Annotated in this window: 97 protein-coding genes (1 of these 97 running past the window's edge); 42 read left to right on the forward strand and 55 right to left on the reverse strand. The window is 33.3% G+C overall.

What is annotated here, in order from left to right; translation table 11 throughout:
- Window positions 1-572: 572 nt before the first annotated feature.
- Together EV144_RS21300 and EV144_RS21305 are read right to left on the reverse strand one after the other, a co-directional pair.
- The gene (locus tag EV144_RS21300; RefSeq protein WP_134151164.1) at window positions 573-1,808 is read right to left on the reverse strand and encodes an ABC transporter permease; all 1,236 of its coding nucleotides are present in this window, start codon (window positions 1,806-1,808) and stop codon (window positions 573-575) included.
- 104 nt (window positions 1,809-1,912) lie between these two features.
- Window positions 1,913-2,407, reverse strand: coding sequence for a YkgJ family cysteine cluster protein (locus tag EV144_RS21305; protein WP_134151165.1), 495 nt, complete (start codon window positions 2,405-2,407; stop codon window positions 1,913-1,915).
- Between the two features lie 74 nt (window positions 2,408-2,481).
- Here EV144_RS21305 and EV144_RS21310 point away from each other — a divergent pair, with 74 nt between their 5' ends.
- Both EV144_RS21310 and EV144_RS21315 read left to right on the forward strand, forming a co-directional pair.
- Complete coding sequence (locus tag EV144_RS21310; protein WP_134151166.1) at window positions 2,482-3,189, forward strand: class I SAM-dependent methyltransferase; 708 nt, start codon at window positions 2,482-2,484, stop codon at window positions 3,187-3,189.
- Window positions 3,190-3,207: 18 nt separating this feature from the next.
- The gene (locus tag EV144_RS21315; protein WP_134151167.1) at window positions 3,208-3,753 is read left to right on the forward strand and encodes a YfiT family bacillithiol transferase; all 546 of its coding nucleotides are present in this window, start codon (window positions 3,208-3,210) and stop codon (window positions 3,751-3,753) included.
- An 85-nt stretch (window positions 3,754-3,838) separates the two neighbouring features.
- Here EV144_RS21315 and EV144_RS21320 read toward each other — a convergent pair whose 3' ends face one another.
- The 8 genes from EV144_RS21320 to EV144_RS21355 all read right to left on the reverse strand — a co-directional run bounded on the left by EV144_RS21320 (window position 3,839) and on the right by EV144_RS21355 (window position 10,322).
- On the reverse strand, window positions 3,839-4,471 hold the full coding sequence (locus EV144_RS21320) for a 7-carboxy-7-deazaguanine synthase QueE (RefSeq protein ID WP_134151168.1): 633 nt from the start codon (window positions 4,469-4,471) through the stop codon (window positions 3,839-3,841).
- Window positions 4,472-4,569: 98 nt separating this feature from the next.
- Entirely contained in the window at window positions 4,570-6,237 is a 1,668-nt protein-coding gene (locus EV144_RS21325) for a tetratricopeptide repeat protein (RefSeq protein ID WP_134151169.1), read from the reverse strand.
- Between the two features lie 16 nt (window positions 6,238-6,253).
- Window positions 6,254-7,177 carry a PstS family phosphate ABC transporter substrate-binding protein gene (locus tag EV144_RS21330; RefSeq protein WP_134151170.1) on the reverse strand — a complete coding sequence of 308 codons (924 nt, stop codon included), beginning with the start codon at window positions 7,175-7,177 and terminating at the stop codon, window positions 6,254-6,256.
- A gap of 4 nt (window positions 7,178-7,181) precedes the next feature.
- Window positions 7,182-7,412, reverse strand: coding sequence for a hypothetical protein (locus EV144_RS24390; protein WP_134151171.1), 231 nt, complete (start codon window positions 7,410-7,412; stop codon window positions 7,182-7,184).
- On the reverse strand, window positions 7,412-8,212 hold the full coding sequence (locus tag EV144_RS21340; protein ID WP_134151172.1) for an energy transducer TonB: 801 nt from the start codon (window positions 8,210-8,212) through the stop codon (window positions 7,412-7,414). Before EV144_RS21340 ends, EV144_RS24390 begins: the two co-directional genes overlap by 1 nt.
- Before the next feature lie 32 nt (window positions 8,213-8,244).
- Window positions 8,245-8,805, reverse strand: a complete 561-nt coding sequence (locus EV144_RS21345) for an ExbD/TolR family protein (RefSeq protein ID WP_134151173.1) — start codon at window positions 8,803-8,805, stop codon at window positions 8,245-8,247.
- A gap of 21 nt (window positions 8,806-8,826) precedes the next feature.
- Window positions 8,827-9,438 (reverse strand): ExbD/TolR family protein, encoded by a 612-nt coding sequence (locus EV144_RS21350; RefSeq protein ID WP_134151174.1) that lies wholly within the window; start codon window positions 9,436-9,438, stop codon window positions 8,827-8,829.
- Window positions 9,439-9,497: 59 nt separating this feature from the next.
- Complete coding sequence (locus EV144_RS21355; protein WP_134151175.1) at window positions 9,498-10,322, reverse strand: MotA/TolQ/ExbB proton channel family protein; 825 nt, start codon at window positions 10,320-10,322, stop codon at window positions 9,498-9,500.
- Between the two features lie 380 nt (window positions 10,323-10,702).
- On the opposite strand from EV144_RS21355, the gene EV144_RS21360 reads away from it, so the two are divergent.
- Window positions 10,703-12,220 carry a helicase HerA-like domain-containing protein gene (locus EV144_RS21360; protein ID WP_134151176.1) on the forward strand — a complete coding sequence of 506 codons (1,518 nt, stop codon included), beginning with the start codon at window positions 10,703-10,705 and terminating at the stop codon, window positions 12,218-12,220.
- Between the two features lie 84 nt (window positions 12,221-12,304).
- On the opposite strand, the gene EV144_RS21365 is transcribed toward EV144_RS21360, so the two are convergent.
- Window positions 12,305-13,645 carry an FAD-dependent oxidoreductase gene (locus tag EV144_RS21365; protein ID WP_134151177.1) on the reverse strand — a complete coding sequence of 447 codons (1,341 nt, stop codon included), beginning with the start codon at window positions 13,643-13,645 and terminating at the stop codon, window positions 12,305-12,307.
- A 252-nt stretch (window positions 13,646-13,897) separates the two neighbouring features.
- On the opposite strand from EV144_RS21365, the gene EV144_RS21370 reads away from it, so the two are divergent.
- From EV144_RS21370 to EV144_RS21390, 5 genes are all read left to right on the forward strand, one after another.
- Complete coding sequence (locus tag EV144_RS21370; protein ID WP_134151178.1) at window positions 13,898-14,377, forward strand: nuclear transport factor 2 family protein; 480 nt, start codon at window positions 13,898-13,900, stop codon at window positions 14,375-14,377.
- 69 nt (window positions 14,378-14,446) lie between these two features.
- Window positions 14,447-15,001 carry an HD domain-containing protein gene (locus EV144_RS21375; RefSeq protein WP_134151179.1) on the forward strand — a complete coding sequence of 185 codons (555 nt, stop codon included), beginning with the start codon at window positions 14,447-14,449 and terminating at the stop codon, window positions 14,999-15,001.
- A 65-nt stretch (window positions 15,002-15,066) separates the two neighbouring features.
- Complete coding sequence (locus EV144_RS21380) at window positions 15,067-15,873, forward strand: helix-turn-helix domain-containing protein (protein WP_134151180.1); 807 nt, start codon at window positions 15,067-15,069, stop codon at window positions 15,871-15,873.
- Between the two features lie 77 nt (window positions 15,874-15,950).
- Window positions 15,951-17,459 (forward strand): serine hydrolase, encoded by a 1,509-nt coding sequence (locus EV144_RS21385; RefSeq protein ID WP_134151181.1) that lies wholly within the window; start codon window positions 15,951-15,953, stop codon window positions 17,457-17,459.
- 19 nt (window positions 17,460-17,478) lie between these two features.
- A complete protein-coding gene (locus EV144_RS21390) occupies window positions 17,479-17,949 on the forward strand; it encodes a DUF4440 domain-containing protein (RefSeq protein WP_134151182.1) in 471 nt (156 codons plus the stop codon).
- 504 nt (window positions 17,950-18,453) lie between these two features.
- Here the strand turns inward: EV144_RS21390 and EV144_RS21395 are convergent.
- On the reverse strand, window positions 18,454-20,838 hold the full coding sequence (locus EV144_RS21395) for a penicillin acylase family protein (protein ID WP_134151183.1): 2,385 nt from the start codon (window positions 20,836-20,838) through the stop codon (window positions 18,454-18,456).
- Between the two features lie 106 nt (window positions 20,839-20,944).
- On the opposite strand from EV144_RS21395, the gene EV144_RS21400 reads away from it, so the two are divergent.
- Together EV144_RS21400 and EV144_RS21405 are read left to right on the forward strand one after the other, a co-directional pair.
- Complete coding sequence (locus EV144_RS21400) at window positions 20,945-22,501, forward strand: hypothetical protein (protein ID WP_134151184.1); 1,557 nt, start codon at window positions 20,945-20,947, stop codon at window positions 22,499-22,501.
- A 333-nt stretch (window positions 22,502-22,834) separates the two neighbouring features.
- The gene (locus EV144_RS21405; RefSeq protein ID WP_134151185.1) at window positions 22,835-24,634 is read left to right on the forward strand and encodes a hypothetical protein; all 1,800 of its coding nucleotides are present in this window, start codon (window positions 22,835-22,837) and stop codon (window positions 24,632-24,634) included.
- Between the two features lie 58 nt (window positions 24,635-24,692).
- Here EV144_RS21405 and EV144_RS21410 read toward each other — a convergent pair whose 3' ends face one another.
- The 21 genes from EV144_RS21410 to EV144_RS21510 form a co-directional block, all read right to left on the reverse strand.
- Window positions 24,693-25,142, reverse strand: a complete 450-nt coding sequence (locus EV144_RS21410) for a YMGG-like glycine zipper-containing protein (protein ID WP_134151186.1) — start codon at window positions 25,140-25,142, stop codon at window positions 24,693-24,695.
- Between the two features lie 269 nt (window positions 25,143-25,411).
- Window positions 25,412-26,689 carry a kynureninase gene (kynU, locus tag EV144_RS21415; protein ID WP_134151187.1) on the reverse strand — a complete coding sequence of 426 codons (1,278 nt, stop codon included), beginning with the start codon at window positions 26,687-26,689 and terminating at the stop codon, window positions 25,412-25,414.
- 184 nt (window positions 26,690-26,873) lie between these two features.
- Complete coding sequence (gene queA / locus EV144_RS21420; RefSeq protein WP_134151188.1) at window positions 26,874-27,923, reverse strand: tRNA preQ1(34) S-adenosylmethionine ribosyltransferase-isomerase QueA; 1,050 nt, start codon at window positions 27,921-27,923, stop codon at window positions 26,874-26,876.
- A gap of 295 nt (window positions 27,924-28,218) precedes the next feature.
- Window positions 28,219-29,451, reverse strand: a complete 1,233-nt coding sequence (gene aroA / locus EV144_RS21425; RefSeq protein WP_134151189.1) for a 3-phosphoshikimate 1-carboxyvinyltransferase — start codon at window positions 29,449-29,451, stop codon at window positions 28,219-28,221.
- 99 nt (window positions 29,452-29,550) lie between these two features.
- Window positions 29,551-29,877, reverse strand: a complete 327-nt coding sequence (locus tag EV144_RS21430; protein WP_012022600.1) for a nucleotide pyrophosphohydrolase — start codon at window positions 29,875-29,877, stop codon at window positions 29,551-29,553.
- A 2-nt stretch (window positions 29,878-29,879) separates the two neighbouring features.
- On the reverse strand, window positions 29,880-31,844 hold the full coding sequence (locus EV144_RS21435; RefSeq protein ID WP_134151190.1) for a DUF3857 domain-containing protein: 1,965 nt from the start codon (window positions 31,842-31,844) through the stop codon (window positions 29,880-29,882).
- 4 nt (window positions 31,845-31,848) lie between these two features.
- Complete coding sequence (locus EV144_RS21440; RefSeq protein ID WP_134151191.1) at window positions 31,849-33,840, reverse strand: DUF3857 domain-containing protein; 1,992 nt, start codon at window positions 33,838-33,840, stop codon at window positions 31,849-31,851.
- Between the two features lie 2 nt (window positions 33,841-33,842).
- Complete coding sequence (locus tag EV144_RS21445; RefSeq protein WP_134151192.1) at window positions 33,843-35,864, reverse strand: DUF3857 domain-containing protein; 2,022 nt, start codon at window positions 35,862-35,864, stop codon at window positions 33,843-33,845.
- A 4-nt stretch (window positions 35,865-35,868) separates the two neighbouring features.
- On the reverse strand, window positions 35,869-37,776 hold the full coding sequence (locus EV144_RS21450; protein ID WP_134151193.1) for a DUF3857 domain-containing protein: 1,908 nt from the start codon (window positions 37,774-37,776) through the stop codon (window positions 35,869-35,871).
- Window positions 37,777-37,840: 64 nt separating this feature from the next.
- Entirely contained in the window at window positions 37,841-38,293 is a 453-nt protein-coding gene (dtd, locus tag EV144_RS21455; RefSeq protein ID WP_134151194.1) for a D-aminoacyl-tRNA deacylase, read from the reverse strand.
- 110 nt (window positions 38,294-38,403) lie between these two features.
- The gene (gene rsgA, locus EV144_RS21460; RefSeq protein WP_134151195.1) at window positions 38,404-39,381 is read right to left on the reverse strand and encodes a ribosome small subunit-dependent GTPase A; all 978 of its coding nucleotides are present in this window, start codon (window positions 39,379-39,381) and stop codon (window positions 38,404-38,406) included.
- Window positions 39,382-39,523: 142 nt separating this feature from the next.
- The gene (locus tag EV144_RS21465; protein ID WP_134151196.1) at window positions 39,524-42,718 is read right to left on the reverse strand and encodes a VIT domain-containing protein; all 3,195 of its coding nucleotides are present in this window, start codon (window positions 42,716-42,718) and stop codon (window positions 39,524-39,526) included.
- A gap of 372 nt (window positions 42,719-43,090) precedes the next feature.
- A complete protein-coding gene (locus EV144_RS21470; protein ID WP_134151197.1) occupies window positions 43,091-44,173 on the reverse strand; it encodes a bifunctional 3-deoxy-7-phosphoheptulonate synthase/chorismate mutase type II in 1,083 nt (360 codons plus the stop codon).
- A 12-nt stretch (window positions 44,174-44,185) separates the two neighbouring features.
- Window positions 44,186-45,046, reverse strand: a complete 861-nt coding sequence (locus tag EV144_RS21475) for a prephenate dehydrogenase (RefSeq protein ID WP_134151198.1) — start codon at window positions 45,044-45,046, stop codon at window positions 44,186-44,188.
- A 140-nt stretch (window positions 45,047-45,186) separates the two neighbouring features.
- Complete coding sequence (locus EV144_RS21480; protein WP_134151199.1) at window positions 45,187-46,332, reverse strand: pyridoxal phosphate-dependent aminotransferase; 1,146 nt, start codon at window positions 46,330-46,332, stop codon at window positions 45,187-45,189.
- Window positions 46,333-46,418: 86 nt separating this feature from the next.
- Window positions 46,419-47,246, reverse strand: coding sequence for a prephenate dehydratase (locus EV144_RS21485; RefSeq protein ID WP_134151200.1), 828 nt, complete (start codon window positions 47,244-47,246; stop codon window positions 46,419-46,421).
- Window positions 47,247-47,703: 457 nt separating this feature from the next.
- Window positions 47,704-48,870, reverse strand: a complete 1,167-nt coding sequence (locus EV144_RS21490) for a DUF1501 domain-containing protein (protein ID WP_134151201.1) — start codon at window positions 48,868-48,870, stop codon at window positions 47,704-47,706.
- A gap of 12 nt (window positions 48,871-48,882) precedes the next feature.
- Window positions 48,883-50,280, reverse strand: a complete 1,398-nt coding sequence (locus tag EV144_RS21495; protein ID WP_134151202.1) for a DUF1800 domain-containing protein — start codon at window positions 50,278-50,280, stop codon at window positions 48,883-48,885.
- A gap of 553 nt (window positions 50,281-50,833) precedes the next feature.
- Window positions 50,834-53,227 carry a ribonucleoside-diphosphate reductase subunit alpha gene (locus tag EV144_RS21500; protein WP_134151203.1) on the reverse strand — a complete coding sequence of 798 codons (2,394 nt, stop codon included), beginning with the start codon at window positions 53,225-53,227 and terminating at the stop codon, window positions 50,834-50,836.
- Between the two features lie 265 nt (window positions 53,228-53,492).
- Window positions 53,493-54,470, reverse strand: a complete 978-nt coding sequence (locus EV144_RS21505) for a ribonucleotide-diphosphate reductase subunit beta (RefSeq protein ID WP_031455261.1) — start codon at window positions 54,468-54,470, stop codon at window positions 53,493-53,495.
- Window positions 54,471-54,806: 336 nt separating this feature from the next.
- Window positions 54,807-55,376 (reverse strand): DUF3109 family protein, encoded by a 570-nt coding sequence (locus tag EV144_RS21510; RefSeq protein WP_134151204.1) that lies wholly within the window; start codon window positions 55,374-55,376, stop codon window positions 54,807-54,809.
- Between the two features lie 318 nt (window positions 55,377-55,694).
- Between EV144_RS21510 and EV144_RS21515 the strand changes: the two genes are divergently transcribed.
- The 3 genes from EV144_RS21515 (at window position 55,695) to EV144_RS21525 (ending at window position 57,186) form a co-directional block, all read left to right on the forward strand.
- The gene (locus EV144_RS21515) at window positions 55,695-56,273 is read left to right on the forward strand and encodes a MarC family protein (protein ID WP_134151205.1); all 579 of its coding nucleotides are present in this window, start codon (window positions 55,695-55,697) and stop codon (window positions 56,271-56,273) included.
- A 105-nt stretch (window positions 56,274-56,378) separates the two neighbouring features.
- Window positions 56,379-56,579, forward strand: a complete 201-nt coding sequence (locus EV144_RS21520; RefSeq protein ID WP_134151206.1) for a hypothetical protein — start codon at window positions 56,379-56,381, stop codon at window positions 56,577-56,579.
- A 1-nt stretch (window position 56,580) separates the two neighbouring features.
- Complete coding sequence (locus EV144_RS21525; protein WP_134151207.1) at window positions 56,581-57,186, forward strand: FAD-dependent oxidoreductase; 606 nt, start codon at window positions 56,581-56,583, stop codon at window positions 57,184-57,186.
- A gap of 102 nt (window positions 57,187-57,288) precedes the next feature.
- Here the strand turns inward: EV144_RS21525 and EV144_RS21530 are convergent, their stop codons facing one another.
- The 5 genes from EV144_RS21530 to EV144_RS21550 all read right to left on the reverse strand — a co-directional run bounded on the left by EV144_RS21530 (window position 57,289) and on the right by EV144_RS21550 (window position 60,707).
- Window positions 57,289-57,600 (reverse strand): hypothetical protein, encoded by a 312-nt coding sequence (locus EV144_RS21530; protein ID WP_134151208.1) that lies wholly within the window; start codon window positions 57,598-57,600, stop codon window positions 57,289-57,291.
- A 114-nt stretch (window positions 57,601-57,714) separates the two neighbouring features.
- On the reverse strand, window positions 57,715-58,080 hold the full coding sequence (locus EV144_RS21535; RefSeq protein WP_134151209.1) for a nuclear transport factor 2 family protein: 366 nt from the start codon (window positions 58,078-58,080) through the stop codon (window positions 57,715-57,717).
- A gap of 18 nt (window positions 58,081-58,098) precedes the next feature.
- The gene (locus EV144_RS21540; protein ID WP_134151210.1) at window positions 58,099-59,676 is read right to left on the reverse strand and encodes a S41 family peptidase; all 1,578 of its coding nucleotides are present in this window, start codon (window positions 59,674-59,676) and stop codon (window positions 58,099-58,101) included.
- The gene (locus EV144_RS21545; RefSeq protein ID WP_134151211.1) at window positions 59,677-60,108 is read right to left on the reverse strand and encodes a deoxycytidylate deaminase; all 432 of its coding nucleotides are present in this window, start codon (window positions 60,106-60,108) and stop codon (window positions 59,677-59,679) included.
- A 5-nt stretch (window positions 60,109-60,113) separates the two neighbouring features.
- On the reverse strand, window positions 60,114-60,707 hold the full coding sequence (locus tag EV144_RS21550; protein ID WP_134151212.1) for a HupE/UreJ family protein: 594 nt from the start codon (window positions 60,705-60,707) through the stop codon (window positions 60,114-60,116).
- A gap of 173 nt (window positions 60,708-60,880) precedes the next feature.
- On the opposite strand from EV144_RS21550, the gene EV144_RS21555 reads away from it, so the two are divergent.
- On the forward strand, window positions 60,881-61,312 hold the full coding sequence (locus EV144_RS21555; RefSeq protein ID WP_134151213.1) for a TerB family tellurite resistance protein: 432 nt from the start codon (window positions 60,881-60,883) through the stop codon (window positions 61,310-61,312).
- Window positions 61,313-61,500: 188 nt separating this feature from the next.
- On the opposite strand, the gene fbp is transcribed toward EV144_RS21555, so the two are convergent.
- Complete coding sequence (gene fbp / locus EV144_RS21560; protein ID WP_134151214.1) at window positions 61,501-62,508, reverse strand: class 1 fructose-bisphosphatase; 1,008 nt, start codon at window positions 62,506-62,508, stop codon at window positions 61,501-61,503.
- A 272-nt stretch (window positions 62,509-62,780) separates the two neighbouring features.
- Between fbp and EV144_RS21565 the strand changes: the two genes are divergently transcribed.
- Both EV144_RS21565 and EV144_RS21570 read left to right on the forward strand, forming a co-directional pair.
- The gene (locus EV144_RS21565; RefSeq protein ID WP_134151215.1) at window positions 62,781-63,269 is read left to right on the forward strand and encodes a GNAT family N-acetyltransferase; all 489 of its coding nucleotides are present in this window, start codon (window positions 62,781-62,783) and stop codon (window positions 63,267-63,269) included.
- A 172-nt stretch (window positions 63,270-63,441) separates the two neighbouring features.
- Window positions 63,442-64,701, forward strand: coding sequence for an aspartate kinase (locus EV144_RS21570; RefSeq protein ID WP_134151216.1), 1,260 nt, complete (start codon window positions 63,442-63,444; stop codon window positions 64,699-64,701).
- Between the two features lie 75 nt (window positions 64,702-64,776).
- On the opposite strand, the gene EV144_RS21575 is transcribed toward EV144_RS21570, so the two are convergent.
- The gene (locus EV144_RS21575; RefSeq protein WP_134151217.1) at window positions 64,777-65,109 is read right to left on the reverse strand and encodes a helix-turn-helix domain-containing protein; all 333 of its coding nucleotides are present in this window, start codon (window positions 65,107-65,109) and stop codon (window positions 64,777-64,779) included.
- Between the two features lie 142 nt (window positions 65,110-65,251).
- Here EV144_RS21575 and EV144_RS21580 point away from each other — a divergent pair, with 142 nt between their 5' ends.
- The 4 genes from EV144_RS21580 to EV144_RS21595 all read left to right on the forward strand — a co-directional run bounded on the left by EV144_RS21580 (window position 65,252) and on the right by EV144_RS21595 (window position 70,953).
- Complete coding sequence (locus tag EV144_RS21580) at window positions 65,252-65,479, forward strand: DUF5808 domain-containing protein (protein WP_134151218.1); 228 nt, start codon at window positions 65,252-65,254, stop codon at window positions 65,477-65,479.
- A gap of 88 nt (window positions 65,480-65,567) precedes the next feature.
- Complete coding sequence (locus EV144_RS21585) at window positions 65,568-68,996, forward strand: hypothetical protein (RefSeq protein ID WP_134151219.1); 3,429 nt, start codon at window positions 65,568-65,570, stop codon at window positions 68,994-68,996.
- A gap of 63 nt (window positions 68,997-69,059) precedes the next feature.
- Window positions 69,060-69,581, forward strand: coding sequence for a hypothetical protein (locus tag EV144_RS21590; RefSeq protein WP_134151220.1), 522 nt, complete (start codon window positions 69,060-69,062; stop codon window positions 69,579-69,581).
- Between the two features lie 289 nt (window positions 69,582-69,870).
- The gene (locus EV144_RS21595; protein ID WP_134151221.1) at window positions 69,871-70,953 is read left to right on the forward strand and encodes a glycosyltransferase; all 1,083 of its coding nucleotides are present in this window, start codon (window positions 69,871-69,873) and stop codon (window positions 70,951-70,953) included.
- 266 nt (window positions 70,954-71,219) lie between these two features.
- On the opposite strand, the gene EV144_RS21600 is transcribed toward EV144_RS21595, so the two are convergent.
- The 3 genes from EV144_RS21600 to EV144_RS21610 all read right to left on the reverse strand — a co-directional run bounded on the left by EV144_RS21600 (window position 71,220) and on the right by EV144_RS21610 (window position 74,663).
- On the reverse strand, window positions 71,220-72,515 hold the full coding sequence (locus EV144_RS21600; protein ID WP_134151222.1) for a porin: 1,296 nt from the start codon (window positions 72,513-72,515) through the stop codon (window positions 71,220-71,222).
- Between the two features lie 169 nt (window positions 72,516-72,684).
- Window positions 72,685-73,764 (reverse strand): sensor histidine kinase, encoded by a 1,080-nt coding sequence (locus tag EV144_RS21605; protein ID WP_134151223.1) that lies wholly within the window; start codon window positions 73,762-73,764, stop codon window positions 72,685-72,687.
- 215 nt (window positions 73,765-73,979) lie between these two features.
- Window positions 73,980-74,663: a response regulator transcription factor gene (locus EV144_RS21610; RefSeq protein WP_026983516.1), complete on the reverse strand. Its 684-nt coding sequence runs from the start codon at window positions 74,661-74,663 to the stop codon at window positions 73,980-73,982.
- A 233-nt stretch (window positions 74,664-74,896) separates the two neighbouring features.
- Between EV144_RS21610 and EV144_RS21615 the strand changes: the two genes are divergently transcribed.
- From EV144_RS21615 to EV144_RS21630, 4 genes are all read left to right on the forward strand, one after another.
- Window positions 74,897-77,710: a TonB-dependent receptor gene (locus tag EV144_RS21615; protein ID WP_134151224.1), complete on the forward strand. Its 2,814-nt coding sequence runs from the start codon at window positions 74,897-74,899 to the stop codon at window positions 77,708-77,710.
- A 198-nt stretch (window positions 77,711-77,908) separates the two neighbouring features.
- Window positions 77,909-79,096, forward strand: coding sequence for a hypothetical protein (locus EV144_RS21620; RefSeq protein WP_134151225.1), 1,188 nt, complete (start codon window positions 77,909-77,911; stop codon window positions 79,094-79,096).
- 109 nt (window positions 79,097-79,205) lie between these two features.
- A complete protein-coding gene (locus tag EV144_RS21625) occupies window positions 79,206-79,544 on the forward strand; it encodes a T9SS type A sorting domain-containing protein (protein WP_134151226.1) in 339 nt (112 codons plus the stop codon).
- A gap of 91 nt (window positions 79,545-79,635) precedes the next feature.
- Window positions 79,636-80,616, forward strand: coding sequence for an acyl transferase (locus EV144_RS21630; protein ID WP_134151227.1), 981 nt, complete (start codon window positions 79,636-79,638; stop codon window positions 80,614-80,616).
- Here EV144_RS21630 and EV144_RS21635 read toward each other — a convergent pair.
- Together EV144_RS21635 and tyrS are read right to left on the reverse strand one after the other, a co-directional pair.
- Window positions 80,613-80,957 (reverse strand): hypothetical protein, encoded by a 345-nt coding sequence (locus EV144_RS21635; RefSeq protein WP_134151228.1) that lies wholly within the window; start codon window positions 80,955-80,957, stop codon window positions 80,613-80,615. The two genes, EV144_RS21630 and EV144_RS21635, sit on opposite strands and share 4 nt — an antisense overlap.
- Before the next feature lie 138 nt (window positions 80,958-81,095).
- Complete coding sequence (tyrS, locus tag EV144_RS21640) at window positions 81,096-82,394, reverse strand: tyrosine--tRNA ligase (protein WP_134151229.1); 1,299 nt, start codon at window positions 82,392-82,394, stop codon at window positions 81,096-81,098.
- 223 nt (window positions 82,395-82,617) lie between these two features.
- On the opposite strand from tyrS, the gene EV144_RS21645 reads away from it, so the two are divergent.
- A complete protein-coding gene (locus EV144_RS21645; protein ID WP_134151230.1) occupies window positions 82,618-83,619 on the forward strand; it encodes an NAD-dependent epimerase/dehydratase family protein in 1,002 nt (333 codons plus the stop codon).
- A gap of 8 nt (window positions 83,620-83,627) precedes the next feature.
- Here the strand turns inward: EV144_RS21645 and EV144_RS21650 are convergent, their stop codons facing one another.
- The 3 genes from EV144_RS21650 to EV144_RS21660 are packed head-to-tail and all read right to left on the reverse strand — an operon-like array spanning window position 83,628 to window position 86,178.
- Complete coding sequence (locus tag EV144_RS21650) at window positions 83,628-84,092, reverse strand: DUF4296 domain-containing protein (RefSeq protein ID WP_134151231.1); 465 nt, start codon at window positions 84,090-84,092, stop codon at window positions 83,628-83,630.
- A 9-nt stretch (window positions 84,093-84,101) separates the two neighbouring features.
- Entirely contained in the window at window positions 84,102-85,442 is a 1,341-nt protein-coding gene (locus tag EV144_RS21655) for a dihydroorotase (protein ID WP_134151232.1), read from the reverse strand.
- Window positions 85,443-85,452: 10 nt separating this feature from the next.
- Window positions 85,453-86,178, reverse strand: coding sequence for a polyprenol monophosphomannose synthase (locus EV144_RS21660; protein ID WP_134151428.1), 726 nt, complete (start codon window positions 86,176-86,178; stop codon window positions 85,453-85,455).
- 105 nt (window positions 86,179-86,283) lie between these two features.
- Between EV144_RS21660 and EV144_RS21665 the strand changes: the two genes are divergently transcribed.
- The 3 genes from EV144_RS21665 (at window position 86,284) to EV144_RS21675 (ending at window position 88,470) form a co-directional block, all read left to right on the forward strand.
- Window positions 86,284-86,994: a DUF4271 domain-containing protein gene (locus EV144_RS21665; protein ID WP_134151233.1), complete on the forward strand. Its 711-nt coding sequence runs from the start codon at window positions 86,284-86,286 to the stop codon at window positions 86,992-86,994.
- A gap of 14 nt (window positions 86,995-87,008) precedes the next feature.
- Window positions 87,009-87,758, forward strand: coding sequence for a uroporphyrinogen-III synthase (locus tag EV144_RS21670; protein ID WP_134151234.1), 750 nt, complete (start codon window positions 87,009-87,011; stop codon window positions 87,756-87,758).
- A gap of 241 nt (window positions 87,759-87,999) precedes the next feature.
- Window positions 88,000-88,470, forward strand: a complete 471-nt coding sequence (locus tag EV144_RS21675) for an Lrp/AsnC family transcriptional regulator (RefSeq protein ID WP_007811264.1) — start codon at window positions 88,000-88,002, stop codon at window positions 88,468-88,470.
- 150 nt (window positions 88,471-88,620) lie between these two features.
- Here EV144_RS21675 and EV144_RS21680 read toward each other — a convergent pair whose 3' ends face one another.
- The gene (locus EV144_RS21680) at window positions 88,621-89,310 is read right to left on the reverse strand and encodes a zinc metallopeptidase (protein WP_134151235.1); all 690 of its coding nucleotides are present in this window, start codon (window positions 89,308-89,310) and stop codon (window positions 88,621-88,623) included.
- 689 nt (window positions 89,311-89,999) lie between these two features.
- A complete protein-coding gene (leuS, locus tag EV144_RS21685) occupies window positions 90,000-92,915 on the reverse strand; it encodes a leucine--tRNA ligase (protein WP_134151236.1) in 2,916 nt (971 codons plus the stop codon).
- Window positions 92,916-93,272: 357 nt separating this feature from the next.
- On the opposite strand from leuS, the gene EV144_RS21690 reads away from it, so the two are divergent.
- From EV144_RS21690 to EV144_RS21730, 9 genes are all read left to right on the forward strand, one after another.
- Complete coding sequence (locus EV144_RS21690) at window positions 93,273-93,620, forward strand: winged helix-turn-helix domain-containing protein (protein WP_134151237.1); 348 nt, start codon at window positions 93,273-93,275, stop codon at window positions 93,618-93,620.
- Between the two features lie 142 nt (window positions 93,621-93,762).
- Window positions 93,763-96,324: a TonB-dependent receptor gene (locus EV144_RS21695; RefSeq protein WP_134151238.1), complete on the forward strand. Its 2,562-nt coding sequence runs from the start codon at window positions 93,763-93,765 to the stop codon at window positions 96,322-96,324.
- A gap of 82 nt (window positions 96,325-96,406) precedes the next feature.
- Complete coding sequence (locus EV144_RS21700; protein ID WP_134151239.1) at window positions 96,407-98,404, forward strand: TonB-dependent receptor plug domain-containing protein; 1,998 nt, start codon at window positions 96,407-96,409, stop codon at window positions 98,402-98,404.
- Between the two features lie 28 nt (window positions 98,405-98,432).
- Window positions 98,433-99,026 carry a molybdopterin-dependent oxidoreductase gene (locus tag EV144_RS21705; RefSeq protein WP_134151240.1) on the forward strand — a complete coding sequence of 198 codons (594 nt, stop codon included), beginning with the start codon at window positions 98,433-98,435 and terminating at the stop codon, window positions 99,024-99,026.
- A gap of 282 nt (window positions 99,027-99,308) precedes the next feature.
- Window positions 99,309-100,184 (forward strand): cell division protein FtsX, encoded by an 876-nt coding sequence (locus EV144_RS21710; protein ID WP_134151241.1) that lies wholly within the window; start codon window positions 99,309-99,311, stop codon window positions 100,182-100,184.
- Between the two features lie 90 nt (window positions 100,185-100,274).
- Window positions 100,275-100,529 (forward strand): DUF3098 domain-containing protein, encoded by a 255-nt coding sequence (locus EV144_RS21715; RefSeq protein WP_134151242.1) that lies wholly within the window; start codon window positions 100,275-100,277, stop codon window positions 100,527-100,529.
- 93 nt (window positions 100,530-100,622) lie between these two features.
- Window positions 100,623-101,420 (forward strand): undecaprenyl-diphosphate phosphatase, encoded by a 798-nt coding sequence (locus EV144_RS21720; RefSeq protein WP_134151243.1) that lies wholly within the window; start codon window positions 100,623-100,625, stop codon window positions 101,418-101,420.
- Window positions 101,420-102,109 carry a tRNA pseudouridine(55) synthase TruB gene (truB, locus tag EV144_RS21725; RefSeq protein ID WP_134151244.1) on the forward strand — a complete coding sequence of 230 codons (690 nt, stop codon included), beginning with the start codon at window positions 101,420-101,422 and terminating at the stop codon, window positions 102,107-102,109. The genes EV144_RS21720 and truB overlap by 1 nt, the downstream gene beginning before the upstream one ends.
- 12 nt (window positions 102,110-102,121) lie before the next feature.
- Window positions 102,122-102,655: a hypothetical protein gene (locus tag EV144_RS21730; protein WP_134151245.1), complete on the forward strand. Its 534-nt coding sequence runs from the start codon at window positions 102,122-102,124 to the stop codon at window positions 102,653-102,655.
- 371 nt (window positions 102,656-103,026) lie between these two features.
- On the opposite strand, the gene EV144_RS21735 is transcribed toward EV144_RS21730, so the two are convergent.
- Window positions 103,027-103,644: a thioredoxin family protein gene (locus tag EV144_RS21735; RefSeq protein WP_134151246.1), complete on the reverse strand. Its 618-nt coding sequence runs from the start codon at window positions 103,642-103,644 to the stop codon at window positions 103,027-103,029.
- A 162-nt stretch (window positions 103,645-103,806) separates the two neighbouring features.
- Between EV144_RS21735 and pyrH the strand changes: the two genes are divergently transcribed.
- The 3 genes from pyrH to EV144_RS21750 all read left to right on the forward strand — a co-directional run bounded on the left by pyrH (window position 103,807) and on the right by EV144_RS21750 (window position 107,849).
- Window positions 103,807-104,514, forward strand: a complete 708-nt coding sequence (gene pyrH, locus EV144_RS21740) for a UMP kinase (protein ID WP_134151429.1) — start codon at window positions 103,807-103,809, stop codon at window positions 104,512-104,514.
- A gap of 156 nt (window positions 104,515-104,670) precedes the next feature.
- Window positions 104,671-105,234: a ribosome recycling factor gene (frr, locus tag EV144_RS21745; RefSeq protein WP_116751942.1), complete on the forward strand. Its 564-nt coding sequence runs from the start codon at window positions 104,671-104,673 to the stop codon at window positions 105,232-105,234.
- Window positions 105,235-105,353: 119 nt separating this feature from the next.
- Window positions 105,354-107,849, forward strand: coding sequence for a DUF5686 family protein (locus tag EV144_RS21750; RefSeq protein ID WP_134151247.1), 2,496 nt, complete (start codon window positions 105,354-105,356; stop codon window positions 107,847-107,849).
- A 263-nt stretch (window positions 107,850-108,112) separates the two neighbouring features.
- On the opposite strand, the gene EV144_RS21755 is transcribed toward EV144_RS21750, so the two are convergent.
- The 4 genes from EV144_RS21755 to EV144_RS21770 all read right to left on the reverse strand — a co-directional run bounded on the left by EV144_RS21755 (window position 108,113) and on the right by EV144_RS21770 (window position 112,402).
- Window positions 108,113-110,383: a cation:proton antiporter gene (locus EV144_RS21755; protein ID WP_134151248.1), complete on the reverse strand. Its 2,271-nt coding sequence runs from the start codon at window positions 110,381-110,383 to the stop codon at window positions 108,113-108,115.
- 112 nt (window positions 110,384-110,495) lie between these two features.
- Window positions 110,496-111,215, reverse strand: a complete 720-nt coding sequence (locus EV144_RS21760) for a LytR/AlgR family response regulator transcription factor (RefSeq protein WP_134151249.1) — start codon at window positions 111,213-111,215, stop codon at window positions 110,496-110,498.
- Complete coding sequence (locus EV144_RS21765; protein WP_134151250.1) at window positions 111,178-111,939, reverse strand: sensor histidine kinase; 762 nt, start codon at window positions 111,937-111,939, stop codon at window positions 111,178-111,180. Before EV144_RS21765 ends, EV144_RS21760 begins: the two co-directional genes overlap by 38 nt.
- A gap of 133 nt (window positions 111,940-112,072) precedes the next feature.
- Window positions 112,073-112,402 (reverse strand): DMT family transporter, encoded by a 330-nt coding sequence (locus tag EV144_RS21770; protein WP_134151251.1) that lies wholly within the window; start codon window positions 112,400-112,402, stop codon window positions 112,073-112,075.
- A gap of 179 nt (window positions 112,403-112,581) precedes the next feature.
- Between EV144_RS21770 and EV144_RS21775 the strand changes: the two genes are divergently transcribed.
- Both EV144_RS21775 and asnS read left to right on the forward strand, forming a co-directional pair.
- A complete protein-coding gene (locus EV144_RS21775; RefSeq protein WP_134151252.1) occupies window positions 112,582-114,948 on the forward strand; it encodes an efflux RND transporter permease subunit in 2,367 nt (788 codons plus the stop codon).
- A 314-nt stretch (window positions 114,949-115,262) separates the two neighbouring features.
- On the forward strand, window positions 115,263-115,343 hold the 5' end (the start) of the coding sequence (gene asnS / locus EV144_RS21780) for an asparagine--tRNA ligase (RefSeq protein ID WP_134151253.1). The gene runs 1,365 nt beyond the window's last position; only the first 81 of its 1,446 coding nucleotides appear in the window; it begins with the start codon at window positions 115,263-115,265; its stop codon lies off the right edge, out of view.

Genomic DNA, 115,343 nt, shown 5'->3' on the forward strand with positions numbered 1-115,343 from the left:
ATGTTTTCTGTGAACGTCTGCGTTTCTGCGGGTGCAAAACTACAACCTTTATTTACATTTTAAAGCCTTTATTTTATATTTTTTCCATCTTTTTTCAATTATTCCCTTAACACTCTGATAACAGCCTCTTTACAAAATCACTTTTTTTATCCTTTCTGGGAATTTTCTTAGGCCCTTGAGCCTTTTTCTCCTTTTTAGCGGGTTTTCTGCTGGATCTTTAAATCGCCAAGCGCTGGTTTTGCTGGTTTTTTTAATCTCGCAGAGACGCAGAGGCGCTGAGTTTCTTCTTTTTTTTATCTCCTATTCTTTAAATACAGCACAAATGAATCTATTAAAAACTACTGCCTTAGCCCTGATGGGAGGGAAAATCCTTTTGGGGCGGGGTTCGCCCCCAAAAGATTTGGAAGGACAGCAGGATCAAGCTCCTTATCTTTCTTAAATTCCAATTGTTTAAATTACAAATTCCAATTATTTACTCTTTTATATATAAAGCACTAAAAAAACAAACCCGACAGGTTTTGAAAAACTGTCGGGTTGTAGATGAAATTATACTACTATATAGGTGTGTGAAATTAATCGAAACGAATTGCTTTTACTGGCGATATCTTAGTTATAATATAAGAAGGAATTAGCAGAACGATAAAACATATGGTAATTGTCATTATGTTTAGTAATATAATGTAAACCCAATTTAAATATACTGGTGCTTGATTGACATAATAATTTTCTGGATTGAGCTGAACTACTCCAAATTGCTGTTGTATTAATAGTATCGAAATTCCGATTAGGTTTCCCCAAAAGAGCCCTCTTATTATTAGATAAAAAGCATTGTAGAGAAATATTTTTCGAACGGTCCAGTTATTTGCTCCTAATGATTTTAGAATTCCAATCATTTGTGTACGCTCTAAAATAAGAACTAATAAAGCTACTACCATATTTATAGTGGCGACAAGAATCATTACTCCTAAAATAACTACGATGTTAAAATCAAAAAGCTGCAACCAATCAAAAATGTAACTGTATTTTTCGATTATGGTTTTGGTATCTAAATTTGATGATGTTTGCTCATAGATTTGTTCTCCTGTTTTTTTGATATTATCAAAATCTTTTACAAAAATTTCAAAAGCTCCAACTTGATCAGGAGTCCATTTATTGATTCGCTGTATATGGCGAATATCTCCTATAATATATGTAGCATCGAACGCTTGAAATCCTGAACTAAAAATCCCGCTTATTTTAAATCGGCGGCTATTTGGCATTTTTCCTTGTTCTTCTTTGATGAAAAAGGTATTAAAACTGTCTCCGACTTTTAAACCAAGGCGATCTGCAAGAAATTTAGAAATTAAGACATCTTCATTTAAAGATTGGGCAAAATTTGGAAGTTTTCCTTCTATCAAATACTCTTTTATATTATTCCAGTCATAATCTCCTCCTACACCTTTAAAGACAACTCCTTCAAAAGCTTTTTCTGTCCTAATAATTCCGGCTTTAGTAGCTATCGCCTGAATATGCCTAACTTCTGGAACAGATTTGAAATTAGGATAAAAATTCTGTTTTTTTGAAATAGGGGTTAATGTCACCTCAGAATTATTGTTATCATAATTTGAAATGATAACCTGGCCATTGAATGCTGAAACTTTATCGCGTATTTTTTGTTGTAAACCAATTCCGGTAGCGACAGAAACCAGCATCATAATTATACCAATGGCTATAGCCGAAATGGCAATTTTTATAATTGGTGCCGAAATACTGCTTTTATAATCTTTGGCAGTAATTAGTCTTTTTGCTATAAAATATTCTAAATTCAATTTATTGTCTTTTATTAATACATGAGCTTTCGCTTAATTCAAAAATACGTTTAAAAATGCGAAAATGATTTGTTCCGAAAAACAATTACAAAATATTTAAGTTCTTATAGAGGAAGTTTCTTTTTCATTTCTTCTACAATATTAAATGCAGCGGGGCAGATAGCAACATTTTTAAGTGTAAGATCTGCTATTTGATGGAACTTCTTGCGATCTGTATGCGGAAATTCTCTGCATGCTTTTGGACGAACATCATAAATCATACAGTAATTTTCATTGTCTAAAAAAGTACAAGGAACACTTTGGAGCACATAATCTTTGTCTTCGTCAATTCGAAGATACTGTTCAATAAACTGTTGTGGCTTTTGCCTGAAAGATTTTGCAATTCTTTCAATATCTGCTAATGTAAATAATGGACCCGTTGTTTTACAGCAATTGGCGCACTGCAAGCAATCCGTTTTTTTAAATTCTGTATCGTGCAAATCCTGCATTACGTAATCTAAATTTTTAGGCTGCTTCTTTTTCAGCTTATCAAAATACTTTTTATTTTCGATATGCTTATCTTTGGCTAACTTATTTAAGTTATTTAAAATCTGCTTCAAGTTTAATATTTAAAGTTGAGCTGCAAAATTAAACAACTTTAAACTTGAAACCTTAAACTTTGAACTAAAATACGATGAAAGATCTTTTTGGAAAGGCAATGTATGATTTTCAGACTAATAATTCGCCTGAGGATATTATTACCGAAACTTCTATTTCTGAAGAAGACGAAATGAGTGTAGATTATTTATTTCGATCTTATAACGAAATGCCTAAATTGGAACAAAAAGCACTGCAATTGGCTACTGGAAAAACATTAGATGTTGGCTGCGGAGCCGGAAGCCATAGTTTATCTTTGCAAAACGACCGTAATTTTGAGGTTACTTCTATTGATATTTCTGAAAAAGCAATTGAAACTTGTAAACTTCGGGGCGTTAAGAATGCTAAAGTTCAAAACATATTAGATTTTGAAGGTGAAAAATTTGATACTATTATATTATTGATGAATGGTGTGGGAATTTTTGGTAAACTAGATAATTGTAATCAATTTTTATCAAAATTAAAATCTCTTTTAAATTCAGGCGGACAAATTCTTTTAGATAGTTCTGATATTATCTATATGTTTGACGAAGATGAGGATGGTGGTAAATGGATTCCGTCTAATAATGATTACTACGGCGAACTTGTTTTTAATATTTCTTATAAAGGAGAAAAAGAAGAGCCTTTTAATTGGTTATATTTAGATTATAATACGCTTCAAAATGCTGCAATTGCAAATGGGTTAAAATGTGAGCTCATTTTAGAAGGCGAGCATTATGATTATTTGGCGAAACTTTCGATATAATTTATAAAACCAAAGTTTATGAATGAATCAGATTTAGAAAAATTGAAATATCCGATTGGAAAATTCACTGCTCCTTCAATATATTCACCAGAATATATTAGTAACAATATTGAAGAAATTGCACTATTCCCTGAAAGATTAAAACAAGAAACGATTCATTTATCTGATGAACAACTTGACACGCCTTATCGTCCGGATGGTTGGACTGTTAGGCAAGTAATTCATCATTGTGCAGAAAGCCATATGAATTGTTTTATTAGAATTAAATGGGCCTTGACAGAAAACAATCCTGTAATAAAAGCTTATGATGAAGTTTTATGGGCCGATTTACCCGATGATCTGGAAATGCCAATTGAACCTACTATTTATTTGCTTGAAGGTTTACATTTCAGACTGGCTTTTATAATGAAAAATTTGTCAGAAGCTGATTTAGAAAAATCGTTTATTCATCCTGAAAACAATACAGAATACAGAATAAAACAAATAATTGGCTCTTATGCCTGGCATGGGAACCATCATCTGGCTCATATTACCTCTTTAAAAAAATATAAAAACTGGAAGTAATCAAATAGTATATTTATTACACAGTGTGTGTATTTAATAATCAAAACAAAAAATCTCTTCAGTTGAAGAGATTTTTTTATAATATTTAAGGAATATTTAAATATTTATGTGTTTGAAGCGAAACTCTCCATTTTGGATTGTTCATTACATAATCAACAATTAGTGGTGTCATTTCTTCTTTTTTACTCCATTCTGGCTGCAAAAACAAAATTGCGTTGTCGTTTACTAATTCTGCTTGTTCTTCGGCAAAAATAAAATCATGTTTATTATAAATAATCACTTTTAACTCATGCGCATTATCATATACGGTTTGAGTTGGTAATTTATTTTTTTTAGGAGAAAGACAAATCCAATCCCAAGTTCCACTTAACGGATATGCTCCTGAAGTTTCAATATGAACTTTTAAATTTTTATTTTTTAATTGCTGCGTAAGTAAAGTCATGTCCCAGCTTAATGGTTCACCACCTGTTACTACAACGGTATCTGCATAACTTGCAGCATTATTTACAATTACATCAGTACTTGTTGGCGGATGTAATTCTGCATTCCAACTCTCTTTCACATCACACCAGTGACAACCTACGTCACAACCTCCAATTCTTACGAAGTAAGCAGCTCTTCCGGTATGAAAACCTTCTCCTTGAATGGTGTAAAACTCTTCCATCAAAGGCAGCATTGCTCCTTTATTTACTTCTAATTGTATTTCTTTTGATAACATTACTTTATTTTAAAGTACAAAGATAGTCAATAATATACGGAACAAAAAACCCGATAGTTTTTTGAACTATCGGGTTTTAAATTAGATTAAAATCTAAATTATTTTAAAGCTTTTATTGATTGAGCTGCGTAAGTATTTGCAGGGTCTAAAACTAAAGTTTTATTGAAGTATTCAACTGCTTTTGCTTTATCAGTATTAGCATATGCTGCACCAATTGCATTGTAAGACTCAACAATTTTTTTAACCGTTGCAGGTTTTGCCAATTCTTCTGCACCTTTTGCAGTAGTTTTTGCTACGTACTCTTCGTAATTTTTGATAATCAAATCATCTTTATCTAATGAACTATTGATTCTTCCTTTGTATAAGTAAGCTTCGTCATAGCTTGGAGATGCTTCTAATACTTTATCAAAAGTAGCATTTGCATTTTCTAAAGCAGCTTTATCACGGCTTTCAGCAGGTTTTCCTGCATTTCCATAATAAACAGAAATTCCGTAGTATACTGCATCATCTAAATAATTCTTAGATTCTTTGTTAGCTGCTCCAAGTTCAAAAATAGCTGCTGCTTGAGCGTATTGTTTTTTTCCAAACAATGCTTTTCCTAAATCAGCAAGTTCTTCTACAACTAAAGGATCTAATTCAATTGCTTTTTTGATATCGGCTAGACCAGCATCAAAAGCTGCCTGATCAACAACTCCGTCTGCGCTTGTTCCTTTTTTGATTTTAGACAAACCTAAGTATAAATAATCTCTTCCAATCACTTTGTTATTAGGTACTTTAATAAAATCTTCAATAGATTTAATCGCTACATCAACGTTTCCGTTTTCGTAAGCAGCATAACCTAAGTATCTGTAGATTCTTGGGTTTACTTTATCCTGAGCGATCATTTTGTTCGCAACTGTTTCTAAACTTTTATAATCTTTAACTAAAATCAAGAAATCTGCGTGACGCATTTTAGAATCCATTGAATAATCAGTAAGACTCAAATATTTCTCATAGTTAGTAATTGCTTTTTGCAAATTATCTTTTGAAGTAGAAGGTTTATTTCTAGCCCATTTGTAATACGTTTCAGCAAGTTCTCTGTAAACCGGTCCGTAATTAGCATCTAAAGCAATAACTTCATTAAAAGATTTAATTGCTTCATCATAAGATTTTGCATTTTTTAATAAAACTCCAGACTGCATTTTAGCTCTTAACAAAGTGTTGTCTGCAGTAAATGCATCACGGTAAGCTTTATAAGCGTCATTTTGGTTGTTAGCTCCAAAATAAGCATCTCCAATTGCTAAAAGAGCTTGAGCGTTTTGAGGCTCAACAGCTAAAGCACGCTGTAAAACAGTAACTGCACTTTTATAATCTGGATTATCAGAGTTCATATAAGCTCTACCGATGTAAATAAATTCATTTACATCTTTACGCTTCATATCTTTTGTTGCTAAACCAAAATTAGCTTGTGCCCCAGCAGTATTTTTAGAATCAAGATCTAATTGTCCTAAACCAATATAGTTTAAGTTTTTCTTATCAGAAGCTTCTAATCCGTTTAAGTAATATATTTTCGCAGAATCTACAACAGATTGATTCAAATAAATATTTCCTAAAACAAAATTAGCTTCTCCATCAGAAGGTTTAGCTTTGATAATTGATTTTAGCAATGATTTTGCCTTTTCAAATTGCTCAGCATCGATTGCCTTTTTTGCTTGATTGATATCTTGCGCTTTTGCTACAGAAGCTGAAGCAACTAAGGCAAGACTAAAAATTTTAAATTTATTCATCTTTATTGTAATTAATTTATTCTTTATCGTTTATAATTTGACTTCTAATTTTAAGTTTTCTTCCTGGAGTTCTCACAGGCAGTAATCCAGATTTTAAAACAATTCTTTGTCCAATATCTCCAGAAATGAATGAAGCAAAGCCCATTCCTAACCCAGTATACCCCTGACAATTGATAATAAACAAATCGCGTGCCAAAGGATATTTCTCTTCGGCAAGGTCATTTTGAGTTGGGCTGTAATATTTATCGTCATTAAGTCCTTTTACACTCAAAACATTTATTTTTTTAAAGACATCAAGCATATTTGGAGAAGGCTGTGAAAGCCAGTTTACTCCAACTACCCCAATCATTCCGTCATTTTCAGAAACAAACTTGATAACTTCATCATTGGTTTTGAAAGAAAAAACTCCACTTGTCGGAATGTCTTTTACTTTTGCCAGCTCTTTCATGTAACGTACTGTACTTGAATTTGGATTATCAAATACAAGACCTTTAATTCTTGGATCTGCTTTACCCTGCATAAAATCAATTACCGTTTTCAACGCAATTAATGTATCATTATTGCTTTTGTTCGAAATAAAAGCAATTGCATCTGAAGCAAAAGGCGTAACTCTTGGATTAATTTTACTTTTTTGAAATTTATCTTTTTCTGCCTGAGTCAAATCACGAGTTGTAATAACAACTTTTGCTTTTTGATTTAATAAATCATTTATAAGTTCAGCTTCAGATTTTGCTTTTATAGCAATTTTGGCACCATAGTAAGTTCCTTCAAAAACAGCTACCTGATCTTCTGCAATTGGTTTTACTGTTTCATCAACAGTAAGATCTATTGATCCTTTCAAAATCGTTTCTTTATCTGCCTCGTTCTTGCTTTTTTGGTTGCACATGGCAAACAAAAAGACAAATACAAACAAACCTAAAGCTTTACTATATTTTACCATAAAATTATTCTGCGTTTGTATTAATTAATCTCAAAAAACGAATTCCTGAATAAACGATCAGCAATCCACCAAAAGCATATCTGTATTTCGGCTCCATGTCTAAAGGTAGTTTCTTCCAAAACATAATCATTAAACCTAGTACAAGATAAATTAAAAAAAACAGTATTCCTAAAACAAGAAGAAATCGCTCTTTGAGCGATTTCTTCTGAATATTATTAAGCATATCTTTTAACATTATTCTGCAGATTGAATAGTAATAGGAAGAGAGTATAGTACCCTAACTTTTTTACCATTTTGCTCGCCGGGAGTCCATTTTGGACATTTTTTAAGAACACGAATTGCTTCTGCCCCTGTACCGTAACCGATATCCCTTAAAACTTTAATGTCGGTTAATGAACCGTCTTTTTCAACTACAAACGTAACGTAAACTTTACCTTTTAAACCTTCTTCTTCTGGAGTTTTGTAATTGTTCCCTACAAATTTGTAGAATTTCTCAATTCCTCCAGGGAAATCTGGTTTTACTTCGATACCAGCCGTGTTATAAACGTTGTTATCTTCTTGTACTATCTCAGCAACAGGACCTTTTCCTACTGGCTCATCAACAGTTAAAACTGCATCTGGATCTCCTTTGATAGTTTCGTTACCAACTTTTTTATCCTTAAGATCTACAATCTTTGGTGGATCTTCAGTAACTTCATTTGCTTTAGCAACCACAGGCTTAACGAATTTTACCTGATCCACTTTTGGTGGCGGTGGTGGTGGTGGCGGTTGATTAGGTTTTATTTCCTCTTTTTTAGGAGGCAATTTTACCGTTGCGATCTTAATATCATTATTTTCATCTTCTACTTTAGAATCTGGTAACAAACTTGCAATAAGAGGAGCTGCTACAGCAAAGCTAAAAATAAGCGAACCGATAACTAATGCTTTCACAGTAGTTTTTCCATTCGATTTTCTTAACTCATATGCACCATATATCCTATTACGTCCTTCGAATACGATATCAAGCCACTGATTTTTTATAATATCTAACTTCATTTTTCTTGATTTTTAGGTTGAAGAAACTTGGATTACTCCGGTTGCTTATCAATCAATTTTGTTTCCTCTGGCGAAAATTCAGGAACAATAGCATAAGTATCAACTCCCGTAATAGCCATCTCATCTAACATATCAACCAAATTACGGTAATTTGATTTCTTAGTCGGCTTGATAATAACTATAATTCCGTTCTTTGGTTTTCCTAAAGCTGTAGAATAAGCTAATACTTCTTTCTTTTGCTTTAATAATTCTCTACGAATACCATCTTTACCATATGTGATATCTTTAGGCCCTATTTTAGGCGCTGCTAATAAACCCATATAGTAAACCATTTTATTATCTGCTCCTAACATTACTGTCATTGTACGATTCTCATCTACTTTAACTGGAGGAGTTTTATCATCTGGATCTTTGTCAGGCAATGACAAATCCATTGATTGAGGTTTTGACAACGATGTGGTTAACATAAAGAATGTAATCAATAAGAATGCCAAATCTACCATCGCTGTTAAATCGACTTTAGAATTTTGCTTTTTACTTCTTACTTTACCACCTTTTCCGCCACCACCGTCGCCGGTATTTAATTCAGCCATTTTAGTGTATATTTTTTTAAATTAAAAGTCTCTTCCTCTCATACCAGTAACTAAGTTAAAGGAATTGATTTTTTGATCTTGTAAAATATCCATGATCTTTTTGATTTGTGGATATTCTTCTTTAGCGTCACCTTTTATTGCAATTTGCAATTCTTTATTATCAATATCAATCGCAGCTCTTCTTGAAACCAAAAGCCACTCTTTTAGTTGATTATCTAAAGAATCCATTGGGATTCCAGGTTGATCAGCTTTAGTTCTATCAGCCGCTTTCATATCAATGATGGTTTTTAAACTTGTCAATGGTACACCAAAGTCATCCATTAAAGCAAATTTAGCTTTATCATCTTCTGAAAAATTTACACCAAGTTTCGCGCCCATTCCTTCTAGAGTTCTTTTACGAATCTCTCTTCCTTTAATGTCGAAAAATACTTTTCCTTTACCAACTGTAATAATCGCCAAATCTGAATCTGGTAATTTACTTTGCACAGTAGAAGAAGGCATATCTACAGGAAGTGCTTCAGGCACTTTAGCAGTAGCGGTCAAAATAAAGAACGTAAGCAAAAGGAACGCAACATCACACATGGCAGTCATATCTGTCGATGTTGACTTTTTTTTCATTTTTATTTTAGCCATTCTCTTTTATTTTATTTTTTTGATAAAAATTAATACTAATTATTAATATCAAAAATTAATTATTGTTTCAAACTTCCTCTGAATCTTCTGTAAGTATTTACAATTGTAGTACCAGCCTCATCGATAGAGTAAGTTAAATCATCAATTTTAGCAGTAAAGAAGTTGTAAGATACAATTGCTAAGATAGAAGTAGAGATACCTGTTGCAGTGTTGATAAGTGCTTCAGAGATACCTGTTGCAAGAGCAGCTTGATCTGGAGTACCAGCAGAAGCTAGCGCACCAAACGCTTTAATCATACCAGATACAGTTCCTAATAATCCACCTAAAGTCCCTAATGATACTAATGAAGAAATAATGGTCATATTTTTTTCTAGCATTGGCATTTCCAATGAAGTTACCTCTTCGATTTCTTTATGTATTACTTCTGAAGCTTCTTCACTATTGAAACCTTCTTTTTTAACATCTTGATATTTAACCAAAGCAGATTTAATTGCATTTGCAACTGAACCTTGTTGTTTATCACATGAAGCGATAGCAGCCTCTATGTTTCCTTCTTTGATGCTTGCTTGTACATTTTTCATAAATGTATCTAAGTTAGCTTTTCCTGCAGCTTTTCCGATAACGATAAATCTTTCAATAGAGAAAACAACAACCATTAAAAGCATACCTAATAATACTGGTACAATAAACCCCCCTTTATATACTGTACCTAATAAATTTAGTGGATGACCTTTTTCAGCATCACCTCCTTCGAAGTTAGCAGCATCACCCATAACCACTTTCCAAAGAAATACCCCAACTAAGATACACGCTACAATAATGATTCCAGTAATCATTCCTCCTCCATTTGAAGTGCTTTCTTTTTTAACTTTAACGTTTGCCATTTTTTTTAATTTTAATAGTTTTAAATAATTTTTATTTTTTAGTTATATTTAACTTGTAGAGGAGCAAATTTATACGTTTAGTTTAAATAAAAAAACTTTTTTTAATTTAATTGATCGAAATTTAACGCCTATTTAAAAAATATCTCATTAATTTGCCAGCGTCATTTTTTAGATAAAACAAAAAAAAGGTCTATTAATGGGAAAATTACAACGTTTTAGTAAATATTCAAAGATTCTTTTGATATCTTCTTAAAAAGCTGCGAAATTTTTTTTTATTGATTTTTCAATAGAAAAAAGCTTTTTCCTACTAAAAAATAACACGTAAAAATGTTAAAATATTACAGCAATGCTCTTATAATCATCTAAATTACAAATAAAACATGAGTAGAAAAGAAAATTTTATACAAGAGATAAATAGCGGTTATCAATCAAAAGGAGATGCAATTATTCTAGGCGGTGCAATTTTAGACGGTGAACCAATTGCACAAGCTCATGTCAAAATTCCTCTTAAGACCCTAAACCGCCACGGGCTTATAGCCGGCGCGACTGGAACTGGAAAAACAAAAACGATTCAGGTTTTTTCTGAGCAGTTATCTAATGCTGGAATTCCTGTTTTAATGATGGATATAAAAGGTGATTTTAGCGGTATTGCAAAAGAAGGAAAAGAGGAAGGTTTTATTACAGAACGTCATGTCAAAATTGACATTCCTTATAGCGTCTCTTCTTTTCCGGTTGAGCTAATGTCTTTGTCGAAACAAAATGGTGTTCGTTTACGTGCTACGGTTTCTGAATTTGGACCTGTATTATTTTCCCGAATATTAGACTTAAATGATACGCAGGCCGGCGTTGTATCGGTTATTTTTAAATATTGCGATGATAACAATATGCCTTTATTAGACCTGAAAGACATTAAGAAAGTTATCAATTATATTACCGAAGAAGGAAAGGATGAAATTGCTGCCAGTTATGGTAAAATTTCTACTGCAACTACCGGAACTATTCTTAGAAAAATCATCGAATTAGAACAACAAGGCGCTGATTTGTTTTTTGGTGAAATGTCTTTTGAAATTGATGATTTAATGCGAATTGATGAAAACGGAAAAGGTTACGTAAACATCATCCGCTTGACGGATATTCAGGATAAACCAAAATTATTCTCGACTTTTATGTTGAGTTTACTGGCCGAAATTTATCAGCAAATGCCCGAAAAAGGAGATGCAGAGCAACCGGAATTAGTCATTTTTATTGATGAAGCGCATTTGATTTTTAATGAAGCAAGTAAAGTTCTTTTGGAACAAATTGAGACTATTGTAAAACTAATTCGTTCAAAAGGTATTGGTGTTTATTTTGTGACTCAAAACCCAATGGATGTTCCGAGTGGTGTTTTAGCACAATTAGGTCTAAAAATCCAGCATGCTTTAAGAGCTTTTACGGCAAATGATAGACAGGCAATTAAAAAAACTGCCGATAATTATCCAACTTCAGAATATTATAAAACTGATGAATTATTAACTAGTTTAGGAATTGGAGAAGCTTTGGTAACTGCCCTAAATGAAAAAGGTATTCCGACGCCGCTTGTTGCTACCATGATGCGCGCGCCAATGAGCCGAATGGATATTTTATCTGCTGATGAAATTGAAACGATCAACAGCAAATCGAAATTGGTTAAAAAATACAGTGAGGAAATTGACCGCGAAAGTGCTTACGAAATCCTGACCAAAAAAATTGAGAATGCACAACAAGCAAATGCTCAACAAGAAGAACAGTCTCCAGCAAAATCTTCAAAAACAGAACCAAGCACTACAGAAGTAGTTACAAAATCGGTTTTAAAAGTAGTAACAAGCGCTACTTTTATAAGAGGTGTTTTTGGTGTTTTGTCTAAAATATTCAAAAAGTAGAAAAACATTTCACCATATAAGTGATATAAGTTCATTTAAAAGCGCAAAGCTTAAATTTACTTATATCACTTATATGGTTTAAAACTATTTATTTAGTAATTCTAAAATTTTATTTTCGATTTCTGGAGTATTCCAAATATTTTCGATATTATCGATTCTTAAAATTTCTTCCATGATTCCGTTTTGGAAATCTCCAATTGCCAAAGCTTCGGCGTACGGACGGTCACTAAATGTTACGCGACTGTAAAGCGGAATCCATTTGTCTGGATGTTTATCTGAAAATGCTTTTTCGATTTTCTTTTGCAATAAAAATTTCTCATCGGCAGTTTTGGTACTCATTTCCATGAAATTACGATACGAAAGCTCTGCAATAGCATCTGCATTTGGTTTTCTTGAAATCTGATATTCTGAGAAAATCTTCTTCCAATCGTCGCCATATTTTTCGATCATTTCATTCAAAACCGTAATATCTTCAAAACCTGCATTCATTCCTTGTCCGTAAAACGGAACAATTGCGTGGCAGGCATCTCCAATTAGAGCAATTTTATCTTCATACGTCCACGGAAAACATTTCATTGTTACCAAAGTACTTGTCGGATTTTTAAAGAAATCATTTGCCAATTCCGGAATTACATCGATCGAATCGGGAAAGTTTTTCTCAAAGAAATCCTCTACCATTTTACGATCAGTAAGCGATGCAAAAGAATTTTCACCTTCAAAAGGCATAAACAAAGTGCACGTAAAACTTCCGTCCAGATTAGGAAGCGCAATTAACATATATTCGCCTCTAGGCCAAATATGAAAAGAATTTTTATCTAGTTTGTGAGAAGCATCAGAATTTGCCGGAATATTCAATTCCTTATAACCCATATTCAAAAATTCCTGAGAATAATTAAACATGCTTTGACGCTGCATTCTGTGTCTGATTCTCGAGAAAGCACCATCGGCACCAAAAACCATATCAAATTTCTTTTCCTCCCACTCGCCTCTTTCGGTTTCCCCAATATGCAAAGTTGCATCGCTCAGCGTAACATCCCAGATTTTTTGATCGAAGAAAAATTCAGCTCCTGCTTGCTCGGCAAGATCAATCATTTTTCGATTTAAAGTTCCTCTTGAAATCGAATAAATGGATTCTCCTTCCTGACCGTAGTTCTGAAAGTTTAATTTATCGACCAAATGTATCGCACGCTTGTCCATCGGAATTGCGATTTCTCGAACCGAATCGCCAACTCCAACACCATCAAGCGCCTTCCAGCCTCTATTTGACATTGCCAGATTGATGGAACGTCCGGAAAAATTGATTTTGCGAATATCAGGACTACGATCATAAACATGAACGGTGTGACCTGCTTTTTTAAGATAAATTGCCAATAACGATCCTACCAATCCAGAACCTACAACAGCAATTTTAAGTGAAGTTTGCATCAAGTAAAATCTAATATATAGATCGTAAAAATAAGTAATAAATACACAGGTACTTAAAAAGAAAGGAAATATTTAGGATTTAAACGTGCATTTTACATCTAATGTTCCAGCCAGAAAAAGATATGGCGTGACATCATTCTAATACGAATTTTATTTTTTAATCATAACTACAAGAAAATATTTACTTTTACTAACTGGCATACAATCATTTGCATAAAAAAATAATACCATCATCAATCAAAAATCAAAATCATGAAAAAACCAATCTTACTCCTATTTATTTTCTTTGCCTCGTGGAAAATCTCCGCGCAAACAAACGATGAAGTTTTAAAAAGTGCGCAGTTGAAAACCGAAATCATAAAAATGGACAGTTTACTTTTTACTGTTGCTTTTAACGAATGTAAAATCGACATTTTTAAAAAAATAATGGCAGATGATCTTGAATTTTACGACGATCGTTCGGGACTAAATATTTCTAAGGAAAATGAAATAAAGTCGTTTACCGAAAGATGTGGCAGATCTAAAAAACTTACTCGAAAACTTAATTCCTGCACGGTAGATAAATTAGGGAATTTTGGTGCTGTACAAGTAGGTGAACATACTTTTCTTGAAGATGGTGTTCCGGTTGGAACTGCAAAATTTATTCATATCTGGGAACGAAAAAATAACGAATGGATTCTAAAACGTATTGTAAGCTACAATCATCAAGGTATAGAAAATAAAAAATCCTGAGTTTATATAAGAGCTGCAACCGGAAAAGTTTTTTATCTTTAGCTTATATAAATTAGAATGAAATAAAATATGCCTAAATTACAGACACTCTATCAAAACGCTATAAAATTTGCAGCCAAAAAACACGCCGATCAAAATCAGGTAATTTCAGGAACCAATATACCTTACGTTGTTCATTTGAGCAATGTAGCAATGGAAATCTTAATCGCTTCAGAAAAAACAAAAGAATTCAACGCCAAGTTTGCTGTTCAGGTTGCTTTATTGCATGACATTTTGGAAGATACAGAAACTACATTTGAAGAACTCGCACAAGAATTTAACGAAGAAATTGCTCAGGCAGTTTTGGCACTTACAAAGAATTCTCAACTTCCGAAAGAAGAAAAAATGAAAGACAGTTTGGAGCGTATTAAAAAATTATCAAAAGAAGTCTGGGCAGTAAAATTGGCCGACAGAATAACGAATCTACAAATTCCGCCAAAAATCTGGACTTTAGAAAAAATCAAAGAATATCAAAAAGAAGCTTCAGAAATATTGCATGAACTCAATGGAAGTAATGATTATTTAGAAAAAAGACTTTCTGAGAAAATCATTAAATATTCTAAATACATAACTGCCGAAGTATAGCATAAAAGCAGGCAGAGAAACCTTTGCACCTTTGAGACTTTGCACCTTTGAACCTTTAAAAAAAAATGAACCTATATTCTGAACATTATGTAAGCAAAAAATCGGAGCGATTCGTAAATAAAATCTGGTGTCTGGATAATAGTTTCGGCGAAAGCCTGATCGAAAACAAACTCGTTTTACCCAACGGCTGTTTTAATCTTGCGATTGTAAGCGGCAATGCTATAGAAGTACATACCAGCAAACAAAAGTATGTAATGACCGAGGGATTTTATTTTTGCTCGCAAATGACCAATAAAGTCTTGGTCAATATACAGCCCAAAACTAAAGTCACAATCATTCAGTTTCATATCTGGACACTTTCGATGTTTCCTAATTATGATTTAAGTTACTTTTTAGATTCTATAATTAGAATTAATCAAACCGATCTTCCTTTTTTAAATAAATTTGAGACTGAATTACATAACTCTATTTCAGATTTATTAAACGCTGTAAATGTCTTTTTTGAAGAATTAAACACTTCAAATCCGAACAAAAATACAATCGAAAAAATCTGCGAAATCATCAAAGTTCATGATGATGAAATTAATGTTTCTGAAATCGGGAAATCTTTAAATTTATCGCAGCGTTTATTGCAGATTAAGTTTAAAACTGCAACCGGTCTTACTATTAAAAAATACATTCAAATTATGAAGTTCAGAAAATCGGTAGATCAAATGGTAAATGCCGATTTAGAGAAATTAAGTCTGACCGAAATTGCACTTTATAATAAATATTTTGACCAGTCGCATTTTATTAAACAATTTAAAGATGTGACGAAAACAACTCCAAAAATGTTTAACCCCGATTTGTATTTTCTTTCAAAAAAAAGATAAGATTTCGCATTTGTACAATTTTGTTAATTTTGATTGCATTATTATTGCAAAATCATTAATCATCAATCAAATCAAAAATGAAAATCAATCAAATTTCATTTCAGTTAAAAGCTATTTTAATTGGAATACTGTTCTTTCACATCCAAAACGGATTCTCTCAGAAAGAAAAAAACTCAGAATTATATAAAACCATTATAGCAAAAGACAGTTTGCTTTTTAATATCGGTTTTAATAATTGTGACATTAAACAATTTGAAGATTTACTGACCGAAGATTTTGAATTCTTTCATGACAAAGACAGTATTTCGAACAAAACCCGCTTTTTAAACACTTTAAAAAGCGGATTGTGTGGGTCACCAGCGACCTTTAAATCCCGAAGAGAATTAGTTGATGGGAGTACCGAAATTTTTCCTCTTTATAAAAAAGGTATTTTATACGGCGCCATACAAATGGGAGCGCATCGTTTTTACGAAACTTCTAATGGAAAACCCGAACAATTTGGTAGCATTGCCAAATTTACTCACGTCTGGCTTTTAAAAAATAAGGAATGGAAATTATCCAGATCTCTTAGTTACGATCATCAAACCGTAAGTTCAATTGAAAATAAGACGACTGTTTTTGACGATAATGAAATAACCGAAAAATGGCTGAAAGAAAATAACGTTCCTGCCTTAGGAATTGGAATTATCAAAGAAGGAAAACTAAAACAAATAAAGGTTTTTGGCGAACTCAAAAAAGACGTTTCTGCGCCTTATAATACTATTTGGAATGTAGCTTCACTTACAAAACCCGTGACCGCAATTGTGGCTTTAAAATTAATCAGTCAAGGAAAATGGAATCTCGATGAACCGGTTTATAAATATTGGACAGATCCGGATATTGCAAATGATCCGAATAATAAATTATTGACTACGAGAATTATTCTGAGCCATCAAACTGGTTTTGCGAATTGGAGGTTTATGAATAAATCCGGAAAATTAGAATTTCAGTTTAAGCCTGGAACAAAATACCAATATTCGGGAGAAGGTTTGGAATATTTGAGAAAAGCGATGGAAAGTAAATTTCACAAAACATTAAATCAATTAGCAACAGAATTGATTTTTGAACCACTGAAAATGACCGACACCAAATATATTTGGGATTCTAAAACTGATGAATCAAGATTTGCAATTGGATACGATAATAAAGGAAAAGCATATGAAATTTTTAAAAACAAAACTGCAAATGCTGCTGACGATTTACTAACTACAATTGAAGATTATGGAACGTTTTTGTGCAGTGTAATGAATGGCGATGGGTTGAGTAAAAAAGTTTTCGAAGAAATGAATTCCAATCAGGTTGAAACTGTAAAAGGAAAACATTTCGGTTTAGGTTTTGAAAAATATGATCTCGAAAACGGCGAATATGCTTTATCTCACGGCGGATCTGATCAAGGTGTTCAAACATTGTTTTTTATACTTCCAAAAACAAAAGAAGGGCTTCTGATTTTTACAAATGCTGATGACGGTCATAAAGTATATGAGCAATTAGTTTTGCGTTATTTAGGAAAGAATGGACAGAAATTAATTGACATTGAAACTAAATAACGGAATAAAAAACATAATCATGATACCAATGATAAATACATTAGTTCTATTCATGTTATTTTTGAGTAGACAGGCAATAGCGCTTACAAAAAATGAAGATGCTGCAATTGATGCTTTAAAAACTGAAATTATCCAAATGGATAGTCTGCTTTTTGGCAGTGCATTTAACCAATATGACGTGACAATTTTTAGAAAAATAATTAGTGACGATGTTGAATTTTATGATGATCGTTACGGATTAAACGTTCCAAATGACATTAAATCAAAAGCATTGATCGAAAAATATACAAGACCGCAAAATGTTACCAGAAAATTAAATTCATGTACTATTGATAAATTAGGAGATTTTGGCGCCGTGCAATTGGGTGAACATACCTTTTTTATTAATGGCATTCCCAACGGTACAGGAAAATTTATACATATATGGGAAAGAAAAGGTAAAGATTGGAAATTGAAAAGAATAGTGAGTTATGAGCACAAATCTTTTTAAAAAATGAAAAAAGTCGGTTGATATTGAAACCAAATAAAAAGTCAGTCGTCTAAATAATTATGATATCAGTTTATTCAGATAAAAAAATCGTAATTTCGATTTAACATATTGAATATCTATCTGTTATCTAGTTTCAATCATCAATCAAAAACGAATTATTTTCTAATCTAAACCCGTAATTCTCATTATGAAGAAATCAATCAAACTACTGGTACTCTGCCTTATAGTGCAGTGTTGTACTTTAACCCTTTTTGCGCAGGATAAGGCACAGCAAACAAACAATTGGCGATTGCTAATTATAAAAAATCTATAGAACTTGATCCTAAAAATGAAGGCGGAAAAAAAGCTTTAGAAGAAATTTCTAAATAGTTACAAAGGCTCAAAAATCTTAACTTTTAACTGTGTCAAAGTTTAAAACTTTGACACAGTTTTTTTATATCCTTTAAATCCATCTCGTAAAGTCGCAAAGAAACTTTGAACCTTTGTTGCTCAGAACTTTTGAACCTATTTCTTCACAAAAACCAACTTCGTAGAAGTCTTAATAATCTCCTCTTTATTCAATTTCATTTTTCTAAACTTTCCGGCATTGTACATTTCGGCCTGATCGCTGTAATGTTTACTGAACGGATTTCCGGATTGTCCTGTTGGCAAAATACTCCAGCTGTTTTCGATATCAGAGAAATCTACAATTCTTCTGGTTGACGGCCCGCCTTTTACATAATATTTCCCTTCATCACTAAAACCGAAAAATAAATTATTAATAACTTCATTTGAACCTGGCGAAGCATAAGGCCCAACATTAAAAAGTTTACGTAACGCAGCCACTTTTCCTAACGGATGTTCGTGCTCAACAGTATGTACTTTTTCCCATTTCCAGTCTAAAACTGAATTCCCTAATTGTTTCTGAAGCGATTTTACAGCATCATGAAATGATTTTGAAACAATCTCACTTCTGGTTTCCTTTATATTTTTTGTTTTGATATTATCCCACCAAACCGAATTTTCGTTGGCAATTTGTCGCGCAATAATCTGTTTGCCAATATGCGTTCCTAAAAACAAATCAAAACTGTCCACGCCCATTTCATCTTCAAAAGTATTTTTAAGATACAAATAAATCCACTTGTTGTAAATCGTTGGCGCTACATCATCCAGATTAGTCGTTCCTTTCCAGGATTTTAAAGTTGCAATTGCTTGTTTCTCTTCTGCGGAAAGTTTACTGTTATCTAAACTCGAAATTAAATTTTGAACCGTTGTTGGAGCCGTCGACGACGTGTTATCATAAATCATTTTGCTAATCGCTTCTTTATCCCAATCCGATTTTGAATCCATTAAATAAGAAATCCTCTTAGCGCGATCTTCAGGAAGATAATATCCCGGATACAAATAACCATCTATAGCTTCCGGCTGATTATTTGCCGAATATACATAACCCCATTTTGGATTTTCTGACGATGGATTTTTATCAAAATCTAAATATTCTACAATATCATCTTTACCGCTTGCACCATCCAAAATCAAAAACGAATTCACGCCTTTATTGTGTTTGTATAATTTTCCGGTTGCCCACCAACCTACATTTCCTTTGGCATCACCGTACATAACATTCAATCCCGGCGCGGCAACCAATTTTACTGCATTCCTAAAATCGGCTTTACTTTTAGCGTGCGAAAGTCCGTAAACAGCATCCAGAATCTGGATTGGTTCTCGCGTATAAGTCCACGACATTGCAATCGGATTTTTTTTGTCTAAACGTTCCAATATATCGTTCATAATTGGCCCGTGTCGACTGGATTTAATCGTCATAACAACATCAGAAGTATCTTTAACTTTTATCGTTTTTTTTATGATTTCGTAAGTACTAAATCCTGTTGGAGTTTGGTATTGATTTGCATCGCCAGTTTTATTTTTTTCCTGATAAAAATCGATATCATCATTTTCAAACATTGTCAACCCGTACGCATAATCATGATTGTGCGCCAAAAGCGGATACGGAGTTCCGGCCAAATAACAACCGTACAATTCAAATTTTGGCGTAACCAAATGAGCTTCGTACCAAGTTGCAGGCTGAGAAAATCCAATATGCGGATCATTCGCAAAAATCACTTTTCCGCTTTTCGTTTTATGTGGTCCGGCAACCCAGCTGTTACTGCCAATAAAGGGCGGAATCGGCGATTTATCCAGCAATGCAGCAACCGATTTTGCAATCTCGGTATATTCACCCAAATTCTCTTTAGAACTTTTAAGTTGTGTGGTATTAAATTCTCCTTCAATTCCTAAATCTTTCAAATAGGCGTCGCCATATTTATTGCGGATATCGGTCAACAACGGATCCGTTTTTTGAGCCATTGCAAAACTAAAAGACATATAACCAAAAATATTATAAACGTCTTTTATCGTAAACTTTTCCTTTTTTACACCAACCAAAGTAAACTCAACCGGCGTAACACCTTCGTCAAGATATTGATTAATTCCGTCCAGATACGCCATCGCCATTTTATAACTCTGGCTGTTTTTATCCAGTTCTACTATGGCTTTCGCCGAAGCTTCTTCGATACCAATTCCGGCGAAAAACTTATCATTTTTTAGTGCCACAGAACCAAAAATCTCCGACAATCTTCCCGGAGCAATTCGGCGCAACAATTCCATCTGCCATAATCTTTCCTGTGCGTGTACATAGCCCAGAGCCGTCATTGCGTCTTTTTCTGAATCGGCATAAATATGAGGAACTCCACAATCATCAAAATAAACGGTAGTTTCTTTATCAATATTTTTAAGCTCTACTTCACCTTCATACTTAGGCTTTAAGTGAAAAATATAAGCAAATAAACCAATGGCAAGCACAACAATTAAAACCAATAAAATCAGGAGGATTTTTTTTATTATTTTCATATTCAAAGGATATTGATAATTCTAATTTTATAACGCAAAGACGAAATCGTATAAATAACTTTTTATTTTAAAGTCTAAATTTATGTATTTAAAATTAATACTATAAATGTCTATCTACAAAAAAATAGCAATCGGAGTAATTTCAGTCTTTATTTTTGTCATTTTACTCAATATTGGTCTCAATTATTGGATAAAAAAACAATTGCCTGTTATTATCGAAGAGAAAAATAAAACTGCTTATAATATTAATTATGAAAAAGTTGAAGTTTCTCTTTTTTCTCAAAATATCTATGCCGAAACATTATTAGTACATCCAAAAAACCAGCCCAAAGACGCTAAAAACGGACTTTATTCTAAAATAGAATCTATTACAATTAAACATTTTAATATCTGGGATTTGGCTTTTAGAGATGTCATTAAAGCCGAAAGCATTATTATCAATAAACCGCGCGTTATTTTATACAAAAAAGGCGAAAAGCTTTTGAACAACAGTAAAAGCATTAAAACGGAAATTATTGAACCATTTAGAAAAATTGTTGCCGTTTCGAATATTTATCTAAATGACGGAACTGTAGATGTAGTTTCTTTAAACACAAATAAACCTATTTTCAGTATTAAAAAAATCATTGTAAAATTGGAAGGAATTCTGATTACCGATACAACATTAAAGGAAAAAATTCCGATGCAATTTGAAAAATACACACTGGTTTGCGACAGTTTATTTTACAAACCGAGTCATTTTTATCATATTAATATTGGCAAAATCAGCACCGAAAACAATTACGTCAAAATCAATAATTTTTCGTCGATTCCGCAATATTCCAGAAGAGAATTTGTGAAGCGATTAGACAAAGAAAAAGATATTTACACCATAAAATTAGATTCTGCAGAAATCAACAAAATGGATTGGGGTTTTAAAAATGATCGTTTTTATTTTAAAGCCAATTCAATCGTAATGAATCATGTTGACGCCAATATTTACCGAAATAAAATTCCGGCAGACGATTTGAGCAAAAAATATCTTTATAATGCTTTATTGCGAAAAATTAAGTTTCCATTGCAGATTGATACTTTACAAATTAAAAAATCAAAATTGGTTTACGAAGAAGAAATCGATTTTACCAAAGGTCCGGGAATTTTAAATTTTGACCGATTTAATCTTCGCGCGCTTAATTTGAGAAGTGGTTTTGGTTTGAAAAAAAATGCCGATGTGAAAATAAAAATCAGTTGCCTCTTTATGAAAGATTCGCAACTTGATGTCAATTGGAATTTTAATGTTTTGGATCTTAAAGACAGTTTTCATATTGAAGGAACAATCGCTGATTTTAATGTCGCCGCAATGGAACGATTTAGCAAACCGTATATGAACACCACTTTTACCGGAACATTTAATAAATATCATTTCAACTTTTACGGAAATGATGATGTTTCAAAAGGAAATGCTTCGCTGGAATATGACGATTTGAAAGTCAAATTATTCAAGAAGAAAAAACCGGAAAAAGTAGCCAAACTAAAATCGGCAATTGTCAATTTATTTGTAAAAAATGATTCTAAAGACAAACCAAAAAACGCCGATGTAGAAGTCGAGAGAATTAAGGAAAAATCTTTTTATAATTTTTTATGGAGAAGCATTGCTGAGTCTTTGAAGAAGATTTTGATTTAGGTTTTTGCCACGAATTACACGAATTATTTTTTTTTAACCCGGTTTTGTCATCCCGAGGAACGAGGGATCTCCGCAAGAAACTCCAAAAAGTTAAGTTTCATCTTTGTCAAAGTTTGAAACTTTGACAAAGATTGATTTTGATAATCGAGCTGCTTGCGGAGATCCCTCGTTCCTCGGGATGACAAAACTGTGCCCAGAAGAGCTCGAAAAAAAATCTCCTCAATCTGCAAAATCTGCGAGAAACAAAAAACTTTGACAAAGACCGAGAACCTGACAATTATCAGCTTTTAAAAAATTATTTTTCCCAACATTTGTTTTTTAATCTAAAAACAAATGACAAAAAAAAATCTGCATACTTTTCATATTCCCGTTATGGGACTTGCGTACACGATTGACAGCCCAATTCGTGTTGCACAATATGGAATTTCTTCTGTAGTTTCTATAGCCGACGACGATCTGATCGAAAAAATGCGTCGTTTTTACAGTACAAAATTTAATTTTCAATACGAAGAAATAACCCAGAAATTTCATGATTACCGCGCTGAAAGAATTACTTCTTACCTAAATTTGGTTGACAAAATCGTAAAAGAAAAATTTGAAAGTTTTAAAACTGAATTGGCTGAAAGCAAAACTGCTTTAGATAATTTTATGGCAATGCTGCCGAATACTTCTGATATTAAAAAAGGTTTTCAAAATCTTTTAGAAGACGGAATTTCTTTTAAAGACAACATTCAAAACTACATCGAATCGCATCTTTCTTCGGGTGAAATTGATGTCAATATCATGACGAAACTGGATAAAGATAATTTTATCAAAAACGAACAACTTCCGATTGAGTTTAATGATGCGCATGCTGCTTTACGCGGATTTGCAAAAAGTAATCTACAATCTTCTGTGGTTCTTTCTGCCGGAATGAATCCTAGGCTTTATAGTTATTTTGAGAATTTTTCGGATTTTTTTCCTGATGAAAATAATAAGCTTAAAAAGAAAATTATTCTAAAAGTGAGTGATTTTCGTTCGGCAATAATTCAGGGAAATTTCCTGGCTAAAAAAGGACTTTGGGTCTCAGAATACAGAATTGAATCCGGGCTGAACTGCGGCGGACACGCTTTTGCTACAGAAGGATTGCTTTTAGGTACAATTTTAGAAGAATTTAAAGCGAAAAAAGAACAATTAGTACAATCGGCTCACGAATTAATGATTAAAGCTTTACAGCTCAAAAATTACGCATTTCCAGAAACACCGTTAGAATTGAAAATTACTGTTCAGGGCGGCGTTGGAACTTCAGAAGAACATGAATTTCTTTTAGAAAAATATCAGGTTGACTCTATCGGCTGGGGATCTCCATTTTTATTGGTTCCCGAAGCGACTTCTGTAGATCAGGAAACGAGAAATTTATTGATGAATGCGAAAGAAGATGATTTGTACTTGAGTCATATTTCGCCTTTGGGAGTTCCGTTTAATACTTTGAAAGGAACTACAAACGAAATTTTAAAACAAAAACGAATTCATGAAAATAAAGCTGGAAGTTCTTGTCCGAAAAAATTTCTGGCTTTAAGCAAAGAATATGACCCGCACGGAATCTGCACAGCTTCAAAAAAATATCAGGATATTAAATTAGGGGAATTAGAAAATTCCAAAGAAAATTATTCTGCTTTTGAATTGGAGAAAGAAAAAGCCAGGATTACAGAAAAATCGTGTTTGTGTGTTGGTTTGGCAAATGCTTCTTATTTGGAAAATGATATTAAAATAAAAGGGCAATCTCAGGGAGTTGTAATTTGTCCCGGACCCAATATGGCGTATTTTGATCAGGAAGTTTCTTTAAAAGAAATGGTGCAGCATATTTATGGTGGCAAATCTGTGCTGCAAACTACAGAACGTCCGAATTTATTTGTGAAGGAATTAAAAATGTACATTCAGTATTTTAGAAATGAAATCGAAAATATTTCTGGAGAAATTACAAATGCACAGCTCAAAAAATGGAATACTTTTAAAGCCAATCTTCTAGATGGAATCGATTATTATAAAAATCTGTTTGAATCGACACTTCCTTTCCAAAAAGATTTAAATCAATTGGCTTCGTGCAAGTTAGAAATTATTGCTATAAATATTCCGATTACAGAAACGGTTTAAATAAAAAACCCCAAATCACAAACGTAATTTGGGGTTTATATTTTAGTAGACTAATCAACTATTCTTTTTTCTTTTTACTGTCAATAACAGCTCCAGTTCCGGTTCCTAAAGCAGCTCCGGCCAAACCACCAATAATGGCTCCTTCGCCTTTTTTCTTACTTACGATTGCTCCGGTTGCAGCACCAACTCCGGCACCAATTACTGCACCTTTAGCTGTTGCACTCCATCCTTTCTTTTTAGCAGGCGCTACAGTTGCAGTTCCGTCATTTTGATGTACTACTACAACTTTTTGTTCAGCTGCTCTTTGCTCCGCTGCTTTTGTTTCAGCTTCTTTTTTTTCTTCCAAAGCTGCCATTTCTACTTTCATAGAATCTATGACTTTTTGTTTGTTTATTTCAACTTTCATAGAATCGATACTAGCTTGCTTTGCTTTGCTGATATCTTCTTTGCTTTGGTGTTGACATGAAACAATAAACAAGGCTGCGATAAATATATATAAGGCTTTCATGATTGTAGCTTTTAAAAAATTATACACTACAAATTAATACATAAGGAGCATATAAGTCATTACAAGATTTTCGGAAAGTTTTATAGAATTAAAATCTGTCTAATCTGTTAAATCTGCGGGACTAATTTTTTCTCGCAGATTTAGCAGGATTGAGCAGATTTTCTTGATAATCTCGCAAAGTCACGAAGTCGCAAAGTTTTTAAGTTCTGTACTTATAATTCTTTGCGACTTCGCGACTTTGCGAGATTAAAATTTATGCTATATAATATTTATTTCCCTAAAATTCCCTGCTTTAGAATTTGTCCGAAGTCGTACATATCTTCATAAGAACAATATAACGGCACTGGCGCCAGACGAATTACGTTTGGTTCGCGCCAATCTGTGATTACTCCGTTTTTCATTAGATAATCGAATAAACTTCTTCCTTCGCCGTGTAAAAAAACAGATAATTGAGAAGCTCTTTCTGCGGGATTAGAAGGTGTTATAATTTCAAATGAACCTTTTACCTCTTTATCAATTTCATGCAAAATGAATTCTAAGTAAGATGTAATATGATTTCTTTTTTTAATCAGCGCGTCCATTCCTACTTCGGCAAACATTTCTACAGAAGCCAAATAGGGCGCTAAAGAAAGTACCGGTAAATTGCTAATCTGCCAGCCATCTGCTCCGTGAACAGGATCAAAGTTAGGTTCCATTTTAAAACGGCGTTCTTTGTTGTGTCCCCACCATCCGGCAAATCTCGGAAGATCTGAATTGTGATGGTGTTTTTCATGAACAAAACATCCAGATGCATTTCCTGGTCCTGAGTTCATATATTTATAACTGCACCAAGCAGCAAAATCGACGTTCCAATCGTGAAGCTCTAGTTTGATATTTCCGGCTGCGTGTGCTAAATCCCAACCTACTTTTGCTCCAACTTTTTGTCCGGCTGCAGTTATGGTTTTTATGTCAAAAACTTGTCCGGTATAATAATTTACACCGCCAATTAAAACCAAAGCCAGTTCATCACCAACTTCATCAATTTTTGATAAAACATCTTCGAGACGAATATTATGTTCGCCTTCACGGCGTTTGATTTCTACAATTGCATCTTCTGGTTTGTATCCATGAAAATGTACCTGACTTTGAAACATATATTGATCGGAAGGGAATGCTTTTTCTTCGCAGATAATTTTATAACGTTTCCCTTTTGGCTGATAAAAAGAAACCATCAATAAATGAAGATTTACAGTCAAAGTATTCATAACCGTAACTTCAGAAGGCAATGCACCAACAATTTTACTTAATGGTTCTGCAAATCTCTCCTGATAATCCCACCACGGTTTTTCAGCATAAAAATGTCCTTCTACAGCCAATTCTGCCCAATCGTTCATTACTTCATCAATATACGCTTTGGTGCGTTTTGGTTGTAAACCCAACGAGTTTCCTGTAAAATAAATAACGCGTTTGTCATTTACTTTAGGAAAATGAAATTCTTGCTGGTAGTGATTTAAAGTATCTTGTGAATCGAGTTCTTGAGCAAACTCGCGTGTATTGAGAAAAGTCATTATTTTTTGTTTAGAATTGTAAAAGTAGGAAATTGTTTTGTTTCAGGTTTCTTTTGTTTCAGGTTTCAAGTTCAAATTTCAAGTTTTCGCAACTGAACGTGAAACCTGAAACTTGAAATCATTAAAAAACAAAAACCCGACAGGTTTTAAAAACTGTCGGGTTTGATATGAAATAATTTTTTTCTTAGATGATTAACATTGCATCTCCGTAAGAATAGAATTTGTATCCTTCTTTGATTGCTTCGTCGTATGCTTTTTTCATTAAATCATGACCACAGAAAGCAGAAATCATCATTAATAATGTTGATTTTGGTGTGTGGAAATTCGTAATCATACAGTTAGCAATACTAAAATCGTGAGGAGGGAAAATAAATTTATTTGTCCATCCTTCGTATGGATTTAAAGTGTTTTGTGAAGAAACAGAACTTTCGATCGCACGCATAGAAGTTGTTCCTACTGCACAAATACGTTTTTTGTTTGCTTTTGCTTTGTTTACAATATCACAAGCTTCCTGGTTGATGATCAACTCTTCAGAATCCATTTTGTGTTTAGATAAATCTTCAACCTCAACTGGGTTAAAAGTTCCTAAACCGACGTGTAATGTTACTTCAGCAAATTCTACTCCTTTGATTTCTAATTTTTTCAAAAGGTGTTTAGAAAAGTGCAATCCAGCAGTTGGTGCCGCTACAGCTCCTTCTTCTTTTGCGTAGATAGTTTGGTATCTTTCTGCATCTTCTGCAGTTACTTCTCTGTTGATGTATTTAGGAATTGGAGTTTCTCCAAGTTCTGTCAATTTGTTTCTAAATTCTTCATAAGAACCGTCGTATAAGAAACGTAAAGTTCTACCACGAGATGTTGTATTGTCAATTACCTCAGCAACTAACGAATCGTCGTCACCAAAATAAAGTTTGTTACCAATACGGATTTTTCTAGCCGGATCTACTAAAACGTCCCAAAGACGTTGCTCAGAATTTAATTCTCTTAATAAGAAAACTTCAATTCTTGCTCCTGTTTTTTCTTTGTTTCCGTACAAACGTGCAGGGAAAACTTTTGTATTGTTAAGAATTAAAACGTCTCCGTCATCAAAATAATTGATAACATCTTTAAACATTTTATGTTCTATAGTTTGTTTTTGACGGTCAATTACCATTAAACGAGACTCATCTCTGTTTTCTGCTGGAAATTCAGCCAATAGTTCTTTTGGTAAGTTGAAATTGAAGTGTGATAATTTCATATTTGAATTGTAGATTTTAGAATGTAGCTTTTAGATTTTTTACCTAAAACTTTAAATCGTGTGCAAATATACGATTGTGAGATAGGCGTTGTCAAGTGTTTTAGCGTTTATTTTCAAAAGTGCTTGATTTACTGCGGTTTTGAGAACCATAAAAAATCATTTTTTCACCATATAAGTGATATAAGTTCATTTAAAATGGATTAGCATAAAAAAGCCTCCAGTTTTATTGGAGGCTTTTTTATTAAAGTTTATTTTTTAAACACTAAGTTAAATGAACTTATATCACTTATATGGTTTAATTTAATTCTTCAATTTTAAAATTCAATTCTTTTAAATCATTCCAAAAATCCGGGTACGATTTAGAAACCACTTCGGCATCTTCTATAATAATTGGCACTCTTAAAGCTAAAGGTGCAAATGCCATTGCCATACGGTGATCATTATAGGTTCCGATTTTAATATTTTCGTTGATATTTTGTGAAGGCTGTAAAGTTAAGCTGTCATTTGTAACCGAAATATTGGCTCCTAATTTAGTCAACTCAATTCTTAAGGCTTCAAGTCTATCCGTTTCTTTAATTTTTAAAGTATGAAGACCTGTTAAATGGCATCCAATTCCTAAACCTAAACACGTAACTACAATTGTTTGTGCGATATCCGGTGTATTATTCAATTCAAAATTTACATTTTCAAATTTAAAATCAGGTTGTTTTACCAACGTCATTTTGTTGTTTTGAAAAGTAGTTTTCACTCCCATTTTTTCATAAAGTAAAACTAATTCTGAATCTCCTTGTAAACTGTTTTCTTTATAACTGCTTAAAGTTAAAGTTGCAGCATCAGACAAAGCGACTAAACTGAAAAAGTATGATGCAGAACTCCAATCCGATTCTACAACCATTTCTTTAGTTTCAACTTTATTTTTAGGAAAAACTTTAATGACGTTTCCTTCAAAACTTGTTTTTATCTCTAAATCGTTTAGCAACGCCAAAGTCATTTTGATATACGGAATTGAAGTTATTTCTCCTTCTAACGTTAATTCTAAACCGTTTTCTAGTTTTGAAGCAACTAATAAAAGTGCCGAAATATATTGACTGCTAACATTTGCAGCCAAAGTTACTTTTGAAGCGGTAACTTTTTTTCCTTTAATTTTTATTGGCGGATAACCTTCTTCTTTTTGGTATGAAATTTCAACTCCTAATTGTGCTAAAGCTTCAACCAAAATTTTTATCGGACGTTCCTGCATTCTGCTTGAACCTGTTAAAACTACATCTCTGCCTTCATTTACGGCAAAATAAGCAGTTAAGAAACGCATTGCAGTTCCGGCGTGGTGTATGTCTACGATTTCGTCATTTCCGGCCAAAGCTTTTTGCATTACTTCGCTGTCGTCTGAGTTTGAAGTATTCGCTAAGGTGATATTTGGAAACAATGCTTTTAGTAACAATAAACGATTGGTTTCGCTTTTTGATCCTGTAATATTTAGTTGTGAATTATCAATTGTGTATTGTGAATTCGTGCTTAATTTTAAATTCATGATATTAGTTATGTGTTGCAAATTATAAGTAATATAATTCGAACGCGCAATTTACCACTCCTCATTCATAATTCAAAATGAGCCTTGTAAATTTCACAATTATTTCAATTTATCGTTGTTTTTATGACGATCTTTATCTCTTACCGATTTTAAATCCATTTTTTTATCAAAAGCGGCTTGTAAATCAATTCCCGTTTGGTTGGCAAGACATAAAACTACAAATACAACATCTGCTAATTCTTCGCCTAAATCTTTATTTTTATCGCTTTCTTTTTCTGATTGTTCACCGTATCTGCGCGCAATAATTCTGGCGACTTCCCCTACTTCTTCTGTAAGCTGCGCCATATTGGTCAATTCATTAAAATATCTGACACCGTGTTCTTTTATCCAGGTATCTACATCTAGCTGTGCATTTTTCAAATCCATTTTTATATTTTTTTAAGAACAATTTTTTCGTTTTGGCTTTCTATGATTTTCTGAAAAAATTCTTTCAGCATATCATATTCATCAGCTGCAAAAATAGCCTTATTTATTTCCGTTGTTGATCTAATTTGAATTTTATTATCTTCAATCGCTGTTACTAAAGTGAACACAGCTTGCTTGTTTTCTAAAGCAATTCGTTTGGATTTTGGCAAAGATTCTACAGCGTAACCGGCGGGAATTTCATAAGAAATAGTATAATTATGATGATTTACAAAACCAAAATAAACTGGCATTATTCTGTTTTCCTGATTAAACGGATTGTTTTTATCTGTAAAAAACAACAAAGGTCTCATAATTATTTTGCTATCAATAACATCATAAGGATGGTTTAAAGTAAACTCTATTTTCTCTGATACTGCTTTTGATAAATCTTCGTTTTTATTTTCAATTGAATATTCTTTGACTTCAATATTAAAATCGTTTTCTAGTTTTTCCAGATACTCTTCATTCTTTTTGTTGTCATTGGCTGCTCTAAATTTGAGTGCATTATAACCTGTTTTTCTAATATTTAATGTTCCTTCAACTTTTCCTGATTTAGGATCAATTTCAGCTATTATATTATAAAAATTCTTTGAAGCCTCATTTCGTATTAATGGAATTTCTTTGGACGTTCCGTCTTCTTTGATAAGTCTTCCGTTCCAGTTTAAAACATTTAAAGGCAAAATATTAGGCGTTGTAAATTTATTTGATGCATCTAATAAAATTTGTTCTCCATCAATTTCTGCACTGGCAATAACGTAATTAAAATCTGTTAAAGTAGGAAACAACGGAATACCGTTTTCAAGCGTACTAACCAAAACTGGATTTGCTTCTATTCCTGCAGTTTTCAACATTGAAAGCAGCATGAAGTTTATTTCGGCTACATTTCCTGTTCTGTCTGTATATGCTTTCTTTACACCTTTATCAACATTATATCCTCTTCTTTCATCCCAGTTCATTCGTTTTTGAACAAAATTAAAAATAGCATTTAATTTTTCTCTCGGCGTGTTTAAATTTTGAATTAACGATTTTAGATCTTCTGTGAAATAATCTTTTACCTTGATTTCTTTCCCAAAACTTTCGCTTTTATAAATGGTAGTTGCAACGCCTTCCCATGTTTTAGTATAATCTACCACTGGTTTATCTGGAAATCTCTTTTTTTCCAGCTCTTTGTGTATAGAACCAAGGTAATTATTTATATTATCAATATATTTTTCTTTGGTGAGGGCCGGAATATTATAACCTGTATAAGTGCTGTTTATCTGCTTATAATCTGAAGCGTATAATTGTTTATTTTGAACCAATTCTGTTTGGGTTTCAATTTTATTAAATCCTATGTTTACAGTTTTATAAATAAAGAACTCAGGGATTTCTGTTTTATATTCAAAATAATTGACTGGTATGTCAAATTGAAAATCAAAATCGGGAAGCCGAATAATGTTTTCTGTTTTTAAAACATATTTGAATTCTATTATTGAACCTACTTTTACATTTGGAAGTGTAATCGTCGACTCGTTCCAGTATTTATTTATTTTGTTCTTAAAAGAGCCTTCGCTGTTTAACTTTGTTTTGACGATTGCTCCATTTTCAAGATTATAAGTGACTGCATCCGAAAATTTAACCGAATCATCGTTTAAATTTTCATAACCTACATAATAAGATACTTTTTGGTTTGCCCAGCTTAATCCTTCTTTTTTATAAATTTTAATTTTGAGTTCATAAACATTAGTCGCCAAAAATCCTCTGTCTGAATAGGTAAAATATGTTTTGGCTTTTTTAAATAAAATTGCCGCAGGCGCAGTTGTATCCTTTGGATTTGATTTTTCCAGCAGTTCTTCTTTTGTTACGTTCTCTAATTGATAATTTTGGGCATTTATTTTTGAAATAGTACTAATAAAGAGAAAAGAAAAAAGGATGAAACGTGGTATCATTAAATTATATTTTTTTAAGAACAATTTTTTCGTTTTGACTGGCGATCATTTTCTGGAAAAAATCTTTTAATCCATTATACTGATTCGAGGCAAAAATACTATTGTTGATCTCTTTTGAGCAATTAATTTGAATTTTGTTTTCGCTGTTGGAAATGTTTAACAGATAAACGATTTCTTTGTTTTCAGATAAAATCTTCACTGGATTTGGCATGGATTCGACTGTATAACCGTCTGGAATTTCTATACTAAGACTAAATTTTTCCTGTGTTGGATATCCAAAATAAATCGGATTTTGTCTTTTTTCCTGATTGAATGGATTTTTGGTTCTTGTAAAAAATAATAACGGATTTATAAAAATTTTACCGCCAATAATTTCTGATTGGTTTTCGGATACAAAAGAGTAAGTTTCCATTACAGCATTTGTCAGGTTTGTTTTTTTATTTTCAATTTTATATTCTGAAATTTTTACATCGCCTAATTGCTGTTCTAATTTTTCAAGATAGTTTTCTTCATTTTTACCAGCATTTTGGATTCTAAAACTATATGCGTCATAATCTGTTTTCTGGGTTCTGATTTTACCATCCATTTTTCCGGAACTATCCATCTTAACATAAATATTCGAATAATCTCTGGATACATTTACCGGCATTAAATCAATTTCTGTTGAAGTTCCGTCTTTTTTAATAAGTCTTCCTTTCCAGTTTAAAACATTTAGCGGCAAAATATCCGGAATCGTATATTTATGAGCTGCGTCTAGTAAAACTTGTTTTCCATCTATTTCTGCTGCAGCAATAACATAATTAAATCCGGTTCTTGTTGGATAAACCGGGATTCCGTTTTCGATTGTGCTTACCAAAACCGGATTGGCATCTATTCCTGCCAGTTTTAGCATATCGATTAAAATAAAATTGATTTCAGCGATATTTCCTGTTTGTTCTGTATATGCTTTTTTTACTCCTTTTTCTGTAAAACAGCCATACATTTCGTTCCAGTTCATTTTGTTTTGAACGAATTTGAAAATCACATTCATTCTGTCATTTTTTGACTCGATGTTGGGTAATATTCGTTTAAGATCTTCTAATAAAAAGTCTTTTTCGTTGAGTTCTTTTCCAAAATTTTCATCTTTAAAAATAGTAGTTGCGACACCTTCCCAAGTAACAGAGTAATCTTTATCGGGCTGATCCGGGTAACGAATCTTTTCGAGTTCATATTTAATTGTGCTCTTATAATTATCTACATTGTTTAGATATGGTTCCTTCACTAAAGCCGGAACATCTGTGCCTTTATAAAATGTGTTAATTTGTCTGTATGTAAGTGATTTGGTTTGATTGTATTCGTCGGTAAAACTTTGATTTCCGCTCGCTAATTTCGCATCCATTGCTACCTGATAGGTACCAATTAATATTGGTTTATAGATATAAAATTCTGGAATTTCTGTTTTATATTCTATATAATTTACAGGAATATCATACTGAATTTCAAAATCTGGAAATCTCACTATGTTTTCTGATTTTAAAACGTATTTGTATTCTATAATCGAACCTACTTTTACGTTGGGCAGTGTTATGGTTTTTTCGTTCCAGTATTTATTGACATTCTTCTTAAAAGTGCCTTTATTTTCTAGTTTGGTTTTTACAATTTTTTCGTTTTCGAGATTATAAGTTACGGCATCCGAAAATTCTAAACGGTCTTCGTTCATTTTTTCATAACCAATATAAAAACGTACTTTTTGATCTGCCCAGCTCAATCCTTCTTTTTTATAAATTTTAATTTTAAATTCATAAACATGATTGACAGAAAAGCCGTTGGTGTTATTGTAACTAAAAAATGTTCTGCCTTTTTTAAACAGAATTGTCGCTGGTGCCGTAGTGTCTTTTGGATTTGCTTTTTCCTGTAATTCTTTGATTGTTACCTTTCCAAGCTCATAACTTTGAGCGCTTATTTGTGAAAAAGTACAAACGAGAATTAAGAAGATAATAATAGAACGTAAACTCATACTTAAATTCTTTTTAATACTACTTTTTCTGTCTCTTTAGCGATCATGCTTTTATAATATTCTTTTAGCATATCATATTTCGCAGTTGTTACGATCCCTTCATTTATCTGATGCGTTATCATTAACTGCAAAGTGTTTTCGTTAACCACAGCACAATTAAATTTAAAAGCTCCCAAATTATCTTCCATTACAACATTTACAGGAACTGGTAATGTCTCTACTACAAACCCTTCTGGAATCTGGATTGTAATGTTATATTTATCTAAAAATGGAAAACCAAAGTCTACCGGATATTCTCTTACTTCCTGAGTAAATGGGTTTTTGTTGTTTGCTAAAAACAACATTGGATTTACATAAATTTTGCCTCCGATAAGTTCGCATAAATTACTTCCTGTAAACGAATAGCTTTCTGTAATAGGCAGTAGAATCTCTTTTTCGTTCGTTCTTCCGTATTCGCTGATTTCAATTTTATTGTTGCGGTTTTCGAGTTTTTCCAAATATTCTTCTTCTTTTACTCCACTCAGATTATCCCTTGTAATCATGGCATTATAATCTGAAGATTGTCTTCTGGTTTTTCCTGTTATTTTACCGTCTGCATCAATGCTGTAATTCATAAAAACAAAATCGTTTGACAATTTTTTAGGCATTAAATCAACTTCTTCTGAAGTTCCGTCTTTACGAATTAATCTTCCTGTCCAGTTTAAAACTCTAAACGGCAAAACATTTGGAACCGAAAATTTGTCTGATGCATCTAATAAAATATTTCCATTTGGTGTTTCTACAGCTGCAATTACATAATTAAAAGCAGTTCTGTTAGGAAACAAGGCAATTCCGTTAGAACGTGTGCTCAATAAAACCGGATTTGCCGTTAGACCTGCATAACGCAGCATGGCAGTAAGCATCAGGTTGATATCGGCTATGTTTCCTGTTTTTTCTTTATATGCTTTTCTAACGCCGCTATCACAGCTGTATCCGGTATAAGCATTCCATTTTACACTGTTTTTAACATGATTAAAAATCGCCCATATTTTTTCTTCAGGAGTATTTAATCCTTGTAATAATGTTTTTAAGTCATCTTCAAAATAACCTGTTTTATTCAATTCTGGACCAAAATCATCGTATTCGTAAATCGTTTTTACTACCGCATTCCAATCTGTAGAAAAAGGTCTTATTGGCTCATTAGGAAATTGTGCAACTGACAATTCATGCTCAATACTTGAAGTATAATTATCAATATTATTTACAAAAGCTTCGTCTTTCATTGCTGGCAGATTCTCAGCAATATAATTAGTTTGATTTTCAATATAATCTACCTTACTAGTTGAGTATTGTGTTTGGGTACCCGTAAGAATACCAGACCCCGTTCTTTCTTTATTACTAAAAGTTATCGATTTATTATTTTTTGTTCTTTCTACTTTAGGAAAAACATATCCTTTTTGTCTTGAATTAAAAACATAATATTCCGGAATATAAGTCGCAAACTGAGAATAATTTACAGGAATACTTTCTTGAAAATCCCAATCTCTAATTGTTGCGTTTGGATTTCTCACCGTATAGCTATATTCTATTACCGATCCCTCTTTTACATTTGGCATCGTAATTTTTTTCTGTGCTCTGTATTTGTTTAACCTTTCATCAAAAACACCTTCGCCTTTTAATTTTGTCTTTTCTATTTTTCCTGCAACTAGATTGTACGTAACTGCATCACTAAAAGAAACTTTTTCGGTTAAACCCGTTGTGCTGTAATACCAAACTCTTTCGTTGGCCCATTCATAACCTTCTTTTTTGTAGATTTTTATTCTGGCTTCAACTTGTGTTACTGTAATAAAACCATCATTCATATCGTACTCTATTCTTGCTGTTCCTCTTTTATACAAAATAGCTGCCGGAGCCGCAGAATCTTTTGGATGTACTTTTTGCTCTAATTCTGCAATAGTAACTTTTCCTAGTTTAAATTCCTGCGCTGTCATTTGCAAAGCAAACAAGAACACAATTAATAGACTAAAGTGTTTGGTTAATTTCATTTGGTTAGTTCTTGGTTAGTATAATTTTGGCGTTATCGTTTTTGGAAACCTGCTCCATAAAAAGACGGTATTCGTCATATTCTTTACTCGAATATTTTCCTTTATTAAGAAGCATTGATCTTTTGTAAGTCAGCTTGTTATTTTCTTTTTTGATGATTTCTGTTTTATACTCTCCAAATTTTCCTTTTAATTCGAAATTTGAAGGTAAAAATTCAATTGAAAAACCAGCCGGAAGATTGATTTCAATTTCATCGGTATCTAAATAACCGCGTTGAATTTGAAATGGACTTTTACGATTTCTGATACGCTTTACATTTCCTGTGTATTGATTGAAAGCATCCATTACAAAAATCATTTTGTTGGCTGTAATCGTTCCGTAATTTATTGCGCTGATTTGAATGTCTTCTGTAAAACGAACATTCTCTTTGTCATTCGTAAAAGTTATTTTTCCCAGCTTAAGATTATTGATGTTGTCCCAATAATCTTTATAATGTGATTCTTTTTCTGTAGGCTGTAAATGTTCGATTCCGAATTTTTTACTATACTGAGAACCTTCAGAAATAATGGATACAGAACCGGAGAAATTTCCGTTTTCATCTATCGTGTATGTTCCTTTATCTTTTTGAGCATTTCCTTTATCATCGTAGATTTTTGTTCTAACAATTTCTCCACCTTCTGGCTTCACTATCAAAACATCCCTATCGTCTGTAAAAGTTCCCTGATAGCCAAAAGGATCGTCTTGGCTTGTGCATTCCAGAAAAGTATATTTACCTCCATTTGGAATTGCCAATATCATGTGGTTTCCCTGCATTGATACAAAATCTGACTGAATATTAGATTTATAACGATCTCCATATAAAATGGTGTTATAAGAAGGAACATCAACTGCTTGCAAAAGTGCTTTTGTATAATTAGACAATGCTTTACAATCTCCATATCCTAAACGATCCACGTCGCTTGCCATCATAGGTTTCCAACCGCCAATACCAACCGCAATATTTACATATCTGGATTTTTTCTGTACATAATCATAAATGATTTTTGCTTTTTTTATAGGATCTTTTTCATCGCCGACCAACGTTTTTATTTTAGCTTTAGTTTCTTCGGGCAAAACTGTTGTTCCTGTTAAGATTTTATCACCGTACCATTTACCAAATGCTTCCCAGGTTGTTGCTGTTCCGTCGACACCTTCTAAATGAAAGTTTTCCAAACCGAGCATAACTCTTGGAAAAAGATCGACAAAATTCGGACTGTAATCTTCTTGTTTCTGCGCCAAAATATTTGTTGCCGCATAAGACAGGCTTGTATCTGTATCTGTTGTTTTCTGGATGTTGAAGTTAGAAAATTGAAATTCTTTCTTTTTAAATCCGAGGTTATTAGGGTAAGTAACATTTAAAACACTTTTTTCAACGCTTAAATAATATCCTCTTAACGGATGCCATTGCGGAATAAAAGCCGTATTTGAAGTCTCGACTTCACTGTTGTAAATAATCGTAAATGGATATGAAATTGGAGTATAATCTAAATAAACTACACGATTATCCGAAAAAAGCGTACTACCGCTTACTGCACTTTGATCTCTAAAATCTTTTCGTTTAATTTTTTTGATTTCATTACCAAAGGCATCATAAGCAATTGCTTCAATTCCTTTTATAGAAGTAGATTTGTCGTAATATTGATAAGCATCAATATCACTTAACCCTTTCTCATTAAAAACCGTTACTACTCGCTGTGTCTTAATATTCATATTTCGCTGTGAAGTAATAGCGATATCAATTTGATTTAAGCGAACAACTGCATTTGCATTTTCTTTGAGACTATCTGCGATTGAAGTGACAATATAACTGCCTTTTTGGGCAACAGAAACAAGCGTAAAAAGGAAGAAAAATAACGCGCAGTAGAGGTTTTTCATTAGTAAGGATTTTCACCAAATATATATTATTTCGCGAAACCTTTTAACAAATGTTTAAGAAATTTTATTCTCTATTTTTGCTGTCTATTAAAATGGTAACCGGACCGTCATTTAATAAACTAACTTTCATATCTGCACCAAAAATACCGGTTTGTACTTTTTTCTGAAATTCTTTTTCTAAAGATTTTACAAAATTCTCGTACATCGGAATTGCAAATTCTGGTTTTGAGGCTTTTAGATAAGACGGACGGTTTCCTTTTTTTGTTGATGCGTGAAGTGTAAATTGGCTTACCACAATTATGTCTCCATCAACATCCTGAACAGAGCAGTTCATTACGTCATTTTCATCGCCAAAAATTCTCATTTTAATAATTTTTCCTGTTAGCCAATCGATGTCTTCCTGAGTATCCGCATCTTCAATTCCAACTAAAATTAATAGCCCTTTTTGAATTGCAGCAACTTTTTTCTGATCGACTGTAACGGAAGCTTCTGAAACTCTTTGGAGAACTATTTTCATTTTTTATTGAATGGCTTTTGCCACAGATTAAAAGTATTAATAGGATTTTATTTTTATTGACAGATTTGGAATTTGGAATTTGGAATTTTTAAAATTGGAATTTAAATTTCCTATTTCCTCAATTCATCACTCGCTTTACGATCTTCATCATAATTATCTGTTCGATAATTTTCATCATCACCTTCGAGAATTTTAAGATAACTATTATAACGTGACCAAGCGATTTCGTCTTTTTCTAAAGCTGCTTTTATGGCGCAATGCGGTTCTTCTTTATGTAAACAGTTATTAAACTTGCATTGATCTTTTAGTCTGAAGAATTCGGGAAAATAACCGCTAACTTCTTCTTTCTCCATATCAACAATACCAAAACCTTTAATTCCCGGAGTATCAATAATTTTTGCTCCAAAAGACAAATCAAACATTTCTGCAAAAGTGGTAGTATGCTGTCCTTGCTTGCTTGCTGTAGAAATCATTTTTGTTTTAAGATGCAAGCTTGGTTCCATAGCGTTTACCAAAGTTGATTTTCCAACTCCGGAATGCCCAGAAAACATACTTACTTTACCGATCATCATTTCTTTTAGCTCTTCAACACCTTTCATTTCTGTAGAAGAAACGCGAAGACATTTATAGCCAATTTGCTGATAAACATATTGCATATACAATTGTTCCTCAAGAGTTGGCTCGTCAAAAGTATCTATTTTATTAAAAACTAAAATAGTTTCTATACCATAAGCCTCGGCAGTTACCAGAAAACGATCTATAAAATTGAAGGTTGTTGGCGGATTATTTATGGTTACCAACAAAAAGACACGATCAATATTTGATGCAATAATGTGCATTTGATGAGATAAATTGACCGACTTTCGAACGATATAATTTTTTCTTTCGTGAATATTATGAATTGTTCCCGTTACAGCATCAGAAGTTTCTTCGAGTTCATAATCTACCACATCACCTACAGCAATAGGATTTGTACTTTTAATACCTTTCATCCTAAACTTCCCTTTCATACGGCATTCTATAAAATCACCATTTTCAGATTTTACAGTATACCAGCTTCCTGTAGATTTATATACGAGTCCTGTCATTCTTTAATTTTAGATTTCTGATTTTAGATTTTAGAATATGTTCTTAAACCTTAAAATATTAAAAGGCAAAATTACGTTTTTAGAATTGAACAACGCAACTTCGCCTTTTAAAATTGAATTCTATACTTTGAATTTGTTATTCTTACCAAACAATTTCGGCTAAAACTCCGTTTTCTTTTATTTTTCCTAATTGAATTGTTTTTAGAATTCTGGAAGTTTTTCCTGCTCTGGTGGTATAAATTTCTACCATAATGGTCGCCGGACCGTTTTCTGTTAATTGACTTTCGCCATAAAAATTGCTTTTAATTAAATATTTCCCTTTAATTGCATTTCTAATTAAATACTGTTCCGGACCATAACCTTGTGTAAAATCTTTTGAAAATCTTGCTCCGGCTTGCGTACTCGTGTGGCTGTAATAACATTCTTCTCCCGTTGGTTCAATAACATGAAGATCTAAATCTACATCCATTAAATTCCAATTCATAATCACACGAATATCTACAGGCATTTTGGCAAGATATTTTTTGTCTAATGCTTTAGAATTAATATTAGAATGTTCCGTCATCAAACGGTTAATATCCATTAAAATAATATCTTCAACACCTTGATATTGACCGCTCATTTCACCATAATAATTTACTTCCAGCGCTTTTATTAATTGATCAAAAGCTTCCTGATATTTGCCGGCATCTTCCAGAGTTAATGCATAATCACGTAAACTCTGCGGTTCATGCGCTCGCCATTTTGCAACCTGTCCCGCAGCAAACAAAGCATCATCATAATCTTTCCATTGACGTAAAGTATAAGTCAAAGTTTTGTAAAGCTGATGATTTTCTAATCCTAAATCAGCAATATTACTAATTACTTTCAAAGCTTTTTTTACATCGCCTTGATTGTAGAAAAAGTGTGCTACATCAAAATAAAAACTCGGATTTCTTTCCTGTGCTTTTCTTAATTCGAAATACAAATCATATTGTTTTTCTTTTGGCGCCGCAGCTAAAGCTTTTAAATACAATCTATCCGGATTCCAAGTATTTGGCTGATCCTGAACTGCTGAAGTCTTAAAGTATGCAGGTCCTAGACTTATCGTGTCTGAAATAACTTCTCCAGATTCAAAACCAGATTTTATATCTCCATCACGATATACTGCAACTCCTTCAACTTTTCCGGCTAATGTAGACGAAACAACTGCATTTTTAGTAATACTTTCTGAGGAAATTGTTTGTACAGAGCCTGTTACCATTAATTTTTTTTGTGTTCCATATCCCATTACAACTACTTCTTTGAGATCAGATTCGGCCTCTCTACTTTTATCACTCTCCTTAACCTCATTCGCTTTTGCAACAACTGGTCTTACAAACCTAACTTGATCGACTCTTGGCGCAGCCGTGTTATATACATTGTTATCTTCTTCAATTATAGTAGTTGCTGTTCCTGCACCAACAGGTTCATCTATAGTCAGAGTAGCATTTGCATCACCTCTTCGCGTATGATATGAAGTACGTTGCTTTTTCTTTGAATTTGGCAAAACTTTTGGCACTGCATATTTTTTATCTTGTTTCCACCAAGAATTTAATCCTGTAAAATAGCTGTCTACATTTTGCCAGTTATTTTTTTGCTGTGCCAGCGTTTTATCTTGTTCTTGTTTCTTAATTCTATCAAATTCTGCACGTAATTCTGCTGGAGGAACAATATCATAGGAAATATAATCCTGAAGATTTTCCAGCACAATCAAAGAAGTATTTTTGGTAATGATGCCATATTTCTTTCCAAGAATTTCAATTTCTTCAGCATTTTTGTCATATTGTAAATCAAGGTTTGCGATCTTCTTCTGTGCCCAAAGTTTTTCAACATTTACATCATCTGTGTTTTGAGAAGATGCGTCTAAAGTTATTTTTCTTTCTAGAACCGCTTCATTATTATAACCAAATAGTAAAGTGATTTCATTTTTAGGATTTAATGAAATTCCCGAAAAACTAAAATTTCCCGAAACCGAAGTTCCTTCCATCGGGTATAAATCTGTAATGGTAAAGTTTTCTTTTATGCCTAAAAACTTCAACTTATTGTTTACCAATTTACCTAAAGCAGTTGCTGAAGTTATCTGATTTAAATTAACAAAATTACCGCCGGCTTTCACTGAAGCAAAATTCAGAAGAGCAAAATCTGCACTAACAGACGATGTAATAGTATAAATGGGTTTGTTTGTTTTTGGTAAAATGTTCTCACTCAAAGAAGATAATCCATCCGTAAAAAACAAATATTCGTCTTGGTTTGAAAAATTTAATTGAGAGAAACGAGTACCGCCATCATATTTTGTGTTTTGTAAAACCGACTTTAATACGCTCCAGTTTCCATCTGTAATTATATATTCATTTACTTTTTCAAATGTATAATTCAGAAAGTACAGTGTTACTTTTGTATTTTGTATTTTTTGAAAATAAGCATCTAATAAATCCAATTCTTTTTTCAAATCACGATTCTGACAGCTTAATGAGTTATCCCAAATTATACCTATTGAATTTGGTGCTTTCTTAGCCGACACATTTCCTTCGATAAATGTATTTCCATAAAAATAATATTGACCTCCCGCGTTCTGCATTACAACACTTGGTATATTCTCCTGAATTGGAATCTTGAAAATTAATTTCTCGGCAGGCTGAAAATTTTCTTTTTTTAGTGAAGTCTGAAAAGATTGATTCCATTTTGAAAAAGTAATTTGTTCTCCTGAATTTTCTGTAATAGTTGGTGAAGAGTCAGTTCCTAAAACCGAAACGTTTATCTCAAATTTATCTAGTTTTTTAGGATATCTGCTGACCAATTGATAAGCCAAGTTATTTTTATCCGAAGCGGTAAGTTCTTCTTCATAACCAATAATTACAATTCTTTCTCCGTTTGGCATCAACGGATAAATTCTGGTTTTAAAGTTATTTCCATCTACTTTTTCTAATAATCCGGGATCAACACGACGATGTTCAATGGCTTCAAAAACTTGTTTCCCTTTATTTTTATTTACAGGAACAGCTTCGCGCATTTTACCGTTTATGTCAATTGCATATCGCGAAACGGAAACATTTTCTGGCAACGGAAAAATAAGTTCTGCTTCCATCTGGCGAGTTCCTGAATTAAAGAAATGCATTTCGGCTGTGGTGTAAGCAATATTCCCAACCACTTTTACATTGACAATAAGCTGGCTCATTCTGACTTTTTCAGTTTCGTCACCTTTCACCGTTAATTCCGGACTTTGCGCAAAAGTTTTGGTTCCGAAAAACAACAAAACATAAAATAATAATTTCAAACGCGTTTGAAAATTCTCTGGCTTAAACATTTTTGATTTCATGACTCGAAAGTTAAGATTGTATATCAATATAGAGATCAAAAAAATTAAAAAGGTTGGGAGGATTTAAAAAAAATTAAAACCATATAAGTTATATAAGAAAATATAATTCAAGGATTTTAACATAGCCCACGGTTTCAACCGTGGGAGACAAAGATTGTCATATGCGTGCTCAAAGATTGTGAACATACATCACGTTCCCACGGTTGAAGCCGTGGGCTATGTTTTAAAAATAAAAAATCTCCACCACTTCTTTCAAAGCGATGGAGATTCTTAAAAAAACAATCTATTTTCAATTAATGCTATAAGAAAACTTTAAACCAAATTTTAGAAAAACTTAAATTATCTTATATCACTTATATGGTTGAAAAAAAATTATGCGTTGAAAATTTTCTCTTGGTGACCAATACTTTCCTGGTGAATAGCTTTAAACATTCTTAAAACAAACTCTTCAGTAAGACCTTTTTTCTCACCTTCCAAAATCATTTTTCCTAAGATTTCGTTCCAACGGTTGTTTTGAAGAATAGCAACGTTTGCATCTTTTTTCACCTGACCAATTTCGTCAGCAACTTTCATACGTTTTCCTAAAAGCTCTAATAAATTAGCATCAAGAACGTCGATGTTAGCTCTAAGTTTCGTCATTTTATTGCTGTATTCATCTGTAGTATCATCCGTTTTTCTGATCGTCAAATCTTTAATGATTTGTTTCAAAGCGTCTGGAGTAACTTGCTGTGCTGCATCAGACCAAGCATTGTCTGGATCGTAGTGCGTTTCGATAATCATACCATCGTAATTCAAATCTAAAGCTTCTTGAGTTACTTCAAAAATCATTTTACGATCTCCAGTAATGTGAGACGGGTCAATGATTAATGGTAAATCAGGGAATTTATTTTGCAATTCGATAGCAATCTGCCATTCTGGAATATTTCTGTATTTAGTTTTCTCGTAAGTAGAGAAACCTCTGTGAATAACTCCTAATTTCTCGATTCCAGCCATGTGTAAACGCTCAACACCACCAAGCCATAAAGCCAAATCTGGGTTTACAGGGTTTTTAACCAAAACGATTTTATCTGTACCTTTTAATGTATCAGCAATTTCCTGAACAGCAAAAGGGTTTGCAGTTGTACGAGCACCAACCCATAAAACATCAATATCATGCTCTAAAGCTAATTTACAGTGTGCTGCAGTTGCAACTTCAGTTCCCATAAGTAAACCAGTTTCTGCTTTAGCTTTTTGTAACCATTTCAATCCAATTTCACCAACACCCTCAAATCCTCCCGGACGAGTTCTTGGTTTCCAGATTCCAGCTCTGAAAACACTTACTTTAGAATCTTTCAATTCGTGAGCAATTTTCAAAACCTGATCTTCAGTTTCTGCACTACAAGGTCCAGCTATCACAAGTGGGTGATCTAAATTGAAATCTTCTAACCACTTTCTCATTTCTTTCTTATTTTCCATCTTAATTTTAATTTACTTTTTAGTTGTTGTTAATCCGTTTAGTATTTCTTTTATTTTATTTGTGCTTTCCATTTCTTCAAAAATGGCATTGTAATTTTCGTCTTTCAACAAATCCCTAAATCGACTGAGATTTGCAATATATTCTTCTAAGGTTTCCAGAACGTGTTCTTGATTTTGTTTAAAAATCGGTGTCCACATGGCTGGCGAACTTTTTGCTAAACGAACCGTGCTTTCAAATCCACTTCCCGCCATATCAAAAATATCCTGTTCGTCTTTTTCTTTGTTCATTACCGTTTTACCAAGCATAAACGAACTGATGTGCGACAAATGAGAAACGTAAGCAATGTGTTTGTCGTGTGAAGTCGGATCCATATATCGAATCCTCATTCCAATTGCCGTAAAAAGGTTTAATGCTTTTTCCTGCAGTTTAAAAGTGGTTTTTTCCACTTCGCAAATGATATTCGTTTTTCCCTGAAACAATCCTCTTATTGCTGCCGATGGGCCAGAAAACTCCGTTCCTGCAATCGGATGTGTAGCAATAAAATGTCGCCTTTTCGGATGATTAGCGACTGCTTCACAAATTGGCTTTTTAGTCGATCCTACTTCAAAAACAATCGTTTTATCTCCAACCGCATCCAGCACTTTAGGCAAAACCGTCAACGCTACATCTACTGGAACCGAAACGATCACAAAATCGGCTTCTGTAAGATATTCCATTTTTCCTTCCTGATCAATAACTCCTAAATCAATAGCTTCCTGCACATGTTTTTCGTTGTTATCAATCCCGAAAATAGTCGCTTCAGGATAACGCCCCTTGATGTCTAACACCATTGAACCGCCTATTAATCCTATTCCTATTACGTATACTTTCATATTCTTTATTATTTGAAGCTAATTCTAAATCTTTTTTCATTTGTCACCCTGAGCGGAGTCGAAGGGCGCTCCAATTGGTACGGGCTTCGACTCCGCTCAGCCTGACAATCTGAAATCTACATTCTAAAAATCTAAAATTTTTAAAATCTGTCTATCGCTTCTTGTACTTTTTCTTCTTTTACACACAGCGAGAATCTAATGTATCCTTCACCATTACTTCCGAAAATTGTTCCCGGCGTGATGAAAATATGTTTCTCATATAATATTTCGTCAATGAACTTTTCTGCTGATGCTATTCCTTCCGGAAGTTTTGCCCAAACGAACAATCCAACTCCTTCTTTATATACTTTACAGCCTAATTTTTCAGCCAGTTTTTCAGTTAATTCTCTTCGGCGTCTGTAAATTTTATTGTTATCTTCAAACCACGATTTATCACATTTTAAAGCAGCAATCGCGCCTTTTTGGATTCCGTAAAACATTCCGCTGTCCATGTTACTTTTTACTTTTAGAACTGCATCAATGATTTCAGCGTTTCCTAAAACCATTCCGACTCTCCAGCCCGCCATGTTGAACGTTTTGCTTAATGAATTCAATTCTAAAGCCACCTCTTTTGCGCCTTCAACCTGCAATAAACTCATCGGATTATCATTCAAAACAAAACTATACGGATTGTCGTTGATCAATAATATATTGTGTTTTTTAGCAAAAGCAACCAATTTTTCAAATAACGCTAAACTTCCTCTCGCCCCTGTCGGCATGTGCGGATACCCCAGCCACATTATTTTTACTTTTGAAAGATCCTGTTTTTCTAAAGCTTCAAAATCCGGTTCCCATGCATTTTCTTCTTTCAAATCATAATAAACCGGAACTGCTCCTACCAAATTAGTTACCGAAGTATAAGTTGGATAACCTGGATTCGGAATTAAAACGTGATCGCCTTCATTTAAAAATGCTAACGAAATATGCATAATTCCTTCTTTTGAACCCATTAATGGTAAAATCTCATTATTCGGATTCACTGCAACACCAAATTGATCCTGATAAAAATCTGCCATCGCCTGCCTCATTTCTGGTAATCCCTGATAGCTTTGATAACCATGTCCGTTTTCGTCTTGAATTGCTGCAGCGACTGCTTCAATTACTGCTTTTGACGGACTCAAATCAGGGCTTCCAATTCCCATATTGATGATCGATTTTCCTTCAGACATCAGTTGTCTCACTTCTCTCAATTTTGAAGAGAAGTAGTATTCTTCAACTGTGTCTAATCGTTTTGCTGTTGTAATCATGATTCTTATGTATTCTCTTTTAGAATTTTCTGTTTTTTAATCCCGAAGGATTGGAATTTGGTATTTTAAAAATTGAAATTTGCCATTTATGGCTTTGTGTTTCTATATTCCCCCAACACTTTAAAATATTCTGCCATTATATTTAATAATGATTTTGCTTTTGCGTAATCTTCGTATTTCTCAAATGTTACATCTACAAAAAATGAATATTTCCAAGGTGTTTCAATTTTTGGAAGCGACTGAATTTTTGTCAAATTCAGTTTGCAGTCGCTCATTACATTTAGAACCGCTGCCAAACTTCCTCTTTTATGATCTAATTCAAATTTGATCGAAGCTCTGTTGATTTCGCTTTCCGGTAAAAATGAATTCTGTTTTTTTATAATCACGAAACGTGTCATGTTATTTTTGATCGTCTGAATCTCCGGCGCAATAATTTCAAGATCGTACATTTCTGAAGCTACTTTACTTGCAATCGCAGCAATTCCTTTTAATTGTTTTTCCTGAATTCTTCTTGCTGTTTCAGCCGTATCTTTATCTTCAACCAATTTTATGTTTGGATATTTTTTTAAGAAATCCATACATTGCAATAATGCCATTGGATGTGAATGAACTTCTTTTATATCCTCTATTTTCTGACCTTTTAAAGTCATTAAATTTTGGTGAATGCTTAAATAATGTTCTCCAATGATGTGCAAATTATTCTTATCAATCAAAGCGTAATTCGGAATTATCGGTCCTGCAATCGAATTTTCAATCGCCATAACTGCCTGATCTGATTTTCCGGCAAGAAGGCTGTCAATTAATTCTTCAAAAGACAAACATTCATCAATTTCCACATTTTCAGAGAAATACTCTTTCACAACCTGATGATGAAAAGAACCTTTAATACCTTGTATTGCAATTTTAGTTGTCATATAGTCAAAAAAAAATCCTGATTTTCATCAGGATTGTATATTAGTTTTATTTGTCTTAATTTAATTTCAAATAACCATAGCACAATCCTCACTTCTACTAAAGAAGAAATAAAAAGAGTTGCTAAAATAAAAACGGTTGTTTGACATTTCGATTGTGATTTTCAATAAATTCTCTGCGAATGTATAAATTATTTTCACCTCTCCAAAAAAAATATTGCATTTTATGAAACAAAAAGGGATTTCTTAACAAATTAATCCTGTTTTGTATGATAATGTAAAAAAATGGGGTTATTTTTAAGGTTCTGAGATTGTGAGTTGCTAAGGGTCTAAGGTTTTTTTGCCACGAATTTCACTAATTAGCACCAATTATTCAACTATACAATCAATTTACTTAATACCAATAGAAAGATTTAAAATAAAAATTAGCGTAAATTCGTGAAATTCGTGGCAAAAAAACTCAAAACAATCCAGAAACTGCTCTATTCTTAATTCCAATTTTAGAATAATCAAAATCCAGTTTCTCTTTTAATAAAGAAGCATACACACTTCTAAAATCAATTTCATATTTTAAATCGCCGTTATCCAGATTAGACAAATCGGGATTATTCCCTAAAATTGTTCCTTTATTATTTCCTCCAATAATAAACATTGGCGCCGCAGTTCCGTGATCGGTTCCATTTCCGTTGTCTTTTACTCGTCGCCCGAATTCTGAAAAAACAACAACTGTAACGTTCTGAAGCATTTTAGATTGTTTCAAATCCTGATAAAAACTAAACAACGCATCATTTAGTTCCGTTAATTTTCTTTCGTGAATCGCAAGCTGATTATCGTGCGTATCAAAACCGCCAAGCGAAGTATAATATACTTTAGAATTTAAATTTCCTTTTATTAAACGTGCAATCCATTCTAAATTTTTAGACAATCCCGTTTTTGGATAACTTATTTCAGCTTTAGATTTTGCTAATGCTTTCTGGATTTCGTCTGAACCTTCTGTAACCGAATTGGCTATTTTTCGAACAAAATCCAATTGCGGATTTTCAGACAGCGTTACATTTTCTTCTTTATCTGATTTTATTTTAAACTTATTCGGGTCTTTTACGGTTATTGAGTTGGGCTCAATTCCTTTTAAAGCCAAATTATCAATCGAGTCTATATTTATTCCAGCCGTTGGGTTATGGTCATGACATTGCAAATCTAAATAACGCCCAAGCCATCCTTCGTTTATATATTTATTAGAATCTGTTGCAGTCTGCCAAATTTCCTGACTTCTAAAATGGGAACGAATTGGTTCTGGATATCCCACATTTTGAATCACGGTTAAATCTCCGTTCTGCTGCATTTGAGCAAAATCTTTTAATGCCGGATGAAATGCCATGCCGCTATTTTTGCTCACAACGACATCTTTGCTCAAAGCAATCTTCGTTCTGTAATCATAATAAAGTGGATTCTCGTACGGAATAAAAGTATTCAATCCGTCATTTCCTCCGTTGAGTTGCACAAAAACAACGCATTGTTCGCCGACAACTAAATTACTTTGAGTACCATAAGCATGCAAAAAATCAGGAAGTAAAAGCATTCCGCCAGTAAACGTTCCTGTAAGTGTTAGAAAATTTCTTCTGTTCATAGCCTTAAACTTCTAGATTAATTGATATTCTGGCAATTTTGAAATGTAATTGAACAATCGAATTACGGCAAAATTGGCGTGTTCTTCTTTTGGGTCGAAATCATATTTAAGTAAATTTTCCATGTCTTTCTGCATCGAATCGTTTACATTAAATAATAATCTGTTGGATAATTCGGTAATGATTGTTTTGTTAGTTCCGTTAGAGTCAAAATCAATTTTTACCTCTATCTTTTCGAGTTCTTTGTTTGATTTGCCTCCTTCTTCAACCATTGTTTTTATTACTTTTCTGGAAATACTTCTTCCGCTGCAAAGTAAATCTGAGGTATTATTACGCTGTAAATAGATTTGAGAAGTTAACCATGCATTGCCACCGTCCCAACCTTTTACATTGACCTGATTGTACAAATCCATTCCTTGTTGTCTTGTAAAAAGTGCAATCATAGCATCATCAAAATCCTTTACTTCTAATTCCTCTATAAGCTGTATAATATACACTAGCGGATCTTTGATTTTCTTTCCAGCATTTTCTTTGGCATACTCTTCTGTGAAAATTTTAGTCAGCAAAGGTTCAATTTCAAAGTTCTTCTTTCGGAAATAATCGCCATAATAAACCACTAATTCTTCTGAAGGATTATCATAAACAAACCATTTTAGAATTTTTCGGGTTATTAAATATGGAATATTCTTTTGTTCAAAGATGATATCGACTAAATCATCGGCTTTCCAATTTCCGGTTTTACCGAAATATGTTTTATCAGTATTGTCTTCAATACGGTTTCTGTAAACTGCACCGTCTTCTCCGAGATTTAATCCTGCTAAAGCGCGCGCACCGTTTTTGATATCATCTTCGGAATAATTTCCAATTCCGATGGTAAATAATTCTAATAATTCACGGCTTAGATTTTCGTTGTATTTATCTTTTTTGTTGTCGACATTATCCAGGTATTTTACCATTGCATTCGACTTTACGATTTGCTTGGTCAACTCTTTAAAGTTCCCAAAAGCATTTTCGCGCAAAATCATATTGTGCTGGTAAATCCAATAATTCACTTTTACTTTTTGTGAAGTAGAAACAAAATGATTGTGCCAGAAAACAACCATATTCTCCCGAAGCGGAAATTCTTCTGTTCGCATTTTATTAATCCACCATCTTCGAAATTCAATTCCAGAATAGATTGCTTTTTTTAGCGCTTTCTTTTTAGCTTCTGAATCTGCATCTTTTATGGCTTGTTTTAATTCCTTTAATTCTGCTAAAGTTTTGGGATCGTCGTTAAGAAAAGCAGGAAGTGCTTTGTCAACCTTTGTATCATAAGACTTCTTTAGGAATTTTTCTAATCCTAATTTCTCGATTTTATCGGCTTCTTTTCCTGAGAAACCCAATCGTAAAGACCAAAGATTGCTTTTTTTCATAACAACAGGAATTTGTATAGAAGTAAGACTTTTATTTTTGGAAAAGGTTTAATTTGAGGGAGGTACTAAGTTACTGAGATTCTGAGGTTCTGAGTTGCTAAGGTTCTAAGGTTTTAGAACGCTATTTTTATTTATAATATTGTGATTAAGAATAACACACAGTATTCCTCACAGTTTGTCATTTCGACTGAAAGGAGAAATCACACGCGGGATTCTGCAAAGAAAAGTCTCAATCTTTGTGGTTACGAGTGTGATTTCTCCTTTCAGTCGAAATGACAAGATTGTGGTTATGAAAACGGAAAATCAAACAGTGTGACGTAAAGTTTGTCATTTCGACGAAGGAGAAATCTTCGCAAGTAGCTCCGCACAGCAAATCGCCAATCTTTGTCGAGTTTCTTGCGGAGATTTCTCCTTCGTCGAAATGACAGAATGATGATTATAAAATAAAAAATATAACCCACAAAAAAAGCAGTTATCATTACAATAACTGCTTTTCATATATCAAATTAAATCTAAAATCTAAAATCTACATTCTAAAATCTAAAATCTAAAATTAAGACCCGCACATTTCACAATCCTCTGGATCTGCTGCTTGTGCTTTTAGCAACATCGCTTTATAATCCTCAACACTGATTTCTTCTGTTTCTGCAACTAGACTTGGTGCTGTTTCTTCTTTTTTATCGTTGTTTAAGGTAAATTTAATCGCATCTACCGCAGATTTTGTTCTTAAGTAATACATTCCTGTTTTTAAACCTGACTGCCAAGCGTAGAAATGCATTGACGTTAGTTTAGAATAGTTTGCATCTTGCATGAACAAGTTTAGCGATTGAGATTGGTCAATAAAATAACCTCTTTGACGTGACATATCGATAATATCTTTCATCGACATTTCCCAAACTGTTTTGTATAATTCTTTTAAGTCTTGCGGAATAATATCAATGTTTTGAACAGATCCGTTATGACGCATGATTTCTTGTTTCAACGATTCGTTCCACAATCCTCTTTCTACTAAATCGTGAAGTAAATGTTTGTTTACTACGATAAATTCTCCAGACAATACACGACGTGTGTAAATGTTTGATGTATAAGGTTCGAAAGCTTCGTTGTTTCCTAAAATCTGAGAAGTAGATGCAGTTGGCATTGGCGCAACCAATAATGAGTTACGAACTCCGTGTTCTACCACTTCTTTTCTTAATGAAGCCCAGTCCCAACGACCAGATAATTCTTCATCTTTCATTCCCCACATGTTATATTGGAATTCTCCTTTAGACATTGGAGAACCTTCAAATGTAGAATATGGCCCTTCTTCTTTTGCCATTTCCATAGAAGCGGTTACGGCTGCGAAGTATAAAGTTTCGAAAATCTCTTGGTTTAATTTTTTAGCTTCATCACTAGTAAACGGCATACGCAACATGATAAAAGCATCTGCCAAACCTTGAACTCCTAATCCTACCGGACGGTGGCGTAAGTTTGAGTTTTCTGCTTCTTTTACTGGGTAGTAGTTTCTGTCGATTACTTTGTTTAAGTTACGAGTTACACGTTTTGTAACGGTGTAAAGCGCTTGGTGATCAAATTTTCCGTTGTCAACAAACATTGGTAAAGAGATCGAAGCCAAGTTACAAACTGCAATTTCGTCTTTAGATGTAAACTCCATAATCTCTGTACACAAGTTAGAAGAACGAATTGTTCCTAAATTCTTGTGGTTCGATTTACGGTTTGCTGCATCTTTGTACAACATATATGGTGTTCCCGTTTCGATTTGTGATTCAAGGATTTTCTCCCATAATTCACGTGCACGGATTGTTTTTCTTCCTTTTCCCTGAAATTCATAATCCGTATATAATGCTTCGAATTCTTCTCCGTAAACATCGTATAATCCCGGACATTCGTTAGGACACATTAAAGTCCAAGTTGTGTCTTCCTGAACACGTTTCATGAATAAATCAGAAGTCCACATTGCGAAGAATAAATCTCTTGCACGCATTTCTTCTTTTCCTGTATTTTTCTTCAAATCCAAGAAATCAAAGATATCAGCATGCCAGGTTTCGATGTAAATCGCAAAACTTCCTTTACGTTTTCCACCACCTTGATCTACGTAACGAGCTGTATCATTAAAAACTCTCAACATCGGAACAATTCCGTTTGAAGTTCCGTTTGTACCACGGATATAAGATCCTGTTGCACGTACGTTATGAATAGAAAGTCCAATTCCTCCCGCTGATTGCGAGATTTTTGCAGTTTGTTTTAAGGTATCATAAATTCCATCAATACTATCATCCTGCATTGCCAAAAGGAAACAAGAAGACATTTGCGGTTTTGGAGTTCCAGCATTAAACAACGTTGGTGTTGCATGCGTAAAGAACTTTTTAGACATTAAATCGTAAGTTTCAATTACAGATTTTAAATCGTCTAAGTGAATACCAACAGAAACACGCATTAACATGTGCTGCGGACGCTCTACTATTTTTCCGTTTATTTTTAGAAGATATGAACGCTCTAAAGTTTTGAATCCGAAATAATCGTAATTAAAATCTCTTGTATAAATGATATGAGAATCCAGAAATTCTGAGTTTTCCTGAATTACATTAAAAACTTCGTCAGAAAGTAACGGCGCATCTTGTCCATTTCTTGGGTTAACGTAGTTGTACATATCTTTCATCGTTTCAGAGAACGATTTTTTGGTATTAGAGTGTAGGTTTGAAATCGCCACACGAGCTGCCAATTGCGCATAATCTGGGTGTGCAATTGTCATAGATGCCGCCGTTTCTGCTGCAAGATTATCAAGTTCAGAAGTAGAAACACCGTCATACAATCCTTCGATAACTCTCATGGCTACCTTAACAGGATCTACGAGTTCATTCAACCCGTAACACAATTTTTTGATTCTTTCTGTAATCTTATCAAACATTACGGGCTCTTTGTGGCCATCTCTTTTTACTACATACATAAGTTTACTTTTTTAATTGTTATTGAAAAAATGAAAGACACTAGAAAACGAATTCCAGCACTCAAACATTGCGTATTTTTAAATTATTTTTTGAGAATTACGGCATTCTCAATAGTTACGCGTTTCAAATTCGAAATATGAATTTAAATACGCCTAAAATTGCTATTGAATCTACGATTTGGGAAAGCGATTCAACCTAAAAAATTTTTGTTATTCTTTTTTAATGTCTCTTAAAGAGCAGGCATTAAAATTTTATTCTGGTTGTCTAAAAATCTGCATCAAATGAAATTTTCTGAGCATCACTATCCGTGTTCATAACACCAGATTTTTGATACTCGGCAACACGTTTTTCAAAGAAATTAGTTTTTCCCTGAAGAGAAATCATGTCCATGAAATCAAACGGATTCGCTGATCCATACACACGTTCGCAGCCTAATTCTACTAATAATCTATCTGCAACAAATTCCAGATATTGTGTCATTAGAGTTGCATTCATTCCAATTAAACTTACCGGAAGAGATTCTGTAACAAATTCTCTCTCGATATTTAAAGCATCAACAATGATTTCTTTAATTCTTTCTTTCGGAACTTTATTAATTAAGTGGTGATTGTGCAAGTGAACTGCAAAATCACAATGTACGCCTTCGTCACGAGAAATCAACTCATTAGAAAAAGTTAATCCTGGCATAAGTCCACGTTTTTTTAACCAATAAATAGAACAGAAAGCACCAGAAAAGAAAATTCCTTCTACAGCAGCAAAAGCAATTAGTCTTTCTGCAAACGAATCAGACTCGATCCATTTTAAAGCCCATTCTGCTTTTTTACCAATTGCAGGAAAAACTTCCAAAGCATTAAATAGTTCTGCTTTTTCTGCTTCATCTTTCACGTAAGTGTCAATTAGTAAAGAGTAAGTTTCACTGTGAATGTTTTCCATCATGATCTGGAAACCATAAAAAAACTTCGCTTCAGCATATTGAACTTCGTTTACAAAGTTTTCAGCAAGATTTTCATTTACAATTCCGTCAGAAGCTGCAAAGAATGCTAATATGTGTTTAATGAAATATCTTTCGTCGTCACTAAGTTTATTATTCCAATCTGTCAAATCTTGGTGTAAATCGATTTCTTCGGCAGTCCAAAAACTAGCTTCCATCTTTTTGTACCATTCCCAAATATCATGATGTTTGATAGGAAAAATAACGAAACGATTTTTATTTTCTTGTAAGATTGGTTCTACTTGTGACATGACAATTTTTGTTTAATTTTTATACTGAATTTTTGCTAATTCAATAGACTACAAAGATTGTCAATTAACGCCAAAAATCAAACTCAAACTTATTCACAATCTGACATAGTTTTTAACAACGGGAAAAATTGAAATGATTTTCATACAATAAATTAATTTACTGTAAATGAACTATTTAAAAACAAAAATCTCTCCTGAAAGCCCGTAAAATATAGACTTTTTAGATTAAGAAACAAGTAAATTTAATTTGTTTTTAAAAGATTTTTTAGAGGTAAAAATTTATTCTTTTGAGTTAAAATATGTGTGTGAAAAACACGTTTATTAAGCCCCTAATTTTTAAGAATTTTTGAGTTCCTGAGCCACCTTTTCAAGCTCCATATACCAATCCTCTCCAAAGCGTCTAACTAGGGCTTCTTTGACAAATTTATAAACTGGAACTTCTAATTCTTTTCCTAAAGAACAAGCATCATCACAAATATCCCATTTGTCATAATTAACAGCTGCGAACTCCGTGAAGTCTTTCACACGAATTGGATATAAATGACAAGAAACTGGTTTTTTCCAATCTACGATTCCTTGATTGTAAGCTTGCTCGATGCCGCAAAGTGCCGTTTTACCGTCAAAAATTACGTATGCACAATCTTTATTATCTATTAAAGGTGTTTCGAGATCACCATCGGTTCCTTTTACCCAAGTTCCCTGCGCTTCAATGGCTGCAATTCCTTCTTTTCGCAAAAAAGGTTTTACTTTTGGATAAATCTCTTCCATAATTTTAGTTTCTGCTTCGCTTAATGGCGCGCCGGCATCTCCGTCAACACAGCAGGCTCCTTTACAAGCTGATAAGTTGCATACAAATTCTTTTTCAAGAATATCCTCAGAAATAATGGTTTTACCTAATTGAAACATGACGCTAAAAATACTTAGTTTAATAAAGTGCAAAGATAGTCAAAGAAAGCAGATAAAAAATTTACTGATTTACAAAGGTTTCTATTTCACCCAGATTCAAAATGATTGAAGCAGATTTCATTTTTTTACAATTAAATCTTTGCAAATCTTTATTAAAATTCTTTGCGATACTTTGCGGTAAAAACTATTATTGTTACATATATCACTTTTTTAACCCAGTAAACGTGTTTTTATAACAAAAGTGATTTGTAACCAAAAAACACCTAACTTTATTATCTACTTTTGCAGCAGTTTTTAATCCCTTAAAATCAAAGCAGTATGTTAGAAATCGACTTTAAAGAAATTGTTACTGTTAGTATGGTGCTGTTTGCCGTAATTGATATTGTAGGATCTATTCCTATTATTGTAAACTTACGCGCAAAAGTTGGTCATATAGATTCTGAAAAAGCTTCTCTTGTTGCCGGAATGATTATGATTGTTTTTCTATTTGTTGGAGAAGGCCTTCTTAACCTTATTGGTATCGATGTACATTCTTTTGCAGTTGCGGGTTCGTTTGTACTTTTCTTTCTTGCTTTAGAAATGATTTTAGGAATAAGAATTTATCGTGACGAAGAACCGGGATCTGCTTCTATTGTTCCTTTGGCTTTTCCGCTGATTGCTGGTGCGGGAACAATGACTACTTTGCTTTCACTTCGATCTCAATTTCATACCATAAACATTATTATTGCTATTTTATTGAATATCATCCTGGTTTATATTGTTTTAAAGTCATCTAAAAAAATAGAAACTTTATTAGGAGAAAACGGACTTGGCGTGGTTCGTAAGACGTTTGGAGTAATACTTTTAGCGATTGCTGTTAAATTATTCGCTGCTAATGTTAAAGGTTTGTTCGTCTAACATATATTTTTATAAATTTACCCCATAAAAGTTCTAAAATATAACTTTAAGCGATTTTTTAACATTTCAGTTATACTTTATTTTTTTAGACAAATAAACATCCATATGAAAATTTTCACTTCAATCTTAGTGCTTTTAGCCTTAGCTTTAATTGTTTTTAATATTACGCTATTAGACTTCAAAAATCCTTTTCAGGGAGACAGTGTTGTGGCTTTTATTGGAATTGCTGCTTCATTTTGCGCTGTTTTGATTCTTCTGATTTTTAGAATTTCTAAAAAAATCGAAGAAAAAACCAACGGCAGATAATATGTTTGACGTTTTGATTATCGGCGGAGGAGTTTCGGGCATGTCTTGTGCACTTGTTTTAGGTTCTGCCAAAAACAAATCTTTTGTTACCGATAAAAAAATTGGGGTTTTTACCCACCAAAAGAATTCTTCTTTACAAGAAGCAATTTTCTACAATGCTTACGGAATAACGCCTGGCAAATTGGGCTCTGAATTACTTACTGAAAGTACAGAACATCTAGCCGAAAGTTATTCTCATATTTTACAAATACCAAATGAAAAAGTAGTAAAAGTTGAAGGTTCTTACCCTGAATTCACCGTTACTACAAACAAAAACTCATACCAAACAAAAAATATCGTTGTCGGGATTGGTTCTGCTAATACTTTTGATATTGAAGGTTTACTGCAATATGTAGAACCTCATAAAAAAGCGCTTCCAGAAAAACAGCGCATTCAGCTTAAAAATGAAGATCATAAAGTTGCCGATGGTATTTATGCTATCGGAACTTTGGCAGGATGGAGAAGCCAATTGGCAATTGCTGCCGGAAGTGGTGCTGCAGTCGCAACAGATATTCTGACTTTATGGAATAACGGTGTACAGACTCATGTACACGATAGTATTCGATAAAAAAAATAAAATTAAACCATATAAGTTATATAAGAACATTTAATAAATGCGCAAAAGCATTATATTAACTTATATAACTTATATGGTTTAATTATTTTATGTTTATTTCACAGAAACAATTTCAGTTACTTTGATATGTTTTTCGTCATCTGTTTTCCAGATTTCCCCTTTTACAGAAACCTCATCTCCAATTTTCAATTGTTTGTAATTTTGCGGTCCGCCAACATTTACAATACTGATTGTCGCAAAATAAACTTCTTTTGAATCTGTTGTTATTTTTGCTGTATATCCGTCTTTTCCAGATTCTATTGAATCTACTTTTCCTGTAATGGCGTTATTTCCTTTCATGGTTGCGCAAGAAATTACAAATGTCATTAAAACGATTAGTGCACCAATTCTTTTTAGATTTTTCATGTTTTGATTTATTATTTAATTGCGAAGTTCGCAAAGCTTTACACAAAGCTCGCTAAGATATAGGCAAGTTTTGTTATATTATATTTTAAAAAATTATTATTATTTGTGGTAGATTTATTTTAACGCTGAACAACTTCCTGCGATGACTTTCAGGTTTTCATCAAATTGTTTCCAAACGCGAATGTATCGAAAAACTCCATCCAAAGGCTGATTGTCATAAGTACCTTTTAGCAGAATAGTAACCCCTACAACAGCATTGTTTTCGATTATATTAATAATCTGATCTGAAGCTTCGAGAACCTCAATTTTCATTTTACCAGAACGATAAGTGTTTAAATCAAATCCTTTGGTTATTGTTTGTCCGTCAGGAAGATTAAAAAGCAAATCATCATGCAGTATTTTTTCTAAAGCAAAAACATCAGCATTTTTTATTGCAGTCAAAAGTTCAATTTCTGCATTTACAACGAGATTTATTTCCATTTAAAAAAGAGTTTAAAATTACTTTTTCGGATTTACTACAGCTTTAATCATCGCATCTTCTTTTAGAATTACATCATAATAATATAATTCTCCGTACAATTGTCTCGCGAACTCTGCAGTTATGTATCGGTTTACTAATGCTTTGGTGGTATCTAATTTTATATCAAGACCAGTCATTGCAATATAGTTTTTAAACTTTTTAAAGTAAACATCTGAACTTTTCATTTTACTCAAAAACTCATTAAAATGAAGTCCTGCAAATGTATTTCGGTTTTTGTCTAATTCTTCAAAAACAAAATGTCCAACAATTCCAGTCTGCAAAAGATAAGCAACATTTTCATTTCCGTGTTCGGCTTCAATCGGCACAAAAACATCTGGAACGATACCGCCGCCACCGTAAACAATTTTACCTTTTGGCGTTTTAAACTTTAAAGTATCGGCTATTTTTATACTGTCTTTTGCGTACAATTCACCAGATTTAATACGACCTTCTGATTCTTTGTAATATTCTTCGTTTCCTTTTTTATACGGTTTCTGAATTGATCTTCCGGTTGGCGTGTAATAACGTGCTACTGTTAACCGAACTGCAGATCCGTCATTAAAATCCATTTCGCGTTGTACGAGACCTTTTCCAAAAGAACGACGGCCAACAATAGTACCGCGATCATTATCTTGTAATGCTCCAGCTAATATTTCGCTGGCAGAAGCACTGTTTTCATTAATTAAAACATACACTTTTCCAGTTTCAAAACTACCTGCTTTTGTTGCGTATGTTTTTTCTGTTGAACCATTTTTATTTTTGGTAAAAACAATCAGCTGTTTGTCTTTTAGGAATTCATCTGCAATCGCAACCGCTTCTTCCATATAACCACCGCCGTTTTCACGAAGGTCAATTATCAGTGACTGAATCCCTTTTTGTTTCAATCTGGTCAGACCTGTTTTAAATTCATCAAAAGTAGTTTCTGCAAAACGATTGATTTTTATATAACCGGTATTGTTGTCAATTAACAAAGATGCATCAACACTCTTAATAGGAATGACATCTCTTTTTATTTTAAACTTAAGATTCTTTTGGGCTGATTTTCTAAAAACAGTTAATTCGATTTCGCTTCCTTGTTTTCCTTTCAATTTAGAAAACAAACTATCTGAAGGTAAACCTCTGCCGAATAATTTTGTTTTTCCTGCAAATAAAATTCTGTCACCTGATTTTAGCCCCGCTTTTGCTGAAGGTCCATTTTCAATAGGTTTTATAATCGCTACGGAATCTTTATACATATAAAAATTGATTCCGATTCCAACGAAATCTCCTTTCATGCTTTCGGCAACTTCTGCTTGTTCTGTCGGCGGAATATAAACGGAATGCGGATCTAATTTGGATAAGATATTATCGACGGTAAGATTTACAATGGAGTCAGTATTAATACTATCAACATATTCGTTATTGATAAAATCAATTAGTTTATTGAGCTTTGTTTTGGAGTAATTTTTAGCCAAAAGCTGATCATCAACGGGAGCGTTCATTAAGCTTCCGAGGATTATGCCAAGAGCAAGGGCTGCTCCTATAACAATAGGCAAATATTTTGAGTTAAATTTCATTTACTCTTCTAAATCAGGAATATGTTCCACTTCAATACCTGCTTTTGTTAAAAACTGAAGCCCGGAATCGTCACGATATCCATTTTGATAAACGACTCTTTTTATTCCAGACTGATGAATTAATTTACTGCATTCTTTGCAAGGCGAAAGTGTAATATATAATGTTGCTCCTTCGCAGGATTGTGTTGATCTCGCTACTTTTAATATTGCATTGGCTTCTGCATGAAGCACATCCCAGCGTGTTAATCCGTCTTCGTCTTCGCAGCAATTTTCAAAACCCGAAGGCGTACCGTTATAACCATCTGAAATGATCATTCGGTCTTTTACGATAATCGCTCCAACTTGTTTACGCTTGCAATAAGAGAGCAGACTCCACTCTTTGGCAATTCGCAAATACGCTTTATCGTATTTATTTAATTTTTTTATTTCCATTTATTTTATCTGTTCCAAATAGGACTATCGATGATCATCGGAATTACAACTCCAATAATAAAAGCTGACATTACAAGCGCCCAATCGCGTTTTGAAAAACGGAAAACGGTTTGTACTATATAGGATATAATCAATACTACAAAAACTACAACCAGCTGCGCTACTTCGATTCCTAAAGCAAATTCTCCCAAAGGTAGTAATTTTGACGTTGCACTCCCTCCTAATATTGTCTTGAAATAATTAGAAAATCCAAGTCCGTGAATTATACCGAAAAACAAAGTGACAAAAAACACTAAATTTAGACCTTCGCCCTTTGATGTTTTCCCTGCTGTAAACAAGTGAAATAAGGCGGTTATTAAGATTGTAATCGGGATTAAAAACTCGACAATATTCACTTTAACAGCAATAATTCCGAAAACAGAAAGCAATAAAGCTACTGTGTGACCGATGGTAAAAACGGAAACTAAAAGTAAAATACGTTTCCAGTCTTTAAAGGTGTAAGGAACTGTTAATGCGATTAAAAAAAGAACGTGATCGTAGGCATGAATATCTAAAACGTGCTTCAATCCTATTTGAAAGTAAATCCAAAATTGCGACATAATAGGCTATGGTATTAATTGATTATGGGGTTGTAAACTTACGATTAATTTTGAAAATTAAAGAAAACCCTCTTCTAAAAACAACGCAGAAAAATAAGTTAAATTTTATGAGAAATTTAAATTTGTTAAATTAAAATAAGATTTATCTTTGCTCGATAAAAAACCGATTAATTATGTCATTTTCAGAATTATTTGATAACGAATTCAAACAAAGAAATAAAGGTCATTTCTCTGCAATTGTACGTGTAGCTTTTGCTGACGGAAAAATTAATGATGAAGAGCAGGCTTTCTTGGATAAACTTGCTTCAAGATTAGAAATTTCAGAAGAAGAATACAAAGAGATCCTTACAGATCCTTGGAAACACCCAATAAACCCACCTTATTTATACGCACAGCGCGTTGAGCGTTTGTATGACTTAGCAAGAATGGTACATGTTGACCACCATTTAGGAGATCAGCAAGAAGTGATGCTAAAACGTATGGGATTAGCATTAGGTTTTACGCCGGGAAATGTTGATTATATTGTTTCTAAAGCATTATCTCTTGTGGATAAAAAAGTAGATTTAGATACTTTTTCATTCGAAATGGAAAATATGAATAAATAATTTTTATTTAGTTCTGAGTCGTTAGTACTTAGTTTTGATAAAATTAAATAAAGCCCAGTGGATTTTTTTTAAATCTACTGGGCTTTTTATTTTTAAATTAAAACATTTTATAAAACAAAACCCGACAGGTTTTAAAAACCTGTCGGGTTTAAATATCAATATGAGCTTCAAGTACTAAGGACTAAAAACTAAATTGTTTCAGCCATAAATTCCTCCGCTTTTTCTACCATATTTTGACTTCCGCAGAAAAACGGAACTCTTTCATGCAATTCTGTCGGCTGGATTTCCATAATTCTTCCAAAACCATCAGTTGCTTTTCCTCCCGCCTGTTCTGCAATAAACGCCATTGGATTACATTCGTATAATAAACGCAATTTCCCTTTTGGCGCTTTTGAGCTTGTTGGATAAATATAAACACCGCCTTTAATCATATTTCGATGAAAATCGGCAACCAAACTTCCGATATATCTTGAAGTGTACGGTCTGTCTTCTTCTTCTCTCTGACAATATTTGATGTAATTTTTTACACCTTGCGGAAAATGAACATAATTACCCTCGTTTACCGAATAAATATGTCCGTCTTTTGGAAACTGCATATTTGGGTGCGAAAGATAAAAAGTACCAATTGCAGGATTTAAGGTAAATCCGTTTACGCCATGTCCGGTTGTATACACCAGCATTGTTGACGTACCATAAATTACGTAACCCGCTGCTACTTGATTTATTCCCGGCTGTAAAAAATCCTCGCTTGTTACCGGAGTTCCAATTGGTGTAATTCTTCTAAAAACAGAAAAAATAGTTCCAACCGAAACATTTACATCAATGTTTGAAGATCCGTCCAGCGGATCCATTAAGATCACGTACTTATTATTATGACTGTTGTCGCTCCCCTGAACAGTAATAAAATCGTCGTTTTCTTCAGAAGCAATACCACAGACAATCTCACGGTTTATTAACGTCTGGATAAATACTTCGTTTGCATAAACATCTAGTTTCTGCTGATCTTCGCCTTGAATGTTTTGTTCTCCGGCGGCGCCGATAATATCGACAAGCCCTGCTTTGTTTACTTTATAGTTTACGACTTTTGCCGCCAAACGTATAGAGTTGATAATTCGGGATAACTCCCCTGATGAGTATTGAAATGCTTTTTGATTCTCAATAATAAACTCTCCCAGTGTTTTATTGCGTTCTTCCATTACTAAATCGTTGTAGTTTTATTTTTAAGTCACAAATATCGTTTTTTTTGTGAGAATGATTTAAAAATTATTTCGTTAGTTTGCTACTATTGTATATTTGATAATGAAAGGCAAAAAGTGTCGCATAAAAAAATACTTTCTTTGCTAATAGTCAAGTAATAATACGAATATAGAAATTGCCCTGAATTAATGTCTGTGTGTGCACACGCCTTAAATTTGAAAGAAGCAGCTACTATATATGAGGAACACGAAAATTAAATTTTTGAATAATTATGAATATTAGAAAAGGAAATCCTGAAGACATGAATGCGGTTCTGGAACTGATTCAGGAACTGGCAATATTCGAAAAAGAACCAGAAGCTGTTGTCATTACAGCCGCTGATTTAGTGCGCGACGGATTTGGCGAAAAACCATTATTTCAGGTTTTTGTTGCCGAAATTGAAAATGAATCTAATGACAAAGAAATTGTTGGAATTGCATTGTATTATTACCGCTATTCTACCTGGAAAGGAAAGACAATTCACCTTGAGGATTTAATCGTAAAGGAAAAAATGCGCGGTACAGGTTTAGGTTCTGCTTTGTATGCCGAAATTATGAAACAAGGAAAAAGAGAAAACGTACGCAGAGTAGAATGGAATGTTCTGGACTGGAATACGCCGGCGGTAAATTTCTACAAGAATTCCGGAGCCAAAATCCTGGACGGATGGCAGGTTGTTCAAATGGATCAAAACGGAATTGATGCATTTTTAGAAAAATTATAAAAATATTTTTTGCCACTGATTACACTAATCGATTTGTGAAATTCGTGGCAAACCAACACAGATTGTAAAATCATTTTAATCCGTACAATCTGTGGCAAAAAAAGTACAAGATTTCGCCCCAAACTGAAATCTATCCCGATAGCTATCGGGACTAAAATCTAATAAATTAATAATGAGAGTATTTAAATTTGGAGGAGCATCGGTAAAAGATGCAGATGGAATTAAAAACGTTTATGACGTTTTACAAAAGGTAGGTTATGAGGATGTAATTTTGGTAGTTTCGGCTATGGGAAAAACTACAAATGCTCTTGAGGTTGTTATCAAGAATTATTTTGATAAATCTACAGAGTTAAATTCTTCTGTACAAGAAATAAAAAAATATCACAATCAAATCTTATTGGATTTATTTGATGATGAAAATCACGCTGTTTTTGCAGCTGTTAATGCTCAATTTGCTGAGTTAGAATATTTTTTAGCGCATAATAAATCGCCAAATTACAATTTTGTTTATGATCAGATTGTGAGTTTTGGTGAATTGATTTCGACTACAATTTTAAGCCATTTCATGAATTTCATGGGAATTCAGACGCAATGGCTTGATGTTCGTAATTTCATTAAAACCAATGCCAACTATAGAGATGCAGAAGTTGACTGGGAAATTACACAACAAAATATCAGCAAAAATGTTCCTAGAAAAATATTAAATATTACTCAGGGATTTTTGGGTGCTGACGATAATAACTTTACAACAACTCTTGGCCGTGAAGGCTCTGATTATACTGCCGGAATTTTTGCTTATTGCTTAAATGCAGAAAGTGTAACAATCTGGAAAGACGTTCCGGGAGTTATGAATGCTGACCCGCGTTATTTTGAAAATGCGAGTCTGTTAAATCAAATCTCATATCGTGAAGCTATCGAATTGGCTTTTTACGGTGCTACGGTTATTCACCCAAAAACATTACAGCCGTTACAGAAAAAAGAAATTCCGTTGTATGTAAAATCTTTTATCAATCCGTTATTAAAAGGAACTTGTGTTTCTAAAGGTGTTGATTTAGAGCCGCAGTATCCATGTTTTATTGTAAAAAGAAACCAGCTTTTAATTTCGCTTTCATCCATAGATTTCTCTTTTATTATGGAAGAAAACATCAGCGAGATTTTTGCTTTGTTCCATGAATTTAAAATCAAAGTAAACCTGATTCAGAATTCAGCGATTAGTTTCTCTGTTTGTGTAGAAGATAAATTTGAGAATTTTAATGAATTGAATGCAATTCTATCTAAAAAATTCAAAGTTGATTATAACGAAAATGTAACTTTATATACGATTCGTCACTTTACAGAACAAGCGGCACAGACTGTAGAAGAAAACAAAGAAGTTTTACTAAAACAAGTAAGCCGCGAAACCATGCAGGTGGTTACTAAAGAAGTAAATTAATTATCACTTTATTTCAGTTAATTATCAATTCAAATATAAAAAGAGGTTTCACTAAAATAGTGAAACCTCTTTTATTTATGCCGATTTCTTTAATTTTTTGATTACTTTCTTTAGTTCTGCAATCTTTATTTCTTGTTCCGCTATTGTTTTTTCGTATGTTTTTATTTTCTCCAAGTTTATAGATTTCTCAAAAATATTCCTTTCCACACTATTTCGAATTAATTGCTGCGGTAGAATTTTAAAAACGTCACAAATTGATTCTAAATTATCAATCCAGTACATACTTTCTCCTCTTTCTATTTGGGCGTATAAAGATTGCGATATCTGTAAATAATTGGCAACATCTTCTTGTGACCATTTTTGAGATTTTCGTATCTCTTTTAACTTATTTCCTACAGTTATATTCATGATTTTGGCGTGTTCTATAATCAAAAATAAGAATTATTTTACAATAATAAAATTTGTAATTTTAATAATTTGTAAATTAATTTAAGAAAAAAACGAGTAACTTTATTCTAATTAAACAATTAGCCACAGTATTTTCAGAATTATGAACGATAATAACGAACCATCAGAGGAAACTCAAAACCAATGGAGCAATGATCCTAACAACTGGATCTGGGGAATCTTTTATTATAATCCGAAAGATTCAAGAATATTTCCTCCAAAAAAAGTAAAAGAATTAGGCTGGACTATAAATTTTGCAAATCCAAATTCTGTATTTGCCATAATAATTTTAATCGTAGTACTCACAGTTATCGCATGGCATAATAAATAACCGTCTTTTCGACAATAAAACTAAAATATCCCACGCAACAATTCCGAATTATAAATACTACTTTTGACTTTTTAGAGTTAAAGTATTTATGTTGAAAAAATTACTGTTTTTTACGGTGTTTCTCTGCTATTCTGCGCTTCAGGCACAGGAAACAGAATCGGCGTACCAAACAAAAAAAGTAATTGTTACCAAAGACACGATACATCTGGAAGAGTTTAGTATTAACTCGAGTTTTTTTGAACTTTTAAATACCAAACACGAACCCATAAATCCTGATTTTTATAAGGTTGATTTTCAAAAAGGAACTTTGCTTTTAAATGAAAACTTAACTGCTTCTGATACTTTAGTCGTTAACTATCTAAAATATCCTGATTTTTTAACCAAAGAATACAGTCTTTACAAATCCAATCAGGTTGTGAGCAATGAAGCCGGTACGGAGAAATTGTATAAAATAGAAAATACAAATGCCAAAAAAGTTACTCCGTTTGATGGTTTAAGTACTTCGGGAAGCATTACGCGCGGTGTTACAGTTGGAAATAATCAAAATACAGTTTTAAATTCTAACTTAGATTTACAGATTACAGGAAAAATATCCGACAAAGTAAGTTTAAGAGCTTCACTTCAAGACAGTAATATTCCGCTGCAAGACGGAGGTTATTCGCAGAAATTAGATCAGTTTGATAATATTTTTATGGAACTTTTCAGCGATGACTGGAACATCCGCGCAGGCGATGTTTTTTTAGAAAATAACAAAACCCAATTTCTACGCTTTAACAAAAAGGTTCAGGGACTTTCTACCAGTTTTGATTTTGATACCGAAAAAAGTAAAACCAATGTTTTTGCTTCGGTTGCATTTGTAAAAGGACAATATGCCAAAAGCACTTTTATCGGACAAGAAGGCAATCAAGGTCCTTATAAATTAAAGGGACAAAACGGCGAGTTGTACGTCTTGGTTATTTCGGGTTCTGAGCGGGTTTATGTAAATGGCGTTTTGCTGAAACGCGGTGAAAACAACGATTATGTAATTGATTATAATGCGGGCGAAATTGTTTTTACCTCACTTTTTCCTATCAATTCTGAAATGCGTATTAATATTGAATATCAATATTCTGAACGAAATTACAATCGACTGGTTACCTATTTAGGTGCTACGCATCAAAACAAAAACTGGAGTTTTGGCGGTTATCTTTATTCAGAAAATGATCTGAAAAATCAGCCTTTACAGCAAAATCTTTCTAAAGAACAGGTTCAGGTTTTAGCTCAGGCGGGAGATAATCCGAATTTGATGACGGCTCCTTCTGCTTATGAAGATTCGTATGCCGATACTAAAATTTTATATAAAAAGGTTCTTCTTAACGGAGTTGAAGTTTATGAATATTCTAATAATTCTGCGGATGTTTTGTACAATGTAAAGTTTAGTCTGGTCGGAAATAATCTTGGAAATTATACTATACAAAATAACAATTCTGTAGAACGTATTTATGAATATATACCTCCTGTAAATGGCGTTTTACAAGGAAATTACGAACCTATTGTACGACTTGTTGCGCCTATAAAACTTCAGGTTGCGACTTTTTTAGGAAAATACAATCCTGACGAAAAAACATTGGTTGATTTTGAATTGGGAGTAAGTAACAATGACCTGAATTTATTTTCTGGAATTGATGATGCTAATAATAAAGGTGTTGCTTTGAAAATGAATGTCAAAAAACGTCTTTTTACTAAAGACTGGACTTTGGATGGTTTTGCCAATTATCAGTTTGTGCAGGAAAATTTTAAATCGGTTGAGCGTTTGTACAATATTGAGTTTAACCGCGATTGGAATTTAAACGCTACACTTTATGGCAATCAAAGTCTTTTGGTAACGGGTTTAAATTTTGATTTGTTTGCCAAAAAAACAACTTCAAATATTGGTTTGTTTACCTACCAATTGGAGAAATTAGATTTTTCTGAAAGTTATTCTGGAACAAGACATACAACAACGGCACTTTTTAAATTGAAAAAATGGACGATAGAAAATAATGGAAGTTTTTTAAATTCTGATGCAACGGCTTCGACTTCTAAATTTATTCGAAATCAAACCAGAACCAAATATCATTTTGGCAAAAACTGGATTGGCGGGAGTTTACAAATCGAAGATAATCAGGAAAAAGATAAAATTACCAATCAGTTTTCGGCTTTAAGTCAAAGGTTTACAGAGTATGGCGCTTTTGTCGGACGTGGCGACAGTACTAAAGTTTTTGTTGAATTGGGCTTTTTACGACGCCGAAATGATAGTTTGCAAAACGGATTACTACAGCATGTAAACAATTCGCAGACTTATTATTTAAAATCGAAATTGATTCAGACTAAAAAAACAGATTTAGCCGTTTATGCCAGTTATAGAACTTTGGATTTTACAGATGTTTTACGCAAAAATGAACCTTCATTAAACTCCAGAGTTTTGTACAACGATCGCTTTTTTAATCAGTTAATGCAGATTGGAACGGCTTACGAAACGAGTTCAGGAACTATTGCACAACAGGAATTTACCTATATTGAGGTTCCAACGGGACAAGGCGTTTACACCTGGAATGATTATAACGGAAACGGCATTCAGGAATTGGAAGAGTTTGAAATCGCTGCTTTCCCAGATCAGGCGCGATATATTCGAATCTTTTTACCGAATCAGGTTTACATTAAAACCAATCAAAATAAATTCTCGCAGTCGGTTACTTTAAATCCACTGCAATGGCAGAGCGATACAGGTTTCAAGAAATTGCTTTCTTATTTCTATAATCAGACTTCTTTTATTTTAGATAGAAAAGTAAAAAGCGAAGACGAGCGTTTAGAACTGAATCCGTTTAGTTCTTCTGATGAAAATATATTGGGATTAAATTCGAGTTTTAGAAATAGTTTGTACTATAATCGAGGTAAACAAAAACATTCTGTAACCTATTCTTATCTTATTAATAAAGGTAAAAGTTTACTTTCTGTAGGTTCGCAGGATGTAAGGAACAATTCGCATCAATTGCAATACACACATTTGTACCAAAAAAGCTGGTTGTTTAATTTCTTTACCAAATCGATTAAAACAACTTTGGTTTCAGAAGATTTTGTCGAGAAAAACTACAATATTACAGGATATCAGATTGCGCCAAAAATCAGTTATTTGTTTTCAAAAAATACGAGTCTGGATTTCTTTTATGAACTTCAGAATAAGAAAAACCAAATTGGAAATCTTGAAACTCTTGCTCAAAACAGAATCGGAACTTCTTTTTCTTTTGCCGGCGAGAAAAAAATAACACTGAATGGAGAATTTTCTTTTTATGAAAATAAATTTGATGGAAATGAATTTTCATCAGTAGGTTTTCAAATGCTCGAAGGACTTCAGGCGGGTTCTAATTTAGTTTGGAAATTACTGTTACAGAAAAACATAACACAGTTTTTAGATGTTAATCTAAACTATCAAGGCCGTAAAAGCGAGACCGGATCTACTGTGCATACTGGAAATGTACAGCTTCGCGCTTATTTTTAGTCCTTTAATAATAAGGTAAGAAAAAATTGTTTAATTTTAATTCAAATTTAAACATGTAACCTTATGAAAAAATTATTATTACTTTGTTTTCTAGTTGTTTTCTCTAGTAATTTTTATGCTCAGGATGCAGCTACAACAACAAAAAAAGCTACAGAAGCTTCTGCTAAAAAAGCAAAAGCAAGCGCTGATAAATCTGCTGCCGATGCTAAAAAAACTGCAGATAAGGCGAAAGAGAAAGCAGACAAAACGAAAGCTAGCGCAGATAAAAAAAGCGCAGATAAAGCAGCCGCTGAATCTAAAAAAGCAAAAGCTAGTGCAGATAAAGCTGCAGACAAAGCAACTGCCGAATCTAAAAAAGCGAAATCAACTGCTGACAAAGCAGCTGCAACAGCAGATAAGGCAAAAGCTGACAGCAAATCTGCTGCTAAATCTTCGACTAAAAAACTTAAGGAAACTAACGAAAAAGCTCCTAAAGTTGCAGACAAAGTTACTGGTGAATATAACGGCAAAAAGGTTTATACTGGACCTAAAGGCGGTAAGTATTACATTAATTCTAATGGAAATAAAACGTATATCCAGGATTAGTTTTTTTTTGAGGTTCTAAGGTTCTGAGGCGCAAAGGTTCAGAGGTATATAGATTCCTCATTAAAATTAAAAACTTAAATACTACACAAAAGCCGAACTTATGTTCGGTTTTTTTTATTTATAAAGTTAAAAAGCTTAGCACCTCAGAAACTTAGAACCTTAGTACCTAAAATAAAACCTTTGCACCTCTGTACCTTTTTAAAAGAAAAGAGTTAATAATTTAGTAATATGTGCGAAATAACATGGAAAACATATTTATTTATCTTCGTTTTTTAAAAAGCGTTAAACTATGAGCATTGACTATTCTGCGAACAAAACTATTTTAGTAGCTCCATTAAATTGGGGATTAGGCCATGCTACGAGATGTATTCCGATTATTAAGGCACTTCAGGAAAATAATTATATTCCGATTATTGCTTCTGATGGTGTTGCGCTGGCGTTGCTTCGAAAAGAATTTCCTTACATACAAACTTTAGAATTGCCTTCTTATCATATTGAATATGCTAAAAATGGTAAAAACTTTAAATGGAAGCTAATTAAAAATTTACCTAAAATGATCACGGCTATTCTTGACGAGAAAAAAATGGTAAACAGCTGGATTAAAAAACATGGTATAGACGGTATTATTTCTGATAATCGTCTGGGTGTTTTTAGCAGAAGAATTCCATCAGTTTTTATGACGCATCAATTGAATGTGATGACGGGTAATACAACTTGGTTTACGAGTAAATGTCATCAGCATATTATAAAGAAATATAAAGAGTGCTGGGTTCCTGATTCTAATGATGCTGTAAATCTTACGGGAGAATTGGGGCATCTTAAAACCAATCATCTTAACTTAAAATATATTGGGCCTTTGAGCAGAATGAAGAAAAAGGAAACTCCCAAAGTATTTGATTTGATGGTTATTTTATCTGGACCTGAACCACAGCGTACGTATTTAGACGAAAAGCTGCAAGAGGAAATTAAAGGTTTTAATGGTAAAGTTGTTTTTGTAAAAGGTGTGGTAGAAAAAACACAGACGAAACACGAATCTGGAAATGTGACGTATTACAATTTTATGAATTCTAAACAGTTGGAACAAACTTTTAACGAAAGTGAATTCGTTTTATGCCGTTCTGGTTATACCACTGTTATGGATTTGGCTAAACTGGGTAAAAAAGCTTTTTTTATCCCAACACCGGGACAATACGAACAGGAATATCTGGCAATAAAACTTCAGGAAGAGAATTTGGTACCGTACGCAATGCAAGATGATTTTACCATTGAAGATCTTTCAAAAGTAAAGTCGTTTAAAGGTTTATCACAGTTTAAAAATGAGATTGACTGGGATTCATTATTTACTGTTTTTGAAGAAACTGCAACGCGATAAAATTAGAACACGGATAAAACGGATTTGCTATCGCAAAAACGCGGATTTACACAGATTTTTAATTCTTTTAACTTCAATTACCTCCAGCTTTAGTGGGGATTATAATAGAATATATAAGGCTTTAGTCAAACATATTTGGCTAAAGCCTTATTCTTTGCATAAAAAAAACCTCCAGCTAAAGCTGGAGGCAATTTATATTTTTAACTTTCTAAAAAAAGGGTTTTATCCGCGTCTTTGCGATTGCAATACGTATAGTCGTCCATATATTAGAAATTAAACTGTGCTTGCAATCTCAGTACATTTCCTTGTTGTCTGTTGATAGGAAGCGCACTATCTACAAAAGTTCTGTCGGCAATAACGTATTCTGCTGTAAGTTCGAATGCTTTTATTGGCTGCCATTCTATACCTAATTCGTAATCTCTTACGACATAACTTCTGGCATCTTTTTCGTATTTCTTTCCTCCATCATAATATTGAAATTTTGCGAAAGGATAAATATGCTGCTTTTTGATGTCCCATTTGTAATTCAATAAAACATAACCTCCGTTTAGATCTGTTTCGTCAACAGTATTGGTAAGGGTATTATAACGAGGTCCGGTACCAATATTATATTCCGTTTGGATTCCGAATGGTTTTGGATATAAAACAAAAGTCGCTCCTACTCTTTGATCCTTTACATATTGCGGATCATTTACTGTAACGCCCGAAGAAATTTCTCCGGTAAAAGCCCATTTTCCTGTATAAGCCTGAATTCCTGGCTCTATAATCTGATCTCCAATTACAAAAGGATAAGTTACTCTGGCCACAACATTCAAGTCTCTGTTTCCGTCTAGTTTATTGGCAATCTGACCGTTGTAAACTCCAAAAGCAAAAACTCCAAAATCTCCTGAGCCTTTATATCCATCTTTTACCAACATGGCAAAACGTTCTCTGATTTCGGCTGGAGCCCAATAAAAAATAAGTCCTAAATCACGTTCGTTTAGTATCGCGCTATTTATTGCATCTGCACGATCCAGCGTTAGGCGCTGCGAACTTGACTGCATGTTTTCGAACCCGTATGGAATTTTACTTTGACCTACACGAACACGATATTCTTTTTTCTTATCAAAAGAAAGATCAAAATACAAGTCTCTGATCTGAACAAAATTTTGAATCCCCGTACTTGGTGAACTAGCAAAATCGGGCTGAAAATAGAAGAAAACATTAGGATGAACTTGTCCTGAAAATACTAAACGGGCACGTCTGATAAAAAGTCCATTATTGGCCTGTGCATCTGGAGCTGTAGAAGTTGTTCCCCAGGATTTATCGCATTGTTCGCAGGAAACTTTGTCATTTGTAGACAACAAACCATTGTATCTTATCTGAGCATAACCTCTTAATGAGATTCTGTCGTACCAATGTTCTTCGCCGCTTACTCCTGATTTTGTATCTGGAAGTTTTGCTTTGTTTATAGAATCTAACAGGCGTAAAACTTCTTTTTTTACATCTTCTTTCTGTAGTTCCTGCGCATTTGCTGCACCGCAAATCAGCAATAAAACTGCAATAATTTTTCTTTTTATCATTTTTTTCTCTAATGCACTTAATTACAGGATGCAAAGATGTACCACCTATGTTAACAAATTGTTAACCAGATGTTACTATAATAAAAATTTAATGTTAGGGACTAAATCCCAATGTTGATTTATTGTTAAAACCCTTGTTTTACGGCAACTAGCAAAACACCAATTACAATTACTTAACGTCTGCTTTTATGGTTTTATGTGCTTTTTCTAATGTAAAAGAGAATTCTGAGCCTATTCCGAACTCACTTTCTACATACACTTTCTCTTTATGTGCTTCAATAATATGTTTTACAATCGCTAATCCTAAACCAGAACCGCCTTCAGATCGTGTTCCGCTTTTATCAACTCTGTAAAAACGTTCAAAAAGTCTTGGTATGTTTTGTTTTTCAACTCCTTCGCCATTATCACTAATACGAATTAAGACTTTTTTCTTGGTTAAGTTTACAACTCCAACTTCGGTTAAACCATCTTCTTTTCCGTACTTAATTGAGTTTACGATTAGGTTTTCTAAAACTTGTTGTATTCTGTCCTGATCACCACGAATGATTACCGATTGTATATTTTTGCTTTCAAAAGACAATTTGATTCTCTTTTTATCAGCTTTCATTTCCAATAAATCAAAAACATTCTGAATCAATTCTACGATATCAAAATCTGTCATATTCAAATCTAAATCTCCAGATTCGAGTTTAGTAATCATATCAAGATCTTCAACAATATAAATAAGACGTTCTACTCCTTTTTCTGCACGCTTTAAATATTTTTTTCGAATGTGTTTGTCATCCATCGCGCCGTCAAGCAAAGTCGAAACATAGCCTTGAACGGTAAATAATGGTGTTTTTAATTCGTGTGAAACGTTTCCTAGAAATTCTCTTCGGTATTGTTCACGAATTTCAAGCATCTCGATTTCCAGTTTTTTATCGGTTGCAAACTTTTTCACTTCGCGCGAAAGTGTTTCCATATCGGTTGTTATCGGCTGATTGATAAGTGTCGTCGATTCTAATAACGAAACCTCATCGTAGATTTTCTTTACTCTTCTATAGATAAAACGTTCTACGCGATATTGCAAAACCAGGAAAGCAAATATATAAATGCTGATAATAAAAATTATTCCAAACGCAATTTGGTGCTGCAGCTGTCCTTTATAAAATAAAGACATTAAAATCAGTACAAATCCTGTTGCAAAAAGACTGATATATAATGCCGATTTTACAGCAAACTTGTATGTTTTTTTAAAATTAATTTTCATTGAATGATTAAATAATAAAGCATTAAGAACTTATTTTCACCATATAAGTGATATAAGTTCATTCAATAATGTCTTTTTTGGTACTTAGTAATAATTTTGAAAAGCTCATCCTTGTCAAATATTAACTTGACAAAAATGAGCCTCAAATATAATAAAGTGAAATATAAATTACATGAACTTATATCACTTATATGGTTGAAATTTATACTAAATGTTTAAACTTCAAATTTATAACCAACACCTTTTATAGTTTTAAAAAGGTCTTCTCCAATTTTTTCACGTAGTTTTCTGATGTGAACGTCTATTGTTCTTCCGCCTACTACTACTTCATTGCCCCAAACTTTATCAAGAATTTCATCTCTTTTAAAAACTTTACCTGGTTTTGAAGCCAATAGGTAAAACAATTCAAATTCTTTTCTAGGTAAAGCAATTTCTACATTGCCTTTTATGATCTTATATTCTTCGCGGTTAATCTCGATACCGCCAACATTTAAAGTATCACTTACTACTTCTTGTTCTTTTAACCTTCTTAACAAAGCCTTTACTTTGCTTACTAACAATTTTGGTTTAATTGGCTTGGTAATATAGTCATCTGCACCTGCATCAAAACCAGCAACTTGTGAGTAATCTTCGCTTCTTGCTGTAAGAAATGTTATGATAACATTATTTAATTCGGGAATTTTTCTGATATGTTCACAAGCTTCCATACCATCCATTTCAGCCATCATCACATCCATTATAATCAAATCTGGTAATTCTTTTTGGGCCTTTGCTATTGCATCTTTTCCGTTAGAAGCCGTTACAATTTGGTAGCCCTCTTGAGCAAGGTTATAGCCCACGATTTCCAAAATATCTGGTTCATCGTCAACTAATAAAATCTTAGTTTGTGTTTTTTTCATAAATAGCAAAAATTGAGATTCTTACACCAAATTTTCTTTGTTAAATATCTGATGTTTTTTATTTCACAGGGTAAATATAGTAATAAAGAAACCGGTAAATAATGCTGTTAACCGTAATTTAATCTCATAACAATTTGATAATCTTGGGGACACAAAAACATAACAAGTGCGTAACATGAACTTTACGGTGTGGTTATTTCTTTGCACAAAAATAAATTAAACACAACACTGAAATGAAATTCAATTTAAGATTTCTATTTATTGCATTATTTATCTGTACGATTTCGATCGCACAAAACAAAGGTACAATTTCTGGCGTTCTTACCGACAAGGAAACAAACAACGAAGTTTTACCATTTGCTAATGTTTTAATTAAAGGTACAAATATTAGCGCAAATACCGACATCGACGGAAAATATTCGTTGAACGTTAACCCAGGAAACTATGTTATTATATTTAGTTTTGTTGGGTATGAATCTGTAGAGAAACCTGTAACTGTAAAAGCAGGCGAAACACTAACAGTAAACCAAGTTCTTTCTTCAGGAGGTTATACACTAAAAGATGTTGTAGTTAAATCTACTGCAAACAAAGAAAAAGAAACTGCTTTATTACTAGAACAAAAAAATGCTGTTGTTATCAAACAAAGTATTGGTGCACAGGAAATGTCTAGAAAAGGAGTAAGTGATGTTGAAGAAGGTTTAACAAAAATTACTGGAATTTCTAAAGTAGGTTCTAGAGGATTATTTGTTCGTGGTCTTGAAGATCGTTACAATAATTTATTGATCAATGAACTTGCTGCTCCTTCTAACAATCCTTTCTCTAAAATTGTTCCTTTGGATTTATTCCCTACGAACATTGTTGGAGTAATTGATGTTTACAAAACATTCAACCCAAATATTTATGGTGATTTTGCTGGTGGAACTTTTAATATTCAAACTTCAAAAGCATCTAAAAGCGTTACCAAAATTAATCTTGGTTTTGGATATACAACTGGAAACAGTTTAAAAGATTTTTTACTTTCAAGCGATGCTGATACTGCAGCAGGTTTCTTTGGATTTAACGGAAAAGACAGAGAATTACCAAGCTTCTTAGGTCCAAATGCATCAAAAGCTTCTTTTACAAACGATCAGGCGTTAAGTTCTGTTGGTGGTGATAAAGGTTTTAGTGTAAGCAAAAGCAAAAGCCCTTTGAACTCAAGCTTAAATTTACTTCATTCTGAAAAATTTGATTTAAGCAACGATCGTTCTTTCTCTTATTTATTATCTATCAATTATGATAATAACTATGCAATTAGAGAAGGTGTAGACAGAACTTTAGATTTACAAACAACGGGATCAAGATACGTTAATAATTTTGTGATAACAGATTACCGTTTCAAAACAACTACATCAGCATTGTTAGGGTTAAACTATACTGCAAACAGATTCAAATTAGCTTTTAATACGTTGTATATTAAAACTACTATGAACGAAATAAAAGATCAATTTGGTCAGGCTGGTGGTACTGCTATACAAAACACTTTTATTCGTACTAATGAATTAGACAAAAGTGATTATTTGAATCTTCAATTATTAGGGGAATACAATTTGACTGAAGATAAAAACCAAACTTTAAAAGCTGGTGTTTCTTACGCAAATACAAAATACGGACAACCAGACAGAAAGTTCTTTAGCGGACAAAAAACTGGCGATGAGATTAACACTACTTATGGAGCAAATAACTTCTTACGCCAATATTTAGCTGTTGACGGAAATTCATTTGTATCAGCAATGGCTGAGTACAATCTTAAATTTGGAAAAGACGGAAAACAAAACAAATTAACTGTTGGTTACAATGGTAATAGTTCAATGATGGAGTCTTCTTACCGATTTGTTTCAAGCCGAGGTAATGCATTTACATCAAACATAAACAACATTAACGATCACATTATAGCCGATCTTCAAGCTAACAATGGTACTTCTTTTGAAGAAAATTCTAACTCTACTTGGCAGGTAAAACTTGCTGAAACTGCAAATGCTGGTTATACCAATTTACTTTTAAAATTTGGAGAAAAATACGAACTTAACGCAGGAGTAAGATTAGAAAGCACAACTAAAGAAACTAAATATAGAGGATTAGGAAGTTTTGATTCTGCATTTAACATAAGCAAATATGACAATTTCTATATTCTACCTTCATTGAATTTGAAATATCTTATGAATGAAAATTCAAACTTGCGTTTTGCTGCAAGTAAAACGTATACAAAACCAGTTATCATGGAATCTTTCCCGATCACGTACCAAAATGCTGATGGAACTTCTGTACAAGGAAATCCATTATTAAAAAACAGTGATAACTACAATGTTGATTTAAAATACGAATTATTCCCAACTGCAAAAGAAATGTTTGCCGTAGGTGCATTTGCAAAATATCTTGACAATCCGATCGAAAGAACTTTTGTTTCTAACGCTACTACAGGAACTGTTACAACATTCTTGAATTCTGACAATGCAACTTTATACGGAGTTGAAGCTGAATTCCTTTTTGGATTAAACAGAATTAGCGAAGATCTTTCTGCTTTCTCATTTGGATTGAACGGAACATTAATGCAAACTAAAGTAAATGTTAGCCCTACTTACAATTCAATAGATGAAAATGGAATTATCACAACCAACAATTCAATTGAAACACATAAAGGTTCAAGAGATTTACAAGGTGCATCTAACTGGTTGGTAAACTCAGATTTGAAGTATGAATTCAACTTAGGAAAAGACTGGACAAATACGATGTCTCTTGTTTATGGCGTGTTCGGAAAAAGAATTTACGCAGTAGGAACAAACGGTCAGGATCATACTTACGAATTACCGGTTTCTCAATTAGATCTTGTTTGGTCAAGCAAAATTTCAGAACATTTTGATGTGAAATTTACTGCTGACAACTTATTGAATCCAGAAAGAAAATTAGAATTTGGAAATGAAGGAACTATAAAAGTAGCAGAACAATCTTTAATAGCAAACAGCTATAAAAAAGGTGTTGGTTTCTCTCTTAAACTAGGTTATACTTTTTAATACCAACTACATACAAAAAACAAAGCTTCAGTATATCTGGAGCTTTTTTTATTTGGTAACATATCAGAAAAATCCTTAACATTCTCTTCACATTTTAATCAATTTTTGATAACCGTAAAGTAATATTGAGCTAACACCTTAAAAGGATTTTGATTCTAATTTTGACAAAAATAAAAACGAATAATACAACACACAATTATGAAAACTAAAATTTTTGCTTTAGCACTTGCTACAGGTTTATTTTTTAATTCTTGCTCAAGTAGTGACGATCCAACTCCTGTTACTCCACCTGCAACAGGCGAAATCTCAGGTACTATCACTGCAAACAAAACTTATGCTTACGGTAACTACACATTAAAAGGTATTGTAAAAATCAACTCTGGAGTAACTGTAACTTTTGACGCAGGATCAACAATTACTGTTGATAAAGCTACTGGAGACAACGCATTAGTTGTTTTAAAAGGTGGAAAATTAATCACTCTTGGTACTGCTGACAAACCAGTAGTATTTACTGAAAAATCTAAACTTCCAGGTTCTTGGGGAGGAATCATCCTTTACGGTGATGCTCCTGCAAAAGTTGCTGGTGGAGGAACAACTGGTACATCTGAAGATGGTAATAAAATTTCTTACGGTGGTACTAATGCAACTGACAATAGTGGTTCATTAGTTTACACAAGAGTAGAATATGCTGGATCTAAATTAGCTGACGGAGAAAAAGAAAACAATGGTTTTACTTTCTATTCAGTAGGTTCTGGAACAGTTTTAGATCACTTAGTATCTTACAAAGGTGCTGATGACGGATTCGAATTTTTCGGAGGAACTGTAAGTATGACAAATGCTATTTCTTTCGGAAATACTGATGATTCTTTTGACTGGCAAGATGGATGGCAAGGTCAAGCAAACAGTAACTGGTATGCTTACCAAACTGGAAAAGGTAACTACGGAATGGAAATCGAAGCTTCTTTAAATGATAATGCTTTTGGACCAAAAGTTTCTAACATTACTTTAAAAAGAGAAGCTGGAAACGTTCCTGAAGCTAATGACAACCAAGTTGATGCTTTCCAATTCAAAAGAGAAGGTAACGGAGAATACAGCAACATCATCATCGATGGTTACGGTAACTTCACATTTGGAGCAAATACTTACAAAGGAAGCGCTGTTAGTATCTTAGATGATGCAACAAACCAACACCAAGTAAAAACATCTAAAATCAAACTTTTAAATGTTAAAATCACTAACACTACAAACGTTCTTCCAATTGGAGCAACTGACGCTATCGTTGTTGCTTTCCCTACAGGAACTTTCGTTCAGAGTGCAGCTGCTACAGGAGCTTCATTAACTGCTGGTAACTGGGCAACTGTTGACGGAGTTAGCTTGATCAAATAAGAATACTTCACATAAGAATTGTTAAAAACATCCTAAAATTTTAGGATGTTTTTTTTTGGCGTACTTTTTGTAATTTTTTTTGTATATTTACCATAACTAAAATATTGCGATGGCAAAAAATTACTTTTATATTACATTCTTATTGGCATTTTTCTTTACTCTGAGCGCTTCTGCTCAAGATAGTAAGCAATTACCAAAACCTCAAGACGCGACTAGTATTGAGGGTCTAAGCTTGTACCCTAACCCAGTTACAAACGGAAGAGTTTTTATTTCGTCTAAAAATGATTTAGAGAAAGAAGTTATCGTTTTTGATATCTTAGGAAAAAGAGTGCTTCAAACACACTTAAGCTCAAAAGAGCTGAACGTTTCAGAATTAGTTCCGGGCGTTTACATTATAAAAATAAGCGAAGAAAATGCTTCTGCAACGCGAAAGCTCATTATTCGATAAAAACATAAAAATCTAAGCTCCAAAATAACATTGGAGCTTTTTTATTGCCCATACATCCTACAATTATTTATACCTTTGCACAAAAAAAGTTTTGATTACAGCCAACGATATATTTACCATTTCGAGTCAGAAACAATTTGAAAAAACAGCACTAAAAGTGTTTCGTTTTCAGCACGAGAATAACTTAGTATACCGCAATTTCTGTGATTTTTTAAACGTAAATCCACAGCAGGTTAAATCACTGCAGCAAATTCCTTTTTTACCCATTCAGTTTTTCAAAAGTCATGACGTCGTTTCTAATACCAATCCAGCGGAAGTAACTTTTACCAGCAGCGGTACAACCGGAATGATTACAAGCCGACATTTAGTAACGGATGTTACACTTTATGAAGAAAGTTATCGAAAAGGATTTTCTCAGTTTTACGGCAATATCGAAGATTACGTTGTTTTAGCTCTTTTGCCGTCTTATTTAGAGCGCGAAGGCTCTTCGTTAATTTACATGGTCGAAGATTTAATAAAACTATCCAATCAGCCTGAAAGTGGGTTTTATTTACACAACCACGGAGAACTTACCCAAAAACTTTTAGAATTAGACAAAGCCGGACAAAATACAATCTTGATTGGCGTAACGTATGCTTTATTAGATTTAATCGAAAAGCAATCTTTCAATCTTCAAAATACCATTATTATGGAAACTGGAGGAATGAAAGGAAAACGCAAAGAAATGATTCGCGAAGAATTGCACGAACAGCTTTGCAAAGGTTTTGGCGTTTCTTCTATTCATTCAGAATACGGTATGACCGAACTTTTGGCTCAGGCCTATTCTCTTGGCGAAGGTGTTTTTGAATGCCCGTCCTGGATGCACATTTTAGTTCGCGATCCAGAAGATGCTCTCACTTACGTGAATGATGGAAAAACAGGTGGCATCAATGTTATTGATTTAGCCAATATCAATTCCTGTTCGTTTATCGCAACACAGGATTTAGGCAAAAAAAATCCCAATAACTCTTTTGAAGTATTGGGACGTTTTGATAATTCTGATATTCGCGGTTGTAACCTGATGGTTCTTTAGTTTTCCTCAGTTACACCAATACTTTCTATACCTTCTTTTCTCTGCAGTTCTCTTTCTTTTTCTAACTTTCTTTCTAAGAACCGATAAACTCCGTAACATACTAAACCTCCCAAAAGAACAAAAAGTAAATTCCATCCGGTACTATTATAATCTTCATCATCAAGACCATCAACTCCACTAATTAAAACAACCGAAAAACCGTATATAATACCTGCAGCCAAAGTGGCTCCATAATACGAGCCTAAACCTATAAGAAAATAAGTCCATTTATTCTTATCATACTCAATTGCCAGATTGCTGAATGCTTTCCAAATCCAATAAATAAATAAAATTCCAATCATTAGTTTAGTTTTTAGGTAATAAACTTACTAAAAAAACATATTCGATTTTCAATTGAATAAAAAAATCCCAACAACTCTTTCGAGCTATTGGGACGTTTTAAAATTTGATATTATGGTTCTAACCGACTATTTAATCGATTATACAATTCTCAATACAAAATAATTTCTCCTTCCGCTTTGCAACAATACAAACTGTCCGTTAATTAAATCATTTGCAGTCAAAATAAAATCTTCTTTTATCTTATCTCTGTTTACCGAAATAGAATTTGCTGTTAAAGCGCGTCTTGCTTCACCATTTGATTTAAAGAACCCTGTTTTTTCATTTAAAATAGAAACAATTTCCAATCCGCTTTCTAAATCTGCTTTTGCAATTTCAGCTTGAGGAACTCCGTCAAAAACTTCTAAAAAAGTCGTTTCATCCAATTTCTTCAAATCTTCTGCAGTAGAATTTCCAAACAAAATATTCGAAGCCTGAATTGCTTTTTCTAATTCTTCTTTACTGTGAACAAAAATCGTAATTTCTTCGGCTAATTTCTTTTGTAAAACTCTTAAATGCGGCGCCGTTTTATGCTCTTCAATTAAAGCATCGATTTCTTCTTTACCTAAAAAGGTAAAGATCTTGATGTATTTTTCTGCATCAGCATCTGTAGCATTTACCCAAAATTGGTAAAATTTATATACCGAAGTTTTATCAGCGTCCAGCCAAACATTTCCGCCTTCAGATTTTCCGAATTTAGATCCGTCTGCTTTTGTAATCAAAGGCGTCGTTAATGCAAAAGCTTTTGCATTCTCTCCTCCCATTCTACGAACTAATTCTGTACCCGTGGTAATATTTCCCCATTGGTCAGAACCTCCCATTTGCAGAATACAATTGTTGTTTTTATATAAATGATAAAAATCGTAACCTTGAATTAATTGATAGGTAAACTCTGTAAACGACATTCCTTCACCAATTTCTCCGTTCAGCCTCTTTTTTACAGAATCCTTTGCCATCATATAATTTACTGTGATACGTTTTCCAACTTCACGAGCAAAATCAATAAATGAGAATTCTTTCATCCAGTCATAGTTATTCACCATTACCGGAGCATTAGCATCAGCAGAATTAAAGTCTAAAAAACGAGAAAGAACACTTTTAATTCCCGCTACGTTTTTAGCCAAAGTTTCTTCGTTAAGTAAATTTCTTTCGTCAGATTTACCAGAAGGATCACCAATCATTCCTGTTGCACCACCCACCAAAGCAATTGGCTGATGTCCGAAATTTTTTAAATGAACCAATAAAATAATCTGAACCATGCTTCCAATATGCAGCGAATCTGCCGTAGGATCGAAACCAATATACGCTGTAGTAATTTCTTTCAGCAATTGTTCTTCCGTTCCGGGCATACTGTCATGATATAGACCGCGCCATTTTAATTCTTCAACTAGATTCTTCATTTTTTAAAATAATTTGCGCAAATATAATCAATGGCAATGGCAATATCAAAAAGCAATGTACAATATCAATAACAAAAGACAAGTACAATATCAATTTCAAAAAAAATCAATAAAAACTTTTTCCCTTTAAACCTTTGCATCTTTGTACCTTTAACCAAAAAAACTTTGAGTCTTTGTCCCTCTGCACCTTTGCACCTTTCAAACAAAAAGTTATCTTTACAAAATGGTATTAGTAACTGGAGGAACAGGTTTAGTCGGCGCGCATTTATTGCTTCATTTAATTGAAAATGGAGAAAACGTTCGGGCAATTTACAGAACTCAAAACAACATTCAGAAAACTAAAACTGTATTTGAATTATACCAAAAAGGAGATTTATTCGAAAAAATTAATTGGCTTGAAGCCGATATTTTAGACGTTCCTTCACTTGAAATTGCCTTTATTGATATCGACTACGTTTATCATTGTGCAGCACTGATATCTTTAGAACCTCAAGACGAAGATAAACTTCGAAAAACCAATATTGAAGGAACAGCCAATATGGTTAATTTCTCAATCGCTAAAGGAATAAAGAAATTTTGTTTTGTAAGTTCGATCGCTGCTTTGGGCGATATTGCTCCACACGAAACTTATATTACTGAAGAAACAGATTGGAATCCCGAAAAACCGCACAGTGATTATGCCATTTCTAAATATGGTGCCGAAATGGAAGTCTGGAGAAGTCTTCAAGAAGGTCTGGATGTTATTATTATAAATCCCGGTGTTATTTTAGGTCCAATTCCGAAAACAAAAACCGATGATCAGGGAAGTGCCGAATTTTATACCAGAGTTGCCAACGGACTTTCTTTTTATACGCTTGGAAGCACTGGATTTGTTACTGTAAATGATGTGGTGAGAATTGCTTTTGATTTAATGAAAAGTGATATCAAAAACGAACGCTTTACTTTGATTGCAGAAAATATAGTATTTCGCGATATTTTAAATACAATTGCTGATGCATTAAAAGTTAAAAGACCAACTATTCATGCTACACCATTTTTAGTAAATTTAGGCTGGATTGCCGATGGAATCTTTTCAACTTTATTTTTTCAAAAAAGACGTCTTACAAAAGCAGCTGCAAAAGCTTCTTATTCTAATAATTTGTATACTAATGAAAAAATAAAAACCGCTCTGGGAACGGTTTTTACAGATGTACATCAGTACATAAAAGATATTTCGAAATTATAAATCTCTATTTAATGTTTCATTTGTCTTCTTATAGAATCAAGATTTGGACCTTTTACAGGTTTTTTTACAATTGAATCTTTTGAAGTTTTTGCTTTATTTTTCTTCTTTTTGGCTTCCTTTTTTTCTTCAATTTTTACAATAGAATCTGTTGCTCTTTGATTCTTAGCCAGACGTTTGCCTATTTCATCAAACATATCTTTGTAATTATCATAATCAGAAGCGTAATACATATTGTTTTGTGCAAACTGTAGACTATCTACTTTGTATTTCTTCAAAATATACTTCGTAGGATCTGTTTCTACAGAATCTAAAGACAACGGATTTTGATATTTCATTGCTTCCAGAAGCGACAAATCATACATAATATCAATCATTTTTTCTCTCTCGATAAGTTTTTTCGGAGTCTTAACCAGCTCTTTTTTACAACTTACAGAAAGAAACAAAACCAATATTATAATTATAAAATTCTTCATCGCAGCTTTTTATCTATCAAACAATAATCTTTTTCCAGCACGGGAATCTTTTACTTTAAAATTATTGTAAATCAATTCACCATTTACAAATGTATGGGTTATTCTTGATCTGAAAGCATAACCTTCAAACGGAGACCAGCCGCATTTTGCTAAAATATTATCCGGATTTACACTCCAAGGCAAACTTGGATTTACAATTACTAAATCGGCAAAATAACCTTCTCTTATAAAACCTCTTTTTTCGATTTTGAAAATTTTAGCCGGATTGTGACACATTTTTTCCACAATTTTCTCCACGCTGATTTTCCCCTGATGGTGCGCTTCAAACATCGCAACAACGGCATGTTGTACCAATGGACCACCAGAAGGTGCATTTAGATACGACTGCATTTTTTCTTCTTTGGTATGCGGCGCGTGATCGGTTGCAATAACATCAATTCTACCGTCGTTTAAAGCTTCCCAAAGTGCTTTACGGTCTGCAGCAGTTTTTACGGCAGGATTCCATTTGATAAAATTTCCCTTCGTTTTATAATCTTCGTCTGTAAACCAAAGATGGTGTACACAAACCTCAGCCGTTATTTTTTTATCTTCTAATGGAATTTTATTCGTAAACAATTCCATTTCTTTAGCTGTAGAAAGGTGAAAGATATGCAGACGAGCGCCTGTTTTCTTCGCCAAAGCCACCGCTTTTGAAGACGAAATATAACACGCTTCTGCACTTCTGATTAAATTATGAGCCGTTACCGGAACATCATCACCATATTGCGCTTTAAATTTCGCAAGATTTTCTTGTATTGTAGTTTCATCTTCACAATGAACTGCAATTAACATTGGTGTACTTGAAAATATTTTTTCTAAAGTCGCTTCATTATCAACCAGCATATTTCCTGTAGAAGAACCTAGAAAAATTTTAATTCCGGCTACATTCTTTGGATTCGTTTTTAAAACTTCTTCCAGATTATCGTTGGTTGCGCCCATCATAAACGAATAATTCGCATAAGATTTTACAGCTGCAATTTGATATTTATCTTCTAAAATTTCCTGAGTAACCGCATTCGGAACCGTATTTGGCTGTTCGATAAAAGAAGTAATACCTCCGGCAACAGCCGCTCTTGATTCAGATTCGATATCTCCTTTATGTGTTAAACCAGGTTCTCTAAAATGTACTTGATCATCGATTGCGCCCGGCATTAAATAATTCCCTTCAGCATCGATCACGATACAATCTGAAGTTTTTAGGCTGATGCTGTCTGCGATTTCAACAATTAAGTCGTTTTCAATCAGAACATCGCCTTCAAAAATAGATCCTTCGTTTACTATTTTGGCGTTTTTTATTAAAATCCTATTCATTTTGGGTGGTTTATAATGAATTGACTAATTTTTTTAATCTTAGAGAAATTACTCCAAGAATGGCTTCTTTTATAATGGCATTGCTCATTTTAGAAACTCCTTTAGTTCTATCTGTAAAAATAATCGGAACTTCTTTGATTTCGAAATTACCGCAATACGTCCTATATTTCATTTCGATCTGAAAAGCATAACCGACAAACTTAATTTTATTCAAATTAATTTTTTCTAAAACTTCTCTTTTATAACAAACAAAACCTGCAGTTGCATCATGAATTTTCATTCCGGTAATAAACTTTACGTAAACGGAAGCAAAATAAGACATCAATACTCGGCTTAAAGGCCAATTTACGACATTTACTCCAGTTACATAGCGTGATCCTATAGCTAAATCTGCACCACCAAAGTGGCAGGCATCATATAATTTTTCAAGGTCGTTTGGATTATGAGAAAAATCGGCGTCCATTTCAAAAATATAACCATATTTTCGTTCTAACGCCCATTTAAAACCATGAACATAAGCCGTACCTAAACCTGATTTTTTTGCTCTTTTTTCTAAAAACAATCTGCCCGAAAATTCTTCTTGCAATGCAATTACTTTATCTGCAGTATAATCGGGAGAATTATCGTCTATAATTAAGAGGTCAAAAGATTTATGCTGCGAAAGAACAGCTCTTATTATACTTTCTATGTTCTCAATTTCGTTATAAGTGGGAATTATGACAATACTATCATTCATTTTTCTGGGTAATTTCATCGCAAAAGTAAACTTTTTATAGCATTTGATTCATAATAAATTTATAATAAAAGTATTGACACAAAAAATTACTAATTTTGCATCGCTATGATTGAACAACTTCATCCTCGAATTCTTGAAAACAAAGACTGGGCAACACTTTTGTTTGTCGTAGCCTTTGCTCTTGTTGCTATGACAAAATCTGCTTACGAAACTAGATTCAGCGAATTTAGCAAGCTTATTTTTTCAGACAAATACGCAAAAATTTATCGCGATAACAGCCATATGAAAAGCAGCTTTACAGTAGGCTTGTTTTTCGTACAAATTATTTCGTATGCTTTTTTTATTCAGCTTACGATGTATATTTTTAGTCATTCAGCAGAGAACGATTGGATTACAATGCACATTGCAGGAAAGGTCGAAAAAACCGACTGGATTTTGTTTATTCAGATTGCGACTTTTTTACTTTATTTTATTCTTGGTAAATATTTAATAGAAAAAATTGTTGCTGCTTCATTCAATATTGATGATTTTGTAGAACTTTTTAACCTACAAAAAGTAACTTACCGAACATATATAGGTGTTTTAATCCTTCCAGTCAATGCGATTTTGTTCTATTACGATAATATTCCGAAAACGATTCCGCTTATAATCATAGGTATTTCGCTGTGTATAAGCTTATACTCTTATTTTATTTCAATTAAAACGTATCAAAATGCAATAATCGGTAAGTTATTTTATTTTATTTTATATCTTTGCGCTCTTGAAATAGCCCCTTATTATTTCATGTATTATTGGATTACAAAAGAGGTGGCTTAGTAAAAGTTTATAATATGAAAGTGAAAACAATTTTGGTGTCACAGCCTGAACCTAAAGTGGAAAATTCTCCTTACTTTGAGCTCCAACAAAAACACAAAATAAAAATTGATTTCAGACCATTTATTCATGTGGAAGGGGTTAGCGCAAAAGAGATTCGATTACAAAAAATCGATCTTAATCATTACACTGCGATTATTTTGACAAGCAGAAATGCTGTAGATCATTTTTTTAGAGTTGCAGATGAAATGCGATACAAAGTCCCAGAAGGATTGAAATATTTCTGTCAATCTGAAGCAGTTGCGTTTTACTTACAAAAATACGTTGTATACAGAAAACGTAAAATTTATGTTGGCGCAAAAGATTTTGCAGATTTATCTCCATTAATTAAAAAATACAAAGACGAAAAATTCTTATTACCGGCATCTGACCAGTTAAATGCTGATGCTCCTGTAACATTAAACGGTCTAAAAGTAGACTGGGCGCAAGCTGTTTTTTACAAAACTGTAATGAGTGATTTATCTGATCTTGCTGACGTTTATTATGATGTTTTAGCATTTTTTAGTCCAACCGGAATTAAATCATTGTTTAAAAACTTCCCTGATTTTAAACAAAATGATACCCGAATTGCTGTATTTGGAAGCACAACTCAAAAAGAAGCTTTAGACCACGGGCTAAGAATTGATATTCTTGCTCCTACTCCTGAAACTCCTTCTATGACAATGGCTTTAGAAAAATACATCAACGAAGCAAACAAAGGAAAATAAGCCTTAGAAACAACAATATTTAAAAATCCAAATTCCAAATTAATCACTTGGTATTTGGATTTTTTTTATTCTGCAATCTCATTTTTAAAATCAGTAGCATTTTTAGTTTAGAATTTGAAATTGGAATTTCATTTAGGGTTTGGAATTTTAAAAAGTTGGAATTTCATTTTTCAACCCATTTTAACTACATTTGATTTCTATTCTAAACCCAAATCACAGAATAAGTTTCAAATTTTAAGTTATGAAAATCAACTCCCTACTAATCGAAATTGACGGTATCGACAAAGAAATCCTTCGATACCTAATGGACGATGCCCGAAAGCCTATTTTACAAATCGCAAACAAAATCGGAATTTCCGGCGCGGCAATTCACCAACGTTTAAAAAAATTAGAGCAATCTGGCGTAATTTCAGGTTCAAAATTTACCGTAAATCCTAAAGTTTTAGGATACAACACTATGGCTTTTATTGGTGTTTATCTGGATAAAGCGTCCAGAAACTCTGAAGCTGTAAAAGATTTAAAGAAAATCCCCGAAGTTTTAGAATGTCATTATACTACCGGAAACTGGTCTGTATTGATCAAAATCATTTGTCGTGATAATGAACATTTGATGCAGCTTCTAAATACTAAAATACAAGCCATAGAAGGTGTTTCGAGAACAGAAACGTTTATATCGCTGGATCAGCAAATTGACAGGCAGATTCAATTGTAATTAGATAATGTGGAATTTGATAATTAGATATTTTTTTTAAGACTCAAAAAGTAAATTTTAAATTCTAATTTAAAAAACAAACCCCGACAGATTTAAAATCTATCGGGGTTTTATAAATTATCTAATGGACTAATTATCTCAATTATAAAATTAATCTCTTCTGCTATTTCCTGAATAAATAGAAATATAGTACAACAACGTTGCAATTGATCCAATTGCTGCAACTAAATAAGTTCTTGCTGCCCATTTTAAAGCATCTTTTGCTCCCGCTTGTTCTTCTGGTGCCAGCATGTGTTTATTTTCTAACCATGCCAACGCTCTGTTACTTGCGTCATACTCCACAGGCAATGTAATAATAGAGAACAGCGTTGTAACAGCAAAAAGAATGATTCCAACTAGCAATAATTGTGGAAATACCTGAATCATAAGAATTCCAGCCAATAAAATCCACTGCATAAAATTAGATGCAACATTAACAATTGGCACTAAAGTCGATCGCATAGTAAGCCATTGATAACCTACAGAATGTTGAACCGCGTGACCGCATTCGTGTGCAGCAACCGCAGCGGCAGCGGCATTACGATGATTATAAACTGCTTCACTAAGGTTGACTGTTTTATCAGACGGATTGTAGTGATCTGTTAATTGTCCCGGAGTCGAAATAACTCGAACATCTGTAATTCCGTTATCCGCAAGCATTTTTTCAGCAATTTCACGACCGCTCATTCCGTTTCGTAATTGCAGTTTTGAATATAATTCAAATTTCCTTTTTAAAGTCGAACTCACCCACCAACTACATAACATTATAGCTCCGGCAAGAATAATATATGAACCTCCCATGTTTTTGATTTTTAGATTGATTTTTAAAGTTACAAAACAAAGATCAAATTGCGAACCATTTTAACAAAATGCCATTTTGACATTTTGGAGTTTTTTTCGCGCAGATTTAGTAGATTAGAGCAGATTTAAAGTGATTTTTTATTTATTTTAATCTGTATAAATCTGCTTCAATCTTTTAAAATCTGTGGAAATCATTTTAGATTCACAGATTATAATGTTTTTTTACGCAGATTTTGCAGATTAGAGCAGATCTAAAGTGATTTTTTATTTATTTTAATCTGTATAAATCTGCTTCAATCTTTTAAAATCTGTGGAAATCATTTTAGATTCACAGATTTTAATGTTTTTTTTCACGCTGATTTTTGCAGATTAGAGCAGATCTAAAGTAATTTTTCATTTATTTTAATCTGTATAAATCTGCTTCAATCTTTTAAAATCTGCGTGAAATACTTGATTTAATTTTTAAAAAATCTGTGGAAATCATTTTAATCTGTGGCAAAAAATTTACCTCATTTTGTCTGTCTGAGCGAAGTCGAAGACCACGCAAGTAGCTCCGCAATCTAAATCTCCAATCTTTGTAGAGTTTTTGGCGTGGTCTTCGACTCCGCTCAGACAGACAAAACAAAAAAAATCCCAAACCCCAACAAAAATTGGAATTTGGAATTTTTAAATATTTGGAATTTATTTGGTTAACCAACCAAATTAATAATCTTACCAGGAACAATAATCACTTTATTTGGAGTTTTACCATCCAATTGTTTTTGTGTTCTTTCGTCTTTCATCACGATTTCTTCAATTTGTTCTTTGGTTAAATCCAAAGGCAATTCGATAGTAAAACGCATTTTTCCGTTGAAAGAAACCGGGTATTCTTTATTAGTTTCAACTAAATGTTTTTCTTCAAAAACTGGAAAAGGAACTTGCGAAATAGAAGTTGTATTTCCTAATTGCGACCATAATTCCTCAGCAATATGCGGCGCGTAAGAAGAAACCAAAATTGCTAATGGTTCTAAAATCGATCTAGAATGACAGTTTTGAGTTGACAATTCATTCACACAAATCATAAACTGAGAAACCGAAGTATTGAAAGAGAAATTCTCAATATCATCTTGTACTTTTTTGATTGTTTTGTGTAATGTTTTTAAATTGTCTTTTGTTGGTTCGTCGTTGTTTACGATTAAACCATTATCATCAAAATACAATCTCCATAATTTTTTAAGGAAGCCAAAAACTCCTGAAATTCCAGCTGTATTCCAAGGTTTTGCCTGCTCCAACGGACCTAAGAACATTTCGTATAAACGCAATGTATCGGCACCGTATTCTGCACAAATATCATCTGGCGTTACTACATTGTATTTCGATTTTGACATTTTTTCAACCTCACGACCAACAATGTATTTTCCGTTATCGTCTAAAATGAATTCTGCATTGGCGTAATCTTCTCTCCAAGCTTTGAATTTTTCAACATCTAATTCATCAGAAGAATTCACCATCGAAACATCTGCGTGAATCGGCTGTACTTTTTGATCTCCAATTTTATTTTTAGAAACAAAACTATTTGTTCCTTCCAATCTATAAACAAAAGCACTAGTTCCCAAAATCATTCCCTGATTAATCAGTTTTTTGAATGGTTCTTCGGTTGGAGCAAAACCTTTGTCTTTTAAGAATTTATTCCAGAAACGAGAATACAATAAGTGTCCGGTTGCGTGTTCGCTTCCTCCAATATATAAATCTACACTTTCCCAGTATGCTAGAGCTGCTGCAGACGCAAATTCATTTTCATTATGTGCATCCATATAACGCATCCAATACCATGAACTTCCCGCCCAGCCTGGCATAGTATTTAATTCAAGAGGAAAAATATGAACGTTGTCAATGAATTGAGTATTTACTACTTTATTCTGAATAATGTCCCAAGCCCAAACCGGAGCATTTCCTAAAGGAGGCAAACCATCTTCGGTTGGTAAATATTTCTCAACTTCCGGCAAAATAATTGGCAAATGCTTTGCATCAATCATTTTTGGAAGTCCGTTTATATAATAAACCGGGAAAGGTTCTCCCCAATAACGCTGACGTGAAAATACGGCATCACGCAAACGGTAATTGGTTTTTCCAGTTCCTTGTCCTATTTTTTCTAATTCAGCAATTACTTTTGTGGTTGCTGTTTTATAATTTAATCCGTTTAGGAAATAAGAATTAGCGATTTCTACATTGTCTTTAGATCCGTAAGCAGCCTCAGAAATATCAACATTAGCGAAGATATTTTTGATTTCCTGCATTCCGTTTTGACCTTTAAAGAAATTTGCAAAAGCATAATCTCTCTCGTCACCGCAAGGAACCGCCATAACAGCACCAGTTCCGTAACCAGCCAAAACATAATCCCCAATCCAAACCGGAATTGCTTCTTTTGTAAACGGATGTTCTGCATAAGCTCCGGTGAAAACTCCAGAAATGGTTTTTACATCAGCCATACGCTCACGTTCAGAACGTTTTGATGTTTTTTCGATATACGCTTCAACTGCAGCTTTTTGTTCCGGAGTTGTAATTTTAGCTACCAAATCATGTTCTGGTGCTAAAGTCATAAAAGTCACTCCAAAAATAGTGTCAGGTCTTGTCGTGAAAACTTCAATAAAATTTGTTTCAGGTTTCACGTTTAAAGTTTCATCACTTTGCGCGTCAACCTGAGACTTGAAACTTGAAACTTGAAACTTAACTAAAGCACCAACGGATTTTCCAATCCAGTTTCTTTGCGATTCTTTTATAGATTCACTCCAATCAATATCATTAAGACCTTGAAGCAAGCGTTCGGCATAAGCAGAAATTCGCATACTCCATTGTGTCATTTTTTTTCTTATAACAGGAAACCCTCCACGCTCAGAAACTCCATTTACAATTTCATCATTTGCCAAAACAGTTCCTAAACCGGGACACCAGTTTACTTCGGTTTCTGCCAAATACGTCATTCTGTATTGCAAAAGGATTTTTTCTTTTTGATCGTCAGAATACGAATTCCATTCATCAGCATTAAAAATTGCAACATTGTCGTCGCAAACTGCTTCAACCAAAGCATTTCCGGATTCTTCAAAAACCGTTACAAGATCTTTTATATCAAATGCCTGACCTTGTTTTTTGCAATACCAAGAATTAAATAATTGAATAAAAATCCATTGTGTATGTTTGTAATAATCCGGATTTGACGTACGAACCTCGCGGCTCCAGTCAAAAGAAAATCCGATATTATCTAATTGTTTTCTGTATCCTGCAATTTGTTTGCCTTCTTTATCAACGCCGCCGTCAATATTTACGCGTGTAGTATCTTCCGGACGTTGTCCTGTTTGTATGGCATATTGTTCTGCCGGCAATCCGAAACTGTCGTAACCCATTGGGTGCAAAACATTAAATCCTTGATGTCTTTTGAAACGAGAATATACATCTGACGCAATATATCCCAGCGGATGCCCAACGTGTAATCCTGCACCAGACGGATACGGAAACATATCGAGTACGTAGTGTTTTGGTTTTTCAGAATTATTTTCGGCTGCAAAAGTTTGATTTTCTGCCCAATATTTTTGCCACTTGGCTTCTATTTCGTTCGGATTGTATTTCATTTCTAAGGTTCAAAGGTTCAGAGTGACAAAGTTTCAAAGTTTTATCACTGAATTTAGTCTGCAAATTTACATTTATTGTTCTTTGTTCCAAAGCTATTTCGCTGACAAAGAAATAAAATCACAAAATACTTATTTTTATTTAAGTATAAATACGTATTATTGCAAATATAAAATACGTATTAATTAGCGCTGTATTTTTTTAAACATATAGAAACCTAGATTTCATCTTAAAAAAAGAAATAATTTTCTTTCATATAATTAAACTATGTGTATTTTTAATATGTGAAACGACTTGTTTGATGGTTTCAAAAACTATGATTCTAGGTGTTGAAAACATACTCAACGAATAAAATACTAATGTCAGAAAACAAAAAATACAATATTGAAGTTCGGGTTTGGATTGAAGAAGCCGAGGGTGCATTTCTTGGAATAGGAAAAATTTGGCTACTCGAAAATATCCAAAAGACCGGATCGATTACCAATGCGGCCAAAGAAATGAAAATGGCGTATCGACAAGCCTGGCAATTGGTTGAAGAAATGAATCAGCGTGCTGAAACGCCGCTTGTAGAAAAACTTTTAGGAGGAAAAGGCGGCGGCGGCGCAAAACTTACCACAGCGGGAGAAAATGCAATTACCGTATTTTATGAAATTGAAAACCGAATTAAAGAGTTTGCAAAACAGGAAACTCAGAAACTGAAATTCTAATAAAATAAATCAGCTTAATCTCTAAAACCTGCGGGAGAAAAAATTAAACTATACCATCAATACATTAAAAACCATTAACCAAAAACCAATTTCCAAAACCATCAGTATTCATTTTAAAACATACTGAAAATCATCGCAAATTATGAAAATACCACATTACATATTTTTTCTTTTTATAAGTCTTAAAAGTTTTGCTCAAGTCGAAAATCAGAAAAAGGAACAAGACAGTATAAAAAAAGAAGTTTTAAATGAAATCGTAATTACAGCTTCACGTCGTTCAGAAAAACTGATGCAATCGCCAATTAGTATTGAGCAATTAAAATCGGCGGAAGCCAAAAATATGGGCGCACCAAGTATTTTTGAAGCTTTAGAAAATGTAAAAGGCGTACAGATTATTACGCCAAGTTTAGGTTTTAAAGTGATCAATACACGTGGTTTTGCCAACACAACAAATGTCCGTTTTGCACAGTTGGTAGACGGAATCGATAATCAGGCACCACATTTGGGCGCGCCAATTGCTAATGCGCTTGGCGCGAATGATCTTGACATTGATAAAATTGAAATTATTCCGGGAACAGCTTCTGCATTATACGGATTAAATTCTATAAACGGTCTGGCGAATATTCAAACTAAAAATCCTTTTGAATATCAAGGAATCAGCATTCAGCAATTAACTGGCGTAAATCATGTTGGAAATATTGATCGGTTTTCACCAAAAATATATTCACAGTTTAATTTGAGATATGCTCAGGCTTTTAGCGAAAAAATAGCGGTAAAATTCAACGCCTCAACAACGGGCGGAACAGATTGGATTGCCGATGACAGAACAGATTTGGCACCAAGCTTAAATGCTTCGACTAATTTGTACGGTGCAGATAATCCGGCTTTTGATGAAGTAAACGGTTACGGAAACGAATCGGCAAATAGAAAAACACTTTCGTTAAATGGTAAAAATTATGTTGTTGCGAGAACAGGTTACCGCGAAACTGATATTTCTGATTATGACATTAAAAATTACAAAGCTGATGTTGGTTTTTATTTTCGTCCGAAGAAAGATCATGAATTGGCTGTAACGTATAAAACGGTTCTTATTAATACCATTTATCAGCGTTCGAACCGATTTACATTAGACAATTATACTTTAAATCAATTTGCGGTAGATTATCATACACCTGTTTTTCAGGTAAAAGGTTATGTAACTTCAGAAAATACGGGAGATTCGTATAATATGCGTTCGCTTGCCGAAAATATGGATCGCGCATATAAATCAGATGATAAATGGTTTGCCGATTATTCGACCGCTTATAAAAACGCTGTCGCGAATGGTTCTTCGGTTGCTGATGCACACAGAATTGCCCGAACAACTTCTGATCAGGGAAGATTTGAGCCGGGAACGCCTGCTTATGAAGCCAAAAAAGAAGAATTAATCAACATTAACAATTGGGATATCGGCGCGGCTTTGCGTGTAAAATCTTCTTTGGTACATGCGGAAGGCTTATTAAATTGGGACAAACTTTTTGCTGATTTCTTCCAAAAAATAGATGCCAAATTATTAAGCGGTTTTGATTACAGAACCTATATTATTGTTCCCGACGGAAATTATTTTATAAATCCTGTACATGCTGATGAAAATTTGACGTATCAAAAAACAGGCGCTTTTACGCAATTGACAAAAGATTTATTCAATCAGAAATTACGTTTGGGCGCGACTTTAAGAATGGACAAAGCGGATTATTTTGAGGCTAAATTTACGCCTCAGTTTACGGCAGTTTATTCACCAAAAGAAACCATTAATTTTAGAGCATCTTATCAAAACGGCTATCGTTTTCCGAGTATTTTCGAAGGTTTTTCTAATGTAAATTCGGGTGGTGTAAAACGCGTTGGCGGTCTTCGAATTATGTCGGATGGTATTTTTGAAAATTCATATACAAAAGCTTCTATAGATAAATTTCAATCGCAGGTCAATAGTGATGTGAACACAAATGGTCTTACTCAGGCGGCAGCGATTGCAAAAAACCAAGGCACACTTCAAAAAAATCCTTATACGTATCTGAAACCGGAATTTGTCAATTCTTTTGAATTTGGTTTTAGAGGAATTGCTTTAAATAAAACTTTATTTATTGATGCCGATTTTTATTACAACGCTTATAAAAATTTTATCGCTCAAGTCGAAGCCAGTATTCCGAACACTACGGATCTTGCACAGATTCCGACAGCTTTGTATTCTAAAACTACTCAAAATCGTTACCGTTTATGGACGAATTCTAAAAGTAAAATTTACAATTACGGAGGAAGTTTGGGTTTAAAATATAGAATCAGCGAAATGTTTACGGCTTTAGGAAATCTAACGTACACCAAACTTGACAGAACCGATGATAAAGATGGATTGGAAGACGGTTTTAATACGCCTGAATTTAATGTAAACGGAACTTTGATGGCAGAAAATATCTGGAAAAATCTTGGCGCGAGTGCGAGTGCACGTTATCAAAACAATTACGATTATGTTTCATTTTTAGTAAGCGGCAATGTTCCAGCATATTGGACAATGGACGCGCAGATCAATTATAATTTCAAAAAATCTGGTCTTACAACAAAATTGGGCGGCACTAATATTTTAAACAAAGCGTATACTTCTATTCTTGGCGGGCCATCAATTGGCGGTTTATATTATCTATCGCTGGTTTGGGAAATCAGAAAAATTTAAAATCTATTCATTAAAAACACCCAAAAAACAATTTTATAACCATCAGTATTCCTTTAAAAACATACTGAAAAAATCAACCAAAATGAAATTAAAAATTATAACTTTTTTACTGCTTCCGATTCTCGGATTTAGTCAGCAAAACAATACTTCTGCGACAGATTCTGTCAAAACGGCTAAAATGTTTACACTTGGGGAAGTAATCATAAAAACAGGCAAAATTGCTGATACTTTAAACCGAATTTCCGCGAAAGCAATGGAATCTCAAAACAAAATGGAGGTTTCAAAAGCGCTTAATTTGCTTTCGGGAGTCAGTCTTACGGCTAACGGCCCGCGAAACGAATCTATGGTTACGGTTCGTGGTTTTGATTTGCGTCAGGTTCCGGTTTATATGGACGGAATTCCAGTTTATGTTCCGTACGACGGTTATGTCGATCTGGCTCGTTTTACGACTTTTGATTTGGCTGCGATTGATGTTTCAAAAGGATTTTCGTCTGTACTTTATGGACCAAATTCTTTGGGTGGCGCGATTAATCTTATTTCGCGTAAGCCAACAAAATCTTTAGAATACGACGGCTCTTTAGGCGGAATTAATACGAATGGTTATCGTGGCAACATTAATATTGGTTCAAAATTGGGCGATTTTTATGTTCAGGGCGGTTATTCGTATTTGCATCGAAATTCTTCCAGAATGTCTTCTAATTTTGTTCCGACAAAAAATGAAGACGGCGGCGAAAGAGACAATTCGTACCGTGCCGATCAGAAAATCAATTTTAAAGTGGGCTGGACGCCATCTAAAAAAAGCGAATATGCAATTGGATATATTAATCAACAAGGCGAAAAAGGAAATCCGGTTTATACCGGAAATGATCCGCTGAATTCTTTGTTAACAAAACCACGTTATTGGGAATGGCCAAATTGGGATAAAGAGAGTTATTATTTTATTTCGAATTCTGGTCTTGACGATAAAAACAGTTTTAAAACGCGATTGTATTATGATAGATTCAAAAACACTTTGAACAGTTATGACGATGCCACTTATACGGCGCAGACCAAAGCGTATGCGTTTCAGAGTTTGTACAATGATTATACCTATGGCGGAAATGTAGAATATAATACGCTGATGATTCCGAAAAATGATTTGAAAATTGCAGTTCATTTTAAAGAAGATGTACACCGTGAAAACAATCTAGGCGAACCTGTAAGGCGTTTTGTTGATAATACAATTACGGTGGGAATTGAAGATATTTATAACGTAACTTCAAAATTTACGATTGTTCCGGGCGTGAGTTATAACATTAGAAAAAATAAAGAAGCGCAGGATTATAACGCCACAACAAAAGTAATTTCAGATTATCCGGAAGCTGATGCGAGCGATGCTTACAATGCGCAGATTGGTTTCTTTTATCATTTGACCGAAACGGATAAAATTGGCGCAACGGTTGCCAAAAAAACAAGATTTGCAACAATTAAAGATCGTTACTCTTATAAAATGGGAACTGCGATTCCGAATGTGGATTTAAAACCGGAAACGGCTGTAAATTATGAATTGAATTATGAAGGAAAGTTGTTGGAAAAGCTGACTTTCCAGACGGCGCTTTTTTACAGCTCGCTTTCAGACGCGATTTTGAGCGTAAGCAATGTTGAACCGGGAAAATCTCAAATGCAGAATTTTGGTAAGGCCGAATATAAAGGTATTGAAGCGCAGTTGAATTATTCGATTTTTGAAAACTTGAATCTGAATGTAAATTATACGTATTTGGAAAGAAAAAACATTACAAATCCGTTAATTCATTTTACCGATGTTCCGAATACAAAAGCGATGGGAACTGTAGAATATGAGCCGATTAAAATTCTAAAATTAATCGCCAATGCCGAATTTAATTCGCCAAGATTCAGCACAAGTTACGGAGCGCGCGTTCCGGATTATACGTTATTAAATCTTTACGGATCGGGTAAAATTCTAAAAAACTTTAGTCTTGATGCGGGAATTAATAATATCTTCGATAGAAATTACAGCATTACAGAAGGTTATCCGGAAGAAGGCAGAAACTTTTTTGTAACGCTTCGATTTTTTAACTAAACATCAAATCATTAAAATATAAAATCTCATGAAAACAAAATTCTACATCCTGATTTTTCTACTGGCTTTAAGCTTTACTAATTGCAATCAAACTAAAAAAGAAAATACTGCGGTTTCAGAAAAAAAGGTTACAGCTGAAAAAAAAGAAGATCATAAAATCTTAACTGCATCAGATAGTTTAAAATTAATCAATCACAAAATTGATGTAAAAGGCGAAGTTGAATTTCCATTAGAAATAAGCGTTGATTCTTTAAAGAAAATGAATGTGGTTATCCTTAAAGATTTAAAAATTGTCTGCCAAAGCGGTGAAGTAAAAAAAGACGATAAAATTTCTAAAGGTGTTTTGTTAAAAGATATTTTAGAAAAAGCAAAAATCATACAAAACGGACACAAAGACCGCAATTTTTATATTGTTGCAAGGGCTTCAGACGATTATAAAGCAACTTTTTCGTGGGCAGAAATTTTTAATAATCCAACAGGACAAAATGTTTATGTCCTTTTTGAAGAAAACGGAAAACCAATTAAAGACGGCGATATGATTTTGATTTCTGCGAATGATATTAAAACTGGGCCGAGACATGTTAAATGGTTGAAAAGTATTGAGATTTATAAGGTTAAGTAGAGGTTCAAAGTGGCAAAGGTTCATAGGGACAGAGGCTTTAAAGCTTTGCGGTTATTTTTACCACAAAGATCACAAAGTATTTCGCAAAGTTTCGCAAAGCTGGATAACACAAAGCTTTGCGAACTTTGTGTTTTTACAAAGTTATGAATCAAAAAAACCTTGCGGACTTTGCGGTTAAATTCTTTTATTCAATATCTAATCGTACATTTATATTATAAAAGTTCGTTAATAACTTTAAATAAAGAAATTCTTTATTATTTTTACCACATAATTAAGCAAACTATGAGTTCTAACTTTGATAAATTTCAAAAGCGCAGGTTAATTTCCTCTTATTTTTCGGTTGTTTTAAGTGTATTTCTGGTATTGTTCCTTTTGGGAGTATTGGGATTATTCATTATTAATTCTAAAAAACTGGCAGACGACTTTAAAGAAAAAATCGCAATGACGGTTTTCTTTAAAAATGAAGCTAACGACAGTATTATAAAAGCATTTAATACTGAATTGAAAAGAGCGCCTTATGCAAGATCTTTTGTATATGTAACAAAAGAAAGAGCTGCGAAAGAACACACAGATATTATTGGTGAAGATTTTCTAACCTTTTTAGGCGAAAATCCATTGTTGAATTCGTACGACATTCACTTAAAAGCAGATTATGTTGAAAGAGACAGCATCGCAAAAATCGAAAGTCGTCTGCGTCAAAATACTATGATTTCTGATATTGTTTACGACAAACAATTGGTAAATCTGGTAAACGACAACATCAGAAAAGTAAGTATGTGGATTTTGATTATCAGCGGATTCCTCACTGTAATTGCGGTATTATTAATCAATAGTTCATTGCGTTTATCAATACATTCTAATCGTTTTATCATTAAAACCATGCAAATGGTTGGTGCAACAAAATCGTTTATTCGTAAACCTTTTGTTATGAGAAGTGTGAAACTAGGAATGCTGGGCGCAGGTTTAGCTATTATTGCATTAATTGGTGTTTTATTTTATGTTGAAACCAATTTCCCTGGATTAGGAATTTTAGAAGATAAAGCTTTAATTGGATTGGTTTTATTGGCCGTTTTCGGATTAGGAGTTTTAATTACCTGGGTAAGTACACACTTTGCAACTCAACGTTTCCTAAATTTAAGAACAGACGATCTTTATTAAATTTTAGATTTCTGATTTTAGTCCCGAAGCCTCGGGATAGATTTAAATAAAAATGCCTTCGGCTTTGCTCTGGGTGACAAAAAAATAAAAATGAAAAACAATAATAAAGAAATACAAGAACAACAAAAACAGGAATTCCTTTTTGACGGAATCAATTACAAAATCCTTTTAATCGGAATTGGTGTAATTGCTTTAGGATTTATTCTAATGTCTGGCGGAGGAAGTGATAATCCGAATGTTTTTAATGAAGATGTTTTTAGTTTTAGACGTATTCGTTTAGCGCCAACAACCGTTTTAATTGGTTTTGGAATTACGATTTATTCTATTTTTAAAAAATCAAAATAGACTTTTTTAGACATCTTAGAATATTAGATTATTTAGACATTAATCTTTTAAAATCTAAGAAAGTCTAATAATCTAAAAAATCTAACTATCTAAATGAACACATTACAAGCTATTATCCTTGCCATTATTGAAGGAATTACAGAATTTCTACCTGTTTCTTCAACTGGACACATGATTATTGCCTCTTCTTTTTTCGGAATTGCACACGACGATTTTACCAAACTTTTTACAATTGTTATTCAGCTTGGTGCTATCCTTTCGGTTGTGGTTTTATATTTCAAACGTTTCTTTCAAACGCTTGATTTTTACTTTAAACTTTTAGTGGCTTTTATTCCGGCAGTAGTTTTAGGATTATTGTTGAGTGATTTTATTGATGGTTTATTAGAAAATCCAGTTACGGTTGCTATTTCTCTTTTAATTGGAGGAATTATTTTATTGAAAGTTGACGAATGGTTCAACAATCCAAATACAGCAGAAACCTCACAGGAAATCACTTATTTACAAGCTTTAAAAATCGGATTATTTCAGTGTATCGCTATGATTCCGGGAGTTTCACGAAGTGGCGCAAGTATCGTTGGTGGAATGTCTCAAAAATTATCAAGAACTACAGCAGCCGAATTTTCATTTTTTCTTGCCGTTCCAACAATGTTTGGTGCAACGGCAAAAAAATGTTACGATTATTATAAAGACGGATTTGTATTATCTCACGATCAAATCAATTATTTGATTATCGGAAACGTTGTGGCTTTTATTGTAGCACTTTTGGCTATTAAAACTTTCATAGGATTTTTGACTAAAAACGGATTTAAAGTTTTTGGTTATTACCGAATTATCGCTGGAATCATTTTATTATTGATTCACTTTTTCATTCACCCGCTTACCATTATATAATGACTCCTGAAGAATATTTAGACGGACAAGTTTTATTGATAGACAAACCTTTAAAATGGAGTTCGTTTCAAGCAGTCAATAAATTAAAATACCTTTTAATTAATAAAGTCGGACTTCCAAAAAAGTTCAAAATTGGCCACGCCGGAACTTTAGATCCTTTGGCGACAGGACTTTTATTGATCTGCACTGGAAAATTCACCAAAAGAATTTCAGAACTGCAAGGTCAGGCCAAAGAATATACGGGAACTTTTTACATCGGAGCCACTACTCCATCGTATGATTTAGAGACCGAAATCGATCAGACTTTTCCAACAGATCATATCGACGAAGCTTTAATTCATGAAACGGTAAAACAATTTTTAGGCGAAATCGACCAGAAACCGCCGATTTTTTCTGCCATTAAAAAAGATGGTGTTCGTTTATATGAACATGCACGTGCGGGAGAAACTATCGAAATTGAAAGCAGAAAAACTACGATTCACGAATTTGAAATCACAAGAATTGCATTGCCGGAAATAGACTTTAGGGTAGTTTGTTCTAAAGGAACTTATATTCGTTCGCTTGCTTTTGATTTTGGAAAAGCAATGAACTCTGGCTCGCATTTAACCGTTTTACGCCGGACAAAAATTGGTAATTACGATGTAAAAAATGCAATTGATATTACTTTGTTTGAAGAAAGTTTACAATAAAACCAACATTCTATGAGGCACTTTCTATTTGGACTTCTTATTCTCAGTTTTATAAACACAGCTGCTCAGTCTGAAAAGAAAAAATTCACTTATTTTCAATTTGACATCGCTGCTTCAATAACTGGAAATCCGGATATAAATGAACCTGATGATCAATATGGTTCTCATAATAATGCATGGCTGGTGCCAGATGGTCTTGGATCTAAGATTGGCTACGGTATTCAATACAAAAAATGGATAACTCTTGGTCTTCATACGGGAATTGACTATAAATGGAACGACAAATTAGTTGCTGTTCCTGTTTATCTTAACTTCGGATTAAGTCCAAAAGTAGGTCTGGAAACAAGAATCACAGTACAAGCTGGTTATGGAAAAGGATTTGCTTTAGGAAGAGGAGACCTTAATGGTCTTTACCGCAAATTACGTCTCGGAATAGGTTCTGATGAGTTTACCATTTTTGTCGAAACATCACAATATGATTTTCGTCTTTACGATCAAAAAAACATTCAAAACATTAGTTTAGGAGTGTCTATAATAAGCTTTTAAACAAAAAGCACATTACAATACTAGTAATGTGCCAGCTCTTAAATTAGAATATTTCTATCCTATAATCTTTTCTCTTTGAGTTAGAGTTAATAATGTGGCAGGTTTTTCCCTCCAAACAATAATCTCGAAAAAAATTCATAAAACCCTTCGAATAACTTTTTCATAATAGTGCATTTTTTAATTGTTAGTTATTAAATAGACACCAATAAAAAGAGTAAATCAAAAAAGTAAATAATAGAAGAGGGATCTTATTACTAAGATACAAAAAATTAGATTACAAAAAAATATTTTCCTACAATTATTATTTATATTGGTTTTATTTTCAATACTTTAACAAAGTTTCAACTCATTTCCATATTCCTTAAACAAAATTACAATCGGTTATATTTTATTTTTTCCATGATTTCCAGCAGTTCTTCCTGAACAGAAATTCCTTTGTCTGCTAAATACCACAATTGCAGATCGGTTTTAATTTTTTCATCAATTACACCAAATTCTTTTTTATAATTCGTCATTAAATCAGACGCTCCTTTTGGTCTTGGTCCCCAATCTGTACGAACAATTCCGGCTTCCTTACAAATTACGATTACTTTAGGAATCGCTCTTCCACCGTTTGTTAAATACTGACTCATTAATTCGTCATTATCATCACGCAAAACAATTTTAAGATCAATTTTTTTATCCGATCCCAGAGCCATTTTATTTAAAACAGGAAGTATTTGCGCCGCATCACCGCACCAGCCTTCAGAAATTACAAGCCAGATATAATGGTTTTCTAATTTTTGAAGTTTATCAAATGTAACTTCGTCAATTTTGATGGTTTTTTCAAGGCGGTTCATTCGGGCTTCATTCAACTTGGTATAATTGGTCAGACTTTCAGACTGCACATCACCTGTTGATTTCCCTTCAGATAATAAATCGGTTACTAATTTTCGGTATTCAGAATAAGAATAACTGTTGAATAATGCTTTGGCTACAATACTTTTCATATTAGTTTCGTTTAGGATACAATAAAAATACAAATTTTAAGAAGATGTAGGAATGACTTTTATCACATTGTCGATAAAAGAAGATCAAAATTATTTTTTTAAAACATTATTTTTAAAAATCAGAATATGTCTATATTTGCACAAATTAACGCAACATACAAAATGAAATATAAAAGAATTCTTCTAAAACTTAGCGGCGAGGCCTTAATGGGTGATTTACAATATGGTATTGACCCAAAAAGATTAGCTGAGTATGCTGATGAGATCAAGCAGATTCACAGTAAAGGCGTAGAAATTGCTATTGTAATTGGAGGAGGAAATATTTTTAGAGGCGTTGCTGGTGCAAGTGCCGGTATGGATAGAGTACAAGGCGATTATATGGGAATGCTTGCTACTGTTATTAACGGAATGGCATTGCAGGGTGCTCTTGAAGATAAAGGAATGAAAACCCGTCTTCAGACTGCGCTAAAAATGGAATCTATTGCTGAACCTTACATCAAAAGAAGAGCAGACCGCCACCTTGAAAAAGGAAGAATTGTAATTTTTGGTGCAGGAACAGGAAACCCTTATTTTACTACTGATACTGCAGCGGTTTTAAGAGGAATCGAAATCAATGCTGATGTGATCTTAAAAGGAACACGTGTTGATGGAGTTTACGATTCTGATCCGGAGAAAAACGCTTCGGCTGTAAAATTCGATTTTATCTCTTTTGATGATGTTCTGAAAAAAGGATTAAATGTAATGGACACAACTGCTTTTACTTTAAGCCAGGAAAATAAATTGCCAATTGTTGTTTTTGATATGAACAAAATCGGAAATTTATTAAAAATCTGTGACGGAGAAAACATCGGAACTGTCGTTAGTATATAGATTGTCAGACTTCTTAGAATGTTAGACTTCTTGGATTTTTTTCATTTTACTTTACAAGCAAACAAAAAACAAAAACTATATAGTTAGTATATTAGATGTATTCTTTTTTAAAAGTTTAAAATCGAATCCGTCTATAAATCTAAAAATCTAAAAAAAATGAGCGAAGAAATAGATTTTATATTAGAAAGTACAGAAGAATCAATGAACGGTTCTATTGCGCATTTAGAAAAAGAATTTCTTAATATCCGCGCCGGAAAAGCTTCTCCGGCAATGTTAGGAAGTGTTTTTGTAGATTATTACGGATCTGCAACCCCACTTTCTCAAGTTTCAAAAATCAGCGTTCCTGATGCAAGAACAATTACTTTACAGCCGTTTGAAAAAAACATGCTTTCTGTAATTGAAAAAGCTATTATGATTGCCAATATTGGTTTTAACCCAATGAATAACGGAGACGTTATCATCATCAGCGTACCGCCTCTTACAGAAGAGCGTCGTCGTGATTTGGCAAAACAAGCAAAATCTGAAGCTGAAGATGCAAAAATTGGTGTTCGTAACGTTCGTAAAGACGCAAACACAGACATTAAAAAATTAGAAAAAGAAGGAACTTCTGAAGACGTTTGCAAATCTGCAGAAGAAGAAGTTCAGAATTTAACGAATGCTTACATTAAAAAAATTGATGAATTATTGGCTGCAAAAGAAGCCGAAATCATGAAAGTGTAACTTTATTCGATATAAAATAAAAATCCGTTTAGTAAAATTGTACTAGACGGATTTTTTTATTCTTATTTTTGCCATACGAAAATCACATTCTTTTCGTTTCTGAAACTATAACCCTCTGTATGAAGCTATTTTGTTTTTTGACTTTGTTTTTTACGCTTACTATTCAGGCGCAATTTCAAATCAATGGAATTGTAACTGATTCCAAAAATAAACCACTTCCTTTTGCTACAATTTCTACTTCAGACAATAACAATACGATTACGGATGTTGATGGTAAATTTATTCTGAAATCGACTGTGAAACCTTCCAATTTTACTGTTTCCTATATCGGATTTCAAACCAAAAACATAATTATTGAAGCTAATAAAAAGTTTTACCCTGTTTCGCTGCTAGAAAAAACAGACGATTTAAAAGAAGTTGTTGTTTCTAATGAGAATCCCGCATTAACGATTATAAAAAAAGTAATCGCCAATAAGAACAAAAACAATCCGCAGAAAAAATTAAGCAGTTTTGAATATAAAACCTACAATAAACTTATTGTAACAGCCAATCCCGATTCTATTGATGGAAGAATTGATTCTTTGGCTTCTTATAAAAATCTTGATAAGAAAACGATAAACATAGATTCTTCAGATTATAAATTTAAAGAGATTATCAGCAAACAGCATTTGTTTCAAACGGAGAAAGTTTCGCAATATCAATTCGGCAGTAACAAACTTAAAGAAACCGTTCTGGGAACCAAAATTGCAGGTTTTAAACAACCCGTTTATGAAATTTTTGCTTTTAATCTGCAGTCTATTTCAATTTACGATCCTAAATATGAATTGTTTGAAACGAAATACGAAAACCCGATTTCGGATGATGCGCCTCGAACTTACAACTACAAATTATTAGATAGTGTAAATATAAAGGGACGTACGACTTACATGATTTACTTTAAAAACAAATTAAAAAGAAGATCATCGGGACTTGAAGGCGTTTTATATATTGATCAGGAAAATTTTGCTGTCGCAAAAGCGGTAATGCGTACAAAAGGGGTTTTGGACATTAGCGGTATTCATGAATTTGAATATATCCCGAGTGAAAAAATTTGGTTTCAAAGTAATACGACTTTTAAAATTGTAAAAGGAAAAAACGATGATGACATCAAATTTTTAGGCGGAACAATCCAGTTTGACGGTGATGTCGAAGATAATTTTGAACAGAGAAAAAAAGCAGCTTCAGATTTTACTTATTTGCTTTCAGAGAGTAATAGTTTTGACATTCATTTCAATACTAACAATCCGATAAAAAACCCTGCGCTTTATATCGAAATTAAAGACGATGCCAATAAAAAACCAGAAACTTTCTGGGAAGCTTACCGAAAAGAAAATCTGGACTTAAAAAGCCAAAAAACATATTTATTGCTAGACAGTCTTTCTATTAGAAACAGAGTCGAAAAACGTTTAGGAATTGGCCGAAAAATCATTAATGGTTTCTACCCGATTGGTCCGGTTGATCTTGATTTAAAGAAAATCATCAGTTTTAATAATTACGAAGGATTTAGGTTAGGACTTGGCGGCATTACGAATGATCGTTTTTCTAAAAGTTTCCGCATTGAAGCTTATACAGCTTACGGAACTAAAGATGGTGTTTTTAAATACAGTACAGGCGCTGGAGTTTTACTTGACAAAAGTACTAATACGTGGTTAAACGGATATTACGCAGATGATGTTCGGGAAATTGCGAGTACTGTTTTTGCGGTTGACAAACGTGTTTTTAAAATTTACGATCCGCGTCCGATTAACATTAGTACTTTTTATGAATATTCTGGCTGGAGAGGAAATATTCAAACTAAAATTATTCCGAAAACCGAAGCTGTTTTAGAGCTTTCGCGAAATCATATCGAGCCCAAATTTGATTATCTTTTTAATTTAAACGGAAAATTATATTCTAATTATGTCATGACAACTGCAATGCTTTCGCTTGTCTGGGCTCCGTTTAGTGATTTTATGCAGACGCCGACCGGCAGAACAGAATCAGATAAAAGATTTCCGAGATTTACTTTTCAATATACACAGTCGTTACCTGATGTATTTGAAAATGATTTCAATTTTGCGAAAGTAGATTTTAAAGCCGAATATGAAAAGAAATATCTAAACGGCCAGAAAACAGGTTTGCTTTTACAAGGAGGTTATGCTTTTGGCGATGTTCCGCTAACACATCTTTATAATACTGCACCAAATAACTTGACAAAAGAAACGGTTGTACAGCGTATTACATTTGCAGGAAGAAATGCTTTTGAAACAATGTATTTTAATGAGTTTTTCTCTAGTCAATATATTATGTTTCAGATCAAACATGGTTTTGACCGCATCAGAATCTTAAAGAAAGTACGACCTTCTTTGGTTTTGGTTACAAGAATGGCGTGGGGAACTTTAGAAAATCCGCAGCAACATGTCGGCCAGGATTACAAAACTCTGGACAAAGGTTATTTTGAATCCGGAATCGAATTAAACAAAATCTACAAAGGTCTTGGCTTAGGTGGATTCTACCGCTATGGGCCAAATCAATTATCAAGATTTGAGGATAATATTGCGGTTAAGATTTCTTATGTTTTGGATTTGGGACTTTAATTTTAAATTCCAAATTTTTTAAATTCCAAATTCCAATTGTAAACTTTATATCTAAATTTCTACTCCTGCAAGGTTTTCAAAACCTTGTAGGTATTATAAGAATGTATCCTATTAACCAGATCATTAAATTTTCAACTCTGCCTCTCTATACCTACAAGGTTTTGAAAACCTTGCAGGATATCTAAAAAAATCTAAGCAACAAAAAAATCCAAACCCCAACAAAAATTGGAATTTGGATTTTATTTTTTGGAATTTATAACTCCTTATGGCTTCAAAATCAAAACCGATGGTGTATTATTCAGCCATGTACTTTGAGATTCGATCAGTTTTTTCCAGCTGTCTAAACTGATAATCATTATGTTTTGACTTTCTAAAAACTCTTTTTTAATGGTTCTGTCGTGCATGATCATGATATGATTTGGTGCAATTTGTTCTATCGAACGTATTGTTTCCTGAATATCACGGGTGTTTTTTACTTCTCCGCCGGCATCCAAAACGGTAATTTGAGAACCGTTATTATTGATTAATTTTTTAGCGTATTCAATTAAGAAAGCATCTTCTTTACTAAAAATCGGAATGAAAATCTGGTTCATTTCTTCGAATTCCTTATCAATAAGAATCCCAACCGGCATTTTACTTTTGGTAATAATGTGACGGGTTCTTTCATCAAAAGGAGAATTTTCAAACAAACCTTCTTTTCCTGTAAACTTATCAATCAAACGATCCGGGTTTACAATTCTGGTCGTAAAACCAAGAATTTTCCCAAGCAAAGTTCCATCAAAAATGGACTGCCCTAAACCTACCAATAGTAAATCATATTCGCCTTGATTTGCTGTATCAATGATATCCGTATCAATATCATTCGTTACTTTAAATACACTTACCATGTTTTGATTCAAACGTTCTGATTCTTCAACAACCGGAATCAGCATTTTGCGTTCGTGATCTTTTACATCAAAAGAGTGGACTTCTGTACTTAGAGATAAATGCATCGCGGTAACGATAGAATTATCAGGTTGTTTTTTGACTAAACTGTTGGCGATTTTCAATAGTTTTTTCCCTCTTTCTGGCGTAGCAAACGAAAGCAGGATTTTGTATTTACTTTTATTTCCAATTTCCTGCGGAACGGCTGTAATTTTTTCTTTAAAAATCCATCCAATAAAATCCAAAGCAGGACCAGTCATAAAAGTAGTTATCAACGCCATAATTACCATCATCGTAAAAATTTCTGTAGAAAGAACTCCTAAATCATATCCAATGTTTAATACGACCAATTCCATTAAGCCTCGAGTGTTCATTAAAGCTCCGATGGCCAAACTGTCTTTCCAGCTTTGTCCCACAAATTTTGCTGCCAAAGCACTTCCAAAGAATTTACCAGCAACGGCAACAGCAATAATTAATCCTGTAATTTTCCATAAATAAGGATCGTTTAACAAACCAATTTGCGTACGTAAACCTGTAAATACAAAGAATAATGGCAATAAAACAATAATAGAAACGTCTTCTACTTTTTCTATAAAAATATTTCTGAATCTGTTATTTTCAGGCATAATTGCTCCTGCCAAAAATGCTCCAAATAAGGCATGGATTCCGATAAGTTCAGAAGCGTATGAAGAAAATAAAAGTGTGATAAAGAAAATAGCAACAACAGGTTTATTTAAACTTTCGCGAGTCGAATTTAAGTCTCCTACTCTTTTCAAGAATGGACGAACAATTTTCAACATCACGATTACATATAAAATCGCCAAGCCAATTACATATAAGGCACTTGTAAACGAACCTGCTTTTACAATCGCAATTACAACTGCCAGAATACACCAAGCTGTAATATCATCTGCGGCCGCACATGTTATGGCAATAGTTCCGAGTTTGGTTTTCTGCATACCGCGTTCCTGTACAATTCTGGCCAAAACCGGAAATGCAGTAATACTCATGGCAATTCCCATAAATAATCCGAAAGAAGAAAACTCAACACCTATTGGCGCAAAAGTGTGATAAATAAAATAGGCTAATGTTAATCCTAATGCAAACGGAATAACGATACTGGCATGACTGATAACAACAGCATCGTGCGCTTTATTTTTAAGCACTTTTAAGTCTAGTTCCATCCCGATTACGAACATGAAAAGTATCAAACCAATCTGACTTAAAAACTGAAGATTTCCTAAAGATTCTTTTGGAAATAAAGCTGCCGAAAATTCCGGAAAGTACATTCCGACCAAAGACGGCCCTAAAACAATTCCGGCAATCATTTCGCCAATTACAGACGGCTGTCCGATTTTTCTAAAAATCCATCCAAACAAACGCGCAACTAAAATAATAGTCACGATCTGCGCCAATAAAATTGCTAAAGGATGTTGCAAATTTTCGACCATTGAATGCAGAAAATCATTCCAATGATTGCTTTCTATTTTTTTATGTACGATTTGTCGACCTGCTTCAAGCGAAGCTCCTTTAGAAATCACCCAATATATTAAAGCAGTAAAACCACCAATTACGGAGACGTAAAACAGAGAGTTCTTAATGTTATTCATAACCCATTTATTAAATTTGTTGGGCAAATATCTAAACTGATCTTTACTTGAAAAAGGATTTTTAAACCTAATTTTCAATCTATGTAACAAGTCCGAAAAACTTTGTAATAAGTTAGATTTTTACCTTTTTTAAAAAATCGGCTCGATACGTTTCGCTTAATAAAAGCGTGCTGTTTTTATTGTTTTCTTCTAAATGATGCAAAACAATTTCGTTATGATTAAAGAATTTAATGGCTTTTACGGCAACAATTTCTTTTTTGTTTACACGGCAAAAATCAGCTTCTGGCAATTCGTGTAAAAGTGTATCAAATTTAACATTTTTTAGATTCAAAAAACTGCCGTCTGCAAGAAGAACTGTTTTGTCGCGACTGTCGCTTAATGCAGTTTTGATGTATTGAATTTGATTAAAATACAACAGCGTTTTTCCTTTATCTGTATTAAGCTGCATAAATTTCTTAGAAGCTTCCGGTTTATGAAATCGTTCAAAAGCTTTTGAGATCGCTTTTTGCAGACGTTCCAATTTTACAGGTTTTGTAATATAATCTACAGCATCAATATTAAAGGCATCGGCCGCATATTCCTTGTACGCCGTACAAAAAATAACTAATTTGTTTTGAAGCATTTCCGCAAGATGCAAACCGTTAATTCCCGGCATTTCGATATCTGAAATTAATAAATCAAAATCGAGCTGGGGAATTTCGTTCAGCAATTTCTCGGGATTATTAAATGTTTTTACGATTTCCAAATCCGGAATTTGTTCGCAAAGCATTTTTAGGTACGTTAATCCTGGTAACTCATCGTCCAGAAGCAAGCATTTCAGTTTTGTATTCAAGTAAATCAATTTTTAGATGAGCAATATAAATATCGTTTTCTACAAACCTGTCCAGTTTGAAATTGTTTTTGTAAATAATCCTTAAGCGGTGTTCCAAAGTCGAATGTCCAATACCGCTTCGCTCCTTTTTCAGCACTTTTTTATCTGAGATTTTATTCGAAACCGTCATAAAAAACGCATTATCTTTAAATTCAAAAATGACCGAAATAAAAGCATCGGCACTTTGAAGATCAGCGTGTTTAAATGCATTTTCGATTAAATCGATAGAAATTAGAGGCGCCAGTAAAGGTTGTTCGTATAACTTATCTTCTGTATTGATGTTGGTTTTGATCTTCAACTCAAAAAGCGGACTGATTTTGATTTTGTTGATTTCGATTAAATTCATCGCAAAATCAATTTCTTCTTTTGCTGTTACGAATTTCTTTTTGCTTTCGTATAAAATATAATCCAAAACATTCGCCAGTTTATCCAAAGCAAAATAAGTTTGATAAGCGTGCGATTGAATTGAATTTAGAATATTCTTAAAAAGATGCGGATTCAGTTTTGATTCTAGAGTTTCTAACTGCAAATCATTCACTTTCATTTCCAGCGCATAAAAGCTTTTCTCGGCATCATCTTTAGATTTTTTGGCTTTCATTAATTGATAAACCATTAAACCAATGATGATGACAAGCAACAGAATTATTGCTAAAAAAATGAAAGTGGTGGTATTATTTTCTTGCATAAGTATAGCAATTAAAAGTTTTCTGACATGACCCGAGCGACAGCGAATTGGCGAAACAATTTCACAAATTACCCGAATTAAAAAAAATAATCTGAGAAAATCTGCTTAATCTGTTAAATCTGCGTACAATTTTTTAGTGACTAGAAACAAACTTCAACCCAATAATTGAAGCGATTAAGGTAGTAAGAAAAAAGATTCTCCAGAAAGCCGCTGGCTCTTTAAAAATAAAAATTCCAACCAAAACAGTTCCAACAGCACCAATTCCTGTCCAAACGGCATACGCTGTACCAATTGGCAAAACCTGCGTGGCTTTGTATAATAAAAGCATACTGATCGAAAGACATACAAAAAAACCAATCATCCAATATGTAGATGCAGCGCCGCTTGTTTCTTTGGCTTTTCCTAAACATGAAGCAAATCCTACTTCAAAAAGCCCGGCAATAATTAATAAAATCCAATTCATTTCCGTTTCCTATTTAAATTAACTGCAAATATGGGAAAAGCAAACGTAGAATTTTATAAAACATCCAAATTTTCTTAGAATTCCAATTGTAAATTTGTGTTAAGATACCGTAAAAACAGAACGGATTATTTATGATTTACAGCGGTTTTCACTACATTTGCATCCATTTTTAAAGAATTATGAAAAACACCATACAAGTCGGATTTTGGGAAAAATTGGCCCGAATTATACTTAAAAACAGAATAGCGATCTTAATTGTTCTTTCTATTTTAACAATTTTCCTTGCTTTTCAGTGGAAGAACCTTGCTATGACCTATACTGAAGCAAACTTGCTTCCTAAAAATCATATTGCCAATAAAGAGTATCAAAAATTCTTAGATAAATTTGGCGAAGAAGGAAATCTTGTTGTAATTGGCTTTAAAGATCCTAAATTTTTTACTCCAAAAAATTATGCTGCCTGGAATGAATTAATGACAGGTCTGAAAAATTCGAAAGAAGTAGATTTAGTTGTTTCCTTAAATGACTTAAAAAAATTAGAGAAAGATACGGTTAACGAAAAATTCGTTTTATCACCATTCATCAATCAAAGTAAGACTCACGATCCTGCATATTTAAAAAGCGTGCAATACGATTTGTTTCATAATTTACCTTTTTACGAAGGATTATTGTTTAACAAAGAAAGTGGCAGCGTTCGTTCTGCGATTTACATCAACAAAGATTTAGTAAATACTGCAGGAAGAAAGACTTTTATTCTTGAAAATCTGGTTCCGAAAATTGATAAATTTGAAAAAACAACCGGAGTTGATCTTCGTGTTTCCGGAATGCCATACATCAGAACGATCAATGCTGATAATATGAAAGGCGAAATCGGATTGTTTATCGGCGCGGCTTTATTGACAGTTTCGTTGATTTTCTTTTTCTTTTTCCGTTCGTTTAGAGCCACTTTTATTTCGATTTGTATTTTAATTGTTGGCGTAATCTGGTCATTCGGAACGTTGGGATTATTTCATTATAAAATCACGATTCTTACGGCAATTATTCCGCCTTTAATTATCGTAATCGGAATCACGAATTGTATTTTCCTGATTAATAAATACCAGCAGGAAATTAAACTGCACAGCAATCAGGCCAAAGCTTTACAGCGAATTATTTCTAAAATCGGAGTTTCGACTTTAATGACGAATCTTACGACTGCAATTGGTTTTGCAACGTTTATGATTACGGGAAATGATCTTCTTTTTGAATTTGGTTTAGTAACTTCAATCAACGTAATTTCTGTTTATTTATTGACGCTTTTGATTGTGCCGATTGTGTACAGTTTTATGTCGATGCCAAATGAAAAACATTTGTATCACTTAACGAAAACGTATATTTCTACATTACTTGATTTTGTTGAAAATGTAGTAAAAAACAAAAGAAAAGTAATTTACACGATTTACGGATTGCTTTTGGTTTTTAGTATTATCGGAGTTTCGCAAATGAAAGTTTCCGGAAGTTTGATTGGTGAAATGCCAAAAAGCGCTTCGTTTTTTAAAGATATTTTATTCTACGAAAAAGAATTTAATGGTGTAATGCCACTCGAAATAATGATTAACACCAAACATAAAAAAGGTGTGATGAAATTATCGACGATGCGCAAAATGGATGAATTGCAAAATACGATTGCATCAATGCCGGAATTGTCTAAACCTGTTTCGATTGTAAATTTGGTTAAATATTCTAAACAGGCTTTTTACAACGGAAATCCAGAATATTACCAATTACCAACTTCTCAGGAACAGACTTTTATATTATCGTATGCCAAAAATGCGACGAAAAACAGCAAAGATAATTTAATGAAAAGCTACGTAGATTCGACTGGGCAATATGCCCGAATCACTACTTTTATGAGAGATATTGGTACGGATGAAATGGCGAAAGTGGAGAAAAAATTGCATGCAAAAATTGATGAAATTTTCCCAAGTGATCGTTATGAAGTTACCGTTACCGGAAAAGCATTGGTTTTCCAAAAAGGAACTTCTTATTTGGTAGACAACTTAATCGAATCGTTGATTTTTGCGATTGCAGTAATTGCGATTTTGATGTTGTATTTATTCCGTTCGTTTAAAATGGTTTGTGCATCGGTAATCACGAATGTTTTACCACTTTGCATTACTTCTGGGTTAATGGGCTATTTCGGAATTCCACTTAAACCTTCTACTATTTTGGTATTTAGTATTGCGTTCGGAATTTCGGTAGATAATGCGATTCAGTTTATGGCAAAATACAAACATGACTTATTACAAAATAACGGAAAGGTTAAGAAATCTGTTTTCAGCGCTTTGAGAGAAACGGGAATCAGTACTTTTTATACTTCTGTAGTTTTGATTTTAGGTTTTGCAACTTTTACGCTTTCTAGCTTTAGCGGAACAATCGCGCTTGGCGGATTGATTTCTTGTACTTTGGCATTTGCGATGTTTGCTAATTTATTGGTTCTTCCTGCTTTGGTTTTGACTTTTGAGAAGAAGAAAGCTAAGAAAGAAGATTTGGAGAATTTGGGACAGTAATTTTTTTTTGCCACTCCCGATAGCTATCGGGATTCACTAATTAGCACGAATTAAAAAACATAATCTTGTCATTTCGACGAAGGAGAAATCTCCGTAAGAAACTCTACAAAGTTAATTTTGATTGTCGAGTCGCTTGTGGAGATTTCTCCTTCGTCTAAATGACAAAAATTAAACATTATATTTTTATCATACTTAAACGGTAAATAAAAACTAGACTTCTAATTTTAATTATTATCGTTTATATTTGCAATTCGATATAAAAAATACTGATTTAGTTTTAATCTAAAATCAGCAATCTAAAATCTAAAATAACAATGAAACACACAAAGGTTAAAGACTTATTAAACAGTACGACGACGCTACAAGAAGTGAATGCAAAAGGATGGGTGAGAACT

The sequence above is a fragment of the Flavobacterium sp. 270 genome, from assembly GCF_004368785.1.
Taxonomy (GTDB): domain Bacteria; phylum Bacteroidota; class Bacteroidia; order Flavobacteriales; family Flavobacteriaceae; genus Flavobacterium.

Excerpts from the sequence above, each read along its gene's own strand:
- EV144_RS21400 (WP_134151184.1), top strand. The coding sequence starts at position 20,945 with ATGTCTATCTACAAAAAAATAGCAATCGGAGTAATTTCAGTCTTTATT.
- EV144_RS21380 (WP_134151180.1), top strand. The coding sequence starts at position 15,067 with ATGAACCTATATTCTGAACATTATGTAAGCAAAAAATCGGAGCGATTC.
- EV144_RS21700 (WP_134151239.1), top strand. The coding sequence starts at position 96,407 with ATGAAATTAAAAATTATAACTTTTTTACTGCTTCCGATTCTCGGATTT.
- EV144_RS21755 (WP_134151248.1), bottom strand. The coding sequence starts at position 110,383 with ATGAATAACATTAAGAACTCTCTGTTTTACGTCTCCGTAATTGGTGGT.
- EV144_RS21350 (WP_134151174.1), bottom strand. The coding sequence starts at position 9,438 with ATGGCTAAAATAAAAATGAAAAAAAAGTCAACATCGACAGATATGACT.
- EV144_RS21635 (WP_134151228.1), bottom strand. The coding sequence starts at position 80,957 with ATGATTGGAATTTTATTTATTTATTGGATTTGGAAAGCATTCAGCAAT.
- EV144_RS21500 (WP_134151203.1), bottom strand. The coding sequence starts at position 53,227 with ATGTATGTAGTAAAAAGAGATGGCCACAAAGAGCCCGTAATGTTTGAT.
- EV144_RS21475 (WP_134151198.1), bottom strand. The coding sequence starts at position 45,046 with ATGAAAGTATACGTAATAGGAATAGGATTAATAGGCGGTTCAATGGTG.
- EV144_RS21410 (WP_134151186.1), bottom strand. The coding sequence starts at position 25,142 with ATGAAAGCCTTATATATATTTATCGCAGCCTTGTTTATTGTTTCATGT.
- EV144_RS21515 (WP_134151205.1), top strand. The coding sequence starts at position 55,695 with ATGTTAGAAATCGACTTTAAAGAAATTGTTACTGTTAGTATGGTGCTG.
- EV144_RS21765 (WP_134151250.1), bottom strand. The coding sequence starts at position 111,939 with ATGCAAGAAAATAATACCACCACTTTCATTTTTTTAGCAATAATTCTG.
- EV144_RS21510 (WP_134151204.1), bottom strand. The coding sequence starts at position 55,376 with ATGTTTCAATTAGGTAAAACCATTATTTCTGAGGATATTCTTGAAAAA.
- dtd (WP_134151194.1), bottom strand. The coding sequence starts at position 38,293 with ATGAAAATAGTTCTCCAAAGAGTTTCAGAAGCTTCCGTTACAGTCGAT.
- EV144_RS21670 (WP_134151234.1), top strand. The coding sequence starts at position 87,009 with ATGAAAGTGAAAACAATTTTGGTGTCACAGCCTGAACCTAAAGTGGAA.
- EV144_RS21660 (WP_134151428.1), bottom strand. The coding sequence starts at position 86,178 with ATGAATGATAGTATTGTCATAATTCCCACTTATAACGAAATTGAGAAC.
- rsgA (WP_134151195.1), bottom strand. The coding sequence starts at position 39,381 with ATGACAGGACTCGTATATAAATCTACAGGAAGCTGGTATACTGTAAAA.
- EV144_RS21495 (WP_134151202.1), bottom strand. The coding sequence starts at position 50,280 with ATGAAAAAAAGCAATCTTTGGTCTTTACGATTGGGTTTCTCAGGAAAA.
- EV144_RS21385 (WP_134151181.1), top strand. The coding sequence starts at position 15,951 with ATGAAAATCAATCAAATTTCATTTCAGTTAAAAGCTATTTTAATTGGA.
- EV144_RS21505 (WP_031455261.1), bottom strand. The coding sequence starts at position 54,470 with ATGTCACAAGTAGAACCAATCTTACAAGAAAATAAAAATCGTTTCGTT.
- EV144_RS21535 (WP_134151209.1), bottom strand. The coding sequence starts at position 58,080 with ATGGAAATAAATCTCGTTGTAAATGCAGAAATTGAACTTTTGACTGCA.
- EV144_RS21345 (WP_134151173.1), bottom strand. The coding sequence starts at position 8,805 with ATGGCTGAATTAAATACCGGCGACGGTGGTGGCGGAAAAGGTGGTAAA.
- EV144_RS21595 (WP_134151221.1), top strand. The coding sequence starts at position 69,871 with ATGAGCATTGACTATTCTGCGAACAAAACTATTTTAGTAGCTCCATTA.
- EV144_RS21600 (WP_134151222.1), bottom strand. The coding sequence starts at position 72,515 with ATGATAAAAAGAAAAATTATTGCAGTTTTATTGCTGATTTGCGGTGCA.
- EV144_RS21615 (WP_134151224.1), top strand. The coding sequence starts at position 74,897 with ATGAAATTCAATTTAAGATTTCTATTTATTGCATTATTTATCTGTACG.
- EV144_RS21390 (WP_134151182.1), top strand. The coding sequence starts at position 17,479 with ATGATACCAATGATAAATACATTAGTTCTATTCATGTTATTTTTGAGT.
- EV144_RS21570 (WP_134151216.1), top strand. The coding sequence starts at position 63,442 with ATGAGAGTATTTAAATTTGGAGGAGCATCGGTAAAAGATGCAGATGGA.
- EV144_RS21310 (WP_134151166.1), top strand. The coding sequence starts at position 2,482 with ATGAAAGATCTTTTTGGAAAGGCAATGTATGATTTTCAGACTAATAAT.
- EV144_RS21445 (WP_134151192.1), bottom strand. The coding sequence starts at position 35,864 with ATGAAATTAACCAAACACTTTAGTCTATTAATTGTGTTCTTGTTTGCT.
- EV144_RS21530 (WP_134151208.1), bottom strand. The coding sequence starts at position 57,600 with ATGAAAAATCTAAAAAGAATTGGTGCACTAATCGTTTTAATGACATTT.
- kynU (WP_134151187.1), bottom strand. The coding sequence starts at position 26,689 with ATGACTTTTCTCAATACACGCGAGTTTGCTCAAGAACTCGATTCACAA.
- EV144_RS21770 (WP_134151251.1), bottom strand. The coding sequence starts at position 112,402 with ATGAATTGGATTTTATTAATTATTGCCGGGCTTTTTGAAGTAGGATTT.
- EV144_RS21585 (WP_134151219.1), top strand. The coding sequence starts at position 65,568 with ATGTTGAAAAAATTACTGTTTTTTACGGTGTTTCTCTGCTATTCTGCG.
- EV144_RS21590 (WP_134151220.1), top strand. The coding sequence starts at position 69,060 with ATGAAAAAATTATTATTACTTTGTTTTCTAGTTGTTTTCTCTAGTAAT.
- EV144_RS21695 (WP_134151238.1), top strand. The coding sequence starts at position 93,763 with ATGAAAATACCACATTACATATTTTTTCTTTTTATAAGTCTTAAAAGT.
- EV144_RS21440 (WP_134151191.1), bottom strand. The coding sequence starts at position 33,840 with ATGAGTTTACGTTCTATTATTATCTTCTTAATTCTCGTTTGTACTTTT.
- EV144_RS21430 (WP_012022600.1), bottom strand. The coding sequence starts at position 29,877 with ATGGATTTGAAAAATGCACAGCTAGATGTAGATACCTGGATAAAAGAA.
- EV144_RS21465 (WP_134151196.1), bottom strand. The coding sequence starts at position 42,718 with ATGAAATCAAAAATGTTTAAGCCAGAGAATTTTCAAACGCGTTTGAAA.
- EV144_RS21315 (WP_134151167.1), top strand. The coding sequence starts at position 3,208 with ATGAATGAATCAGATTTAGAAAAATTGAAATATCCGATTGGAAAATTC.
- EV144_RS21470 (WP_134151197.1), bottom strand. The coding sequence starts at position 44,173 with ATGGAAAATAAGAAAGAAATGAGAAAGTGGTTAGAAGATTTCAATTTA.
- EV144_RS21750 (WP_134151247.1), top strand. The coding sequence starts at position 105,354 with ATGAAGCTATTTTGTTTTTTGACTTTGTTTTTTACGCTTACTATTCAG.
- EV144_RS21775 (WP_134151252.1), top strand. The coding sequence starts at position 112,582 with ATGAAAAACACCATACAAGTCGGATTTTGGGAAAAATTGGCCCGAATT.
- EV144_RS21555 (WP_134151213.1), top strand. The coding sequence starts at position 60,881 with ATGTCATTTTCAGAATTATTTGATAACGAATTCAAACAAAGAAATAAA.
- EV144_RS21680 (WP_134151235.1), bottom strand. The coding sequence starts at position 89,310 with ATGGGAGGTTCATATATTATTCTTGCCGGAGCTATAATGTTATGTAGT.
- EV144_RS21330 (WP_134151170.1), bottom strand. The coding sequence starts at position 7,177 with ATGGTAAAATATAGTAAAGCTTTAGGTTTGTTTGTATTTGTCTTTTTG.
- EV144_RS21580 (WP_134151218.1), top strand. The coding sequence starts at position 65,252 with ATGAACGATAATAACGAACCATCAGAGGAAACTCAAAACCAATGGAGC.
- EV144_RS21705 (WP_134151240.1), top strand. The coding sequence starts at position 98,433 with ATGAAAACAAAATTCTACATCCTGATTTTTCTACTGGCTTTAAGCTTT.
- EV144_RS21710 (WP_134151241.1), top strand. The coding sequence starts at position 99,309 with ATGAGTTCTAACTTTGATAAATTTCAAAAGCGCAGGTTAATTTCCTCT.
- EV144_RS21375 (WP_134151179.1), top strand. The coding sequence starts at position 14,447 with ATGCCTAAATTACAGACACTCTATCAAAACGCTATAAAATTTGCAGCC.
- EV144_RS21340 (WP_134151172.1), bottom strand. The coding sequence starts at position 8,212 with ATGAAGTTAGATATTATAAAAAATCAGTGGCTTGATATCGTATTCGAA.
- EV144_RS21435 (WP_134151190.1), bottom strand. The coding sequence starts at position 31,844 with ATGATACCACGTTTCATCCTTTTTTCTTTTCTCTTTATTAGTACTATT.
- tyrS (WP_134151229.1), bottom strand. The coding sequence starts at position 82,394 with ATGAAGAATCTAGTTGAAGAATTAAAATGGCGCGGTCTATATCATGAC.
- EV144_RS21540 (WP_134151210.1), bottom strand. The coding sequence starts at position 59,676 with ATGAAATTTAACTCAAAATATTTGCCTATTGTTATAGGAGCAGCCCTT.
- EV144_RS21355 (WP_134151175.1), bottom strand. The coding sequence starts at position 10,322 with ATGGCAAACGTTAAAGTTAAAAAAGAAAGCACTTCAAATGGAGGAGGA.
- EV144_RS21360 (WP_134151176.1), top strand. The coding sequence starts at position 10,703 with ATGAGTAGAAAAGAAAATTTTATACAAGAGATAAATAGCGGTTATCAA.
- EV144_RS21325 (WP_134151169.1), bottom strand. The coding sequence starts at position 6,237 with ATGAATAAATTTAAAATTTTTAGTCTTGCCTTAGTTGCTTCAGCTTCT.
- EV144_RS24390 (WP_134151171.1), bottom strand. The coding sequence starts at position 7,412 with ATGTTAAAAGATATGCTTAATAATATTCAGAAGAAATCGCTCAAAGAG.
- EV144_RS21610 (WP_026983516.1), bottom strand. The coding sequence starts at position 74,663 with ATGAAAAAAACACAAACTAAGATTTTATTAGTTGACGATGAACCAGAT.
- pyrH (WP_134151429.1), top strand. The coding sequence starts at position 103,807 with ATGAAATATAAAAGAATTCTTCTAAAACTTAGCGGCGAGGCCTTAATG.
- EV144_RS21550 (WP_134151212.1), bottom strand. The coding sequence starts at position 60,707 with ATGTCGCAATTTTGGATTTACTTTCAAATAGGATTGAAGCACGTTTTA.
- EV144_RS21405 (WP_134151185.1), top strand. The coding sequence starts at position 22,835 with ATGACAAAAAAAAATCTGCATACTTTTCATATTCCCGTTATGGGACTT.
- EV144_RS21620 (WP_134151225.1), top strand. The coding sequence starts at position 77,909 with ATGAAAACTAAAATTTTTGCTTTAGCACTTGCTACAGGTTTATTTTTT.
- fbp (WP_134151214.1), bottom strand. The coding sequence starts at position 62,508 with ATGGAAGAACGCAATAAAACACTGGGAGAGTTTATTATTGAGAATCAA.
- leuS (WP_134151236.1), bottom strand. The coding sequence starts at position 92,915 with ATGAAATACAATCCGAACGAAATAGAAGCCAAGTGGCAAAAATATTGG.
- EV144_RS21605 (WP_134151223.1), bottom strand. The coding sequence starts at position 73,764 with ATGAAAATTAATTTTAAAAAAACATACAAGTTTGCTGTAAAATCGGCA.
- EV144_RS21675 (WP_007811264.1), top strand. The coding sequence starts at position 88,000 with ATGAAAATCAACTCCCTACTAATCGAAATTGACGGTATCGACAAAGAA.
- EV144_RS21735 (WP_134151246.1), bottom strand. The coding sequence starts at position 103,644 with ATGAAAAGTATTGTAGCCAAAGCATTATTCAACAGTTATTCTTATTCT.
- frr (WP_116751942.1), top strand. The coding sequence starts at position 104,671 with ATGAGCGAAGAAATAGATTTTATATTAGAAAGTACAGAAGAATCAATG.
- EV144_RS21485 (WP_134151200.1), bottom strand. The coding sequence starts at position 47,246 with ATGACAACTAAAATTGCAATACAAGGTATTAAAGGTTCTTTTCATCAT.
- EV144_RS21365 (WP_134151177.1), bottom strand. The coding sequence starts at position 13,645 with ATGCAAACTTCACTTAAAATTGCTGTTGTAGGTTCTGGATTGGTAGGA.
- EV144_RS21690 (WP_134151237.1), top strand. The coding sequence starts at position 93,273 with ATGTCAGAAAACAAAAAATACAATATTGAAGTTCGGGTTTGGATTGAA.
- EV144_RS21395 (WP_134151183.1), bottom strand. The coding sequence starts at position 20,838 with ATGAAAATAATAAAAAAAATCCTCCTGATTTTATTGGTTTTAATTGTT.
- EV144_RS21480 (WP_134151199.1), bottom strand. The coding sequence starts at position 46,332 with ATGATTACAACAGCAAAACGATTAGACACAGTTGAAGAATACTACTTC.
- EV144_RS21520 (WP_134151206.1), top strand. The coding sequence starts at position 56,379 with ATGAAAATTTTCACTTCAATCTTAGTGCTTTTAGCCTTAGCTTTAATT.
- EV144_RS21525 (WP_134151207.1), top strand. The coding sequence starts at position 56,581 with ATGTTTGACGTTTTGATTATCGGCGGAGGAGTTTCGGGCATGTCTTGT.
- truB (WP_134151244.1), top strand. The coding sequence starts at position 101,420 with ATGACTCCTGAAGAATATTTAGACGGACAAGTTTTATTGATAGACAAA.
- EV144_RS21625 (WP_134151226.1), top strand. The coding sequence starts at position 79,206 with ATGGCAAAAAATTACTTTTATATTACATTCTTATTGGCATTTTTCTTT.
- EV144_RS21730 (WP_134151245.1), top strand. The coding sequence starts at position 102,122 with ATGAGGCACTTTCTATTTGGACTTCTTATTCTCAGTTTTATAAACACA.
- EV144_RS21720 (WP_134151243.1), top strand. The coding sequence starts at position 100,623 with ATGAACACATTACAAGCTATTATCCTTGCCATTATTGAAGGAATTACA.
- EV144_RS21545 (WP_134151211.1), bottom strand. The coding sequence starts at position 60,108 with ATGGAAATAAAAAAATTAAATAAATACGATAAAGCGTATTTGCGAATT.
- EV144_RS21665 (WP_134151233.1), top strand. The coding sequence starts at position 86,284 with ATGATTGAACAACTTCATCCTCGAATTCTTGAAAACAAAGACTGGGCA.
- EV144_RS21715 (WP_134151242.1), top strand. The coding sequence starts at position 100,275 with ATGAAAAACAATAATAAAGAAATACAAGAACAACAAAAACAGGAATTC.
- EV144_RS21645 (WP_134151230.1), top strand. The coding sequence starts at position 82,618 with ATGGTATTAGTAACTGGAGGAACAGGTTTAGTCGGCGCGCATTTATTG.
- EV144_RS21370 (WP_134151178.1), top strand. The coding sequence starts at position 13,898 with ATGAAAAAACCAATCTTACTCCTATTTATTTTCTTTGCCTCGTGGAAA.
- EV144_RS21490 (WP_134151201.1), bottom strand. The coding sequence starts at position 48,870 with ATGAACAGAAGAAATTTTCTAACACTTACAGGAACGTTTACTGGCGGA.
- EV144_RS21320 (WP_134151168.1), bottom strand. The coding sequence starts at position 4,471 with ATGTTATCAAAAGAAATACAATTAGAAGTAAATAAAGGAGCAATGCTG.
- queA (WP_134151188.1), bottom strand. The coding sequence starts at position 27,923 with ATGAAATTATCACACTTCAATTTCAACTTACCAAAAGAACTATTGGCT.
- EV144_RS21565 (WP_134151215.1), top strand. The coding sequence starts at position 62,781 with ATGAATATTAGAAAAGGAAATCCTGAAGACATGAATGCGGTTCTGGAA.
- aroA (WP_134151189.1), bottom strand. The coding sequence starts at position 29,451 with ATGAATTTAAAATTAAGCACGAATTCACAATACACAATTGATAATTCA.
- EV144_RS21450 (WP_134151193.1), bottom strand. The coding sequence starts at position 37,776 with ATGAAAAACCTCTACTGCGCGTTATTTTTCTTCCTTTTTACGCTTGTT.
- EV144_RS21575 (WP_134151217.1), bottom strand. The coding sequence starts at position 65,109 with ATGAATATAACTGTAGGAAATAAGTTAAAAGAGATACGAAAATCTCAA.
- EV144_RS21655 (WP_134151232.1), bottom strand. The coding sequence starts at position 85,442 with ATGAATAGGATTTTAATAAAAAACGCCAAAATAGTAAACGAAGGATCT.
- EV144_RS21650 (WP_134151231.1), bottom strand. The coding sequence starts at position 84,092 with ATGAAGAATTTTATAATTATAATATTGGTTTTGTTTCTTTCTGTAAGT.